Source organism: Bradyrhizobium sp. 25ACV, from assembly GCF_054863005.1.
Genome location: NZ_JAVAYO010000003.1, coordinates 338920 through 450594 on the forward strand (window position 1 = coordinate 338920; position 111675 = coordinate 450594).

Sequence of the window (111675 nt, forward strand, 5' to 3'; positions counted from 1 at the left end):
TTGCCCCAGAGGATGCCGGCGCCGACCAGGATCAGCACGATGCCGACGGCGATCGCACTCTTGAACGGGAAGGCGGAGCGCGTCCGGGCGCGCTTCTTGGCGTCGCGCTCGGGCGCGATGCGCGGACGCGGCGACGGCGGCTGCGGCGCGTAACGCTCGGCCTCCTCGACCGACTCGTCATAGGAATAGGGCGCGTCCTGCTCGCCGGCGCGGTTTTCCAGGCTCGGCTCGAGCCGGTCGAATTCCGGCGAGGGCGAGGGCACGTTGGCGTAGGTGCGGCGCGCGGCGCGGCTGGCCTGCGCGGCAGCGCCGCCGAGATCGTTGGCGTCGGCCGTGATGTCGCGGAAGCCGCGCACGCCCGGTGCCGGCGGCAGCGGCGGCGGAGGTCCGACATCGGGTGGACGACGCGCACCGGCGCGATCGCGTCCGGCCGCCGGCTCCGGCATCGGTGGCGGGGCGGACGGTCCCGGTTGGCGCGGGGCGTCGAAACGGGGCGCGCGCGGCGGACGCGGGGCCTCGCCTTGGTCATCGACGTTGAAGGAGGGACGGTCGGCGCGCGGCGGCGGCGGGGCCGGACGGGTCCGCGGCGGGGCCGGCGCGGCCGCAGCCGGGCTGCCTTCGGCGGCTCGGGTGCTGGCGCGGCGGAAGGCATCGCCGCTGCTGCCGCTGCGAGCGCCGCCACCGGGGCGCGAGGCCTCGCGGGCGCGCTGGGCAGCCTCCGATTCGACCTTGCGGACGGCCTCCTCCAGCGACAACCTTTCGCGGGTGATCTCGGATTCGGACAGCGGCGGCTGCACGCTGCGCAACTGCGCGATCAACGCCGTGCGCGCCCGCTCATAGAGCGCGCGACGGCTTTCGCCGGGAGCGTTCGGGTCCAAGGCGGCAATAGCGCGGGCGATCAGCGGATAGTAATCAGCCATTTCAACTCAACTATACGCGCGTCCCCGGTAAGATATCGTTAAGCCTCAAACGGATTTTGCACCAGGATAGTATCTTCGCGTTCGGGGCTGGTGGAAAGCAGCGCAACCGGGCACCCTACCAATTCCTCGATCCGCCGGACATATTTGATGGCCTGGGCCGGCAGGTCGGCCCAGGACCGCGCATTGGCGGTCGGCTCCTTCCAGCCCTCGATGGTCTCGTAGATCGGCTCGACCCGGGCCTGGGCGCCCTCGCCGGCGGGGAAGTGGTCGATCTCCTTGCCGTCGAGCCTGTAGCCGGTGCAGACCTCGATCGTGTCGAAGCCGTCGAGGATGTCGAGCTTGGTCAGCGCCAGGCCGTTGATGCCGCAGGTCCGGACCGCCTGGCGGACCAGCACGGCGTCGAACCAGCCACAGCGGCGCGGACGGCCGGTGTTGGTGCCGAACTCGCGGCCGCGCTCGCCGATCCGGCGGCCGGTCTCGTTGTCCTGCTCGGTCGGGAACGGGCCCTGGCCGACGCGGGTCGTATAAGCCTTGCACAGGCCGAGCACATAGCCGACCGCACCCGGTCCGAGGCCGGCGCCGGTCGCGGCCTGCGCCGCCACCGTGTTGGACGAGGTGACGTAGGGATAGGTGCCGTGGTCGACGTCGAGCAGCGCGCCTTGCGCGCCTTCGAACAGCATGCGCTTGCCTTCACGCCGCTTGATGTCGAGCAGCCGCCACACCGTCTCGGCATAGGGCAGCAGCTCCGGCGCCAGCGCGCTCAACTCCTTCAAGATCACCTTGCCGTCGAATTCGGGCAGGCCGAGGCCGCGGCGAAGTGCGTTGTGGTGGGCAAGCAGCCGGTCGATCTTGTGCGGGAGCGTGTCGAGATCGGCAAGGTCCATCAGGCGGATCGCGCGGCGGCCGACCTTGTCCTCATAGGCAGGCCCGATGCCGCGGCGGGTGGTGCCGATCGCGGTCGCCGCGCTGGCGGATTCGCGGTGCGCATCGAGCTCGCGGTGCAGCGGCAGGATCAGCGTGACGTTCTCGGCGATACGCAGGTTCTCCGGCGAGACCGCGACGCCCTGCGCCCGCAGCTTGGAGACCTCGTCGAGGAAGGCGGCGGGATCGAACACCACGCCGTTGCCGATCACCGACAGCTTCTGCTCGCGCAACACGCCGGAGGGCAGCAGCGCGAGCTTGTAGGTCTTGCCGTTGATCACCAGCGTGTGGCCGGCGTTATGACCGCCCTGGAAGCGGACGACGATGTCCGCCTGCTCTGACAACCAGTCGACGATCTTGCCCTTTCCTTCGTCGCCCCACTGGGCGCCGACGACGACAACATTGGCCATTCGCGGGTAATCCTTCGAAGATTTCTCTGTAGGTGGCACGATCCGAACGGAAAATTGGTACCCATTTTTCCGGAATCATGCCTGCGCCCAGCCCAATTCCCGGCCAGAGGCCGTTCGCACCGAGGCAGCCCAACCGGATAAAGGAAGCAGCCTCTCTAGGCAAGCAAGAACGGGGCATTTTCAGGGCTTCGGGGCCACTCCAAGCCTTTGATATCCCCGGAAAATCCAGAAACCTTCGCGGCGGCGCGCGAGGCTTCGACCAAAGCGTGAGAGGCTCAATCCGCCGCTGCATGGTCGCGATGCGTCCGCCCCCCGTTGATGCAGCCCCGATTTCCGTGTCTTTGGACAGCGCCGGGCGATCAGCCGGCCCGGATCCCGCCGGGCTGGAAGCCTCGGCGCACGCGGGGCACGCCAATCCCAATGTCCGCCACTGGCCAGACCACGAGCGCGGAGACATCCGGCCACAGCTGGATCGCCAACCAGCCTTATCTGCTGCTCAGCATCACCGCGCTGTGCTGGGCCGGCAACGCCATTGTCGGCCGGCTCGCCGCCGGCCACATCCCGCCGGTCACGCTGTCGTTCCTGCGCTGGTTCTTTGCCTTCCTGCTGGTGCTGCCGTTCGCCTGGAAACATCTTGCCCAGGACTGGCCCGCGATCCGCGGCAGGCTCGGCCTGATGATCACGCTCTCGGTCACCGGCATCGGCGCCTTCAACACGCTGCAATATTGGGCGCTGGAGCATACCCAGGCCCTCAATACGCTACTGCTGCAGTCGGCCGCGCCGCTGGTCGTGGCATTGTGGTCGCTGGCCATCCTCGGCATCCGCCTCACCGCGGCGCAGGCGTTCGGCGTGCTACTGTCGATGTGCGGCGTGCTGACCATTCTGCTGCACGGCGATTTCACCACGCTGTCGAACATCGAGTTCAACAAGGGCGACCTCATCTTCATCGTCGCGCTCGTCATCTTCGCGTTGTATTCGGTGCTGACGCTGAAACGGCCGCCGATGCACGGCCTGTCGTTCCTCGCCTTCACCTTCGGGGCCGGCGCGGCCTGCCTCATTCCGCTGGAGATCTGGGAATTGTCCGCGCGCTCGATCATGAAGCTCGATGGGCCGAACCTCTTGACGCTGTTCTACGTCGCGGTGTTTCCCTCGACGCTGGCCTATCTCTGCTTCAATCGCGGCGTGCGCCTGATCGGCGCCAACCGCGCCGCGCCGTTCTTCCACGTCGTGCCGGTGTTCGGCTCCATCATGGCGATGGCGTTCCTGGGCGAACACCCGCAGGCATTCCACTTGATCGGCTTCGCGCTGGTGCTGTCGGGCGTGTTCGTGGCGTCACGGAAGCAGGCGAGCTAGGTTCGGGACCCATCAAGTTGCCTGGGGCGCGTGCCGCGGCGTGGCTCATGGCTTTCAACTACTCCGATGCGTGGGATCAGCCCCACTCAGGCGTTTGCGGACGGGTTCATCCAGACCATCTCCCAAACGTAGCCATCTGGATCTTCAACGTGCCTGTTGTACATGAAGCCAAGGCCCTGAGCCGGGTTGGGATCGGCACGACCGCCCGCCGCCACCGCGCGAGCGACCGTTGCATCCACGGCATCGCGGTCGCTGGTCGTAAGAGCGAACATGGCGTGGCTGTCGCGACGCGCGTCGCCGATCTGACGTTTGGTGAATTCGCGATAGTGGTCGTGGGTCAGCAGCATCACGCCGATCGCGTCCGAGAACGTGAGCGAGGCCGAATTTGCGCCGGAGAATTGAGGATTAACCGCGGCGCCCAGCGCCACGTAGAACGCTGTCGATGCGGCGAGGTCGCGTACAGGCAGGTTGACCAGAATCATCTTGGACATTGCTTTTCCTTCAAAATGGCTCGAAGCCGGGCTATCGCCTGACACTGGCGAAACAGAAAACTCTCAACGCTCTGCTCAAGAGCTGCTTTCGGCGCTGGGACGAGCCGAAGCCGTATTCAAATGTAACGCGCAGCGCCCATGGAGAGCGCGGCGATGCCGAGCAGGCCCGCCGCCACGCGTTGGGCAACGGCGATCCGCGAACGCAAGTCCTCCGGATTGCCGGCGCCACGACGCAAGGCCATGAGCGCACGGGGACCAATTGCCGCCTGAACACCAGCCGCGATCAGTGCGCAGACCGCACCGACCGCGAGCACCTGCTCGGTCGTACCGAATCTGCCGGAATGAACGAGATGCCCGAGATAGCCGCCGGTCAGAATGGCAATCGTGGCCGCGCCGAGCTGTGGAAAGACCAGTTGCTCACCGCCGAGTCCGCCGGTGCGGGCCAGCGCGAAGCTTGATCCCGCCCAGAACACGGATGACAACACATGAAGCGACAGGGCGATCACGAGGGCAGTCTGCATGGCAAGCTCCGAACCGGATTCTAAATTAGATATACAATATGTATAGTCAATACGTCAACAGAATGGCAACGCCATGCCGAAGCGCAATTATGTGAGCCCTGCGCGGGCATCTGCGGCGGCGGATACGCGCGAGCGCATCGTCGCGGCCGGCGCGCGCGTGCTGCGCAAGGAGGCTGGCATTGCGAACTTCTCCCTCGACATCGTCGCTAAGGCGGCCGGCGTCACGCGTCTCACGGTCTACAACCAGTTCGGATCACGGCGCGGATTGCTGGAGGCCGTGTTCGACAACATCGCGCAGCAGGGCGGGCTGTTCGAACTGGCCGAGGTGATGGCGATGGCGGATCCCGGCGCCGCGCTCGATCGCTTCGTCGAAATCTTCTGCACGTTCTGGGGGCACGATCCCGCCATCGGCGGGCTCAACCAAGCCATCGCGACCGATCCCGAATTCGGCGAGGCGCTGATCCAGCGGAACGAGCGACGGCGCGAAATGCTGACCGCTCTGTTGTCCCGAATCGTCGGCAAGCACCGCGCCGTCGGGGACGCGGTCGACCTGATCTTCGTGCTGACGAGCTATCCGACCTTTGCAGCGTTGAGCTCGCGCCGGCCGACCGAGGAGGTTTGCCGGCTGTTGCAGACTGCGTGTCGCGCCGCCGTGGACGGGTTGAAGTAGCTCGGCGGCGTATGGGCTACGTCGTCTTGAATTTGCTGTACGCTTCGTTGGTAGCAATGATGACGTGCTCGGCGCAGCCGTTAACGCGATGCGGATCGGCCTCGCGCTCATAGGCTTCCGACGTCATCATGTCGAGGAAGGCTGCGACGGTCGGATAATAGACCAGCGCCACAAAATCCCAGTCGTTGCCGACGTGCGGTCCGAGCGCGATGGCCTTCGCCTCGCCGGTCCAGAGCAGCGTGCCGCCGCGCGCCTTGATCATCGGCACGGTGACGGCGCTGTAGCGCAAATAGGCGTCCCAGCCGGATCCGTCGCCGTCGCGCGAGCGCGCGTGGAAACGCATCAGGTTCAGCATCACCACCGGCGCCTCCGGATCGAGCCGCTCCAGGCCCTCGATGTTCAACATATTAACCGCCAAAGGCGCCTCCTCAGGGTTTGCCTGCATTGTAGCATTGCGGCCGCGTGACTTGTGCCAGGACGCCGATCCGGCGCAAGTTCGTATCCAACGCCAATGACGACCGCTTCGCCCGCGCCACCAGCCTCCAGTCCGGCCAGCTGGCTCAACAACCAGCCTTATCTGCTGCTCAGCCTGAGCTCGCTGTTCTGGGCCGGCAACATCGTGCTCGCACGCCATGTCGGCGCACATGTGCCGCCGCTGACGGTGACCACGATCCGCTGGTTCGGCGTTTTCCTGATCCTGTTGCCGTTCGCCTGGCCGCATCTGAAGCGGGACTGGCCCGCCCTGCGCAACAGCCTGCCGCTGATGCTGTTCCTGTCGCTGGTGGGCTTCGCCTTCAACAACGCGATCTCGTACTGGGCGATGCAGTACACGGAGGCGCTGAACGCGCTGCTGATCCAGTCGGCCGGACCGCTGTTCGTGGCGCTGTGGTCGCTGGTGCTGTTCGGCGTGCGGCTGACGGGTGCCCAGTTCGCCGGCATCGCGATCTCGCTTCTCGGCGTGTTGATCATCATTTTGCGGGGCGATCTCGCCGCGCTCGCGAGCATCAGCTTCAACAGGGGCGACATCATGTTCGCCTCCTCGCTGGTGGCGTTCGGGATCTACTCGGCCTTCATCCCCCGCCGGCCCAAGATCCACCAGCTCTCCTTCCTGTCCTTCACCACCTGCTGCGGCGCGACGATGCTGCTGCCGACCGCGATCTGGGAGGCAGCAAGCGGCCGCGTGCTGCAATTCGACGGGACGACGCTGGCAACGCTGGGCTACATCCTGATCTTTCCCTCGACGCTGGCCTATCTCTTCTTCAACCGCGGCGTGGCGCTGATCGGCCCGAATCGCGCCGCGCCGTTCTTCCATCTGGTGCCGGTGTTCGGCTCGGCGATGGCGATCGTGCTGCTCGGCGAAAAGCTGCAGCCGTTTCACCTGATCGGCTACGCGCTGGTGCTCGCCGGCGTCGTGATCGCCTCACGCCAGGGCTCGGCGCTGAAGTAATTCCGCGCGGCGGACGGCGCGTGCTCGTGTCCCGGACAAGACGCAGCGCGCAAGCGGTGCGTCGCAGAGCCGGGACCCGGTTTGTCGGAGCATGGGCCCCGGCTCTGCAGCGCACCGCTGAAGAAGCGCTGCGCCGCGTCCGGGACAAGCACATCCCGTCTTCCGATTTCAACGAAGAGACGCTAGGTTCCCCGCCAACGAAAAAGAGGGAACGTCTCAAGATGCTTTCAGGGCTGATTCGAAACCTGTGGACCGCCGGCGCGGCCGCATTGTGCCTCGCCGCCGCATCCACTGCACAGGCCGATACCTGGCCGAGCCGCAACATCACGCTGGTGCTGCCGTTCGCGGCTGGCAGCGGCACCGACACGACGACACGGCTGATCTCGCAGCATCTGTCGCAGGCGCTCGGCGTCGGCATCATCATCGAGAACAAGGCGGGCGCCAACGGCATGCTCGCCGCAAGCTATGTCGCGAAGGCCGCCCCCGACGGCTACACGCTGCTGGTGACGACCAACACCACGCATTCCGCCAATCCCTATCTACTCAAAAACCTCACTTACGATCCGGTCAAGGACTTCACGCCGATCGCGCGCACCGGCGACCTGCCCTTCATGCTGGTCGTCAATCCGGAAGTGCCGGCCAAGACCGTCGCCGAGCTGGTCGCCTACGGCAAGGCCAATCCGGGCAAGCTGAGCTACGCCTCGGGATCGTCCTCCGCGATCGTGTCGGGTGCGACCTTTGCGCACAATGCCGGGCTCGACCTGCTGCACGTGCCCTACAAGAGCTCGCCGCCGGCGCTCAACGACGTCATGGGCGGCCGCGTCTCGATGATGTTCGTCGACATCCTGACCGGCCTGCCCCACGTCAACGGCAACGCTCTGCGCGCGCTCGCGGTCACCACCAAGGACCGCTCGCCGCTGGTGCCGAACCTGCCCTCGATGCAGGAGGCCGGCGTGCCGGACTTCGACATCTCGTCCTGGCAGGGCTATTTCGGCCCCGCCGGCATGCCGAAGGAGATCGTGACCCGGCTCAACGCCGAGATCCGGAAGATCGTCGAGAAGCCGGAGATCAAGGCCCAGCTCGCCACGCTCGGCATGGACGCGTTCTCGGGCACGCCGGAGCAGCTCGGCACGTTCGTGAACGAACAGCTCGTGCTGTGGGAGAAGCTGATCACCAACGCGAAGATCGAGAAGCAGTAAGCTCCGTCATTCCGGGCTCGCGCGCTAGCGCGAACCCGGAATCTCGAGATTCTCAGGTGCGCAATTGCGCACCGTAGTTCGATGCTTCGCATCGCCCCGGAATGACGGCGCAAGGCCCAGGCTCTCGTAGGGTGGGCAAAGCGAAGCGTGCCCACCGTTAGGTCGTCGCAAAAAAGAAAGGTGGGCACGGCGCTTGCGCGCCTTTGCCCACCCTACGAATTTCGAGCGTTTGGCCTTACGCCGCGCGCACCTTGGCGAGGAATCCGTCGACGGCGCTGCGCAGCGCGCCGGACTGGTTGTCCAGCTCGCGGGCGTTGGAGAGCACGTCGGTGGCGGCGGTGCCGGTCGCTTCCGCAGCGGAGGTGACGCTGCCGATATGGGCGTTGATCTCGCTGGAGCCCGCCGCGACGGACTGGATGTTGCGGGCGATCTCGCGGGTCGCCTCGCCCTGCTGCTCGATCGAGGCGGAAATGCCAGCGGTGATCTCGCTCATCTCGGCGATGGTCTGGGTGATGCCGGAGATGGCCGTGACCGCGTCGCTGGTCGAGGTCTGCATCGCCGCGACCTGCGCGGAGATTTCCTCGGTCGCCTTGGCGGTCTGGTTGGCCAGCGCCTTGACCTCGGAGGCGACGACGGCGAAACCGCGGCCGGATTCACCGGCACGTGCCGCCTCGATGGTGGCGTTGAGCGCGAGCAAATTGGTCTGCGCGGCGATCGAGTGGATCAGCTTGACGACTTCGCCGATCTTCTCGGCGCCGGTCGAGAGCACCTGAACCGTAGCGTTGGTACGCTCGGCATCGCTGACGGCGCGGCTGGCGACTTCGGTCGAGCGGGTGACCTGGCGGGAGATTTCCGCAACCGAGCTCGACAGCTCTTCGGCCGCCGCCGCGACCGTGCCGACATTGCCGGAGGCTTTTTGCGAGGCAGCGCCGACCGTCGCCGCGCGCGAAGAGGCGTCGCTGGCGGTCGCGGTCATCGACTGTGCCGTCGTCTGCATGCCGGCCGCGGCCGAGGAGACCGAGCGGACGATGCCGTTGACGCTGCGTTCGAAGTCGCTGGCGATGCCCTCCATCGCGCTGCGACGTTCCGCCGCGACGCGCTCCTTGGCATCGGCTTCGGTCTTTTCGAGGTCGCGGATGCGGACCGCGTTGTCCTTGAAGATCTGGACGGTGGCGGCCATCGCGCCGACCTCGTCGCCGCGGCCGACGCCGGGAATATCGCCCTCGAGCTTGCCGTCGGCGAGATCCTTCATGCGGGCGCCGAGCAGCGCCAGCGGACGGCTGATGCCGCGGCCGATCAGCCAGGCGACGCTGCCGGCGACAATGAAAATGCCGAGCATGGCAAAGCCGAGCAGCCAATAGACCGGGCCCATCTTGGCGTCGATGTCGTCGAGATAAGCGCCGGTGCCGAGATACATGTCGAAGCCGGGCACCGCCACCGCGTAGCCGACCTTGCGGATCGGCGTCGGCTGACCGGGCTTCATATATTCATAATGCAGCAGGATCGAACCGTTGGCCTTGACGCCGTCCATCAGCTCGACGGACAGCTTGCGGCCGTTGGTCACGACGTCCATGCGGTTGGTGCCGATCTGCTTGGGGTCGGGCGCAAGCTGGGTGATGCCTTCATACGACGTACCGAACAGATAGCCCGCGCCGTTGTCGTAGGTCATCGAATTGCCGTAGCGGCGAAGCTCGGCCATGGCCGCGTCCTTCGTAAGCTCGCCGGCGTCGACGCGCTTCTTCAGAGCGCCCGCATAGTTGCGTGCCAGCTCGACGATCGCCTTGGCCTGATCGATGCGCGCATTCACCATCTCGCGCTTCATCAGATAGCCGGCGAGGACACCGGAGATGCACAGGCCGAACAAGGTCACGCCGACAAGGATGCCGAGCTTCGGGGCGATCTTCAGATTGCTCAATTTCACGATTAGCTCCGGCAATAATGGGATACGGGCGCGCGACAGATCGATCGAAATCGAAATAACTTTTAGGGAGAGAGCCTTAGCAAGTTACTTACGTGCCTCCGTAGAAGCCCGGACGCAGCCGCAAAAAACGGCAATTTATCCCCGCACCGGCAACCGACGATTGTACGCAGCCGCTCCGATTTCGCGTAAAAGACGCAAAGGCCCGCCCGCGGAGGCGGGTCACAACAAGAACCGACAAACCAAATCGGGAGCGAGAAAATGCCGAAATACAGGGTGGTGACGCCGAAGGGCGCGAGCTTCACGGTCGCGGGCAGCGACTATTCCTTTGAGCGCGAGGCGCTCGATCCCATCGACGCCGAGATCATCGAGGCTCCCGCCGACGAGGCCGGGTTCATCGCCGCCGCAAAGACCGCGGACGCCATCTATGCCAAGGGCATCCCGATCACCAAGACCATCATCGACAGCTTGCAGACCTGCAAGGTCATCACGCTCGGCTCGGTCGGCGTCGACAGCGTCGACGTCAAGGCCGCCACCGCGCGCGGCATTCCCGTCACCAACATTCCGGACACCTTCATCGAAGAGGTCGCCGATCACGCCATGATGCTGCTGCTCGCCGGCTTCCGCCGCCTGGTCGAGCAGGACCGCATGGTGCGTGACGGCCGCTGGGCCGAGGGCCGGCCGGCGCTGCTCAAGGTCCCGAGGCTGATGGGCCAGACGCTCGGCTTCGTCTCGTTCGGCCGCGTGGCGCGTGCGGTTGCGAAACGCGCGGCGCCGTTCGGCCTGCGCATGATGGCCTACGATCCCTTCATCCAGGAAACGCTGATGTACGATCACGGCGTGATCCCGGCGACGCTGAACGAGGTGCTGTCGCAATCCGACTTCGTCTCGATGCATGCCCCGGCAAGGCCCGAGGTGCATCACATGCTGACCGAGAAGCACTTTCGGCAGATGAAGAAGGGCTCGATCTTCATCAACACCGGGCGCGGCGCAACCGTGGACGAGGAGAGCCTGATCAAGGCGCTGCAGGAAGGCTGGATCGCGCACGCCGCCCTCGACGTGCTGGAGAAGGAACCGCCCTCGCACAACAATCCGCTGCTCGGCATGGAGAACGTGACCCTGACCGCACACGTCGCGTCGGCCTCGGCACGGTTTGACGAAGCGCGCAAGCGCCGGGTGGGCTACGAATTGTCACTGGTGCTTCAGGGCATGTGGCCGGTAAGCTGCGTCAATCCGTCGGTGCTGCAAGACACCACGCTCCGTCGCTGGCAACCCGTCAGCATGGATCGCGGGCCGAACAGCTGAGCGGCAGGCGCCGAGGCGCCGATATCCGAAACGACCCTTCACCGGCGATCAACGCCGGGAAGGGAGACATCATAGGGAGGAACTGATGAGGAACGACATCACCCGTCGTGATGCCTTGGCGCTGGGCCTGTCCGCTGCAACGTTCGCCGCCACCGGTGCTGCAGCGCAAACATCCAATATCAAGGCTGCCGACGTGGCGGCGCCCAAGCGCGAGATCGAGAAGGGCGCGTCCCTGCGCATGCTGCGCCCGGTGCGCTTCGTCCAGGCCGACGAGGATGTGTTCCGTGCCAATGCAGCAAAGTTCACCAAGGAGACCGGCGTCGAGGTCAAAGTCGACTTCGTCGGCTGGGAGGACATCAACCAGCAGACCGCGGTGACCTCGAACTCCGGCGCGGGCCCCGACATCATCATCGGCTTCTCCGACGCTCCCCACATCTACGTCGACAAGCTGATCGAGCTGACCGACGTCGCCGACTATGTCGGCAAGCGCTATGGCGGCTGGCTGCCGCTTGCGCAGCGCTACGGCAAGAAGAACAAGAGCGACACCTGGATCGGCCTGCCGTTCGGTGCAACCGCGGGGCCCCTGATCTACCGCAAGTCGATCCTGCAATCGGTCGGCTTCGACAAGGTGCCGGAAGACCATGCCGGAATCCTCGACCTGTGCCAGAAGCTGCACAAGGCCGGCAAACCGGCCGGCTTCGCGCTCGGCAACGCCAAGGGGGACGGCAACGGCTTCGCCAATTGGGCGCTGTGGTCGCACAATGCTTCCCTGCTCGACGAGGAAGGCAACGTCGTCATCAACAGCAAGGAGACCATCGCGGCGCTGAACTGGGTCAAGCAGGTCTACCCGACCTTCATCGCCGGCACGCCGTCGTGGAACGACGTCAGCAACAACCGCGCCTATTCCTCGCAGGAGATCTCCCTGACCGCCAACGGCGTCTCGCTGTACTTCTCGCTCAAGAACGACCCGGCGACCAAGGCGATCGCCGAGGACAGCGAGCATCAGCTGCTGCCCAAGGGCCTGGCCAAGGTCTCTCCGATGGCGGGCCTGACCCTCAATGCCATGGTGTTCAAGCACAGCCAGTACCCCAACGCCGCAAAGGCCTTCCTGCAATACATGCTGGAAAAGGACCAGTACGAGCCCTGGCTCAACGCCAACTCCGGCTACTGGTCGCAGCCGCTGGCCGCCTATGCCGAGGCCGCGGTGTGGTCGCAGGATCCCAAGGTGAAGCTATTCAAGGACACGATGAACAGCACTTATTATGACGGCTACAAGGGCCCGATCTCGACGGCGACCGGAGCCGTCAGCGCCGACTACGTGCTGATTCAGATGTGCGCGTCCGTTGCAACCGGTGCGGCCACGCCGGAGGCCGCCGCCGCGGAAGCCGAGCAGCGCTGCAAGCGGTACTTCCGGCGACAGCGGTAACGCGCGACGATCGAACCGTCGTCATTGCGAGGAGCACTTGCGACGAAGCAATCCAGACTGCAGCCGCGGTGACAGACTGGATTGCTTCGCTTCGCTCGCAATGACGGTGTAGTGACGTTCAACGATAGGACAACACACTGATGTCCGTGACGACACTCTCCTCTCCCGTACTTGCCCAGCGGCAACCGAACTGGCTGGTGCGGCTGTTCGACTACAAGCCGTTCCTGATCGTGATGTGCCTGGCGCCAGCGATCGGGCTGCTCTCGGTGTTCCTGACCTATCCGCTCGGCCTCGGCATCTGGCTCGCCTTCACCGACACCACGATCGGCCGGCGCGGCGTCTTCGTCGGCCTGGAGAATTTCCAGTATCTGCTCACCGATCCCCTGTGGTGGAACGCCGTGTTCTACAGCGTGGTCTATACGGGCATCGCGACCTTCGGGAAGTTCGCGCTCGGCTTCTGGCTCGCGCTGCTGCTCAACAACCATTTTCCGTTCAAGAGCATCCTGCGTGCGATCATCCTGCTGCCCTGGATCGTTCCGACGGTGCTCTCGGCGCTGGCGTTCTGGTGGATCTACGATCCGCAGTTCTCGATCATCTCCTATTTGCTGGTCGACGTGCTGCACTGGCGGTCGGGCAATGTCGACTTCCTCGGCTCGCCCTGGCCGGCGCGCTTCTCGCTGATCGCTGCCAACATCTGGCGCGGCATTCCCTTCGTTGCGATCTCGCTTCTCGCGGGCCTGCAGACCATCTCGCCCTCGCTCTACGAGGCCGCGATGCTCGACGGCGCCAGCGCCTGGCAGCGCTTCCGCTACATCACCTTCCCGATGATGATGCCGATCCTCGCGATCGTCATGACGTTCTCGATCATCTTCACCTTCACCGACTTCCAGCTGGTCTACGCCATCACCCGCGGCGGGCCGGTCAACTCGACCCATCTGCTGGCGACGCTGGCGTTTCAGCGCGGCATCGCTGGCGGCGAGCTCGGCGAAGGTGCGGCGATCGCGGTGTCGATGATCCCGTTCCTGATCTTCGCGACGCTGTTCTCCTATTTCGGCCTGGCGCGCCGCAAATGGCAGCAGGGAGAGGCCAATGACTGACACCATCGCGCAAACCGCCACCGTGGCCGACGCGAAAGCGCCACCCGACACCATGGCCTGGGATTCCGGGCTGCGGCGGCTGATGATGATCTACCTGCCGCTCGGCTGCTTCGTGCTGATCCTGCTGTTCCCGTTCTACTGGATGGCGATCACCTCGTTCAAGCCGAACGCGGAGCTGATGAATTACAAGGATCACAACCCGTTCTGGATCTCCTCGCCGACGCTCGCCCACATCAAGCATCTGCTGTTCGACACTGCCTATCCGCGCTGGCTCAAGACGACGATGCTGGTGGCAATCGGCTCGACCACGCTGTCGTTGATCGCGAGCACGTTAGCCGCCTATGCGATCGAGCGCCTGCGCTTCCGCGGCAGTCCTTACGTGGGCCTCGGCATTTATCTGGCCTATCTCGTGCCGCCGTCGATCCTGTTCATTCCGCTCGCCACCGTCGTGGTGCAGTTCGGCCTGTTCGACTCACCGCTGGCGCTGATCCTGGTCTATCCGACTTTCCTGGTGCCGTTCTGCACCTGGCTCCTGATCGGCTACTTCAAGTCGATCCCCTACGAGCTCGAGGAATGCGCGCTGGTCGACGGCGCCACCAGGCTGCAGATCCTGCGACGGATCACGCTGCCGCTCGCGGTGCCCGGGCTGATCTCGGCCGGCATCTTCTCCTTCACGCTGTCCTGGAACGAGTTCATCTACGCGCTGGCCTTCATCCAGAGCGGCGCCAACAAGACCGTGCCGGTCGCGATCCTGACCGAGCTCGTCACTGGCGACGTCTACCAATGGGGCGCGCTGATGGCGGGCTCGCTGCTGGGATCGCTGCCGGTCGCGATCTTCTACTCGCTGTTCGTGGACTACTACGTGTCCTCGCTGACCGGCGCGGTAAAGGAGTAGATCGCGGCTGCGGCGTTTGGCCCGGTTTCACAAAACTGCAACACGCGATCCGCATAACGCGTGCGTCCGCCAACAGGAGACGCACATGCGCGCGACTTTTCTCAGCACCGTCGCAACGATCATTCTCGCCGCGAGCCCAGCGCTCGCGCAGAGCGAAGGTGAATTCCCCGCCAAGCTCGCCGGCCACGTTGTGATGCCGGCCGCCACGTTCATCGACGCCCCCGCCGATGCACCCGCCGATCTCAAGACTTCAGGGAAATACACCACCGGCAAGCGCGTCGACGCGCTCGGCACCGTGATGGGCAAGTCCTATGAGCGCGCGACCGGCGTGTCGCTGCCGTTCAAGGGCCAGCCGCTGCAGGGCCATTCCGGCATCAAGACCATGCCCAACGGCAGCTTCTGGGTCATCACCGACAACGGCATGGGCGCACGCGCCAACTCGCCAGATTCGATGCTGTATTTGAACCGCTACAAGATGGACTGGGCCGGCGGCAAGATCGAGCGGCTGGAGACGATCTTCCTGCACGATCCCGACAAAAAGGTCCCGTTCCGCATCGTGCACGAGGACACGCAGAAGCGCTATCTCACCGGCTCCGACTTCGACACCGAAGGCTTCCAGATCATCGGCGAGACCTTCTGGATCGGCGACGAGTTCGGTCCCTACATCCTGAAGGCCGACAAATCAGGCAAGATCCTGGCGGTGTTCGATACGGTTGCCGACGGCAAGCCGGTGCGGTCGCCGGACAATTGGGCCGTGGCGACGCCGGGCGCGCCGGGCGCGACCTACACCAACGTCAACCTCCGCCGCTCCAAGGGCTATGAGGGCTTTGCGTCCTCCAAGGACGGCAAGTTTCTCTACGGCCTGCTCGAGGGACCGCTGTGGGATGCCGAGAAAAAGGACTGGGAGAAGGTCGACGGCAAGGAAGCCTCCCGCATCCTCGAATTCGACGTCGCCGCGGAGAAATTCACCGGCCGTTACTGGCAGTATGTGTTCGAGCAGAACGGCAACGCCATCGGCGATTTCAACATGATCGATCAGGCCTCCGGCCTCATCATCGAGCGTGACAACGGCGAAGGCACGGCCGACAAGGCCTGCCCGCAGGGGCAACGCGGTGAGAACTGTTTTCCGGATCTTGCCAAGTTCAAGCGCATCTACAAGATCGAGCTCACTGAGGCCAATGTCGGCAAGCCGGTGCGCAAGATCGGCTATATCGACCTCATGAAGATCAGGGATCCCGACAAGAAGGCACGGAAGCCGCTCAACGACGGCGTCTACACCTTCCCGTTCTTCACCATCGAGAACGTCGATCGCGTCGACGACACCCACATCATCGTCGGCAACGACAACAATCTGCCGTTCTCGTCCAGCCGCGATCCCAACAAGGCCGACGACGACGAGTTCATGCTGCTCGAGGTCGCGGACTTCCTGAAGGCGAAGTGAGCGGATCGCTCTCTCCTCCCCCTCTCCCCGTTCTTACGGGGAGAGGGTTGGGGTGAGGGGCTGCTTCAACGATCACGGTGAGAGACGATTCGTGGAGAGTCCCCCCTCTCCCCGTAAGCGGGGCGAGGTGAGGAAGAGCCTCACCTCACCGTAAACTCCACCGGTATCGAAAAGCTTATCGACCCGTTCTTGATCTCATCCGGGAACGGCGGAAACGGCGAGGCCTGACGCACCGTCGACATGGCCAGGGCATCAAAGGCGGCAACGCCGGATGAGCCGGCAAGGCGGCTGGACGTGACCTGCCCACTGCGGCTGAGGGTGAAGCTCAGCCTGGCAACGCCGCGCTGACCGCCGCCACCGCTCGGATAAGAGTGAAAGCGCATCAGATGCGCGCGGACGCGTTGATTGTAGGATGCGATCGCGGAAGCAGCAGCGCCGGCGCTCTGGGCCGATGCCATCGGCGCCTCTCGCTCGGCGCGCGGTGGTGCACTGGTGCGCGGCGCGGGCGTCGCATCCGAGGGCTTCTTGGCCTCGCGGCGAACCACCTTCGGCTTCGCTGGGGCGGGCTTTTCGACCGGCACGATCTTCGCGGGCTCCGGCTTGGCCGGGGTCGGCTCCAGCTTCTGCTCCGGCGGCGCCACGACATCCGGCTTCTCCTGCGGCGGCGTCGGCGCGATGGTCTCCTCGGCCATCTGCTGCCGCACCGGCTCCGGCGGCGAGGCGTCGGCCTCCTGCATCACCGGTCCCGGCGCGGCGTCGTCCTGCGTCGACTGCGGCGCCGAGGTCACCTGTGCCATGTCGACCATGATCGCCGGCAGGCTGACGCCCTGTTCCGGTTGCGACCTGATCCAATTCATCACAAGCAGTGCGGCAGCCACATGCAACATCACGATCACCGCCGCCGAGAGGCCCCAGCGCGCGGTTTCGCGCTCTCGAAGCGGCTCGTGCAGGGCGAAGGCGTTGGCACTCATCAGCTGCGTCCGTCGAGGCCGACGAGGGCGACCTTGAGATAGCCGGCATTGCGCAAGGTGTTCATCACCTCCATCAGGTCGCCATAGGAGACCGCCTTGTCGGCACGCAGATAGATGCGCTCGTCCTTGCGGCCCTTGGTGGCGGCATCGAGCGAGGTGCTGAGTGCGTCGCGCGCGACGACGTCTTCGCCAACTGCGATGGACATGTCCGCCTTGACGGTGACGAAGACCGGCTTCTCGGGCCGCGGCGCCGGCTCGGCCGCGGTTGCCGGCAGATCGACGCCGATGTCGACGGTGGCGAGCGGGGCCGCCACCATGAAGATGATCAGCAGCACCAGCATCACGTCGATGAACGGCGTGACGTTGATCTCATGCGTGACCTCGAGATCATCCGGGTCGCCGCGCTTGAGCGGCGAGCGTGCGCCGAGCTTTGCGGCCATGGCCTACTCCGCCGCCCGAGCCAGGCGGAATTCTCTGTGGTCGCGCTGCCGGCTGACCAGCAACATGAGCTGCGCCGAGGCGTCGCCGAGCAGCGCGCGATAATTGGCGATACCGCGGACGAGGTGATTGTAGATCACGACCGCCGGGATCGCCGCGACGAGGCCGAGCGCGGTGGCGAGCAGCGCCTCCGCGATGCCGGGCGCGACGACCGCGAGGCTGGTGGTGTGGCTCTCGGAGATGCCGATGAAGGCGTTCATGATGCCCCAGACGGTCCCGAACAGGCCGACGAAGGGCGCAGTGGCGCCGATGGTCGCGAGCGCGCCGGTGCCGCGCGCGATCTGCCGCGACATTGCCGCCTCCACCCGCTCCAGCCGCAGCGCCACCCGCTCCTGAAGGCCGTCGTCGAGGATGCCGCCCGAGAGCTCGGCTTCCCTGGCGCAGGACTGGATCAGCTGGGCGACGGCGTCGTGCGCGTCACCGGCCCGTGTCGATGCCTCGGCCAGCGTCATGTTGCCTTCGAGCGCGCGCGTCTGCTGCAAGGCGAGCGCGCCCTTGCGGCGCAGCTCGATGGTCTTGGCGAGCCAGACCGTCCATGTCACCAGCGAGGCGACGGCGAGCCCGATCATCACCGTCTTCACGATGATGTCGGCGCTGACGAACATGCCCCAGGGCGACAAATTGCGCGGTAACAGGGCTTCGTCGATCGCGAAGGCCGGTGTCGGCGCGAGCGCCAGCGCGATTGCAATGACCATTTGCCGAAGCCTGGACTTGCCTTGCATCCTGATCTCCCGACAACAGAGGGAAGCTACGCCATGGGCTGTGCTGCGATCCGGGCCGCGAGCTGCCGGAACCGCGCCAGCTGATCCGCCCGCAGCGCCCTTGTCTCGTCGCGGCCGACGAAGACCTTGAACATGATGCCGCCCTCGACGTTCACGAACGCGACGAAGGCCGATGACTTGCCCATGAACGGGCGCTCGACGAAGGCGACGCCTGCGCAGCGCTCGTGGCGAAGATGGCCGTGCAGACCCTTTGGCTGCATCAGGTTGAAATAGCCGCGGCCGATCTCGCCCGCGGGAATAGCGCCCGTGAACTCGAAGATCGCGTCGTCGGTGTGCACGATCAGCGTGACCTCGCCCCACTCCGCGATGTCCTGCATGGCAGCGGCAAAATGCTCGCCGCCGCCAATGTGCACCATGGAGGATGGAAGCGCCTCGATCACGCTGCGCGGGCTGACCTTGCGCTCGCGCGCGACGTCCTCGATCACCGCGCCCGGATTGTCGGCCATATGGACCTTGAGATCGGCAAAATCGGTACTCAACATGTCCGGCTCCTCTCCATCGCAATCTAGGCGGCCGCGGCCTTGCGCTCGCTCTGGATCACCTCGAAGCCTTCGAACTTGGGATGGCCGAGATACAGGCTCTCGCCGGTCGAGTTGTCGGCGCGGGCATGGGCACGACGAAACTGGTCCGAGCGCGTCCAGGCCTCGAACGCCGCCTTGTCGACCCAGGTGGTGTGCGACGAATAGAGCGTGTGGTCCTCGGCCTCCGGGCCCTTCAGCAGGTGAAACTCGACGAAGCCCGGCATGCTGCCGAGATAGGATTCACGGGTGGCCCAGACAGTTTCGAACGCGGTCTCCGCGCCCTTCTTCACCTGGAAACGATTCATGGCGATGAACATCAAAGTCTCTCCTTCTGATCAAAACGAAACACGCCGAAGCCGCGCTGGAGCATCAGCGCGGCCCGGCGGAGCTGTGGCGCTGCGAAGCTGGCGGCTACGCACCTCCAAAGTGGATCTTCATGCCGGCCTTATAGACCCTGCCCGGTCCCGGGGCTGACCACAGCACGTCGTTCTGCGATGTGCCGTCGGTCGAGCTGCCGGGAATGGCGTAAGGCCGGTAGTACTGGTTCAAGAGATTGTCGATCGAAGCCGTGAACACGATGTCCCTGGTCGCATTGTAGGTCATGTACAGATTGACCAGCTCGTAGCCGGTCGCGGGCAGATAGCCGGCGGGTACATCGTTGTTGGCACCGAACGAGGCCCATTGCGCCGTCAGGATCAGGGTGCGATCGAGCAAGCGGACGCCGCCGGTGGTGACGACCTTGCGCGGGGTGATGGTCGCGAGCCCGACATTGGTGACAGCGTTCTTGCCCTGGATGTAGTGACCGGCGACGCCGATGAACCAGTTGCCGGCATCGTACATCGTCTCCGCTTCGAAGCCCTGGATGCGGGCCTGCGCGATGTTCTGGTACTGGTAGTACTGGCTGAAAGAGCCGAATGGCGGCACCGCGACCGGCGCCGAGGCGACGAGGTCGATGTAATCGCTGACATCGTTGCGGAACAGATTGATCTTGCCGCGGAACGAGTCATTGGCGCTGAAGATGTTGTCGTACTTCAGGTTGAAGCCGACCTCCTTATTCTTGCCGACCTCGGGACGGAGATTCGGGTTGGGCAGGAAGCAGAACAGGCCAACAGTGCCGTCAGGACAGGGGAAGAAGGCCGGTCCGCCACCGGTCGCATGCGCGCCGGAGATTACCGTCTCGGTGATCGATGGGGCGCGATAGCCTTCGGCGTAGCTGACATAAGGCTGGAAGCCCGGGACCGGAGTCACGCCGAGCGTGATCTTCGGCGAGAAGCGATCACCACTCGCATTGGTACCACCGGACTGCAGATTGTAGCGATCATAGCGGATCGCGCTCACCGCCTCGAACCAGGTGTTGTAGTTCTGTTTCAGTTGAATGAAGCCGCCCGACACGGTGCGGATGCCGCCCGGCGTGGTGATGTTGGAATTACCGCGGCGGTCGGTCGTGATGACGTCGTCCTGGAATGCGTCGACGCCGTAGGTCACGGCATTGCGCCAGTCGCCGACGTTGAAGCGCGTGGTGTTGTTGGCGTCGAAGCCAAACGTATCGAGGACATAGCCGCGCTTGTCGCCGACACAGCCGGAAATGTTGTTGCCGACATTGCCGGCGCCGCAATAGGCCGAGCCGGATGTCGAGTAGTGATAGGTCTTGGTCTGGTCGTTGTCGGTGCGATTGCCGTAGACCGATATGTGCGAGTCGAACAGATTGTCGCTCGGCAGCGAATAGTTCCAGGTCACCGTTCCGGTGTAGTTCTTGGTGTCGGACGCATAGACCGAGGAGCCCTGATACAGCGCGCGCTGCGCCGCCGTCGCGACCGGGCCGCGGTTGAACTGGCCGACATCGTACTGGTAGTCCTGAAAGACGGCCCCGAACTTGACTTCGTGACCGATCGCGGGCCGCACGGTGAGCTTCATCAGCCCGCCTTCGACCTGGTTGCCGGTGTTGCCGATTTCGGTGCCGTTGCCGTCCTTGTAATTGCCTTGCGTGCGATAGACCGCGCCGCCGAAGATATCGACGTCGGGCGTGGCGCGCACGCCGCCGAAGACCGAGCCGAGGCCGCGATTGTTGTTGGAGCCGTAGGAGCCGGAGAGATCGACGCCCCAGCGCTCGCCGGGACGCAGCACATCGTCGATGTCCTTGGTGCGGAACGAGACCAGGCCGCCGATTGCGCCGGAGCCGTAGATGTTGGCGGTCGGACCGCGCACGACGTCGACGCCGCCGATCAATTCGGGATCGAGGAAGAAGGAGCCGTTGGCGTTGTGGCCGGTGCGCTGATAATTCTGCCGCGCGCCGTCGACGACGACAGCGACGCGTCCGAAATCCTGCAGGCCGCGAACGTTGATGACAGTCGCAGGATCATCGCCGCGTTCCTGGAATGACACGCCGGGTACAGCATAGAAGATGCCCGACAGCCGGTTCGGCTGAAGACCCTGGATCTGGTCGAGCGAGATCGAGCTGACCGGTGCGAGCGAGTCGATGGCGCGCTCCTTGGTCTTCGTTGCAGCCGCGGTGATGGTGTCGAGCGCCTGAACCTGCGCCGTGCCGCCGGCCTGGGCTCGGGCGTTGAGGACCTCCGGCGTTGCCTGCTGCGCAGCTAGCGGCTTCGCCGGCTTGCGCTTGGCCTGCTTCGGCCGCTCCGTCGACGCGCGTTCAGCCTGCGGCTCGGCGGTCTGTGCAAGACCACTCTCCGTCGTCATTGCCGCAAATGAAATTACCGACGCGCCCAAAATCAAGGCGCGCGAATACCTAGCCCCGTCAGCCATATCAGCCCCAGCCTGCACTTCACTTTAGCTTTTTCAGTCTGTTGGCTGGCGGGCGCTCGCAACGCGAGCGACTGGCTGGCTGATTGTCTCAGGAGGCGGGCATATTCCCCGCTGCAAGAAATGGTTACGTGGCGATAGTCTGACGGTCAATGATATCAGGTTGCAGTTTATATCGATTGTAAATTGCAGCCGTTGGAATGCGCTTCGTGCCGCTTATACAAACAAGCAAGCAGCACTCCAGAGTTTCGAAAGCGCATCACACTTAACATGTCAGCAACATCAGGAGACAGCGGCGGCAACGCGGCGGGGTCGGCAGGAAGCCCTTCTGCGACAACGAGAACCCTCACCATGCGTGGCAGCCGGATCGACAGTCGCGAGCTGTTTGCGGCCGAGCGCGAGATCATCATCGCGCATGGCGAGGACAGCTATCGGCTTCGCCTGACCTCGCAGAACAAGCTGATCCTGACGAAGTAACCTGTAATGACATTTTGTCGCACCTACGCAAGCCTCCTGCTCTCCAGCACGATCGCGCTCGCCTCTGCCGCGCACGCCGCCGGCATTACCGTGCATGACGCGCGCAATCGCGACATCGCCGTGACCGACTTCGCGCGCACGGTCTCGATCGGCGGCGCCATCACCGAGATCATCTATGCGCTCGGGCTCGAGAACCGGCTGGTCGGCGTCGACACCACCAGCCTTTATCCAGCGGCGGCGCTGCACGACAAACCCAATGTCGGCTACATGCGCCAGATCTCCGCAGAAGGCGTGTTGGGCCTCAACCCCACCCTGATCCTGGCGATCCAGGGCTCGGGCCCGCATGCGACCATGGAGATCCTGGAAGCGGCGAAAGTGCCGTTGGTGCTGGTGCCCGACACCTTCTCCGAGGACGGCCTGATCGAGAAGATAAGACTGGTCGGCCACGCCATGGGTGTCGACGCGCGCGCCGCGTGCCTGAGCGCCGCGGTCGGCGCCGATTTTGCCCAGCTGCGCGCCCTGCGCGCCAAAGTGACCAAGCCGGTACGCGTGATATTCGTGATGTCACTCCAGAACGGGCGCGCCATGGTCGCCGGCCACAAGACCGCGGCCGACGAGATCATCCAGCTCGCCGGCGCCGCCAATGCCGTCGACGATTTCGACGGTTACAAGATCATCGGTGACGAGGCGATCGCGGCGGCAAAGCCCGACGTGGTGCTGTCGATCGAGCGCGGCAAGGACTCGCTGCAGGCCGACGCGATCTATGCTCATCCCGGCTTCGCCCTGACGCCGGTCGCGGCCAACAAGAGCCTCATCACCATGGACGGGCTCTATCTGCTCGGCTTCGGGCCACGGACGGCGGCGGCGGCGCGAGATCTCTCGGTAAAACTCTATCCGACATTGGCCGAACCGGGCGCGGCATTCACTTCGGCGCTGTCGGCGGCGAATTGCCGGCAATGAGCGTGGCGATCGGCACTGAAGCGCGCTGCCCGGGACGACGCGCCAGCGCGAGACGTCGGTCCGCATCGATCGCAATCCCTCTTCTGATCGCGGTGCTCGCGGTCGCCGCGATCGTGGCGCTGAGCTTCGGCGCCGCCGGCATTCCCCTCTCCCGCCTGCCTGCCGCACTCGGCCTATCAGGCGAAAGCACGGCGATGACGGCCCGCGACCAGCTCGTGCTGTGGTCGATCCGCGTCCCCCGGATCGCGGCGGCGGCGATGGTCGGCGGCTTGCTCGCCGCGGCCGGCGCGATCATGCAAGGGCTGTTTCGTAACCCGCTCGCCGATCCCGCGCTGGTGGGCGTCTCCAGCGGCGGCGCGCTCGCAGCCGCAAGCGCGATCGTCTTCACCGATTCGCGCTTCGGCGAGGCGCTGCGCTTCCTCCAGACCGAGCTGCTGCCGCTCGCGGCATTCGCGGGATCGCTGGCCACGACCGCGATCCTCTACGGCATCTCGAGCCGCTCGGGCCGCACCTCGATCGCGGTCTTCCTGCTCGCCGGCGTCGCCATCACGGCTATCGCCAATGCCGGCATCGGGCTTCTGGTGTTCATCGCCGACGATCGCCAGCTCCGCGACATCACGTTCTGGATGCTTGGCTCGATGAGCGGGGTGACCTGGACCAAGGCCGCCGTGCTGGCGCCGATCCTCATCATCGGACTTGGCGCCTGCGCCTTCATCGCGCGCGGCCTCGATCTCCTGGTGCTCGGCGAGGCCGACGCCTTTCACGGCGGCGTCGACGTCGAGCGTCTCAAGCGGATCTCGATCGTCATGGTCTCCGCCATGACCGGCGTCGCGGTGTCGATCAGCGGCGTCATCGGCTTCGTCGGCATCGTCGTGCCGCATCTGCTCCGTCTCGTCATTGGACCTGCGCATCGGCTGCTGTTGCCCGCCTCGGTGCTAACAGGCGCGATCCTGATGGTCGGCGCCGACACGCTGGCGCGCACCATCGTGGCGCCGGCGGAGATGCCGATCGGCATCCTGACCGCAGCGGTCGGCGCGCCGGTCTTCCTCTTCATCCTGCTGCGGCAGCGCGGGCTGGCCTCGCTATGAGCGCCGTAATCGAGGCGCGTGCCTTGAGCAAGCGCGCCGGCCGCGCGACGCTGCTCGATGGCGTCGGCCTGACGGTTGCGGCCGGCGAGATGGTCGCGATCATCGGCCCGAACGGCGCCGGCAAGTCGACCCTGTTGCGGCTGCTCTCCGGCGATCTCCGCCCGAACGAGGGTGCGGTGCACCTGAAGCAGCGCGATATCAGCAGCTATACGCCCCGCGAGCTCGCCGCGCGCCGCGCGATGCTGTCCCAGCACATCAACATCACCTTCCCCTTCACCGTCGAGGAGATTGTGCTGATGGGCGCGGGCGAGCGCAGCGCGCGTGAAGCAGGCGCGCTCGTCGACACTGCCCTCGACGAGGTTGGGCTCGCGCATTTCCGCGAACGGCAATTGCCAACGCTATCAGGCGGCGAACAGCAGCGTGCCCATTTCGCCCGCGTGCTGGTACAGCTCGCCTGCGGCGAAGCCAAACACGGCCCGGGGCTGCTGCTGCTGGACGAGCCGACCTCGAGCCTGGATCTGCGCCACCAGATCGACCTCGTCGAAGCCGCGCGCCGCCGTGCGGCCGGCGGCACGGCCGTCATCGCGATCCTGCACGACCTCAATCTCGCGATCCGCTTCGCCGACCGGCTGGTCGTGCTGGCCGGCGGCAAGCTCGCCGCAGATGGCCCGCGCGCGGATGTCGTCACCCGCGAGATCATCCGCGGCATCTTCGAGATCGACGCCGTCGTGCATCAAGGCGACGACGGCGTGCCTTACGTATTGCCGCAGTCGATGCGCGCGAGTTCGGCCCCGCCACGATGAAGGTGCACTCCCTCGCCCCGCTTGCGGGGAGAGGGGGCGGCGCACCTCGTTCGTGGCTAGCAACCTACCCCGCCGGGACGATCACCATGCTTTTGTCCTTCGGCCAGCGGATGCGCCAGGCGAAGTTGATATCCTTGACTTCGCCCGGCTTGGCGTCGAACGACCATTCCAGCACGCCGCGGCGGTCACGGATGTTGCTGACGGTCGGCGGCGTGCTCGCGGGCAGCATTTCGACGACGATGTCCTCGCTCTCGCTGACCGGCAACTGATCCTCGATCGCGACCTTGATCGGGAAATCATGACCGTTGCGGATGGTGGTCTTGAACGTACGCTCGTCGGTCTTGGATGTTGTGACAAGCAGGCCGGCCGAGCCCTCGTTGCGCTTGAGCACGGCGCGCTCGATTCTCACCTTGTCGTCGGCGCCGAAGCCGAGCCGCACGATGTCGTCCTTGGCGGAAGCGGAGAGCTTGCCGCGACCGACAAAGACGCCGTCGCGGTAGATCGCGACCTTGCCCGGCAGCAGCGTCGTATCATCGGTCTGCTTGAAGCTGGCTTCGAGGAAGGCGGTCGGGTCCCAGCACCGGTGCGGCGCGGACCGCGAGGTCGGCGGGCACCGTCATCGCTGCAATCCGCAGGCTCTTGGCGCCCTCGGCGGCGCCGAGGCTGACGCGGCCGGGAATTTTGAACGTCGCCTGGAAATCCCCGATCTCGGCAATTGCCTGCTGCTCGTCGGCACGTTCGCGCGGCTCGGCCGCCTCCGCGATCTTGGCCATCGCTGGCGATTGCATCTGGCGCAAGACCGGCGCGGGCCGCGCCAGATCGGAGACCGAACCCGCTGCCAGCGGCTTCGGCACCTGGGGATATTGCGCGACCAGCGAATGCAGCTCCGGCGCACTGCCGCCGCGGCTGATGCGGGTCGTGGAGACGCCGAGCGTCACGTTGGACCAATCCTCGCCGGTCGATTGCGTGATCTCGGCGCGGCGGATCAGCTCGAGCTGCGGCTTGCGATCCTTGGCGCCGGTGTCGAGCCGGGCGTCATAGAGCGGCATCCAGCGCGCATTGCGTACGGCATAAGTCACGCGCAGCGTCGCCTTCGTCGCAGCAGTCGCGGCAACGTCCATGCGAACCTCGAGCTTGCTCGGCGGCTTGGCCTTGCGCTCGACCTCGAGTTGGGCGATCTGCCGGTCGATCTCGCGCGTCTTGCGTGTGGCATCGCGGACGACGGTGTCGGCGCTCGCAATTTCTTCGCCGACCGCAGCAAAGGCCGCGCGCCATTCGGCGATCGGCCGCGCCTCGCCCTTGTCGCCGATCCCCGCGGGGGAGGTTTCCGCAAAGTGCTCCGCAAACTTGCGCCGCGCATTAGCCGAGTCGATCGCGCCCTGCAAATCGGCGCGCTGATCGTTTAAGGCCTCGATGCGCTTTTCCAGCTCGGGCAGATTGACCGGCGCGGCGCGAGGCGACCGCGCATCGATCGTGCCGATGGTGAGCTTTGCGCCGCCCTCGCCCTCGACCCGGATGGAGGAGGCATCGAGACCAAGCGGGAAGTCCTTGGCAACAAGCGTCGAATCCCCGGACGGCAAATCGACCGTGATGACGCGGGTGACGGTGGCACCATCGGGGTAAACCGTGACCGTATCGATCGCCGAATTGGCGTCCAGATCGGCGGCCCATGACGGCGAGGCCGCCGCCATGGTGACCAGAACCAGGCTCGTCGTTGCCAAATATCTTGCGGTGATGCGCATGAAGTCCCTCCTGCCGTATCGCCGCGCCGCCAGCCGGACGCGCGCGATCAATTGCCTCGCCAACATGGTTGGACGCGGCAGGGAAGGAACTGGTTCGATTGGGGTTTCCGTGGGGCGCCGCGGCGGCGGCACCAAGGCTGCGGAACGTATCGCAGTCCCTCGCGGCAGGCCTCAGGCCTGGGTCGACGCCCCCTGGCCGAAGATACGGCGGAGCAGATCGGTCACGTTCTTGGCCCCGGCTTTCTTCAGGACGCCGGCGCGATAGCCCTCGACGGTCCGTGCACTCAGATGCATGCGCCGGGCGATTTCCTTGTTGGTCAGGCCGGCAGCGAGGTGCTCGAGCACGTCGCCCTCACGCTCGGTCAAGGGCTCGCAGCCGGGGAGCCAGCGCCGCCGGCTCGTGCCGGGCTGCGCGAATTCGTCGACGGCGGCATCGATCCGGCCGATGATGTCCTGGGTGCGGAACGGCTTTTCGATGAAGTCGGCCGCGCCGCTCTTGATGGCGTCGACCGCCATGGCGATGCTGCCATTCGCCGAGGTCACCAGTACCGGTGCCATGCAGTTTTCCTCGCGCAGCCGCCTCAGCATGTCGAGGCCGGAGCGATCCGGCGGCAGCTCCATCAGCACGCAGGCCGGCATCCGCGCTTTCGCTTCGGACAGGAGTGAGGCACCGTCAGCGAAGCAGATCACGTCATAGGCGCTCTGTTGGAGCGCAGTCGAAAGTTGTTCGCGGGAGGCAGCGTCGGTGTCGATGACGAATACCTCGCCCTTGGAAAGCATGTTTCCCGGCATAATCCCGATCCAGCAATGTCTTGGTCAAATGGTCCGAGACGGAAAGCGGGCCGCATCGCCCTGCCGCGCCGTTGTGAGCACGGCATTCACGCCAATGCTTCGGTTTCCCCTATGTATGTTCCGGCCGGTTCCTGGATTTGACGGATCGAGACAGAAACTTTACATTTCGGGACATCTGCGGGAATGGCTGGCAGGAACGGTTCGCATGACCGACCTCGTTCGCAGCGCAGGCTTGAGCTACTACCCGGAGATCGCCCGGTCGGTCGGGCTCGATCCCAAACAGATGATGCGCAAGGCCAGGCTGCCGCTGGCCTGCCTCGACAAGCCCGATACGCCCATTGCCGTCGCAGGCCTGCGCCGTCTGCTCGAATTGTCGGCGGAGGCCTCCGGCGCCGAAGATTTCGGTTTACGTCTCGCCGAGCGTGGCGGCCTGACCAATTTCGGTGCGGTCGGCCTGATCGTGCGCGAACAGGCGACTGTCGGCGAGGCGATCGACGCATTTTCGCGCTTCATCCACATCCATCATGACGGCATGCGGCTGGATGTTGCGCGCGACGGGCAGATCGTGACGGTCACGCTGCACCTGCGCGGTCGGCGGCCGAGCGCGCCGCGCCAGGCGATCGACATGGCGCTCGGCAGCATCCACCGCATCATCCAATCGCTGTACGGCCATGACTGGCGCCCGCAGGAGGTCCACCTGCATTACCCGCCGCCGCGCGATCGCAAGCGCTATCGCGAGTTCTACGGCTGCCGCGTGACCTTCAACGCCGAACACGATGCGATCCTGCTCTCGGCGCGCGACATGGAGCGCCGGATCCCGAGCGCGCATCCCCTGATCGCGAGCTATCTGCGCAAGCGGATCGAGGCGATCGAGACCCGGCCGGCAAGTTGGGAAGGGAAGGTCGACGAGGTCGTGCGGGCCCTGCTCGCCGGCGGCGACTGCACCGTCGAGCGCGTCGCCGAGCATCTTGCCTGCACCCGCCGCACCATCCACCGCCACCTCGCTGCATCAGGCACCAGCTTTTCGGCCATCCTGGATGCACAACGCGCCGATCTCGTGATCCAGCTGATCGAGGACCCCGACCGGCCGCTGGCTGACATCGCGACCCAGCTCGGCTTCTCCGCGCAGAGCGCCATGGCGCGCTGGTTCCGCGGCCGGTTCGGCTGCACCGTCACCGACTGGCGCAAGGGCGTTCGGCCTCCGACACCGCCGCCCGATGCGCCCTCGGCGACCGCAGCTTGAGTTTCAGCGCGCCGGAGCAGGCACGCCCATCGTGGCAAGGGCACGCCGCCGGCTGCCGGCGAGCAGCGGGCCGAACGCGATGGCAAATCCGAGGAACGCAACGAGCCAGCCGCAGGCGGCGATGTGCAACAACACATCGCTGTGCGCGGGCAACACCACGGCGGCGACCCGCGCCAGGGCCGCGATGATGATCGCAGCATAGATTCCCTGGGTCGCCGGCGAAGCGGTCAGCGCCTGTCCGGTGTGGCCGAGGCTCGCGCGGGTCATCACCGCCAGCGTCATGGTTCCCGCCGCGCCCGTCATCCAGGCGTGGATGCCGGCGCTTGGCGGCAGCGCTCCGAAAACCGCGACGGCGTGCAGGATGAAGCCGAGCGGCACGAAGACGTAGCCAATATGCAGGATCACCAGCAGTCGCTCGCGAAACGTGCGATCGCCGGCCCAGCGCGCAAGCCGCACCAGATGCAGCCCGCCGACCAGCGCCATCAGGACACCGGTGACGGCATTCAGCGGCGCCACGATCCAGAAGATGAGCGCGAGCGCGCTGCATCCGATCACTGCGCCGTCGAAGCGTCCGAACGGCACCGGCAGGCGGCCGGGATTGAACTTGACCAGCCAGTTGCGAGTGAAGCTCGGAATGATGCGGCCTCCGATCAGCGAGATCAGCAGCATGACCACACCGATGCCGACGCGGATGCTGAAATCAGCCGCGCCCTGGTAGTGCGCCTCCAGATGAAAAGCGACGTTGCCGGCGAGCAGAACGGACACCAGCGCCACCACCGGCAGGTTGCGCCAGTTGCCGCCTGCGATGATCTCGCGCGCCGCGGCGGCGACGACCAGCGCCAGGAAGGCGGCATCGACGAGAAGCGCGAACGCCCAGCCGGTATCGGCCGACAACGTCACCGCGACACGTCCGGCAAGCCAGACCATCACCAACGCCCCCAGCGAGGTGCCCTGGATCGGCAGCCGCCCGGTCCAATTCGGGATGGCCGTGAACAGGAAGCCGGTGATCACCGCCGGCAGGAAGCCGTAGAGCATCTCGTGGACGTGCCAGTCGCGCGGCGCAAACGCGGAACTCACCGACAATTCGCCGTAGAACATCGGCAGCCAGGCCAGAATCGATAGCCCCGCCTGGATCGCGGCGAGCAGGAAAAAGGGCCGAAAACTGTTCGCAAACAGCGGCCAGCCCTCAAAGTTGCGGGATCGGGCGCCAGCCATGGGTCAACTCCAATAAATTTCAGTCCGTTGTCTGGAAAAATACTGCCACTCAGCCGTCCCGTTTTGCGCTATCGCAAACTATCGAACGATTGCAGGTGCCATCACACTCCCTGATGCCAAGGAGGCAGAATGGCCAAGGTCGACACATCGCTGGTTGCGCATTTGCCGCTGTTTGCCGGAGTCACGCCGGAAGCTTTGGACGAAATCCTGCGCGAGGCCCGTTCGGCGCGCTATCCCAAGAACAGCGCCATTTTCGAGCAGGGGGCGGATGCGCAGTCCTTCTTCCTGCTGCTGCACGGCCATGTCCGCGCGGCCAAGACCACGCCGACCGGCGAGCAGATCGTGGTCCGCTACGTCGCGCCCGGCGAAACGTTCGGGCTCGCCATGGCGATCGGAGCCGTGCAGTATCCGGCAACTGCGATGGCGGTCGATGACAGCGTGGTGCTGATCTGGCCAACCTCGGCCTGGCCGCGGCTGATCGAGCGATTTCCCTCCCTGGCCGCCAACACGCTCCAGACTGTCGGCACGCGGCTCCAGGAAAGCCACACCCGGATCCTGGAAATGTCGACGCAGCAAGTCGAACAGCGCGTCGCGCATGCGCTGCTGCGCCTCGCCAAGCAGTCCGGCAAGAAGCTCGACCACGGCATCGAGATCGACTTCCCGATCAGCCGCCAGGACATCGCGCAGATGACCGGAACCACACTGCACACCGTCAGCCGCATCCTGAGCGGCTGGGAGAGCCAAGGCCTCGTCGAGAGCGGCCGTCAGCGCATCATCCTGCGCGATCCGCACAGGATCGTCATGTTGGCGGAGCGGAGCGCCGACAGCGGCGCGGCGTGACAGCCGCGCCGGGACGTCTCCGCTCAAGATAGGGATTAAGATAGGGATCGAGATAGGGGTGAGGGGCGCTTCCGCTTACGGCGAAAGCCGTCCCTTACCCGGGAATCCGCGCGCGCCCGCGCGAATTCCGGACCGCTTCACGCCGGCACGCAATCGCACAACGCGGCGAGGAATTTTTCGCGGTCGATGCCATGCTCGCGGCAGGCATCATCCACCGTGTGGAAGGTTGCGATCGGGCAACCAACACAAGCCATCCTGAAGGCCAGAAACACGCGGATCGTGTGCGGCGCGGTACGCATGATGTCATCGACCAGATCGTCGGATCCAAAAGACATGGACAACTCCGTTCCGCAACGACGATAGCAGAACGAACCGAAGGCTCCTTGTCGAAGCGCAAGCTGGCGGCGGCTTCTCCCTCGCCCGGCGAGGAGCGAGGAAGAGGAACTACACAGCCCGGCTGTGCAGCTGCTTCGCCGGATTGAGATGCGCGTCGAACGCGGCCGCGACGCTGCGGACCAGGAAGCGCGAATCCTTTGCAACTGCGAGGCGGTTGCCGTCCAGCCTCACGATGCCGTCGGAGATCAGCGGCTTCAGACGCGCCGCCGAATTCAGCATCGCCCCCGCCTCCGCGCCATGGCGCGCGCAGATGTCGCCGAGATCGGCGCTGAACTCGCACATGATGCGTTCGATGATGTCGGCGCGCAGCCGGTCGTCGTCGGTGAGCCCATAGCCCTTGGCGGTGGCGAGACGGCCGGCGGCGATGCTCTGCGCATAGGCGCCGATCTGCACCTCGTTCTGGATGTAACCCTGCGGCAAATGCCCAATCGCGCTCGCGCCGAAACCGAGCAGGACTTCGCTCTTGTCAGTGGTGTAGCCCTGAAAATTGCGCCGCAGCGTCCGTTCCTCGAAGGCCACTGCCATGGAATCGCCGGGACGCGCAAAATGATCGAGCCCGATCTGCACGTAACCGGCCTCCTTCAATGCATTCGCGATCGCGCAGGCCTGGTCGTGGCGCGCGAGGCCGTCCGGCAACACGGCCTCGTTGATCATCTGCTGGTGCTTCTTGAAGCTGGGCACATGAGCGTACCCGAACACGGAGAAGCGGTCGGGCGCGAGCGTGAGGCTGCGCCGGACCGTATCCAGACACGACGCGACGGTCTGGTGCGGCAGCCCGTAGATCAGGTCGAAATTGAGACCCTCGATGCCGGCGCGCCGGAGCATGTCGACCACAGAAGCCGTCTGCTCGAAGCTCTGCACGCGGTTGATCGCCCGCTGCACCACGGGATCGAAGCTCTGCACGCCAAGGCTCGCACGGTTGACGCCGGAGAGCCGCATGGCATCGACCATGTCGGCGGTCAATGTGCGGGGATCGATCTCGACCGCGATCTCAGCCGAGGGTAGCACGAAGAACTTCTGGCGCATCGTCGCCATCAACTCGGCGAAAGCTTCCGGCTGCATGATCGTCGGCGTGCCGCCGCCGAAATGGATATGCTCCACCTTGATGCGGCGGCCGATGGTTTCGGCGACCTGCACGATCTCGTTGCGCAGCGTCCGCTGATAGCCGGCGATGAGCTCGTCGCGGCGGACGATCTGGGTATGGCAGCCGCAATACCAGCACATCTCGCGGCAGAACGGCACGTGGAGATAGAGTGACGCGCTGGCCCCCGCCGGCAGCTCCGCCAGCCAGCTGGCGTAGGCGTCCGGTCCGACCGCCGTCGAAAAATGCGGTGCGGTCGGATAGCTCGTGTAGCGTGGCAATCGTTCTTCGCCGTAGCTCGCCGCAAGATCAGCTCTCATGTCTTACCCATTCGTAAATTTCCGCCGTGCGCAGACATCACGGCAAATCACGGAATGCACTCCAATAACCCGGATCCGCGGAGGCGACCTTGCGCTCGCGCAAAGTCGGCCGGGGGTGCAGCAGACATTGCGCTCGCGCAAAGCGCAGCGGCCGGTTCGGGGCCATGATCATGGCAATTCGCACGCCATCCGGAGCGTTTGCCCATGAGGCTTCTCGCACTCGAACTGATTCTCTCCTTGCTCGACGTCCGCGGCCATATCCCGCGTTTCGACGACTTTCGGCCGGCCCCGGTCGCACCGGCCCCGGCCGGCACCGTGGGCGCTCTGGCCGCAGCCATCGCCGTCTTCGTCATGCTGTCGCTGGCGATCTGGGCAACGGTCTGGCTTGCCACATATCTTTTCTAGTCGCGTCTTCGCGAAGGCCTCGATCATGATCTCATCCAAGCGTGCATTCGCCGGCGCGGTCGTGCTGGCATGCCTTGTCGGGGCGCCCGCCTTCGCAGCCGACACCGCCAGCGGCGATCTGGTCATCACCAGGGCCTGGAGCCGGGCAACGCCCGGCGGAGCCAGGGTCGCCGGCGGCTATCTGACGATCGAGAACAGGGGCCACACGCCGGAGCGGCTGCAGGCTGCATCGGCCGCCCATGCGCTTCGAACCGAAATCCACGAGATGACCGTCAACGACGGTGTCATGACCATGCGTCCGCTCGACAAGGGCCTTGTCATCGCACCCGGACAAATCGTGACGCTTGGACCCGGCGGCGGACACCTGATGTTCATCGGTCTCGATGTGCCGCTCCATGCCGGCGACCAGATGCCCGTAACGTTGTCGTTCGAGCACGCCGGCGCAGTGAAAGTGACGCTGGATGTGCAGGCCATCGGCGCACAGGCTCCCGAAACCACGAAGACAACGGCGGCCGCAGAGCCTGCACATCGCGTGGAGCAGGCTGCGGCGGTCCCACCCGCGTCGACGACCGAAGCTGACGAGAGCTTCTTCACGCATCTCCATGCTGAAAAGGCCATGGCCAACGTCACGGTCTCGCCCGGGCGCGCCGGTCCGGTCGAAATCGCAATCCAGCTTGAAGATGCGAATGAGTTGCCGCTGAGCGCCGACGCGGTTGCTGTCACGCTCGGCAACCCCGAGCATGGCGTGGCGCCGATCACCGCGAACGCCGAACGCGTCGGCAACGATCAGTGGCGAGTCAGAATGTCGGCACCGCTGTCAGGCCGCTGGTCGCTCGGTCTCGACATCCGCATCACGCCATCGGATGCCGTCAACGTCGTGTCGCCAATCCTGCTCCGTTGAGGCACCTAAGGACTGTAGCGGAGGCGAATCCGGCAAAACCTTGTCGCAGCGCAAACACTCTTGCCGAGATAGGCGCACACTGCATCCGTCATCAAAAACCTTTCCAGATGAAGGATGCTTCCGATGTTCACCCGCAGAGTCGCATTGATCGGCGCCGCCGCGACAGCTCTGATGCTGGCGACCCCCGCTTTGGCTGGCGACGATCTCAAACTGCCGCGTCAAAAGGTAGAGCTGGTCGCTCCGCCGTTCGTGCATGCGCACGAGCAGGCGACGAAGCAGGGTCCCAAGATCATCGAGTTCAAGCTCACGATCGAGGAGAAGAAGGTCGTCATCGACGAGAAAGGCACCACCTTCCAGGCGATGACCTTCAACGGCTCGATGCCGGGCCCGCTGATGGTCGTGCACGAGGGTGACTACGTCGAAACGACGCTGGTCAATCCCGCGACCAACTCCATGCCACACAACATTGACTTCCATTCCGCGACCGGCGCGCTCGGCGGCGGCGCGCTCACCCTGGTCAATCCCGGCGAGCAGGTCGTGCTGCGTTGGAAGGCAACCAAGACCGGCGTTTTCGTGTACCATTGCGCCCCCGGCGGCCCGATGATCCCCTGGCACGTCGTCTCCGGCATGAACGGCGCCGTGATGGTGCTGCCGCGTGACGGCCTTAACGACGGCAAGGGCCGCGCGCTGAAATACGACAAGGTCTACTACATCGGCGAGCAGGACATGTATGTGCCGCGCGACGAGAAGGGCAACTTCAAGTCCTACGAATCGCCTGGCGAAGCCTTCACCGAGACCGAAGAGGTGATGAAGAAGCTGATCCCGACCCATGTCGTGTTCAACGGCAAGGCCGGTGCGCTGACCGGCAAGAACGCGCTGACGGCCAATGTCGGCGAGAACGTGCTGATCGTGCATTCGCAAGCCAACCGCGACAGCCGTCCGCACCTGATCGGCGGCCATGGCGACTACGTCTGGGAGACCGGCAAGTTCGGCAATGCACCCGAAGTCGGGCTCGAGACCTGGTTCATCCGCGGCGGCTCGGCGGGAGCCGCGCTGTACAAATTCCAGCAGCCCGGCATCTACGCCTACGTCACGCACAATCTGATCGAGGCCGCCGACCTCGGCGCCACCGCGCACTTCAAGGTCGAAGGCAAGTGGAACGACGATCTGATGATGCAGGTGAAGGCCCCTGCCGAAATACCGGCAGCCAACACCAACTAAACGCGACAAGGGGCCGGTCATCACCGGCCCCTTCCTTCTTCGGGGAATCACCATGCTGATCGCATTCAAAGTCAAACTGGCACTCGCCTGCGCCGCCGGAATCGCCGGGCCGATCGCGATGGCGCCGCTGGTCTCGGACATGACCGTCCACGGCACGGCGTCGGATCCTGCGATCGTCAGGGTCGCAGCGGGCAGCCTGTCCTATCGCGAGGCCGGCGATTTCACGCGCGGCGGGCAGCAGGCGGAAGCGCCGCTGCGCGCGATGCGCGTCGACCGACCGCTGCACATCATGCGAAATCAGGTCTCCTCATCCGATTATCAGCTCTGCGTGCAGGAGGGCGCCTGCCGCGCGCTCGATCGCGACGTCGCGGTCGCCGCCGATCGCCCCGCGGTGCAGGTGAGCTGGCACGATGCCGAGGCTTATGCAGGCTGGCTGTCGCGCAAGACAGGCCACCATTACCGCCTGCCGAGCGATGCAGAATGGGCCTTTGCAGCAGGCTCCAGATTCAGGGATGACGGTGTAGCGGTCGATGCAGACGATCCTTCGAAGCGTTGGATCAGCCGCTATGAGCGCGAATCCGAACGCGACCTCTCCGACACCACGGCCTATCCGTTCGGCAAGTTCGGCCCGAACGAGCACGGTGTCGAAGACCTCGCCGGCAACGTCTGGGAATGGACCTCGACCTGCTTCGTGCGCTCGCGCGTCGACGCCGCCGGCAATGCCGGCCGGCCCACCGTGAACTGCGGCGTGCGTGTCGCCGAGGGCGCCCACCGCGCCTACGTCACCGACTTCATCCGCGACGCCCGCGCCGGCGGCTGCGCCCAGGGCGTGCCGCCCGCCAATCTCGGCTTCCGCCTGGTGCGCGAGGAGACCTCCTGGGTCGCGAGCGTGTCGGCGCGCTGGAGCAAGGTGTGGGCGGTGAGGTCGTAGCCAAGATTATCGCCGCGTAGCCCGGGTGAGCGAAGCGACACCCGGGAAGGTCCCGCATATCGTTTCGCTCATGCGGGCTACGGACACGTCAAATCGCGCGCGCGAACATGCGAAAGCCCGGTGCTCCGATGATCGCCTCGAAAGCGGGATCGCGCTTCTCCTCCGCAAGAACAAAGCCGGCCTTGGCGTAGGCGCGTTCGGCAGCCTCGTTGCCGATCAGGAACGAGATCGTTGACCGGGTAAATCCAGCCGCCCTTCCCTTATCCAGTGCGTGCGCGATCAGCGCCTGCATCAGGCCGCGACCACGATAAGCAGGATCGGTCGAGACATGCTCGATCATCCAGTCGCCCTCGCCGCCCTGGACCCAGCAAGCCCGCGAATAAGCGCCGCGCCGGCGGATGGCGTCCAGCTCTGACGCCGTGAGCCCAGTTGAGAGACCGACCTCCTCGAGCGCGCGCCAGGCCGCAGATTCGGCGCCGGCCGCAGGCACGGCGCAGAGTGCAGCAGCAGGCTTGCCATCGATCTCGGCGACCAGGAACTGCGACACGTGCCACATCGACACCGCGCGTGCGACGGCGACGCGTGCGATGAAATCGAGGCACTCCGCTTCCGGCCAGCTGAGCGCCACGTCGAACCAGCCGCGCGGCCGATAGCCGCGCATCGAGTACAGGATGGTTCTTGCGATGAAAGCAGCGTCTTCGGGACGCGCTGACCTTATCGTCATACGCGCCCCATTCTCGAAGACCTTACGTGTTTTTCAGCGCCACGCGAAACTCGGCTTCGGTCTTCGCCTTGACCTCGTCGAGCGAGACGCCGTCGGCGAGCTCGATCAGGGCCATGCCGCCGTCGCCGTGCTTGTCGATGGTGAAGACCGCCAGATCCGTGACGACCATGTCGACCACGCGCTCGCCGGTCAGCGGCAGATTGCACTTCTTCAGGAGCTTGGAGCCGTCCTTGGCCGAATGCTCCATCACCACGACGACGCGCTTGACGCCGGCGACGAGGTCCATCGCGCCGCCCATGCCCTTGACCATCTTGCCGGGGATCATCCAGTTGGCGAGATCGCCGTTCTGGGCCACCTGCATGGCGCCGAGGATCGACAGGTCCATGTGGCCGCCGCGGATCATGCCGAAGGAATCCGCGCTCGAGAAATACGAGGTCGAGGGCAGCTCGCTCACCGTCTGCTTGCCGGCGTTGATCAGGTCCGCGTCCACCTCGTCTTCATAGGGGAACGGGCCCATGCCGAGCATGCCGTTCTCGCTCTGCAGGCTGACATCGACCCCGTCGGGGATGAAGTTCGAAACCAGCGTCGGGATGCCGATGCCGAGATTGACGTAGTAGCCGTCACGCAGTTCCTTTGCGGCGCGCGCGGCCATCTGTTCACGGGTCCAGGCCATGTGTGTCTCCTGATACGCTTAAGCGGCGGTGCGCGGGCGGGTGTTGCGGAATTCGATGCGCTTCTTGGCCGTGCCGACCTCGACGATGCGCTTCACGAAGATGCCGGGCGTGTGGATGTGGTCGGGATTGAGTTCACCCGCCGGAACCAGATGCTCGACCTCGGCGACGGTGATCTTGGCGGCGGTCGCCATCATCGGGTTAAAATTGCGCGCGGTCTTGCGGTAGATGAGGTTGCCGGCGGTGTCGCCCTTCCAGGCGTGGACGATGGCGAGGTCGGCGAACAGGCCGCGTTCCATCAGATACTTCTCGCCGTCGAACTCCTTCACTTCCTTGCCTTCGGCGATCAGCGTGCCGACGCCGGTCTTGGTGTAGAAGGCCGGGATGCCGGCGCCGCCGGCGCGGATGCGCTCGGCAAGCGTGCCCTGCGGATTGAATTCGAGTTCCAGCTCGCCGGCGAGGAATTGCTGGGCGAACAGCTTGTTCTCGCCGACATAGGACGAGATCATCTTCTTGATCTGCCGGGTTTCCAAGAGGCGGCTGAGCCCGATGCCGTCGACACCGGCATTGTTGGAGACCACCGTCAGGCCCATGACGCCGGACTCGCGGATCGCGTCCGAGAGCTCCTCGGCAATGCCGCAGAGGCCGAAGCCTCCCGACATGATCATCATGTTGTCTTTCAAGATGCCGTTGAGAGCCGACTTGGCGTCGGGATAGACCTTGTTCATGCAAATAACCTTCGACTGAACCTTCGGCTTGGAGGCGGCGCGCCCTATTGGCGGCGATTATTAGGCGAAATCCTCCAAAGCCGTCAATGATACGGGGTTCTCCGCACCGCGCCCGGGTGATAGAAGCTGCCCACACCGTGGGCAGAACCGTCCCCGGCCTTGAAAGCGACAAGAAAACCCATCAAGTTGCGGGGGTTGGGCGTGGGCACGCAGGTTTCCCGACCCGCCCTCCTGGCTCCAACGACCAACCCGATCAGGACATGCCATTGACCATGGCCCAAGGAATGAAGCGCCTCGGGACGCCGATCGCGGCGCTGCTCGGCGTCGCGCTGATCGCCCTGATCGCGACCTCATGGCTCATCAACCGCGACGCGCTGCGCAAGGCGGTCGAAGCGCAGATCCGCGACGTCACCGGGCTCGAGCTCAGTGTCGCAGGCGCAATCGACATCTCCGTACTGCCGGCGAGCTACATCTCCTTCCGTGACGTCGGCCTCAAGGGCGGCGGCACCAGCGATCCCGCGCTCCAGGTCGACGTGCTCACCGCCAATCTGCGGCTGCTGCCTTTGCTGCTGCAACGGTTCGAGATCGCCGACCTGACGCTGCTGCGGCCGCGCATCCATGTCAGCCTGAAGCCGGACGGCCAGAGCAACTGGACGCCCTTCATCCAGACCATCGCGCGCACCATGAAGCCCGGCGCCGAGAACCAGCTCTCGTTCTCTGAAATCCGGATCCAGGACGGCGTGCTCGACTACCAGGACGCCGCCACGCACGGCACCGAGAAGTTCGAGGACATCGACCTGTCACTGGCCTGGCCTTCGATCTCGCGCTCCTTCGCCGCGACCGGACAGTTCGACTGGCGCGGCGAGCGTGTCGACGGCTCGATCAGCTTTTCCGATTTCGTCGCCGCCCTCTCCGGCGAGCGCTCGGGGTTGAAGGCGCGGATCGCCAGCGCACCGCTCAAGCTCGCTTTCGACGGCAGCGTCGCCAACCGCACCAGCCCGATGATGGAGGGGACGCTGACGATCGACAGCCCCTCCTTGCGCAACGCGCTGCGCTGGACCGGGCAGCCACAACCCGCCAGCGGCGGCTTCGGCCGCTTCGTGCTGAAGGCGCGCGCCAACGTCGTCGGCGCTTCGATCGCGCTCACCAACGTCAATGTCGAGCTCGACGGCAACGCCGCCGAGGGCGTCATGACCTACGCCAATAACGGCCGGCAGACGCTGCAGGCGACGCTTGCCGCCGACGCGCTCGACTTCACACCTTATATCTCCACCTTCCGCCTGCTCGCGAGCGGCGCGCGGGACTGGAACAGGCAGCTGTTCGATCTCAACGGATTGTCGACGACCGACCTCGACATGCGCCTGTCGGCAGCAAAGCTGACAGTCGGGCCGACCAGGCTCGGCCGCACCGCGATCGGCGCCAATTTGCGCAACGGCACGCTGGCGCTCTCGGTCGGCGAGGCGCAGGTCTATGGCGGCATCGCCAAGGGCTCGTTCGGCATCGCGCGCTCCGACACCGTCGCCGACATCAAGGCGCAATTCCAGTTCACAGACGTCGATCTCCAGGCCTGCGCCACCGAACTGTTCGGCCTCAGCAAGCTATCCGGTCGCGGCAACATCAACGTGTCGCTCTTCGCCTCGGGCTCGAGCCCGTTCGGCCTCGTGCAGTCGCTCGACGGCAGCGCCACCGTCACCGGTCACGACGGCGCGATCTCGGGCTTCAATGCCGAGCAGCTGCTGAAGCGCCTGGAGCGGCGGCCGCTGTCGGGCGGCGGCAATTTCCGCAACGGTTCGACGCCGTACAACAATCTCACCATCGCGGTGAAATTCTCCGATGGGGTCGCCACCGCCGAGGACATCCGTGTCGAAGGGCCGGCGGCGAAGATCACGCTCACCGGCACCGCCTCGGTGCCGACGCGCGAATACGACATGAAGGGCGTGGCGAGCCTCAACAGCACGTCGGGATTCGAATTGCCATTCGTGGTGCAGGGCCCCTGGGACGATCCCCTGATCTTCCCCGATCCGGAAAGCCTGATCCGCCGCTCGCCGGCCTCCGCGCCGCTGCTCGACATGCTGAAGGATCGCAAGGGGGGCGACGCCGTGCGCTCCGCGATCGAGCGCATCACCGGCAGCGGAAAGCGTCCTCCACCGGCGGAATCGCCGACGGCGGAGAACGCCAAAGAGAACGCGAAGGAAAACGCCAAATCCAACTAGGCTGATCAACGCAGCCTTCGCGGATTTCGGTAGCCCGAGCTCAAGACGCTCGACATGCCTGCGACTTGCCAAATCCAAATCGAGCAGTGCTGCCGATTGCATCCCGGAGGTGGCGTTAAGCGGCCGATTGCGTCGTCGAAATCCAGGCCTTGTCCCCCTGTAGCACTGCTCCTCCGCCGATCTTCGATCCGGCCGAGACCTTGAGAGAGCCGCTCCCTCCCAGTTCGCGAGCCAACACCTCGCGGTCACAGGCGTCCTCCCAGAGCGAAACGGTAATGGCTGCGACGCAGTTGCTGATCATACTGGTCAGCGCCCGCGCTTCTGACATGAAACGGTCGATGCCGACAAGCAGCGCCACGCCGGTCACGGGCAGATCCGGCATGACGGAGAGGGTTGCGACAAGCGCCACGAAGCCGCTGCCGGTGACGCCGGCCGCGCCTTTCGACGTCAACAGCATCAGTCCGAGCATCGCCGCAATCTGCCCCCACGACAGGTGGATGTCGCAGGCCTGCGCGATGAAGATGGACGCCAGGGTGAGATAAATGGCGCTGCCGTCCAGATTGAAGGAATAGCCCATCGGCAACACGAGGCCGGACACGCCCTTCCGGCATCCGAGCTGCTCCAGCTTGCGCAGCGCTCCCGGCAATGCCGGTTCCGACGATGACGTGCCGAGCACGATCAGCAGCTCTTCCTTGAAGTAGCGGATGGTCTTCCACAGGCTGAAGCCGTTCAGCCGTGCTAGCGTGCCGAGCACGACGACCACGAAGAATGAGCAGGCGATATAGAATGTCAGGATCAGCAGTCCGAGCGAGCCAATCGATCGAATGCCGTAGCGGCCCACCGTGAACGCCATGGCGCCAAAGGCGCCGAGCGGAGCGAGCTTCATGACGAAGCCGAAGGATACAAACAGGACCTGAGAAAAGGAATCGACCGCCTTCGTCACCACGGCGCCCCCATCGCCGGCACGGCTCAGGCCAAAGGCGATCAGGATGGAGACCAGCAGGACCGGCAGCACTTCGCCGTCGGCAAACGCGCCAAAGAAGGAATGCGGGATGATGTGCAGCATGAAGTCCGCAAATCCGGTCGCACTCGCCTGCTTGGTGAATTTCGCGGCCACCGACGGATCCAGCGTGCTGACGGACACATGCATGCCGACGCCCGGCTGGATCAGCGACACGGCGACCAGCCCGGCCAGCAGTGCGAGCACGGTCAGCAGGTAGAACAGCGCCATGGATTTCACCAGCGTGCGGCCGACCTCGCGGGAATCGCTGATGCTGTTGATGCCGCTGACGATGGTGCAGAACACGATCGGCGCAATCATCATCTTGACCAGCTTGACGAAGCCGTCGCCGAAGGGCTTCAGCGCGGCACCGAACTCAGGCCAGAGATGGCCGGTGAGGACGCCCAGCATGAGGCCAATCAGCACCTGGACGTAGAGGATCCGGTAGAATGGTTTTCGCGTCTCGCCGTTCGCGGGCCCGACCAGCGCTTGCTTCTGCATTCTCGTTTCTCCCATGGCTCTGACTTTTCATGGCTCTGATTTTTCATGGCTCTGATTTTTGAAGGCTTTGAAAGCGGTCCGGCTTCAGGCCGCCAGGACCGAATGAGGGACGCGCGATCGACGGGCGAAGACATGGCCCTCGAGAATTCGCCGGGCTGTCCGCTGCACCCGGGCAATCGGACCGGGCTCCAGCCGAACCACGAGCTGGCCGGAAGGATGAGCGAGCGTGATCGGCACCGGCGGTGCCAGCGATCCAACCATCTCTGTGGCGATCGTCCCGGGCGTCACACAGGCGGTCGCGATCGCGACGGCGCCGGTCACCGCCAGTGCGCTATGGCAGTCGTGCGGCATGAAGTACCTGACGTTCAACGTCGCCCCGCTTGCGGGCGCGATCAGAACCGGCTTCGGAATCACCATTGACGCGGAATCCGGAAAACCCATCCGGCGTCCAGCCTCGATGCGCAAATGTTCGAGCCGCCCGCGGAAGCCGCCGTCGGCGAAGGCCGGAAGGGCCTCGCGACCGGTCCATCCGAGATCTGCCGCGCGGACCAGCATGACGGGCATGGCTGCGTCGATGCAGGTCACGTCGATCCCTCCGATGCGGTCGACCGGACGTCCTGTCGGCAGCAGGCGACCGGTGCGTGCGCCGGCGGCGTTGGGGAACGACAGTTCGATCGGCGCGGCCGTTCCCGGTACCCCGTCGATCCGCGCTTCGCCCTCATAGGTCACCCGTCCTTCCGGAGTGGCGACCGTCGCGTCGATCAGCTTGCCGGTGTTGACATTGTGAATGCGTACATGCGTGCGATCTGCGCTGGCGGCGACGAGGCCGGCTTCGATTGCGAACGGGCCGACGGCCGCCAGCATGTTTCCGCAGTTCGGCGAGGTATCGACGATCCCTTCGCGAACGCGCACCTGGGCGAACAGGTAGTCGACATCGGCCCCAGGCACCGTTGCCGGTCCGATGATCGCGACCTTGTTGATCACGGCATTGCCGCCGCCGATTCCATCGATTCCGAGATCGTGCCCACCTCCCATTACCGACAACAGGACCGCGTCGCGCGAGCTTGGGTCGGCCGGAAGGTCGCGGGCCAGGAAAAACGGTCCGCGCGAGGTCCCACCGCGCATGACCACACAGGGAATGGCAATCTGATCGTTCATGATGTTCTTCCGTTCGGCGACATGCTCGCCTGGACCAGAGCATCCTTCCTCCGAACTCTTTTGTAAAATGCAAATATCTGAGGTATTATTTCGTTAGTCGACATAATGGAGCCTTGCCATGAACGCAGAACTGCTCGACCTCAAGGCGTTCATCACCGTCGCGGAGATGGGCAGCTTCGTCCGGACCGCGAAGGCGCTGAATCTGTCCCAGCCGGCGCTCAGCCGACGCATTCAGAAGCTGGAGGAAAGTCTCGGTGCGCCGCTGCTCGAACGGTCCACGCGCCACGTCAATCTCACCATGACGGGCCGCGACTTCCTGCCGAAGGTCCGCCGTCTCATCGACGAGTTCGAGACCTCGGTGCTCGCCATCCACGATATCGGCGCGCGAAGTTCGGGTTTGGTCTCCGTGGCTGCGGTGCCGACGGCGGTGTTCTATTTTCTTCCGCGAGCGATCGGCAGGTTTGCCGAAGCCTATCCGCGCATCCGCATCCGCATTCTGGACATCGGCGCCAATGAGGGGTTGGAAGCGGTTGCGCGCGGAGAAGCCGACTTCGGCATCAATTTCATCGGCGCTTCGCATGCCGAAATCGAATTCGAGAAATTGGTCGAGGACCCTTTCGTCCTGGCCTGCCGTCACGACCATCCGCTGGCATCGCGCAAGCAGGTGAGCTGGTCGGAGATCGTGTCGCACCGGGTCATCACTGTCGGTCGCAACAGTGGCAATCGCGCGTTGATCGACAATGCGCTGGCGCGGCAGGGCCTGCAGCTGAACTGGTCCTATGAAGTCGCCCACCTCTCCGGCTCGCTTGGCCTGGTCGAGGAGGGATTGGGCATCGCTGTGCTGCCGAGGCTCGCGACGCCGGCCGCCGGTCATCCGATCATTCACACCGTTCGGCTGATCGAGCCGGAAGTGTCGCGGACGATCGGAATCGTGCGCAGGCGCGGGGCGACACTATCGCCACATGCCAGCCAGTTTTTGAAGATGCTCCTCGAGGCATGGCGCTCTCCTTCTCGAGCCAGCGGGCATGGCAAGCCGCGGCCCCGATCCGCTGAGGCAAGTTCGAACACGATATCGACGGGTCTAAAGCGGAAACGCTGACGGCTCGCCAGAGCGGGACGAGACCGTTCCCCAAACTGGAGTTCCTCGGCTGGCGCGAATTGATTGCCGCGAATTGATGCGGCGATTGGATCGATGCACGGGTTAAGCATCTCCGCAAGGCCCATCCCCACGACCTATGTCTGACAACAAGCCGCTAGATCGAGCTACCGCCATGCGCTAGTGTTTTATACGACCGGTTAAAAACACCGGCCGTTTGAGGGAGAAAAACGTGAAATCCAAGGTTATTGGCGCAGTATCACTGGCGGTCGCTGCGGCCGGGCTGTTTGCAGCCGCTGCACCCGCATTTGCGCAGCAGAAGACGATCACGGTCTGGTGGGGCAAGGGCTTCTATCGCTCCGAAGACGACGCACTGATCGAGACCATCAAGAAGTTCGAAGCCAAGACCGGCATCAAGGTCGAATTGTCGCAATACGCGATCCAGGACATGATTCCGAAGACGGTGGCCGCACTGGATTCCGGCACCGTGCCTGATGTTGCCTATTCCGACTCTTATGACGTGCAGGCGCAGGGCAAGTGGGCTTATGAAGGCAAGCTCGAGGATCTCTCCGACGTGATGGAGCCGATCAAGGGCCGGTTCGTGCAGAACACGCTGGATGCGTCGATCCTCTATAACGACGTCACCAAGAAGAAGGCCTATTACGGCTTCCCGCTGAAGCAGCAGAGCATGCACGTCCAGATCTGGAACGACATGCTGGAGAAGTCCGGCTTCAAGCTCGCCGATATCCCGAACGACTGGACGGGCTACTGGACGTTCTGGTGCGACAAGGTGCAGCCGGGGATCCGCAAGGCCACCGGCCAGCGCATCTATGCCGTCGGCCAGCCGATGGGCGTGGAATCCACCGACGCCTTCCAGTCGTTCTACACCTTCATGGACGCCTACCACGTCAAGCTGGTCGACGACGACGGCAAGCTCACCGTCGACGATCCCAAGGTTCGTGAGAACCTGATCAAGGCGATGAAGGATTACACCGACACCTACATCAAGGGTTGCACGCCGCCGTCCTCCACGACCTGGAAGGATCCCGACAACAACGTCGCCTTTCACAACAAGACCATCGTGATGACCCACAATTTCACGATCTCGATCGCCGCGAAGTGGTTCGAGGATTCCCAGAACCAGACGCTCACGCCCGAACAGCGCGAAGCCGGCAAGAAGGCCTATGAGCAGGATATCGTGACGGCGTCCTTCCCGAAGGCGCCGGATGGTTCGACCATCCGCTACCGCTCCGACGTCAAGACCGGACTGATCTTCACCGCGGCCAAGAACAAGGCCGAGGCCAAGCAGTTCATCAGCTTCCTTCTCCAGGAAGAGAACGTCCGTCCCTACATCGAGGGCGCGCTCGGCCGCTGGTTCCCGGTGACGAAGGAAAGCCAGGAAAGCCCGTTCTGGCAGGCTGACAAGCACCGCAAAGCCGTCTACACGCAGTTCAAGGGCGGCACTGCCGCGTTCGACTTCACCAAGAACTGGAAGTTCACGATCCTCAACAACGAGAACGTGTGGGCGAAGGCGATGAATCGCGTCGTCAGCGAAAAGGTTCCGGTCGACAAGGCCGTCGACGAACTGATCGCCCGCATCAAGCAGGTCGCGGGCTAAATCATCCTTTCCCTCTCCCCGCTATGCGGGGAGAGGTGTAAGAACAACACCGGCCGCGTTTCGCGGCCGGCATCTCTTTGAAGAGTCCGAAAAGAATGGCGATCACGCTCTCTGGCGATCAGGCAATCCCCAGCCCGCCCCTGTCGTCGCGGCTGACCCCGGCGCAGGTCTGGGGCATCGTGCTGCTCGCGCCCTATCTGCTCGTTTTCCTGGCCTTCGTCGTCTATCCCGTCTGCTACGGTCTTTGGCTGGCGCGCGATCCGCAAAACTATGTTGCGCTGTACAACGACCCGATCTTCGCGCGCGCCGCGGTCAACACGCTGATCTTCCTGGTCATCGGCATCAACGTGAAGATGCTGATCGCGCTGTTCCTGTCCGGCTTCTTCGCCCAGCAGCGCCCCTGGATCAAATGGCTGTCGGTCATCTTCATCCTGCCCTGGGCGGTGCCGTCGATCCCGACCATCCTGTCGGTGCGATTCATGCTCAATCCCGAATGGGGCGTGATCAACCACCTCATCTTCTCCTTCACCGGCGACGACGGCCCGAACTGGCTGAACAACCCGGCGGTGGCGCTGACCATGGCGATCGCCGTGCATATCTGGAAGTCACTGCCCTTCTGGACGCTGATCCTGCTGACCGGACGGCTCGCCATCCCCCACGATCTGTACGAGGCGTCCGAAGTCGACGGCGCCAACCCGTGGCAGAAATTCCGCTTCATCACCTGGCCGTCGATGCAGACACTCTATGTCACTTGCACGCTGCTCTCGATGATCTGGACGCTCGGCGACTTCAACAGTGTCTATCTGCTCACCGGCGGCGGCCCGGCCGATCTCACGCATGTGCTGTCGACGCTCGGCATCCGCTATCTCCGGCTCGACCAGCTCTCGCTCGCGATGGCATCCATCGTCGTCGCGATGCCGCTGGTGCTGCCGCTGGTCTATTTCATGATGAAACGGTTGTCGCGATGAAGCTTCCCACCCTCCAAGAAGTTGGCAAGGAAGCCAAGCTGCTGCTGATCGGCATCCCGGTCTTCATCTGGACCATGGTACCGATCTACCACATGTTCCTGTTCGCGATCTCGCCGAAGGAGGACGCGTTCTCGGGCAAGCTGTGGCCGGATCATCCGACACTGCACAACTTCCACATCGTGTTCTACCAGGAGCATTATTTCCTGCGCGATTTCTGGATCCAGTTCTGGAATTCGACCGTCATCGCGCTGTCCGCCGGCGCACTGACATTGTTCATCGCGACCGCCGCCGCATTCTCGATCTCGCGGCTGCGGGTGCCGGGTGGCCGCTGGGTGATGAACCTGGCCCTGTTCACCTACTTCATCCCGGCCGCGTTCCTCGCCGTGCCGATGTACCGCACCATGGGCAATTACGGCCTGCTCAACAATCACTGGTCGCTGATCCTCGCCATGGTGACGATTGCCTCGCCTTACGCGATCTGGGTGCTGAAGCAGGCGTCCGACAAGCTGCCGGTCGAGCTCGACGAGGCCGCCGTGATGGACGGCGCGACCACGCTGCAGCTGTTCCGCCTGGTCTATGTGCCACTGATGATGCCTTCGCTGGTCGCGATCGGTACGTACGCGGTGCTGCTTGCCTGGAACGAATATCTCTACGCGTTCCTGCTGCTGTCCAAGGACACCAACATCACCCTCCCCGTGGCACTCGGCAACTTCCTCGCCGCCGACGACTCGCCGTGGGAGCTGTTGATGACCACCGGCTTCATCTACGCACTGCCGCCGGCCGCGATCTACTACGCCTTCCGCCGCTACATGGTGGGCGGGCTCACGGCAGGTGCGGTCAAGTCCTGACGCGACAGGACGCATCGGGTCGCCGCAAGCAGGACGTTCGAGCGACAACGTGGACAATTGCGGGTTGTCCACGCCTGCTCTAACCTCCGTGCCCCTATGCAGGGCACGGCATCATGCGCAGCAACGACGCGATCCATCTCGGCCTGATGCTGCTGGCGCTCGCGGCAGCCTATCTGATGCCGTTCGAGCTGTTGCTGCTGGCTTATGTCGTGCTCGGCCCGGCGCACTACTTCACCGAGATTTCGTGGCTGCACGACCGCAGCTATTACCTGCCACATCGCGGGATTGCGGCAGCCCTCGCAATCATCGCCGTGGTCGCGGCCCTGATCGACAACGCCTCCTGGTTCGGCTTTGCGATGTGGGGCGCGCTGATCGTCTGCGCCATGCTCGCGGCCACCACCTCGGCGATCGAGAGCATGTTGCTGTTCATGACGGCGATTGCGCTGTCCGCGCTCATGTATTCGAGCGGATCCTCGCTCGCCGTGATCGGCATCCTGATTCCGACCCTGATTCACGTCTCGCTGTTCACGCTGATCTTCATGGTGCTCGGCGCGCACCGATCCGGCAGCCGCATCCAGGCTGCGCTGGTGGCTGTCTACCTCGTCGCGATCGCCACGATCCTGCTGCTGCCGCCAACCGCTGAAATCCGGATCGCAAGCTTTGCCCGGATCGGACAGGATTATTTCGGCAATGTCGGCCCGGCGCTCAGCCGGCTGTTCGGCGTGCCCGGCCTCGTCCTCGATACGAGGCTGACGAGCCTGCTCGCCTTCGTCTATACCTATCATTACCTCAACTGGTTCATCAAAGCCGACGTCATCCGCTGGACCGCGGTGCCGAAGGCGCGGCTGGCGGCGATGGCCGCCGCCAGCGCAGCTTCCACCGCGCTCTATTTCTACGACTACGCGTTCGGCTTCACCTTCCTGCTGGCGCTGAGCCTGATCCATATCCTGCTGGAATTTCCGCTCGACGCCCTGGCGCTGCGGCAGCTCGGGGCGGCGGTGCAGGGCGCAGTGCGCGCGCGGTATGCCGCCCCCGTCGCAGCCGCCGCAACGCGGTCGCGTTCCACAGGCACCAGAGGCTCGAAACGACCGCCCCGGTCGCGCTGATCATCCGAAGGCGCGCTTTCGTCGATAGGCAATCACCAGCGCGATCGACGAGCCGATGAAGTAGCCGGCGGTCGCACCCGACACCGCGCGGCCGACGATGATTGCCAGTGCGCGATCGCTCGCATCGATCACCGAGATCACGCCGACCGCATATTGCAGCGAGAACACGACAAGGTTGCGGATCAGGGCAAACGCGCTGCCCTGGCGGATGATTTCACCCGTCTTGTGATCGACGTCGAAAGGACGCGGCGTCAGCACGCCCAGCGGCAGTAATGCCAGCGCGGCCGCGATCCACGCGATCAGCGGCCACGCGCTGCCCTGAGGTCCGAAGCCGATCCGAGACATCCCCCAGACGATGAACACGACCGGCAGGATCAGCGCGCGCCAGATCGGCGTCGTGCGTGGCTGCATCGCTTGAATGCCCTGCCAGACCAGATAAGCGAGCAGGATCCAGACCCATAGCGGCGTATGGGCGGCGATAGCGAGCCAGCTCTTCATGAGACCTCCAGTCCAGCCGACCGGGCCGAGAAAGGCAAGAATGGGATTGACAACCTAAGTGTGCGCGCACGATATTCTCTACTTATTGCCTGTGCCGCGTATTTTTTCCATTCAATTGCCTGACGGATAGCAAAATGCTGCTACACCGACTGACAAGATTTGCCCTCATCGTGCTGATGCTTCTCTGCGGCGGCCTGGCTTGCGCGCAACAGCTTCCCGAGAATCCGAGCCCCAGCGCCACCGCGACGCCCTCAGACGTCGGTCAAGATCAGCGCATTACCAATCCGCCGCCGACGGGGCAATCGCCCGCAAGCGTGGGGACCGGCAAGCCGGCGCAGCAACAGGGTTACATCACCTACAAGACGCCTTATGAATTCTGGTTGACCGGCCTCGCCATCGCATTGGTGGTCACAATGGCAATCCTGCTGTGTGTAATGGCGGCGATCGGCAAACTCACACAGGAGTTCTATAAGGCCTTCCTACTTCTCGTCGTGGTTTTTGCCGCGTTGTTCTTGATCGTAGCCGGCTACACCGACACGCAGACCGCACCCGTATTCAGTCTCCTCGGCACGATCGTCGGGTATATTTTCGGCAAGTCGGCGGCCGGGGCGGCCGAAGAACCTCAGGGCCAACCGCCAGCCCTCAATGCTGCCAACGCGGCTCCTCCCAATCAACCGGCACCGCCGGGCACCGCGACCGCACCTAGAGGTTAACGTTAGACAAGAGGGCATCGTCATGGACTGCTTACGCACCGCAGTAGCGACCGCCGGTCTTATTCTGATTTCGGCGACCCAATTGGCATCGGCTCAATCAGCCCCGCCTGGAAATCTTGGTTTGCGTGCCCCGAATCTGCAGACCGCGATCGAGAGAAACGCGATAAGGCCTGATCTGGCGCCGATGACTCCCTATGTGACCCAGATGCCACTCCAAGTCCCCGGACTTGCGCCGGGACACGTTCCGACGGCCACAGGACTGCCTCCGAATGGCAATCAAGGTCTCACCGTTCCCGTCCGCTCGCTCGCCGAGCCGGTGGTCGCAGCAAACAGCGTCGGCTTTTACAACGACGCCGGTCAGCCACTCGGCTTCCAGTTCGTTGTCGGGGGAGTTTCACAAAAGATCGAGCTGGCACCACGGCAGATCTTGACCTTACAAGCCGAAACAGCCGGCAGCGAGCTCAAGGCCATCGTCGGGACGGGAAATACCGACTTCCAGACCGTGTTGGCACGCGGCAAGATTTACATCTTACGCGCGGACGGAGCCAAGTGGGTGTTGGCTGCTTTCTGAGAAGCGGGCCCCGCTCACCGCGGCGCCGCGCTCTCGCCTTGCGAACTCGATAGTTTTGAGGCGAGCGAAGCGATCACGATGACCACCGCGATCAGGGCGATCACCAGCGTGCAGATTGCGTTGATCTCCGGCTTCACGCCCAGCCGCACCTCGGAATAGATCCGGATCGGCAAGGTCGCCGAGCCCGGCCCGGTGGTGAAGCTCGCGATCACGAGATCGTCCAGCGACAGCGTGAAGGCCAGCATCCAGCCTGCGACGATGGCGGGGGCGATCAGCGGCAGCGTCACCGAAAGAAAGGCGCGCACCGGGTCGCAGCCAAGGTCCATCGCCGCCTCCTCCAGCGACCGATCGAGCGAGCCGAGCCGGGACTGCACGACCACGGCGACGAAACACATCGTCAGCGTGGTATGGGCGATCGTCACCGTCCAGAACCCGCGCTCGGCGTTCAGCGCGACGAACAACAACAGCAGCGACAGCCCCGTGATCACCTCGGGCATCACCAGCGGCGCGTAGAGCATGCCGGAGAACAGCGTACGGCCGCGGAAGCGCTCGCCGCGCGACAATGCGACCGCGGCGAGTGTGCCAAGCAGCGTGGCGATGGTCGCGGAGGAGACCGCGACGCGAATACTCATCCAGGCCGCCTCGATCATGGCGCGGTCATTGAAGAACTCGTGATACCAGCGCAGCGACCAGCCGCCCCAGACCGTCACCAGCCGCGAGGCATTGAAGGAATAGATGACGAGAATGAGGATCGGCAAGTAAAGGAACGCCAACCCCAGCGCGAGCGAGGCGACGTTGAAACGGGACAGGCGGGAGACCTTGCGCATGGCGTCAGCTCCCCTGTTCCAGCTGCCGCTTCTGAAGCCGCTCGTACAGCAGCAGCGGCACCAGCAGCACCACCAGCAGCACGATGGCCGCAGCAGAAGCGACCGGCCAGTCCTTGTTGGTGAAGAACTCGAGCCACAGGGTCTGGCCGATCATCAGCGAATTGGAGCCGGCCAGAAGGTCCGGAATGACGAACTCGCCGACGATGGGAATGAAGCACAAGAGCACGCCGGCACCGACGCCGGGCAGCGACAGTGGGAAGGTGACGAGCCAGAACACCTGCCACGGCGGCGCGCCGAGATCGGAGGCCGCCTCCTCCAGCACCGGCTCCATCTTGGCGAGCGTGGCGTAGAGCGGCAGGATCATGAACGGCAAATAAGAATAGACGATGCCGATATACATCGCGCTGTCGGTGGAGAGCCAGACCACGGGCTGGCTGACCAGGTGCAGAGCCAGCAGGATCTGGTTCAGCAGGCCGTCGTGCTGGAGGATGTTGATCCAGGCATAGATGCGGATCAGGAATGAGGTCCAGAACGGCACGATCACCAGCACCATTGCCACCGCCTGCCAACTCTTCGGCAGCCGCGCCATGCCGTAGGCGATGGGATAGCCGATCAGCAGCAGCAGCGCAGTCGCGGTCAGAGCGACGGTGAGGCTGCGCACATAGGCGAACACATAGATGTCGTCGGAGACGAGCAGCTTGAAATTGTCGATCGACAGTGCGGCAAAGGCCGCCTTGAGCGCATCCCACCCCGCGGTCAGGTCGAATACCGGCTCGTAAGGCGGCTGTGCAATCGCCGTCTGGGACAGGCTGATCTTCAGCACGAAGGCGAACGGCACCAGGAAGAACAGCGCCATCCAGACATAGGGCGCGATCGCGGCAAAGCGCGCCGGGCGCGCGAAGATGCGGCGCGAGCTCATGACGGCAGCACCACGCAATCATCGGGCGTGAACCAGGCGACGACCTGCTGGCCCACGCTATAGGCGTCGACGTCCAGACGCGCGCTGTTGGCGACGGAGGCCCGGACGATTCCGCCGGTATCGAGCTTCACTTTATAGGTGGTGGTGCCGCCGAGATAGCAGATGTCCGCGATCACGCCGTCTATGCTGTTGATCGTGGTTTCACGACCGGCTTTGCTCACCGGGGCGCGGCGCGACAACTTGATCTTCTCGGGACGAATCGCGATCGAGAATCTTCCCACACCGACCGGTTCGCGCGGCTCGGCCACCACCAGCGTACCCGCATCACGCGTGCCAATGACCAGACGATGACCGTCGCGCAATCTGGTCTCGCCGTCGAACACATTGACGTCGCCGACGAACTCCGCGATCCAGCGCGAGCGCGGAGCTTCATAGAGCTCGCGGGGGCTCGCGACCTGAGCAAGCCTGCCGGCGTTCATCACGCCGATCCGGCTCGCCATCGTCATGGCTTCCTCCTGGTCGTGCGTGACGACGATGAAGGTCATGCCGAGCCGGCGCTGCAGCTCCATCAGCTCGCCTTGCGTATTTTCGCGCAGCTTCTTGTCGAGCGCCGCGAGCGGCTCGTCGAGCAGCAGCAATTGCGGGCGGCGCGCCAGTGCGCGGGCGAGCGCGACGCGCTGGCGCTGGCCGCCGGAAAGCTGGTCCGGCTTGCGCTTCTCGAGCCCTTCGAGCTTCACCAGGGCGACCATCTCGGCCACACGGGCGGCGATGTCGGCGCGTGCCATGCCGGCGCGCTTCAGGCCGAAGGCGATGTTGTCGCGCACCGACAGATGCGGAAACAACGCGTAATTCTGGAACATCATGTTGATAGGCCGCTCATGCGGTAGCGCCTGCGCGATATCCTTGCCGTCGAGCAGGATGCGCCCCTCGTCCGGCGCCTCGAAGCCGGCCAGCATGCGCAGCAGCGTGGTCTTGCCGCAGCCGCTGGGCCCGAGCAGCGCGAAGAATTCGCCGGCCTTGATGTCGAGCGAGACGCCATCCACGGCGCGGAAAGTGCCAAAGGTTTTGACGACGCCCTCGATGCGCAGCAGTGGCCGGCCCGCCGCAGGAAGCGCAACTCCGGCGGCCGCATCAGCCGCGGCCCCTGTTCTGGGCAACTCGTCCCTCATGATCCTGCCAACCCCGATTCCGCCGCACGCTAGCCGCCGATCGTCCCTAGCTCAACCGTGCCGGGGGAGATCGTTCACATCACATTCGCCATGAACGCCGCCAGCGCGTCGCGGTCCGCCGCAGGCATGGTCAAGCCCAGCTTGGAGCGGCGCCACAGGACGTCCTCGGGGAAGCGGGCCCATTCGCAGGCCATCAGATAACGCACCTCGGCACCGGTCAGTTCGGGGCCGAACGCCGGGCCAAGTTCGTCGCGGGTCTTCGTCTCGCCTAGCACAGCCGGCAATCGCGTCCCATAAGCCGCTACCAGGCGCAGCGCCTCGGGCTCCGACAGAAAGCGCCAGCGGTCGCGCGCGAGGTCGACTTCGGTGTCGAAACGATCCCAGGCAAAATCTCCGCCGGGCAGCGCGGCGCCGGCAGTCCAGGGCGGCGACATCGGATAGAACGGCGTCAGCTTGGTCACCGCCCACTCCGCGCGCAGGCGCGAGGTGGTGACGTCGCCACCGAACACCGTGAGCAGCGGCGCCTTGCGCCGGCGCGCCTGGAACAGCATCGTGCCGTCGCGTCCGCGCACGGACGCCAGCGTCAGGTTGACGCCGGAGACCGTCCGGACCACGTCGGTCGGGGTGACGCGCTCACGAAAATAGCGGCTCGCCGCTTCGCAGAGATAGCCGACGTCGGCCCCCGGCATCGCCACAATTGCGGGATCGCCGGTGAAGGCGTGCGTGACCGTGCCGATCAGCGTGAAGTCGCGCTCGAAGGGCCGGGCAAAGATCAGCCGCCCATCATTGTTCTGAAAGACGTAGACGTTCTCGGAGTCGAACAGCCTGGGCACGATGATCTGGCTCATCTGCGTGGCCGCCATCGCGGGCTGCGGCTGCCGCAGCACGGTCTCAGCGACCATTGGCGTCCAGCCGCCGGTGGCGTTGGCCAGTGCCCGCGCCGTGATGGTGCGGCGGTGGCCGCGGTCGACCACCGCGAGCCGCCAGGTATCGGTTCTGTCGGCACGGACGCACCGCGCACCGGTCCGGATCGCCGCCCCATGCTCGGCGGCATCCAGCGCCGTCAGCACCACCAGGCGAGAGTCATCGACGACGCAGTCCGAATATTCGAACGCCGTGCCGAACGGGCGCTTCAGCGCGTTGCCGACCGGATGATGCGTGATGTCGAGTGTGGCCGAGGCCGGCAAGCCGCCCCGGTTCGTGAGACCGTCATAGACATACAGGCCGGCGCGCAGCAGCCAGGGCGGCCGCTCGTCGGAATGCGCGGGGATCACGAAGCGCATCGGCCGGACCAGATGCGGCGCGATCCGGAGCCAGGTCCGGCGCTCGGCCAGGGCCCGGCGCACCCGCCGGAACCTGCGCCGCTCCAGCACCGACAGATCACCGTGGATCAGCCGCGGTGTTGCCGAGGATGCCGCGCCGCCGAGATCGCCCTGCTCGAACAGGATCACCCGCAAGCCGCGGCCGGCCGCATCGCGCGCGAGGCTGACACCGTTCAGGCCGCCGCCGATGATCGCGAGATCGTAATCCGCCATGAAGCCGTCGAATGGGAGCAAAGCGCCCCATCATCACTAGAGCCATTTCCGCTCCGATGAAATCGGAACGGGGCTCTAGATTCTTATTCTGACGCTTTTTTCTTGACGCGAACCGGCGTCCACTTCGCTCGAAAACGCTCTAGCCGGTCTTGAGCGCAAGCTCCATGACTTCAGCGCGGCCGACGAGCCCGGCATATTTCCCGATCGGCAGGGGCTTGCCGAGCAGATAGCCCTGCACGCCGTCACAGCCCTCCTTGGCGAGGAAGGCGAGTTGCTCGACCGTCTCGACGCCCTCGGCGATGATCGACATTTCGAGGCCGTGGCCGAGATCGATCACCGCGCGCACGATCGCAGCCGATTGCGGATTGCGGCCGAGATTGGTGATGAAGGCCCGGTCGATCTTGATCTTGTCGAACGGGAACGCCTGGAGATAGCTCAGCGAGGAGTAACCGCTGCCGAAATCGTCCATGGAGATGCGCACGCCGAGCGCCTTCAGGCGGCGCAGCAGCGCAAGGCCCCGGTCGAAATCCTCGATCAGCACGCCCTCGGTGATCTCCAGCTCGAGCCGGCCGGGTGCAAGGCCGGTCTCGATCAGGATCGAATGGACGAGGCCAACCACGTCGCCGTGCATGAACTGCGCCGGCGACAGGTTGACCGCGACCTGGAGCGGCTTCGGCCAGGACGCCGCCTCTCGGCAGGCCTGGCGCAGGATCCACTCGCCCATCTCCACGATCAGGCCGCTCTCCTCGGCGATCGGGATGAATTCGGCCGGCGAGACCTGGCCGCGCACCGGATGCTGCCAGCGCGCCAGCGCCTCGAAGCCGATGATCTCGCTCTCGGCGACGCTGTGGCCGGCGGCGCCCTGCGGCTGGAAGGCAAGCGAGAGCTCGCCGTTCTTGATCGCCACCGACAGATCCTGGTGCAGCACGCGGCGATCGCGGATCTGACGGTCCATCTCGGGCTGGTAGAGGCTGATCGTGCCGCGCGACTTCTGCTTGGCGCGGAACAGCGCCGCACCGGCATTGGCGAGCAGCGAGGCGCCGTCGGCGCCGTTGTGTGGGAAGATCGACATGCCGGTGGTGACGCCGGCGCGGACCGCTCGGCCGTCGATCTGGAAGTCCTTCGCGACGGCGTCGCCGATCTGCTGCGCCAGCGCAAGACCCGCGTCCGGCTGCTTGCCGTCGATGATCAGGCCGAATTCGTCGCCGGACAGGCGCGCCACCACGCCGCCACGGGCGGAGTCCTGGAGCCGCTGGGCCACCTCGATCAGGAGCTTGTCGCCGAGCGCATGACCGAAGACGTCGTTGACCTCCTTGAGGCCGTCGAGGTCGACGCAGAGAACGGCGAACTCCTCGCCGGTGCCTTCGCACGCCTCGATCATTTGGGTCAGCGCCTGAAGGAAGGCGGCGCGGTTCGGCAGATCGGTGAGGCCGTCGTGATAGGCCATGTGCGCCATGCGCGACTCGGTCTGCCGGCGGTCGGTGACGTCCTCGTGGGTCTTGATCAGGTATTGCGGCTCGCCGGTATCGCCGAGCACAGTGGCGCGGCGGGTCAGGAACAGCCGCAGGCCGTCCTTGGTGGAGATCGGATGCTCCTCGGTGATCATCCCGCGTTTCTTGATCGCGGCCTCGTCGCGCGCGATGATCAGCTTGGCTTCCTTGGGGTTGAAGATGTCGGACGCGGTCAGGCCCGTGGCCTCCTCGCGCCGGCGGTTGAGGATCGTCTCCGCGCTGCGATTGGCGAGCAGATAGCGGCCGTCCTTGACCTGCTCGACGATCAGCGCCACCGGGATGTTGTCGACCACGAGCTCGAGGAACTTCTTGGTGCTCTCCAGCTCCTGCGACAGCGACCGGCGGTCGGTGATGTCCTCGAACACCAGCAGCAGAAACTCGGGCTTGTTGCTCTCGTTGCGGACCACGATCCGGATCGAGGCGACCATGCGCCGCTCGCCGCCGCGGTCGACCTCGAATTCGTTACGGAACTGGCCGTCCGGGGAGTTGAGCGCCGCCCGGTCGGTCGCCTCGATACTGGCTGCCGAGACCGGCGCAAACAGCTCGCGTGCGTTCTTGCCGACGGCATGATCCCGCGAGAACCCCCAGAATCGCTCATAGGCGCTGTTGGCGAAGATGTAGCAACCGTCCTCGATGTTCTTCGCGGCCACACAGGCCGGCACATGGTCCAGCACCGATTCCAGGAATTGCTTGGTGGAAGCGAGCTGTCGCGACAGCTTGCGCTGCTCGCTGACGTCCAGATGCGTCGCCACCGAGCCGCCGTTCGGCAGCACGAAAAACTTCACCAGGATGGCTCGGCCGTCGGGCAGCTCGGTGATGAGGCCGTTGTGGCTTGCCGCCTTCTCGTAGAAGTCATCGTCGGAGATGCCGCCAAGCACCCCGCGCTTGCGCCTGAGATCGAGAAGCTCATGGCCGTCCATATTGGCCCAGAGCTCCGACCGCATCAGGCCGTAGATATCGAGATAGCGGTCGTTGCAGAAGATGATGCGGCGCTGCGCATCTGTCATCACCACGCCCTGATTGAGATTGTTCATGGCGGAGGAGACGAAGGCGTTGCGCCGGAGCTGCAAACGCCTGGTCCGGCGCAGCGAGGAATGGATCCACAGCACGATCGCGGCGAGGAAGGCGCAGACGACGATGCCCGCGATCAGGACTTCCCAGACCACGTTGGGATCGAGCTGGCCGAGATAGCTCGGCGCGGCGAAGCCATCCGACAGCGCAAAGGCGCGCGCGGGCGCAACCGTGCCGGCCAGGCACACGACGGCCTGCACAGCAATCGGAAGCGTGCTGCCCTCGTGCCAGTTCTTCTCAGCCATCAGCCACCCGCGATTTCAACGTCGGATTGTCTGGCTTCACGCGTTTGGATCGGGTAAACGCCTGTACGCGCAACAGAAAAATGTGACGTGAAATACGGCAATTGCCCTGACATGATAAATTCTTCCTTAACGGAAAATGGCCCCGCGGCATTCTCTCCAGGCCTGATGCCACCGGCGCCTCCAGCGGACCTCCTGCACAACCATGGATAAGGTCGATTGCGTCGTCATCGGAGCCGGCGTGGTCGGGCTCGCGGTGGCTCGAAAGCTTGCGCAGGCCGGGCGCGAGGTCATCGTGCTCGAGGAGGCCGAGGCGATCGGCACCATCACCTCCTCGCGCAACAGCGAGGTGATCCATGCCGGCATCTACTATCGCGCCGGGAGCTGGATGGCGCGCATGTGCGTCGACGGCAAGCACGCGCTCTACCGCTACTGTGGCGAGCGCGGCATCCCGCACAAGAATTGCGGCAAGCTGATCGTCGCGACCAGCCCGCAGGAGACCGAGAAGCTGCAATCGATCAAGGTGCATGCCGAGGCCAATGGCGTGCTCGACATGCAGCAGCTCACGGGCGGGGCGGCACGCGCGCTGGAGCCGGCGCTGGCCTGCGACGCCGCGCTGCTGTCGCCCTCGACGGGCATCATCGACAGCCACGCCTACATGCTCTCGCTGCGCGGCGAAGCCGAGGAAGCCGGCGCGGCCTTCGCGTTTCACACCCCGCTGATCCGCGCCAAGGCGGCAAACGGCCTGATCGAGATCGACGCCGGCGGCGAGGCGCCAATGACGCTGCAGTGCAGCCTCCTCGTCAACGCCGCGGGGCTTTCTGCGACCAATGTGGCGCGCAACATCGACGGCATGCCGCTGGACCGAATTCCGCGGGCCTATCTCGCCAAGGGAAATTACTTCAGCTGCAATGCCAAGGCGCCGTTCTCGCGCCTGATCTACCCGGTGCCCGAACCCGGCGGGTTAGGAGTGCATCTGACGCTGGACATGGCAGGCCAAGCGCGCTTCGGCCCTGACGTCGAGTGGATCGAGACGATCGACTACGAGGTCGACCCGTCACGCGCCGAGCGGTTCTACCCGGCGATCCGCAAATACTGGCCGACGCTGCCTGACGGCGCGTTGATGCCGAGCTATTCGGGCATCCGGCCGAAGATCGTACCGCCCGCGGTGGCCACGCAGGACTTCCTGATGCAGGGCCCGCGCGATCACGGCGTCGCTGGCCTGATCAATCTGTTCGGCATCGAATCGCCGGGACTGACGTCGTCGCTCGCGATCGCAGATCACGTCGCCGAGCTCGCAGATATCTGAAGCGTTTTCGAGCGAAGCGGATGCCGCTTCGCGGCAAGACTACGCGTTCAGACAAAAACCAAACACCGCGCAAATTTCTTTGCACGGTGCGCACTTTGCTGCAGGGATGAGCGCAAAAGCTCTCACCCCTGCGGGATAAGGGTACGTTCAACTCTACGCTGTTACGGGGGTTACTTAGTGGAGCGTGTCGCCGTGCCTCAGACGCTCGATCTGGTCCTTGACCATCAACTTCCGGCGCTTCAACTCAACAATTTGCAGGTCGTCTGTTGAAAGGTGCACGAGAGCTTCGTGCAATTCGTTTTCGAGAAGTTTGTGCTTCCGCTCCAATTCAACGAGATGTGCCTGAATTGTCATTCGAAACCTCCTCGGTAGGGTTGAACCTCAGGATTCGATCCGGACAACGAAGTGTACATCAGCGATTCGTTCTGTCGATGGGTAACAGTCATCGCAGCTTCATTTTTGAAAATTCATATGTAACGAAGCGTGAGTAAAGGAACCGCGCGGGAAAAATCCATGATATCAATGCGCTTGCGCAGCGCCGCAGCGATCAGCGGAAATATGTCGCTGGAGATCGGCGAACGATGGTCGCAGATCGCTTGCGATCACGCCGCGCAAGGACGATAATTTCCACAGGGCATCCACAGCCTTAATCCCACGCCTATCGGTTTTCGGCCACCGCAGACATGACCAATGAAGACGAGCGTGAGCTCGAAGCCGAGCTCACCCGGTTGCAGCAGGAACACCGAGATCTCGATGCGGCGATCGATGCACTGCATCAATCGCCCGCCCCCGACCTATTGCGGTTACAGCGCTTGAAGAAGCGCAAGCTGTTGTTACGAGACCGCATCGCGTTCATCGAAGATCAGATCACCCCCGACATCATCGCCTGACCTGCGAGCCGGTTTTCCCTCGCGCGGATGAATCCGCTTGACTCCAAAAGAACAAAATAGGAACATTTGAGGACCCCAGCGCCCCCAGAAAACGCCCAGGACAACTGACAAGGACAATGCAGATGTCGACAGCCGCCCTTCTCGACAACAGCCATTATGAACAGGCCTGCGATCAGGCGATCGCGATGTGCGACGGCAATCTGCGCAGCACCATCAAGGCGCTGATCATGGCCAACGAATATCTGGAGGCCGAGCTGGAGGAATTGCAGGCGGCGATTTCCGCCGGCTGCATTCCGGACACCTCGCGCAGCAAGATGCGGAGCAAGAGCAGCGCCGCCTGAACCGTCAGCTATCGGAGCCGACCATGCCCGACGTCACCTACTACGTTGCATTGCCCTTCCTGATCGACGAGGACGGATCGCCGGTGGCGGGTGCTGCCGAGGAATGCCAGACATCGGCTGCCGCCCTGCGTCGTGCGGAAATGCTGGCGCACGGCGCCGGCCATATCGGCGCCGTCGCCTTCAGCCGCAGCGGCGATCCCCTGACCGGCGAGTTTGGCGACGCCAAATTGCTGCGGAAATTCGGTAACGTACCGCCAGATCTCAGCGCGCTTTAGCTGCCGACCAGCCTGACCCGCGGCTCGTGCCGCCGGTGCGCCTTGCGCACATACATGGCGGCATCGGCCTCCTCCAGGGCGCGGCCCGCGTCGGACTGCGCCCCCAGTAGGGCGACACCGGCGGAGGCGCCCGCGGTCACCTCCTGGCCGCGAAATACAAAGGACAATTCGTCGACCGCCTGCTCGAAGATGGCCGCCTTCGCCTTGGCGTCGGTCTCGCTGAGATTCCACAGCAGCAGCGCGAACTCGTCGCCCCCGAGCCGGCCGACCACGTCGGAGGCGCGGACCTGCCGCGTCAGCGTAGCGGCAATCGCCTTGAGCACCTCGTCGCCGGCGCCATGACCGAACGAATCGTTGATCGGCTTCAACCTGTCAACGTCGAGCACGATCAGCGCCCCGCTGGCGCGGTAACGCTTCATGTAGGCGATGGCGCGCGCCAGCTCGCGCTCGAAGCCGCGCCGGTTCGGAATCGCCAGCAGGAAATCGGTATCGGCCGCAGCTTCCAGTTCCGCTACCCGGCGCTGCGCCTCCTTGAGCTTGGTCCGCAAGCCCCGGATCGTCGCCCTGACGGTATCCTTGACCCCATCGCCCGACGCGCCGCGCCCCGGCGGCCTCGCCGAACGCGTGGTCAGCCGTTTTGGGGCGGCTTTGGATCGGCCGGCGCTGGTCTTCCGGCCCTTTTTGGCCTTCGCAGCGCCTGCCCTTTTTGGTTTCTTCATGGGCATCCTGCTCAATGAAGGCTTGCGGGGATTCACCAAGACAGGATAGTGGATTCCCTTCTCCTTGCCACCGCCTTGCGAGCCGCCGGCCGGAACCGTTAATCTGGCCTATCTTTCTGTTTTTCGGGCACAATTAACGTCATGACCGCGCCGATCGCCATCATCATGGGAAGCCAGTCGGACTGGGACACGATGCGGCATGCCGCCGACACGCTTGCCGCGCTCGGCGTCGCCGCCGATACCCGCATCGTCTCGGCCCACCGAACCCCCGACCGTCTCTTTGCTTTCGCCAAGGGCGCCAAGGCCGCGGGTTACAAGGTCATCATCGCCGGCGCCGGTGGCGCTGCGCACCTGCCCGGTATGGCGGCGGCGCTGACCGAACTCCCGGTGTTCGGCGTTCCCGTCGAATCCAAGACGCTCAAGGGCCTCGATTCGCTCTATTCGATCGTCCAGATGCCCGCCGGCATCCCGGTCGGCACCCTCGCCATCGGCAAGGCCGGCGCGACCAACGCCGCGCTGCTGGCGGCGGCCGTCCTGGCGTTGTCCGACCCGGCCTTGTCCGATCGCCTCGCCGCCTGGCGCAAGGCGCAGACCGAGGCGGTCGCCGAGCGCCCGGAGGACAAGGCGTGACCGACACCAGGCAGGTGAAGCTGAAGCCCGGTGACACCATCGGAATCCTCGGCGGCGGACAATTGGGCCGGATGCTGGCCATGGCTGCGGCGCGGCTCGGCCTGCGCTGCCAGGTGTTCTCGCCCGATCCGGACTCGCCGGCCTTCGACGTCGTATTGAACGCAACCTGCGCCGAATATGCCGACGTCGAAGCGCTCGAACTGTTCGCCAACGACGTCGACGTCATCACCTACGAATTCGAGAACGTGCCATCGGCCGCCGCGATGGTGCTGGACGCGCGCCGACCCGTGCTGCCCAACCGCAAGATTCTCGAGACCACCCAGGACCGGCTCGCCGAGAAGGATTTCGTGACGCGGCTCGGCATCGGCGCCGCAGCCTATGCCGACGTCACCTCCGTCTCCTCGCTGCGCGAGGCGATCGTCAGGATCGGCCTTCCGGCCGTGCTCAAGACCCGCCGATTCGGTTATGACGGCAAGGGCCAGGCCATCATCCGCGAGGGCGACGACATCGCCAAGGTGTGGACCAGCCTCGCCACCAAATCGGCGATCCTGGAAGCCTTCGTGCCATACGAGCGCGAGATCTCCGTGATCGCCGCGCGCTCGGTCACAGGCCAGGTCGAGTGTTTCGACGTCACCGAGAACGAGCACCGCGACCACATTCTGAAGATATCGCGCGCGCCCGCGCCGATCCCGGCTGCGCTCGCCGAGGAAGCACGCAGCATCGCCGGCAAGATCGCAAGCGCGCTCGACTATGTCGGCGTGCTCGCTGTCGAGATGTTCGTGCTCGCCAACGGCACCGGCCCGAAGGTGCTGGTCAATGAGATCGCCCCGCGCGTGCACAATTCCGGGCACTGGACGCTCGACGGCGCGTCGGTCTCGCAGTTCGAGCAGCACATCCGCGCCATCGCCGGCTGGCCGCTCGGCAAGCCCGTGCGCCACGGCGAAATCGTCACCATGACCAATTTGATCGGCGACGAGATCAACGATTACGAAAAGTGGCTGAGCGTGCCGGGCGCGACCGTGCACATCTACGGCAAGGGTGCGCCGCGTCCCGGCCGGAAGATGGGCCACGTCACCGAAGTCAGGCCGACGAAAGGCAAGTAGCGGGACCGCAGCTTCGAGCTGCGATCCCGCTCCGCTCTAAAGCGCCATGAGATTTGGATGAATCGTCATCGCACTTTAGGTTGATGTTTGCGCATGATCTTTCCGGAAAACCGCTTCGCACTTTTCCGGATCATGCTTTAGGCCGTCTTCGCGCCTGCGACGACGCCCGTGGGCTCCTCGCTGAGCCAGCGATAGATCACCCCGCCCAGCGCGCCGCCGATCAGCGGTGCCACCCAGAACAGCCAGAGCTGCGCCGTCGCCCAGCCGCCGACGAACAGCGCAGGGCCCGTGCTGCGCGCCGGGTTCACCGAGGTGTTGGTGACGGGGATGCTGACGAGATGAATCATCACCAGCGCGAGCCCGATCGCGAGCGGCGCGAAGCCTGCGGGCGCGCGGCCATGGGTCGCGCCCATGATGATGAACAGGAACATCATGGTCATCACCACCTCGGTGAGGAAGCACACGATCATGCTGTACTGGCCGGGCGAATGCGCATCATAGCCGTTGGATGCGAAGCCCTTGCTGACATCGAATCCGGGAGCTCCGCTCGCGATGACGTAGAGGAGCCCGGCGGCCACGATCGCGCCGGCCACCTGCGCGATCACATAGGGCAGGATCTGCCCGCTCGGAAAACGCCCGCCGGCGGCAAGACCGACCGTGACGGCCGGGTTGAGATGGCAGCCCGATATGTGGCCGATCGCATAGGCCATGGTGACCACGCTCAGTCCGAATGCGAGGGAGACACCCACCAGACCGATTCCGACCTGCGGGAACCCGGCAGCGATCACCGCGCTTCCGCAGCCTGCGAATGTGAGCCAGAAGGTGCCGATGGCTTCAGCGGCGTATTTCTTGATATCCATGTGTCGTCCCCTGCTTTCAAAGATTCCGGAACAAGCTCCGGAAACGGCCCCATCCCTGGCGTCGAATCGCCCAAATCAGGGCCGCGCGGAGGTATTTTCGCCTCATTTAATGGCTGAACTTGGCCCGAATACCCGCTTGGCCGGTGGACATCCCGGGATTTGTCTGATACATCCGCGCCCTCAAGGTTAAGGGCTTGCGCGTTTTCGCCATCCCCTTCGTCTTACCAGAATTCAAATCCGATCCACTGAAGAGGATGCCGCGTGCAGGTTCTCGTTCGCGATAACAATGTCGACCAAGCCCTCAAGGCGCTGAAGAAGAAGATGCAGCGCGAGGGAATTTTCCGCGAGATGAAGCTCCGCGGTCATTACGAGAAGCCCTCCGAGAAGAAGGCCCGCGAAAAGGCCGAAGCCGTGCGCCGTGCGCGCAAGCTGGCCCGCAAGAAGCTGCAGCGCGAAGGCCTGCTGCCGATGAAGCCGAAGCCGGTGTTCGGCGCAGGTCCCGGCGGTGATCGCGGCGGTCGTGGCGGCCCGGGTGCAGGTCCGCGCGGACCGCGCTGATTTACCGAATCTTGCAAGATTTCAGTTTCGATGACGCGGGCCTCTGGCCCGCGTTATTGTTTGTGCGCGCTGCCCTTCCGAGCTGGGCACCATGGATGCGGCACGCAAACGCGATGAGATTTGGATTGAACGTCGTCGCGCTTTAATTTGTTGTTTGACCTTGATCTCTACGCAAGCGCGTTCCGCCTTTGTCGCGAGGGAAAACCGCTGCATACTTTTCGCCAACGCGGCCCTTCAGGTCCGGATCATGCTCTAGCGCGAGCGAATCGTAGATGGCCTCCCCCTTCCCCCAGCACGGCTTGGCGCGGCGACGCCCGATCTGGCGGCCGCCGTTCGCGCTGGCGTTGATGGGGATTGCGCTGTGCGGCTGCTCCTTCGATCTGGGATCGCTGATGCCGGAGAAGGACAAGCCGCAGGAGGCCCCAAAGGCCGCCACGCCCGCCGAGAGCGCGGTGAGTGCCGGCAACGTCACCGAAGCTCAGGCCCACACCGCAAAAGCCCAATCCCTGGCCAAGTCAGGCGAGGTCGCGGCAGCGCTCGACGAGTTCAATCGCGCGGTCGCGCTCGATCCCTACAATGCGCAGGCGCTGTATGGCCGTGCCCTGATCTACCAGGGCAACAATCAGCACGACTTCGCCATCGCAGATTTCAGTGCTGCGAGCGGACTCAACCCACAGAAGGTCGAGCCGCTGCTCGGCCGCGCCACCAGCTATCTCGCGCTCGGCAAGGTCAAGGAGGCCACGGCCGATCTGGACGAGGCCTCCGAGGCCGATCCGCACAACGCGCAGGTCTGGACCACGCGCGGACAGGCCTATGAGCGGCTGGGCGATAGGGCCAAGGCGGCGGCGTCCTACACCAGGGCTGTCTCGCTTCGCCCACGCGACGACGCCGCGCGCAGCGGTCTTGCCCGCGTCGGCGGCTGACGGCTTTGACGGCGCAGGCGCCGTCTTAATCGGGGGTGGCGCTCTTCGGCAGAACGGAGTGGAACATCGACTTCATGCCCGACAGCATCTCGTCGGCGACATTGGTCTTCTTGGGCCGCGGCATGGAGCCACCGGCGTCGGCGCGCAGATCGAGCGGTGGCGCGATCATCGGCACGGGAATGTCAGCCGGCGGCGTCATCCGATTCGGATCATCGTTGCCGACCGAGGCCGTGTAGGACGGATTGGCCGGCGAGGAGCCATCCCTGCCATAGGCCTCTGGTGAGGGCGTCGATACCGTGATCGGCGGCGGCAGCGGGCGGACCGTAGCCGGCTCCATGCTGACGACCCGCGGGGCCTCGGGCGTGCGGGCGGCTTCCCGCACGGCAGGCTCAGTCGGCCTCTCGGCTGACTTGGTCTCGGACGGCCTAACCTCGGCAGGTTTGGTTTCGGCGGACTTGCCCTCGGAAGACTTGCCCTCGGAAGACTTGCCCTCAGGAGTCTTGCGCAGGCGCTCGATCGCGGCACGCACGAGGTCGTTGGCGTCGGGGGCCGGAGCCGCAGCAGCCGGCGCCGAATTGGCCTCTACCACCGGAGCGGCGGGAGCGGGCGTGCTGGCGGCCGGGGTCGACTTGGCGACCGCCTTCTCGCGCGCCGACGGCTTGCCACGCGGGCTGGCCTCGGCCGGGGCCACATCCGCAGCCTTGTGCTCGGTGGACGGCTGATCGGCAGCCTTTTCGGCCGCCGGCTTTTCCGTCACGCTCTTCTCGGGGATGCCTTTGGCCTTGACGCCGGGCGCAGGGAGATTGGCGACATCGGCGGGTTTGCCGTTCTTGCCGGCCTCGGCAGGGGCCACGACGGCCGCAGGGGCATCAGCCGCCGGCTTGGCGTTGATGTAGTGGTTAACGATGTACGCCCCGATGATCGTCGCGAGCACCGAGGGGAAAATATCCATCGAAATTTTAGCGAGGTATTTCAGCATTCCGGCCACTCCCCGCGCGATCTGATGCGGGAACTTTGGGGCATTGTAAGGGATCAAGTGCGACGGATCGATGGCAAGTGTTAGGGCCGGATCTACGGCTTTAGCTCGATCTCAAGGAACACGATCTCGGTTGAGGTTTCGTTAAGTACGTCATGTTGGACGCCCGCCTTGCGGAAATAGGATTTCCCGGCTGCCAGCTGCGCCTTGGACCGCTCGCCGCCCGGCGCCACGATGGTCATTTCCCCCGCGACGACGGGAACGATCACATAGTCCATGCCGTGGGTGTGATGCCCGGTGGCGCCACCGGGCGGAAGCCGCCATTCGGTCACCCGGACCTCCTCGTTGTCGACCTGGACCTCGGACTTGGCGGCAAGCATCTGGAACCTCTCCTGGGACGTCGCGCTTCAGGGCACGAAATCCATGAACACGTAGACGCCAGATACCATCATATGGACCAGCCCGAACAGGACGTTTGTCCTGCCCGTGCCGAAGGCCGGCATGCTCAGGATGAAGGTCAGGAGCAAGAGCAGGTGGCGACGCCGATAGCTGGGATCGTCGACCCGATGGTCGCCAGGGAGCCGCAGCAAATCGGCCGGCAGATTCAATGCCAGCGCAGGATCGGCGCGACCGGCAGCAGCGTCAGCAGCATGAACAGCGGGATCAGCACAGCGCCGGCGCGCAAGAGATAGCCGAAGAAGCTCGGCATCTCGATGCCGTTCTCGCTGGCGATGCTACTGACCATGAAGTTCGGCGCATTGCCGATATAGGTGAGCGCTCCCATGTAGACGGCGCCCATCGAGACCGACGCGAGCGTTCCCGACAGCTCGTGCATCAGCGTTTGCGGATCGCCGCCGGCAAGCTGGAAAAACAACAGATAGGTCGGCGCATTGTCGAGAAACGCCGACATCAGGCCGGTGAACCAGAAATAGGCGACCTCGCGCGGCGCTCCGTCCGGCGCCGTCACGGCCGACAACAGCCAGGCGAAGGCGCCGTGATGGCCGGCATTGAGCATGGCAATGACCGGGATGATGGCGACAAAAATGCCAGCGAACAGTTTTGCGACCTCGCGGATCGGCTCCCAGGTGAAGCCGTTGGCTTCCCTGTGCTCGTCCGGCGTCAACCACACCGACAGCGCCGCAATGGAAAGCAGCGCCACATTGCGCGCGATGTCTTCCAGCTCCAGCTTGGTTCCGAGAACGTCGAAAGCAACAGCGGGCTTCCACATCGCCGAGGCAAGCAGGCTCGCGACGATGGCTGCGATCAGCACGAGGTTGACGAGGCCGCGGATGCGGACCGGATCCGCAGGACCGGCGTCGCTGAGATCAGGCTCGCTGCGGAAGCGCCAGAAGTCGATGGCGATGAAGATCGCGAGCAGCAATCCGGCGACGATCGCGGTCTGCAACCAGATGTTCCGCGTGGTCCAGAAGAAGTCGACGCCGTGCAGGAAACCGACGAACAGCGGGGGATCGCCGAGCGGGCTCAGCGCGCCACCGACATTGGCGACCAGGATGATGAAGAAGATGATGACATGGGCGTTGTAGCGCCGCGGCCGGTTGGCGCGGATCAGCGGACGGACCAGGATCATCGCGGCCCCCGTGGTGCCGACGATGCTTGCCATCAAGGTGCCGAGGGCGAGGATGCCGGCATTCGTCGCCGGCGTGGCCTTGATATCGCCGGTGATGAGGATGCCACCGGCCACGACATAGAGCGCGAACAGCAGCACGATGAAGCCGAGATATTCAGCGAGCATGGCATGGACGAAAGCCGCCAGCGTCGCCATGCTCCCGGCAAAAATGACGAGCGAGGCCAGCGCCAGCAGCGACCAGGCCGCAGCGATCTTGCCGTAATGATGGTGCCAGACTTTTGCAAACAGCAGCGGTCCGAGCGCGATCGACAGCAACAGGCCGGCAAAGGGAAGCGCATAGGGCCAGCGCATCGCAGCACCATCGAGCCCGGTTGCGGCCGATGCCTGCTGCGGCAACAAAGCGAGGATGGCGACGAGGGATATGCCCCAGAGCCGGGTGACGAGCCGTTCAGGATCCAATGAAGCGCCTTGCCGTTTCGATCGCACCGAATGCATCGAGATTGTCATGTCCGCCGCCCGCAAAGCGAACGAACTGCTTCGGTTCATGCGCGAGCGCGAACAGACGCTCTCCGAATACGATCGAAATGACAAGGTCGTTGGTGCCATGCATCACCAGGAGCGGCACCGTGACGCGCGCAATCCGCTCGTCGGAAGGGAACGGATCGCGCATCAAGAGGCGCACGGGCACGAACCAGAATGACGAAGATGCAATGTCGGCCGTCGACGTATAAGGCGCCTCCAGGACCAGCTTTCCAACACGCTGTTGCGAGGCGAGCGCGACCGCCACGCCGGTCCCGAGCGAGAAGCCCCAGGCGACGATTCGTTCCGCCGCGTAGCGGGCCGTGGTGAAGGCATAGGCGGCAGCGGCATCGCGCAGCAACCCCTCCTCGCTCGGCGCGCCGCTCGAGCCGGCATAGCCGCGGTAGGACAGCGCGACGAGGCCGGTGCCATCAGCCGTCATGGCCTTGAAGCGGCTGACACGGCCGGCCAGAAAATCGCCATTGCCCGGAAAATACAGGATCACGGGACGACCGGGCCTCGCCGGCACGTGCCAGACGATGATCTTCTCGCCATCCGAGGTGGTCAGGACATGCTCCTCCGCCTCGGGACAATCTGCCGCCTCAGGTGGGGTCCGCTTGGCGGTCGGTATCGGAAACAGCATCTCGCGCTGCCGGGCATAGAGCAAGACGAGCCCGGCGAGATAGACGGTCGCGAGCAGGATGACAGTCCATTTGGCGATGGTGATCATTGCGCGGCCGGCCCCCGGTTCAGGCTCAGGGCTTGCGACGGCTCCGCAGCAATTTCATGACGTCGGGCCGGAGGCCCGCCGGTACGTCGCGGCAGCCGCACTCCGCCTTGTGGGCGGCATGCCAGGCGACGCGCTGCTCGCGCGTCGCCTTGAGCGGCATGCGATGAGACCGGTGCCATTCCTTGTTGATGGCCACGGTCCGTTTCCTTCGCGTGCTACATCGCCTTGACGATGTTCTCGGTGACCTTCTTGGCGTCGCCGAGCAGCATCATGGTGTTGTCGCGGTAGAACAGCGGATTGTCGATGCCGGCATAGCCGGAGGCGAGCGAGCGCTTGATGAACATCACGGTGCCGGCCTTCCAGACCTGCAGCACGGGCATGCCGTAGATCGGCGAGGTCTTGTCCTCTTCGGCCGCCGGGTTGGTGACGTCGTTGGCGCCGATCACGAAGGCGATGTCGGCCTGCGCGAACTCGGAGTTGATGTCCTCGAGCTCGAACACCTCGTCATAGGGCACGTTGGCTTCGGCGAGCAGCACGTTCATGTGGCCGGGCATGCGGCCGGCGACCGGGTGAATGGCGTACTTCACCTCGACGCCTTCCTTCTTCAGGATGTCGCCCATCTCGCGCAGCGCGTGCTGCGCCTGCGCCACCGCCATGCCGTAGCCGGGCACGATGATGACCTTCTGTGCGTTCTTCATGATGAAGGCCGCGTCGTCGGCCGAGCCGAGCTTGGCTGGCTTCTGCTCGCCGCCGCCACCGCCGGCCGCCGCGGTCTCGCCGCCGAAGCCGCCGAGGATGACCGAGATGAAGGACCGGTTCATCGCGTGGCACATGATGTAGGACAGGATCGCGCCCGAGGAGCCGACCAGCGCGCCGGTGATGATCAGCGCGGAATTGCCGAGCGTGAAGCCGATGCCGGCCGCAGCCCAGCCGGAGTACGAGTTCAGCATCGAGATCACGACCGGCATGTCGGCGCCGCCGATCGGGATGATCATGAGCACGCCGAGCGCCAGCGCCAGGATGACGATCAGCCAGAAGTCGAGCGCGCCGCCGGTCAGGACCAGGCGGACGATGAAGAACACCAGCGCCACCGCAATCGCGATGTTGATGATGTGACGGGCGGGCAGGATGATCGGCGCGCCGCTCATCCGCGCGGACAGCTTCAGGAACGCGATCACCGAGCCTGTAAAGGTCAGCGCGCCGATGGCGACGCCGAGCGACATCTCGACCAGGCTCTGCGGATGGATGTTGCCGGGAGTGCCGATGTCGAAGGCCTCGGGCGCGTAGAACGCGCCGGCGGCGACCAGCACCGCGGCCATGCCGACCAGCGAGTGGAAGGCGGCGACCAGTTCCGGCATCGAGGTCATCGGCACGCGGCGGGCGATCACCGCGCCGATCGCGGCACCGATGGCGATACCGACGATGACGAGCACCCAGGCGAGGCCGTCTGCCGGCGGATGGTTGGCCAGCGTGGTGGCGACCGCAATCGCCATGCCGATCATGCCGAACAGATTGCCCTGGCGCGACGACGCCGGGCTCGACAGCCCGCGCAGCGACAGGATGAACAGCACTCCCGCCACGAGATACAAAAATGCAGAGAGGTTGGCGCTCATCTCAGGTCCCCATTGATCCCTTCAGCCCGAGGTGGCCGCTTACTTCGACTTCTTCTTGTACATCGCCAGCATGCGCTGGGTGACAAGGAAGCCGCCAAAAATGTTCACGCAGGCGAAAATGAGCGCGACAAAGCCGAAGGCGCGGGCCCAGCCCGAGCCACTCGAGACGTTCGCGACGCCGCCGGCAAGCAACGCGCCGACCACGATCACCGAGGAGATCGCGTTGGTCACGCTCATCAGCGGCGTGTGCAGGGCCGGTGTCACCGACCACACCACGAAATAGCCGACGAAGACGGCGAGGACGAAGATCGACAGCCGGAAGATGAAGGGGTCGACGACCTGTGCAGCATGCTCCATGGCGGGTCTCCTTAAACCTTCGGCTGGAAGTTCGGGTGGATGACGGCGCCGTCTTTCGTGAGCGCGGTCGCCTTGACCAGTTCGTCGTCCCAGTTCACGGCGAGCTTCTTCTCCTTCTTGTCGACCATGGTCTCGATGAAGGAGAACAGATTGCGCGCGTAGAGGCTGGAGGCAGAGGCCGCGACGCGGCCGGCAACGTTGGTGTAGCCGACGATCTTGATGCCATCGAGGTCGACGACCTCACCGGCCTTGGCGCCCTCGACATTGCCGCCGCGCTCGACGGCGAGATCGACCAGCACCGAGCCCGGCTTCATCGACTTGACCATCTCGCCGGAGACGAGCTTCGGCGCGGGCCGGCCCGGAATCAGCGCGGTGGTGATCACGATGTCCTGCTTCTTGATGTGCTCGGCGGTGAGCGCGGCCTGCTTGGCCTGGTATTCCCTGGACATTTCCTTGGCGTAGCCGCCGGCGGTCTGGGCGTTCTTGAACTCCTCGTCCTCGACGGCGAGGAATTTCGCGCCGAGCGATTCGACCTGCTCTTTGGTCGCGGGCCGCACGTCGGTCGCGGTCACGATGGCGCCGAGACGGCGCGCGGTCGCGATCGCCTGGAGGCCGGCGACGCCGACGCCCATCACGAACACTTTCGCGGCAGGCACAGTGCCGGCAGCGGTCATCATCATCGGGAAGGCGCGGCCGAACGCCTCGGCGCCCTCGATCACCGCGCGGTAGCCGGCGAGGTTCGCCTGCGATGACAGCACGTCCATCACCTGCGCGCGGGTGATGCGCGGCATCAATTCCATTGCAAAGGCGGAGACGCCGGCATCGGCAATCGTCTTCAGCGCGGCCTCGTTGCCGTAGGGGTCCATGATGGCGATGACGAGCGCGCCGCGCTTGTACTGCGCGAGCTCGGAGGCTTCAGGGCGCTTCACCTTGATGATGATGTCGGCATCCTTCAGCGCATCCGCACTGACGGTGGCGCCCACGGCAGTGAATTCGGAATCCGGCAGGCCCGATTTGAGGCCGGCGCCCGGCTCGACGGCGATCTCGGCGCCAAGCGCCTTGAACTTCTTCACCGTATCGGGCGAAGCGGCGACTCGCGGCTCGAGCGGATCGATTTCCTTGGCAACGGCGATCTTCATAGGTCCTCCGGCGGCACGGGACAGCGCGCGCGCAAACTAAGCGTTACTCCCGCGGCGTTCGATACCGGTTTTAGCACCGGCTTGGATGCAAATATTCTGGGCAGCTGCTGCCGCTGACGTGTGCAGCTGCCGACAGATCAGGTCAGGAAGATCGCCATCAGGATCACGATGAGCGCGACCGAGGCCGTGCCGTACTTCACCAGCTTGATGAAGCCCTCGTAGGTCTGCTCGTGGGCAACGTAGTCGTTGCCGTCGGCGGTGCTGTACGCCACTTCGCTATGATCAGCCATGGATTGTCCCCAGTCGAAAGTCGAATTCTTGGGCTGGGATACCGCAAAGTTTCGGGCAGGGCAACGGCACCGGGACGCGGTTTTCCCGCAAATCAGGTCATTTGGAATCCCAATTGTCACGGATCCAGCGCGTCAGGTTCTCCTCGCTGACCTCGCCGGCAGCGAGCGACAGGATGATGGCTGCCGCTTCAGCCTCGGGTACAACGAAGTCGATGCCGTTCACGCCGAGAAACGTGTACAGCGCCAGAAGCGACGTGCGCTTATTGCCGTCGACGAACGGATGGTTGCGCGCGATGCCGAAGGCGTACGCCGCCGCCAATTCGGGAAGATCGGCGCTCTCGTAAGACCATTTGTTTCTGGGCCGATCGAGCGCGGATTCGAGCATGCCTTCATCTCGAAGTCCGCTTGCGCCGCCATGGATCGCCAGTTGTTCGTCGTGGATCGCAATGATGATCCGACGGGTCAGCCAGAACGGCTCATTCACTTGGCAAGCTCGGCGAGAGCGTTGTGATAACGCTTCATGCCTCGCCGTGCGACTTCCATTGCTTTTTCGAAGTCAGGATCATGCGGCGTCAGCAACACGCCACCGTCCGACTGCTCGACCGGAAACAGCCTGTCGCCCTCTTTGAGATTCAGACGACCCGCGAGCTCCTTCGGCAGGATAACGCCGATCGAATTGCCTATCTTGCGCACCTGAAGCACGGTGGATTCGTTCTTCAAGTCCTTAGAGCTCGCGTTCTCGTTCATCGGCGCACCTCGTTATACATCTGTATAACACGACCCACTCATCTGTTCAACAAATGTTTTACGACACTACGCTCGTCCCATCGCCTCCAGCTCGCCGATCATCCCGGCGATGACACTCAGGCCGCCGTCCCAGAACTTCGGGTCCTTGGCATCGAGCCCGAACGGCCGCAGCAACTCGGAATAATGCTTGGTGCCGCCGGCAGCGAGCATGTCGAGATAACGCTCGGCAAAGCCCTCGTTCGCGTTCTCGTAGACCGCGTAGAGCGAGTTCACGAGGCAATCGCCGAACGCGTAGGCGTAAACGTAGAACGGCGAATGGATGAAGTGCGGGATGTACATCCAGTAGTTCTCATAGCCCGCCTTGATCTCGATCGCTGGACCCAGGCTCTCGCCTTGCACCGACAGCCAGATCTCGCCGAGCCGGGTCGCGGTGAGCTCGCCGTTCTTGCGCTCGGTGTGGACCGCGCGCTCGAACGAGTAGAACGCGATCTGCCGCACCACGGTGTTGATCATGTCCTCGACCTTGCCGGCGAGCAGCGCCTGGCGCTGTTTTGCATTTTTGGTCTGCGCCAGCAGCCGCCTGAACGTGAGCATCTCGCCAAACACACTGGCGGTCTCCGCCAGCGTCAGCGGCGTCGGCGCCATCAGCGCGCCATTCTTCGCCGCCAGCACCTGATGCACGCCATGGCCGAGCTCGTGGGCGAGCGTCATCACGTCGCGCGGCTTGCCCTGGTAGTTCATCAGCACATAAGGGTGCGCCGACGGCGTGGTCGGATGCGAGAACGCGCCCGGCGCCTTGCCCGGCCGCACCGGCGCGTCGATCCAGCGATCGGTGAAGAAGCGCTCGGCGATATCGGCCATTTTGGGCGAGAAGCCGCGATAGGCCGTCAGCACCATGTTGCGCGCGTCGGGCCAGCCGATGGTATCGGTCGCGGCAAAGGGCAGCGGCGCATTGCGATCCCAATAAGCCAGCCGCTTCTTGCCGAACCACTTCGCCTTCAACGCGTAATAGCGATGCGACAGCTTTGGATAGGCCGCCCGCACCGAGGCGACCAGCGCATCCACCACTTCGCGCTCGACGCGGTTGTTGAGATGGCGGGAATCCGCGACGTCCTGGAAGCCGCGCCAGCGGTCGGAGATGTCCTTGTCCTTGGCGAGTGTGTTGGTAATCAGCGCAAAGGTGCGCTCATTGGCCTTGAAGGTTTTTGCCAGTGCCTCGGCCGCGCTCTTGCGCTTGGCGCCGTCGCGGTCCTGCAGCAGATTGAGCGTCGGCTCGATCGCCAGCTCCTTGGCCCCGACCTTGAAGCGCAGTCCGGAGATGGTCTGGTCGAACAGCCGGTTGAAGGCGGAATAGCCGGTCTGCGCCTTCTCCAGGAAAAGCTGCTCGAGCTTGTCGTCGAGCTGATACGGCTTCTCCTTGCGCAGATCCTCGATCCAGGGACGGTAGTGCGCGAGCTCGGGCGCTTGCATGGCCCGGTTCAAAATATCGTCATCGACACGGTTGAGCTCGAGCGCGAAGAACAGCAAATGCGTGGACGCCGCCGTCAGCCGCTCCGACACATCGCCGTAAAACTTTGAAATCGCAGGGTCCACGCTGTCGCCGGCGTGGACGAGCCCGGCATAGGAACCGAGCCGGCCGGCAAGATCGTCGATTGCCTCATAGCGTCGCACGGCTTCCGCGAGCCATTTTCCGCCATCTTCGTTTGCTGTCCCTGTCGCCAGCTTGCCCTTGTAGTCCGTCTCGAACGCGACGCAGTCGGCATCCATCGTTTCGAGATCGCGCGCCACTTCCGGCGCATCGATCCCGGAATAGAGATCGGCCAGGTTCCACTCCGGAAGCTTGCCGGTCTTGCTCGCGGGCTTGACGGACGAAGATTTGGACGACGTGGAGGGCTTTGCCCTGACGGCGGATTTCTTGGCGGCGGAGGTCTTAGTGGCTGGCTTGCGGAGAGCAGACTTTTTGAGAGCGGGCTTGGAGCGCGAATTCATTGTGTGGGAAACCTGTGTTCAACAAGCGCGACGGCGGGCGGGGGCATCAAGGTTTAAGAGTGCGTTAATCGGCTTCGGCCAGAGTGCCCCGATTCGAGACAGATAGTAGTAGCGTGCGGGGAACACCATGGCTGCCTGTATTTTGATCGCCGACGACGACGCCGTAGCCCGCCGGCTGGTCGAGAACATGGTGCAGAAATGCGGCTATGAGACGGTCGTCGTGGACTCCGGTGACGCCGCGATCGCCGCCCTTACCGCTCCCGACGCGCCGGCCATCGACGCCGTCATCCTCGATCTCGTGATGCCCGGCCTCGACGGCATGGGCGTGCTGGCGAAAATCCGCGAAGCAGGTCTCAGCGTCCCCGTCATCGTGCAGACCGCCCATGGCGGCATCGACAACGTGATCTCGGCGATGCGCGCTGGCGCTGCCGATTTCGTGGTCAAGCCGGTTGGTGTGGAGCGGCTCCAGGTCTCGCTGCGCAACGCGCTCAACGCCTCCGCGCTCAAGGGCGAATTGCAACGCATCCGGCACAGCCGCGAGGGCCGGCTGACGTTCTCCGACATCATCACCCGCGCCGAGGCGATGGCCGGCGTGATGCGCGCCGCGCAGAAGGCGGCGAACTCCGCGATTCCCGTTCTGATCGAAGGCGAGTCCGGCGTCGGCAAGGAGATGTTCGCGCGCGCCATCCATGGCAGCGGCGAGCGCAAGGCCAAGCCCTTCGTCGCCGTCAATTGCGGCGCGATCCCCGACAACCTCGTCGAGTCCATTCTGTTCGGCCACGAGAAGGGCGCTTTCACCGGCGCGACCGAGCGGCACATGGGCAAGTTCGTCGAGGCCCATGGCGGCACGCTGTTTCTGGACGAGGTCAGCGAGCTGCCGCTGACCGCGCAGGTCAAGCTGCTGCGCGCGCTCCAGGAAGGCGCCGTCGAGGCGGTCGGCGGCCGCAAGCCCGTCAAGGTCGACGTCCGCATCGTCTCGGCAACCAATCGCCGGCTGCTGGAGCGGGTGAAACAAGGACACTTCCGGGAAGACCTGTTCTATCGGCTGCACGTGCTGCCGCTGACGATCCCCTCGCTCCGGGCGCGGCGCGAGGACATCCCGCATCTGCTCCGGCATTTCCTGGCGCGGTTTGCCGCCGAGGAGAACCGCGCGATCACCGGCATCAGCGGCGAAGCCATGGCCCATCTTGCCCAGCTCGACTGGCCCGGCAACATCCGCCAGCTCGAGAACGCAGTCTACCGCGCGGTGGTGATGAGCGACGGCGACCAGCTCGGCCTCGGCGACTTCCCTCTGCTCGCTTCGCAGCCGCATCCCGTAACCGAGATTCCGACTGCTCCGCTGATGCTCGAGCCGGCGGCGACCCCTTCGGTGGTATCGGGTAATGAAATACCAATCGCGCCGCTCCCTGCGGTGGGCACGCTCGCCCTGCTCACCGCGACCGGCGATGTCCGCTCGCTGGAGGACATGGAGAACGAGATCATCCGCTTCGCGATCTCGCACTACCGCGGCCAGATGTCCGAGGTGGCCCGCCGCCTCAAAATCGGCCGGTCCACCCTCTACCGGAAACTCGACGAGGCCGGGGTTCCCGGGCATGGCGGGAAAAGCGGCGAGGAGACGCACTGAGCCTCATGCGAACGAGGGTTCGCGCGGCGATGCGGGAGCGGCTGTAAGCCGTTCGCCTGACGACAGAATTCGACTGCTTCTTGAACCGTGACTTGGAAGTGACAGACACAGGGAAAAGCGCGCTGTGCAGGCGCACAATCCGTTGCCAAGTGGCTCCCTTGAAGTCAGTTTGGCGTGAGTTGTCCCGGTTAGCGCTGGCTGCAAAACCGGGGCCTGTATATCGTCTGCGTATGAATCGTTGCGTGCAGGCGTGCAACTTTCGAGAGGCCGGCGCGATTTAGCCGAAGCTCAATAGGCGATAACAAAGCTGTTCCACGAGGGACAGTTCACCCGAGGGGTGCGACACAATGCGTGACTGTTTGAACCACCGTGCGGGCTTCGACCGTGTCTTGATGACGGTCGCAGCGACCTTCCTCACGGTGTCGGCCAGCTCGGCCCTGGCGCAGGATCAGGCGCGCAGCAGCGCTGCCGAGCTCGCGATCGAAGCCGCGATCCCGCGCCCCGAGCCGGCCAACGTCCCGCCCCCGACCGCCTCCGATATCAAGCTCGACACCACCGCCACGGTGCAGGATTCCGCCAAGGAGCCGGCACAGGCGCCCGTGAAGGCTGATGTCGCACCGGCCCCGAACAAGGTCGAGACCAAGCCTTCCGACATCGCCACCACGCCCGCCGCCGAGGCGCCGAAGAGCGAAACGGCCAAGACCGAGCCTGCCAAGACCGAGCCTGCCAAGACCGAGCCTGTGAAGACCGAGCCTGTGAAGACCGAGCCGGCCAAGGCAGACACCGCCATGCCGGCTGCGCCTGCGGCACCCGCCACGGCTGCGGCCCCTACCGCTGAGCCCGTGAAGGCCGCGAGCAATGTTCCCGCCGCCGACCAGCCGGTCGCCGACAAGCTCAAGGACATCATCGGCGCCAAGACCTCGCGCCATTTCGACCGCAAGAACGAGCGCGCGGCGATCGAGAAGTTTTATGGCGCACGCGACTTCGCGCCGGTCTGGACGCAAGGCGGCAGCCTGACCACCGCGGCCAAGGGCGTCATCGCGCGGCTGAAGGACGCGGCGTCCGACGGCCTCAATCCCGCCGACTATCCGGTGCCGGACTTCAGCAGCGCCACCACGCCCGATGCACTGGCCGATGCCGAGCTCAAGCTCACCGCCAGCATGTTCGACTATGCGCGCCAGGCCCAGAGCGGCCGCATGCATTGGTCGCAGGTCTCTGGCGACATCCTTTATCCCGAGCATCCGGTCGACCCGAACGAGGTGCTCGCCAAGGTCACGACCGCGACGGACGCCTCCGCTGCGCTCGACAGCTACAATCCGCCGCACAAGCTCTACAAGGAGCTGAAGGCCAAGCTCGCGGAGCTTCGCGGTCAAGGCAACGGCCCGGTGATCGAGATCGCCGACGGTCCGGCGCTGAAATACACCCCGGCCAGCAAGAAGCAGGCTGAGATCGTCGTGGAAGATGCGCGCGTGCCGCAGCTGCGCGCCAAGCTCGGCCTTGCCGAGAACGCCAGCGACACCCGCTATGACGCAGCGATCGCCGACGCCGTGCGAAAATTCCAGAGCGGCGCCGAGATGAAGGCGACCGGCATCCTCGACGACAAGACGGTCAAGGCGCTCAACACCCCGAAGCGCGACAAGCAGATCGACGTGGTGCTGGTGAACATGGAGCGCTGGCGCTGGCTGCCGCGCGATCTCGGCGCGCCCGCGCTGGGCGATGCCTATGTGATCCTCAACATTCCCGACTACACGCTGAAGGTGATGCAGCGCGGCCAGCAGGTCTGGACCACCCGCGTCGTCACCGGCAAGCCGGGCACGCACGCGACCCCGCTGCTCACCGAGACGATGAAGTACATCACGGTCAATCCGACCTGGAACGTGCCGCCGTCGATCGTCTACAACGAGTATCTGCCGGCGCTTCAGCAGGACCCGACCGTACTGCAGCGCATGGGCCTCAAGCTCGAACAGAACCGCGACGGCTCGGTGCACATCTCGCAGCCGCCCGGCGAGGCCAACGCGCTCGGCCGCATCCGCTTCAACTTCCCGAACAAGTTCCTGGTCTATCAGCACGACACGCCGGACAAGAACCTGTTCGCCAGAGAAGATCGCGCCTTCAGCCATGGTTGCATGCGCGTGCAGAACCCGGATCAGTATGCGTCCGTACTGCTCAACATCACCATGCCGAACGAGAAGTACACGCCCGAGCGCGTGCGCAGCATGTACGGCAAGAGCGAGATCGACCTGAAATTCCCGACTCCGGTCCCGGTCAACATCACCTATCAGACCGCCTTCGTAGACGATGCCGGCAAGCTGCAGTTCCGCAAGGACGTCTATGGCCGCGACGCGACCATGATCAACATCCTGAAGAACAACCGCGGCAAGGATCTCGAGGCCGTCGTTGCGCACTCGCAGCCGAGCTATTCGCGCCCGGCGACGACCCTGCCCTCAGGCGTGGCCGTGGCCAACAATGGCGGTGGCTTCGGCTCGTCAGGCCCGAACTTCTTCGAACGGCTGTTCGGAGGCGGGGCGCCGACCCCGCCGCCGGCTCCGGTCGGCCGCCGGCCCCAGCAGCAACGGGTGTTCACCCGGTAAGGCTGCGGGACCTCAGCTTTTCGTATTCCACAACGATATCAACGGCCCCGTCCCATGGATGGGGCCGTTTAACGTTAAGCATTGTCCACCTGGCTCCCGGCACCGGGCGTTTTTTTGCCACACTCAACGGGTTAGGATTGTAGTCTGACTTGGTTTGGGCGCGGGAAGGTCAACCTCGAATTAACCTTCTCGCTTTAAGAAAGCGTTCATCCTCTTTCGCACTGCTACGGGGTTGGCGGGAGAGTCCATTTGAACGCTCGTCGACTGGGTGGGCTCACACGTGCTGACTGGTCTCGCACGCCAACTTACTGTGCTGTCGTTGTCCCATGCGGGAGTGAAGACCGGTTCGCGGATCGGCCTCGCTGCCGTATTGCTGCTTGCGGGCGCAGGCTCGGTTCATAACGCCGCCGCGCTGAGCGAAACCAAGACGCTCTCCTTCCACCACACCCATTCCGGCGAAGACCTGACAGTCACCTTCAAGCGCGATGGCCGCTATGACGAAGCGGCGCTGAAGCAGCTCAACCACTTCCTGCGCGACTGGCGCACCCAGGACGAGACGGTCATGGACCGTCGCCTCTTCGATATTCTCTGGGAAGTCTACCGCGACGTCGACGCCAAGCAGCCGATCCAGATCATCTCCTCCTACCGCTCCCCCGCCACCAACGCCATGCTCCGCCGCCGCTCCTCCGGGGTGGCGCGCTTCAGCCAGCACATGCTGGGACATGCGATGGACTTCTACATTCCGGGCGTGCCGCTGGAGCAGATCCGCTTCGCCGGCCTGCGCCTGCAGCGCGGCGGCGTCGGCTTCTATCCGACATCAGGCTCGCCCTTCGTGCATCTGGACACCGGCAGCATCCGGCACTGGCCGCGCATGACGCATGACCAGCTCGCCCGCGTCTTCCCGGACGGAAAGACGGTGCATCTGCCGACAGACGGCACCCCGCTCAAGGGCTATGAGCTCGCCAAGGCCGAGATCGAGCGCCGCGGCAATGGCGACGACTCCAGCAGCAGCAAGCCGAACTTCTTCGCCGCTTTGTTCAAGGGCAAGTCCACCGCTCCGGCCGCCAGCAGCGACGAGGACGACGAGGGCGCGCCCGCCCCGGCCGCCAAGCCGGCAGCAGCGACCGTGGTCGCAGCCGCTGCCAAGCCCGCCGATCCGGTGCCGACGCCGCGCGCCAAGCCGCAGATCGCCGCCGCGATCCAGCTCGCCTCAGCCGACGCACAGCTGGTCGCGCCGCCCAAGCCGAAGCCCGCGCCGGTGGCTGACAAGCCGGCACCCAAATCTGCGGACGGCAAGCCGGAGACCCCGGCCGACATCATCAATGCCCGCGGCTTCTGGGATGATGTCCCGGCCGCGCCGCAGCAGGCGACGCCGGCGCAAATCGCTGCGCTGAAGGCCCGCCAGGCGCTCGCCTCTGCCACCGATCCGCAAGCAACCGCGAGCGTGTCCAACACAGCCCTTCAGGCGCTGGCTTTCGCGCCGGCCGCCTCCCCGGTTGATCGCGCCAATGTCGTCGCCGCCTCCGCGCCGATCCCGCGCTCGGGCCGTCCCGCGTCGCGCAACATCGCTCAGGCGACCGAAATCAACACGGTGGTCGGCAAGAGCGTCGACGGCGCGGTCGCGACCGCGACCCGCCTCTCGGCCGCCAAGAGCGAGAGCATCTGGCTCAAGATCGTGATGCTGTCGCCGAGCGCCAGCCGCGCGATGTCGGTCACGCTGATGGGCGAGCTCGATACGGCCGCGCTGCGCGGCTATTTCGTCAAGCCGCAGGCCGTGATCGCGATGGGCTTTGTCGACGACCCGATGCACGGCCTGTCCTGCGACAGTTTTTCGGGCAGCGCGACCGCGAAGCTCCAGACGACGTCGTTCGTCATGCGCACCGCCGCGCTGCGCTGAGGCGCCGAGCTACCTCCACGAATTCAGTCTCGTAGCCCGGATGGAGCGCAGCGCAATCCGGGAACAGTCGCGCGTGTTGAGAGGCCCCGGATTTCGCTGCGCTCCATCCGGGCTACAAGTGCCCTACCGCGCTTTCCTCGCCCGCCGGTCCAGATGATACGTCAACGCCAGCGACAGGCAGACGGATAATTCCCGCATCGGCAGCCTGCCCGCCACCGGCAACAACACCGCCCGTGTCTGCCGATATTCGAACCGATCGGGAAAGCGTTCGCGGAAGCTATCGATCAGCGTCGTCTTGCAATTGAACAGGATGGCGGCGTGTGCGGAGTCCTTGACGCGGCCGAGCCGGATCGTCGAGCCGCTGCCGGTCTCGTCGGTCAGATATGCCGGCTCGCCCCATTTCAGCGTCTCGGTGAGCCGGCCGACCTCTTCATACGCCGCGGCCGTCGCGAAGATCAGCGCGCGCACCTGAAGCAGCCGCTTGCCGATCGGCGTTGGAAGAGCGCCGAAGGCACGGTTCACCTCGCGCGGCAGCGGTGGCGCAGTCATTCGCGACTCCGTTCGCAAACGAAACACGCGCAATTTGTAGCCCGGATGGAGCGCGGCACAATCCGGGGATTGCTTTCACACTGCGAGACCCGGATTTCGCTGTCGCTCCATCCGGGCTACCGCAGTCGTGCTTGAGGCGCGAACGCCTCAGAGCATGCCCAGCGCCTGCATGTAGGTCTCGAGAATCGTCTCGGCCTCGGCGCGCTCGTTGGGGTCCTGCTTGCGCATGCGCACGATGGTGCGCAGCGCCTTGACGTCGTAGCCGTTGCCTTTGCTTTCGGCATAGACGTCGCGGATGTCGTCGGAGATCGCCTTCTTCTCTTCCTCCAGCCGCTCGATGCGCTCGATGATGGATTTGAGCTGGTCCTTGGCAAATTTCGTCGCGGGCTCGTCGTCGCGGACGGCGGCGGAGGTGGCCATCTAGGTACTCCCAATGGAACTGGCAAAACGAGGTGACGCCGGCATCCCTCACCGCGCGTGCTGGTAGACCCTTAGGGTTGGTACCGACTGCGTTCAAGGCAGCATCGCGCTCGTCCACAGCGCGCCCACACCTTCCTGCGGCGAGGCCAAGAAAGCTGTTGTGTGGTGCGACTCAGGCGAGGCACGCCCGGGCCGTTCAGTGCCCGTGGCCGTGGGGATGGACCTTCTTCATCGTCTCGAGCTGTTCTGGCGTGGCCGTGCCCTGGTATTTCGACTTCCAGGTCTCGTAGGGCATGCCGTAGACGGCCTCCCGGCTCTCGTCCTTGCTTAAGGCGACGCCTTGGGCGTCGGCGGCTTCCTTGAGCCAGTTGGACAGGCAGTTGCGGCAGAAGCCCGCCAGATTCATCATGTCGATGTTCTGGACATCCGTCCGCGACTTCAGATGATCGACCAGACGGCGGAAAGCGGCCGCCTCGAGCTCCGTTCTGGTTTTGTCGTCGATTGCCATGGCTGTATCCCTTGGTCTGCCCTTGGACCTGACCCGATGGAGGTCACCCTTACGGGATCAGGTGGGTCCTGTCACAGATTTTGCCATATCCCGGCGCAAACCGACCCGAACCCGGACTTGAGGCAGTTCCCCGGCCCCCTACGCCAAATCGCCAATGATCTGATATAGCTTCCGCGACAATGATCGCCGAATCTCCCCGCTCCCCCCTTCGCATGCTCGCCCGGTTGGTCCCGGTGCTGGCGATTGGCCTGCTGTGCTTGTGGAGCAGCCCGGCCTCCGCCGATTTCCGTCTCTGCAACAACACGTCGAGCCGGGTCGGCATTGCGCTCGGCTACAAGGACGCCGAGGGCTGGACCACCGAGGGCTGGTGGAACATCTCGTCACGCTCCTGCGAGACCCTGCTGCGGGGAACGTTGGTCGCCCGTTACTATTACATCTACGCCATCGACTATGACCGCGGGGGCGAGTGGTCGGGGCAGGCCTTCATGTGCTCGCGCGACAAGGAGTTCACCATCCGCGGCACCGAGGATTGCCTCGCGCGCGGCTATGACCGGACCGGCTATTTCGAGGTCGATACCGGCGAGCAGCGGGCGTGGACGGTGCAGCTTACCGATGCCAACGAACAGCCGGCACAGCAACGCGTACCCGGCCTCCCCGGTCCGGTCGGCCCGGGCGGGGTTCCGGGTTTGCCCAATAGCCCGCCCGGTGGTACGCCCCCCGCCCCGCCTGGCCTCCCGCCAGCTCCCTCGCCCCCGTCTGGAAATAAGCCATGAGGCGTCTTCGCCGTATCAAGATTCTCGCGACCCTGGGCCCAGCCTCTTCAGACCTCGCGATGATCCGCCGCCTGTTCGAGGCCGGCGCCGACCTGTTTCGCATCAACATGAGCCACACCCCGCATGACAAGATGCGGGAGCTGGTGGCGACGATCCGCAACGTCGAGAGCAGCTATGGCCGGCCGATCGGCATCCTGGTCGACCTGCAGGGGCCGAAGCTCAGGCTCGGCTCCTTCGCAGAAGGCTCGGTGCAGCTGCAGAACGGCCAGACCTTCACGCTGGATTCCGACAAGGCCCCCGGCGACACCACGCGCGTCCACCTGCCCCATCCGGAGATCCTGGCGGCGCTGCGGCCCGGCCACGCGCTGCTGCTCGACGACGGCAAGGTGCGCCTGATCGCGGAGGAGACCTCGAAAGAGCACGCGGTGACGCGGGTCGTGGTCGGCGGCAAGATGAGCGACCGCAAGGGCGTCAGCCTGCCCGACACCGACCTGCCGGTCTCCGCCATGACCTCGAAGGACCGCGCCGACCTCGAGGCGGCGCTCGTCACCGGCATCGACTGGATCGCGCTGTCCTTCGTGCAGCGCGCCGACGACGTGATCGAAGCCAAGAAGATGATCCGCGGCCGCGCCGCGGTCATGGCCAAGATCGAGAAGCCCCAGGCGATCGACCGTCTCGCCGACATCATCGAGGCCTCCGACGCGCTGATGGTGGCGCGGGGCGACCTCGGTGTCGAATTGCCGCTCGAGCGCGTGCCGAGCCTGCAGAAGCAGATGACGCGGATGGCGCGCCGCGCCGGCAAGCCGGTGGTGATCGCAACGCAGATGCTGGAATCGATGATCCAGTCGCCGGTGCCGACCCGCGCCGAAGTCTCCGACGTCGCCACCGCCGTCTATGAGGGCGCCGACGCCATCATGCTGTCGGCGGAATCGGCGGCCGGCAAATTCCCGGTCGAGGCGGTCTCGACCATGAACCGCATCGGCGAGGAGGTCGAGCGCGACCCGATTTATCGTTCCGTGCTCACCGCGCAACGCCCTGCGCCGGAATCCACTGCGGGCGATGCCATTGCCGACGCCGCGCGGCAGATCGCCGAGACGCTCGACCTTCCCGCCCTGATCTGCTGGACCTCATCGGGCTCGACCGCAGTGCGGGTGGCGCGCGAGCGGCCGAAGCCGCCGATCGTGGCGATCACGCCGAACATCACCGCCGGCCGACGGCTCGCGGTGGTCTGGGGCGTGCATTGCGTGGTGGCGGAAGACGCGCGTGACCAGGACGACATGGTCGGCCGCGCCGGCCAGATCGCGTTCCGGGACGGTTTCGTCCGCGCCGGCCAGCGCGTGATCATCGTCGCCGGCGTGCCGCTCGGCATCCCCGGCACCACCAACATGGTGCGCATCGCCTCGGTCGGCCCCGAGGGCGACGCGATCATGTAGGCCCGCCAGGGGACGCCAAACAAAAAAATCGAAAAACAACCCCATGCAAAGTAGCCGGAGGCCGCGGCGAGCCTGCTGCGGTTTTGCGAAAAGGCTCGCTCAGTCAACCACCTGAGCGCCGTCAGGCCGGCCACTTCGTCCGCACCGCGATTTCACGCCCCAACGAGCGCCTTCGCGGTCGGCAGCAGCGTCTGCTGCACCACCAGACCCCGGGCGCGGGCGTCCATGACGCCGACCGCACGCAGCGCCAGCAGCGTCACGGTCTGCACCGCATCGCGCATCTTGACGGGATCATCGAGATTGTCAGGCGCGAGCGGCCCGACCAGGGCCTCATGCAGCGCGCCGAGCAAGGCGGTGGCAGCGAGTGCGGTGTCCTGCGCCGGCAGGTGACCGGCACGCACGGCGGCGTCGATCCGGGCGGCAATCTCGCCGGCAATCTCCCGCCGGCTGGCAAGGCGGGAGGCGCTGACATCGACATCGACGGGTTCGGCCAGAATGCCCCAGGCCAGCCGCCGCTGCGACAGGGTATGGACCGCCACGGTGGTGACGGCGGCCGCCAGCGCCGAGGACGGCCCCGGCGCGGCATCGGCCGCCCGGCGGATCGCCGCGAGCTCATCGCGGGAGACCTCGGCAATGAGCTCGGAGATCAGCTCGGCCTTGGAGGGGAAGTAGCGGTAGACCGTGCCGGCTGCGACATTGGCCCGGACTGCGACCGGCGCGATCTGCACCGCCGCCATCCCGCCTTCCGCTGCAGTCTCCCGCGCCGCCGTCAAGATCGCACTGCGCCGCGCCGCAAGGCGCTTCACCACTTGATGCGTCCGCCGATAAACCATGGCGCGCTTCCTGTCCCACACGCCTGCCGCACGCCCTGCGGCTAAACGCTTCGTCACGCAAAAGATGCAAATCGCCCCGCAAGGACTGAACAACTATTCAGGCGGGATGACAAGATGCAAATGAGCCTCCGAACGCCCGGCACCTCGGGATTGCACGCGCAAGCGTCATGAACGCATCCTTACGCGGGATGACCGGGGTGGATGAGCTCGGTTTACCTCAACTTAAACGCGAGCATGGTGATGTGCAGATGCGCCGTCACTGCGTGGTCGATCCAACCCCCGAGAATTCAATGTCGGTTTCCATGACAGGCACCGCTCCCGCGCGCGGCGTAGCGCGCTGGATCTTGCCGTTCTGCATCGGTGCCGGTGCCTACCTGTTCTTTCTTGGCGTCGGCGACATCATGCTGCGGGATTCCGACACGCTGTGGCAGATCAAGATCGGCCAGTGGATCCTCGAACACCGCGCGCTGCCCCACAATGACATCTATTCGTTCACGCGCGACGGCGAGCCCTGGATCTCGAGTTCCTGGCTGTCGCAAGTTTTGTTCGCGCTGGTTTACGAACCGTCGAACTGGGCGGGCGTGGTTATCCTGACGTCGCTCGCAATCGGCGCGACCGCGGCGATTTTCGCGCACCTGATCGACCCCTATCTGGATCCCGCGCGCGCCGTGCTGCTCATCGCTCCAATTCTGGTGATGTCGATGGGCCATTTTTTCGCGCGCCCGCACATGCTGGCCCTGCCTGTCATGCTGGCCTTTGTCGGCGGACTGCTGGCGGCCGCCGACCGGCGCACCGCACCATCCTGGCTGTTGCTGCCCTTGATGGCGCTGTGGGCCAATCTTCACGGCGGCTTCGTCATGGGTCTAGCGCTGATCGGAGCCGTTGGCCTCGATGCGATCGCGTCCGCCGATCGCAAGGAACGCCTTGCACTGGCCGCACGCTGGACCGTGTTCGGGCTGGCCGCGCTTGCGGCAAGCTGCTGCACACCCTATGGCTGGAACACGCTCCTCGCGTCGACGAAAATCCTCAACCTCGGCAAGCTGCTCTCGATGATCGGGGAGTGGAGGCCAGCCGACTTCAGCTCGCTCGATCTGTTCGGAGTCAGCGTGCTCGGCTTGATCGCCCTTGGCTACTGCAGCGGCGTGGTGCTGACCGCGACCCGTATTCTTTTGCTGCTCGGCCTGGTCTGGGCGGCGCTCAGCCACTTCAGGAACATCGAGGTCTTTGCGCTGTTGACGCCGCTCGTGCTGTCGAAGCCGTTGGCCGAACATTTTGGAATGACGAGGGCCGTCGCACCCAGGGGAACGGAAACGCGGCCCTCTTTTGCGCTGACCGCGACCGCAGCGCTCGCGATCGTCGCGGCCGGCTGGAGCATTACGCGGTCCTATGCCACGCCGCACCGCTATGCTTTCATCAGCGATCCATCTCCTGCGGCCGCGGTCGACCTGCTCGAGCGGCGGCACGCGCAGCGGATCTTCAGCACCGCGCCGATCGGCGGCTATCTTGTCACCCGCAACATCAAGACCTTCATCGACGGCCGCGCCGAACTGTATGGCGAGCAATTCGTGCTCGACTATTTCGAGGCTGTCGAAGGCAAGAACGTCGAGACCCTGCTGCGCCTGCTCGAAACCTACCGGATCGACGCGACGTTGCTGAACAGGACGGTCCCGGCATCGATGATCATGGACCATTTGCCGGGCTGGAAGCGGCTCTATGCGGATGACATCGCCGTGGTCCACGTCCGCGACGACGCACCGACCAAGCACTCCACGTCACAGTGAGCCACGAACCAAATTCTTGAGCATGATCGGGCGGCAAGCCCTCGCACAAAAGAAAAGAGCCTCGTCGCGGACGAGGCTCTCAGAATTCTCAGGTCGGCCAGCCTTACTTGAGGCTGCTCGAGATCGAGGTGAACTTGGCGTTCAGCGTGGTGCCGAGATTGTTGACGACGGTGATGATGGCCAGCGCGATGCCGGCAGCGATCAGGCCGTATTCAATGGCGGTGGCGCCGGATTCATCCTTCAGGAAACGCGCAACGAGGTTCTTCATAGAGTGCTCCAAATGAGTACACGAGGCTACAACTGATCTGGTCTTTTCGGCTTCCCAGCGCCGCCCGACCATGGAACCAAACGTAGAGGCAAAGAATTGCGCCGCAGTTAATTCGTCTGCGTAAACACCGAGCGGTTTGCGTGTATTCGCGGATGGTAAATCGAAATCTAAAACAATCCGTTAAATTTGTCGGGACATGAAACCAGCGTTGCCTGCCGGTTTACCCGAAGTTATGACCGCCCGTGATCCAATGCCGCCCGCTCGGACTGGCGCGCGGTGAGATGAAAAGTTCATCGCGCTTCAGGTGGTTGCTCGAGCATGATCTTCTCGGAAACCGCACCTCACTTTGCGCCAACGCGGCCCGCCGGGTCCGGATCATGCCCGACCGACAAGAACAACAGGACGACGAGGCGGCATGTCACTTTCCTTTGCCAACAGCATCGCGGCGCAGAGCCGCGCGAGGGCCCTGGTGCCGCTCTGCGTCGGCGCCGGCGTCTATCTGTTCTTCCTCTATCTCGGCGACACCCGGCTGCAGGACTCCGACTCGTTCTGGCAGGTGAAGATCGGGCAATGGATCCTCGATCACCGCGCCATGCCCACCACCGACTTCTATTCGTTCACGCGAACGGGCGCGCCATGGATCTCGACGTCGTGGCTGTCGCAGGTGCTGTTCGCCTATTCCCACGCGCAATGGGACTGGGCAGGTCCCGTCATCCTCACCGCGGTCGCGGTCGCGGTCACGGTCGCGATCTTCGTCAATCTGCTCGACGCTCAGATCGAGGCACCGCGCGCAGTGCTGTTCGCGATGCTGGCGCTGCTGCTGTCGGCCAATCACGTGCTGGCGCGGCCGCATATTCTGGCGCTGCCCGTCATGGTGGCGTGGGTCGGCCTGCTGATGGCAGCTGCCGACCGCAAGGGCGCGCCGTCCTGGTATTGGCTGCCGCTGATGGCGCTCTGGGCGAATTTGCATGGCGGCTTCGTGCTGGGCCTCGTGCTGATCGGCCCGATCGCGCTCGAGGCTGTCGAGCACGCCGAGAAGGGACGACGGCTCCAGCTGTTCATGCGCTGGGTGTTGTTCGGAATCGGCGCTCTGATCGCGAGCTGCTGCACGCCGTATGGCTGGCGGACGCTGCTGGGCGCGACCAATATTCTCGGCCTCGGCGAACTGCTGTCGCTGATCTTCGAATGGATGCCCGCGAACTTCTCCACGTTCACCCCATTCGAAGGCGCCCTGCTCGGCCTGATCGCATTCGGCTATTATCGCGGCCTGGTACTGTCGGCGCCCCGGATCTTCCTGATCCTGTTCCTGACCTGGAGCGCGCTGACCCATGTCAGGAGCATCGAGGCATTTGCGTTCGTGGTGCCGCTGGTGCTGGCAAAGCCGCTCGGCGAGATGTTCCCGCGCCCGGCGCCTGACGCCGCCGGTGCCGGGCGCTGGCCCGCCCGCTATGTCACCGCGCTTGGCGCGCTGATGATCGTGGCGGCGAGCTGGACCTCGACGTCGCTCTACATGGCGCACCACCGCTTCACCTTCACGACCATGCACACGCCGGTTGCGGCCGTCGAAGTGCTCGAGCAACGCAACATGCAGCGCATCTTCAATGCTTATCAGTTTGGCGGCTATCTGATCTCTTGCGATATTCCGGTCTTCGTTGACGGCCGTGCCGAGCTCTATGGCGAGAAATTCGTCATGGACTTCTTCAAGGCGACGGAGGGCAAGAAGCCCGAGCTGCTGCCGCGCCTGCTCGACGAGTACAAGATCGACGCGACGCTGCTGGTTGCCGATGCGCCGGGCCCACAGATCCTCGACCAGCTCAAGGGCTGGAAGCGGATCTACACCGACGACATCGCGGTGATCCATGTGCGAGACCATGCGGACATCGCGACCGCGACGCCTTCGAAGTGAGAACCTCCTTGAGGGCGCGTATTCGTAACCGTGAGATGTCCCTCCAAGGGCGACGTGGACGGGGCCTGGCACACCACGCTCAAACCCCGGCGATCCCGCGACATGCCTTCTTTTGACAGGCCGACTTTGACCATCCCGGCTCGGCTCGACTCGGAGCGGTCCGTGGCGATCGCCGTTCTTGCGATGCTGGCGGCGGTCTCCTTTCTTCCGGTGCTGCTGACCCCCATTCCCGCGATGGTGGATTATCCCAATCACCTTGCCCGCATGTACATCCTGAGCCGGAACGGCACCCCCGACGCCAATCCGTATTACGAGGTCGCCTGGGCCTTCTATCCCAACCTTGGAATGGATCTGCTGGTGCCGCAGCTGGCGCGGCTGATGAGCGTCGAGCACGCCACGCGGCTGTTTCTGCTGCTGAGCCAATTGCTGATCGTCGGGGGCGCGCTGCTGCTCGAATGGGCCCGAAAGGGACGGGTTCATCTTGCCGGCTTCGCTGCGCTCGCTTTCCTCTACTGTCTGCCGTTCAGCTGGGGCTTCGTGAATTTCGAGTTTGGTCTCGGCCTCGCCCTCTGGGGCATCGCAATCTACCTGATGCTGGCCGAAGGCCCATGGCCGCTGCGTTTCGTCGCCAACGCGCTGTTCGTCGCTGCGCTGTATGCGGCGCATTTCTTCTCCCTCGGTATCTACGGCGCGACGCTTGGCCTCTACGAGCTCTCGCGCATCCGTCAGCGGCGAACATCGTACCGGGTGGCGGCCGCGCGGCTCGGCGCGCTGGCCCTGCCGGCGCTCGTGTTGTTTGGGATCATGCAAATGACTGCGGGCTCGATCGGAAGCGAGGGGACGAGCTGGTTCCTCGGATTCAAGCCGATCTGGCCGCTGCGCATCATGAACGGCTACAATCTGACGGTTGCGGCAGTGACCGGGCTGGCGCTGATGATCTCGTTGCTTTTCGCCGCAAGGCGCGGCGTCCTCAAGCTCGAGCCGGCCGGCCTCTGGCTCGCGATCGGCTTTGCGCTGCTCTACCTGATCATTCCCTCGAAGCTGTTCGGAACCTCGTTCGTCGACCTTCGCGTGATTCCCGCTGCAGCTCTGATCCTGCCGGCCTTCTGCTCGCTGTCGTTGCCGGGCCGGGCGTGGAGAACGGCTGCGCTCGCTGCGATCAGCGGCATCATACTGATCAATCTCGCGGTCGTTTTCGCGGTATGGCTGCCTTACCGCGCCGACTATGCGGCGATCATCGCCTCGTTCCAGAAGATCGAGCGCGGCTCACGCGTTCTCGTTGGAAGCACGGGCGACAATGGTGATCCGCCCTTCGCCGACCTCACCTCGTATCCGATGTACTATGCGCCGACGCTGGCCGTGCATTATGCCAACGCGTTCGTGCCCAATCTCTTCACGGAAGCGGGCAAGCAGCCCGTGCGGCCACGCGAGGGCGTGCGCCGCCTTGCCATTCCCTACGGAGGACCGGTGCCGTCGGACCTGCTCACCGCGATTGCGACAAGCCAGCCGCCGACGGACGTTCCGCCGTTCATCCGCACCTGGTACCGGGACTACGACTATCTCTATGTGCTCGGACCGCCGGCCGCGAACCCGCTGCCGGAACTGCTGGAGGTGCTGGACACCTCGGAGCGATTTGTCCTCTACAAGATCCGCCGCAGGCCCTAGACCGAGGCCACGGCTGCGCAAGCATGGTTAATCGTGCATCGCCATTCCGCTCCGCTTCCTGCCCTCAGTCGCCCCGGGGCCCTAGATCCTTAACAGTTGCGGCAAGGCGACCTTAACCACCGCCGAACTAGACTCCGCCCCTGCAACCCAGCCGGAAGCTCTCGCATGGCGGCCAATTCCAGATCGATCTGCTACAGCCTCGTCATCCCCGTGTTCAACGAGGAAGCCGTGCTGCCGGTCCTGCTGCGCCGGCTCGACCTCGTCTTGTCCCGGCTCGACGGTCCGGCAGAAGCGATCTTCGTCGACGACGGCAGCAGCGATTCCAGCTCGATCGTGCTCCAGGCGCTCGCCAAGCGCGATCCGCGCTTTCGCTATATCGGCCTGTCGCGAAATTTCGGCCATCAGGTCGCCATCACCGCCGGCATGGACGCCGCGGAAGGTGACGCGATCATCGTGATGGATGCCGATTTGCAGGATCCGCCCGAAGTGATCGAGCAATTGATCGCAAAATGGCAGGAAGGCAACGACGTCGTCCACGCCCGCCGCCTGTCACGCGAAGGCGAAAGCCGGTTCAAGCGTGCGACCGCTCATCTGTTCTACCGGCTCCTCGGCAGGATGTCCTCGGTCGGCATCCCCGCCGATGTCGGCGACTTCCGCCTGATCGATCGCAAGGTGCTCGACGCACTCAGGCAGATGCCGGAGCAAGATCGCTTCGTGCGCGGCATGATCGCCTGGCTCGGCTTCCGGCAGGCCGAGGTCGCCTTCCACCGTCTCGAGCGCGCTGCGGGCGAAACCAAATACCCGCTGTTCAAGATGGTGCGGCTCGCGGTGAACGCCGCGCTCGGCTTTTCCGATCTGCCCTTGCGGCTTGCAATCTGGTGCGGCTTGACGGTTTCGGGGCTGGCCTTGCTCTACGGCGGCTGGGTGATCCTGCTCTGGCTCAGCAAGGACAGCCATCTCGTCACTGGCTGGTCCTCGACGATGGTCGTGGTGTCCCTGCTGTGCGGAATCAACATGCTGATGACCGGTATCGTGGGGCTCTATGTCGGCCGCATTCATGCCGAGGTGAAACGCCGCCCGCTCTATGTGGTGCAGACGCGCGCCGGCTTCGATCGTAACGAGGCGGCGGCCGCACCCGCAATCCACGCCGTCAACGAGTGACCCGGCGCATGAGCGAGCTCTTCGACGGCTATCACGCCAACTACCGTGACGTTGTCCAATCCTCGATCGACTTCTCCGGCTTGCCGCATGATTTCTTCATGCGCGCGAAGGCCGATCTGCTGCGCAATCTGATCGCGCAGCGGCTGAACACCGAGAGGCCCGACATGCTGGATGTCGGCTGCGGCGTGGGCAGCCTTCATCCCCTGCTGCACGGCATGATCGGCCGCTTGAGCGGTATCGACGTTTCGTCGGCCAGCCTGGCGCAGGCCCGCGCGGCCAATAGCGGGGTCGACTACCGCGAGTTTGACGGCCGCAGTTTTCCCTTCGAGGACGCCAGCTTCGATCTCGTCACGGCCATCTGCGTGATGCACCATATCGTGCCGGCCGAATGGACGCATTTCATCACCGAGATGCGGCGGGTGGTACGCCCCGGGGGGCTCGTCTGCGTGATCGAGCACAATCCCTACAACCCGCTGACACGTCTTGCCGTTGCCCGCTGTGAGTTCGATCGGGACGCCATCCTGCTCAGTGCCGGCAAAGTCCGAAAGCTGATGGCCGCGGGCGGCTTGCGCGAGATCGGCGCGCGCCATTTCCTGCTGCTCCCCTGGGACAGCAAACCGGCGCGTCGCCTCGAAGATACCCTGAGCGGCGTGTCGCTCGGCGGCCAATACGCGGCCTTCGGTACCGTCTGACTTATCTTTGCGGCGTATCCCGCCGCTTGTGCACGACCGCCACGTCGTCACTGTAGACGCGTTGCCACTGCGGCAGCCGGTCGAGCATCGCGACCGCCGGTGTCCGCGGCGCGAGCAGCGTCGCGCCGATGTCGTATTCGTCGAGCAGCTTGAGAAAATCTGCGAGGTCGACCAGCGCCAGGGCACGATTGTAGCGATCGATGAACGGCCCGCCATACAGTTCGCCGCGACCATCGATGAAGGTGGGAATGCCGGCAAAGATCAAATAGCCGCCGAAGGAATAATCGTTGAGCACGCGCCCCGCCGTGGCGAGGTCGGCTTGCGCGACGGCAGCTTGAGGAGTGATGACGGGAGCCGGCCGTATGTCGCGCGCCAGCGCCGCCCCGCTCATCGCGATCAGAACACCGAACGCGGCCAGGTTCAGGCCGCGCGACGCGCCCTCCGCATCGTCCGTGATCCGCCCGCCGAATTTCCGACCCAAGGGGGCCGCCAGATAGAGCGGCGCCAGCATGGCCAGCAGATCCGCGTTGCGGACCTGCGCCAGTGCGAAATGGAGCAGGCCAATCACCACCAGGGCCCGCACGACGGGCAGCGTCACGCCGCGCGCGAGCGCAAAAATGCCAGCCAGCAGCAGCAACTCGAAGCCACCGACATGGCTGAAATCCTGCGGCCGCCATTCCCCGATCCAGGCGAGCGCAGAGCCGAGGCCGAGTGTCGTCAACGGCATCAGCAGCGGCTCGGGCCCGTGCGGCGTCAGACAGGACGCTGCGAGGGCAAGGGCCGAGAAAGGCAGCCACCGCAGCAGCAGGCGCGGCCATTCGCTTCGCTCCTCACGCAGCAGCGCCTCGAGCACGGCCGGACCGATCAGCCCGAGCGCGAGCACGACGCTGCCATGCAGATTGGTCCACAGCACCAGCAGCGGCAGCGCCCAGTATGGCGGAGGCCCGCCGCGATCCATGCAGCGCACCAGGGCCGCCGCCCAAATCACCATCACCGGCAGCACGAGCACATGTGGCCGCGCCAGCATATGCGGCGCCAGCAGGATGACCGCCGCGATCACCATGAGCAGCGTCAGGGCCGGCGAGAGCTCGCGCAGCAGGAAGAAGGTGAACAGGCCAAAGGCGAGCGCTATCGCCGCTGCTGCGACGACGACGACGCCGGGCCAGCCGGACAATGCGTAGGCTCCGGCGTAGACGATTTCCGAGAGCCATTCGAAGGTGATCCAGGGCGCGCCATGCTTCGAAAACGAAAAGGGATCGCTCTCCGGCAGGGTGCCATGCGCGATGATCCAACGCCCGACCTCGATATGAGAATAGCTGTCGGGATCACCGAGCAGCCACGGCCCAACGATCAGCAACAGGGCATAGACGCCGAGGCCCACTGCCCAAGGGAGCGCCGCACGTGCCGAAAACGGTTGAACCGCGCTGTGGACGACCTGGTCAGTCATGGCGGGCCAAAATAGGACGCAAGCGTTAAGTTCTTCTTTAGTGATTCCCGCGTTTGCCCCGGAGGCCGCGCGTTTCGCTCGCGCCGGGAACGCCCTGCATCCGCGAACCGCCAGCCAACAAAAAACGCGGCGTTTCCGCCGCGTTTTGCAATCTCACCTGCCGCTCGCGATTACGCCTGCGGCTGCGGCTCCAGGCCGGGATCCGCATCGGGCCGCGGGCGCGGCGACTTGCCGGCCGGGGGCACCGCGGAGGCGCGCGGCGTGCTCGGCTCGAGCACGGACTCGCGGTTCGGCTTCTTGCCCTTGAGCAGATCGACGATCTCGTCGCCGCTCAGCGTCTCGAACTCGAGCAGGCCCTTGGCGAGAGCTTCGAGATCGGCGCGCTTCTCGGTGAGAATACGCGTCGCTTCGTTATAGCCCTCTTCCACGAAACGCCGGATCTCGGTGTCGATCTTCTGGACCGTCGCCTCCGATGCGTTCTGGGTGCGCGACACCGACATGCCCAGGAAAACCTCGTCCTGGTTTTCGCCATAGGACACGGTGCCGAGCGCCTCGGACAGGCCCCAGCGCGTCACCATCATCCGGGCCAGGCGTGTCGCCTGCTCGATGTCGGAAGACGCACCCGAGGTCACCTTCTCGCGGCCGAAGATCAGCTCTTCGGCGACACGGCCGCCCATCATGATCGCGAGCCGCGAGGTCATCTGCTCCAGCGACATCGACAGCTTGTCGCGCTCGGGGAGCTGCATGACCATGCCGAGCGCACGGCCGCGCGGAATGATGGTCGCCTTATGGATCGGGTCGGTCGCGACGACGTTGAGACCGACGATGGCGTGGCCGCCCTCGTGATAGGCCGTCAGCAACTTCTCTTCCTCGGTCATGACGAGCGATTTGCGCTCGGCGCCCATCATCACCTTGTCTTTGGCCTCTTCGAATTCGGCCTGCGTCACCATCCGCTTGTTGCGGCGGGCGGCGGTCAAGGCGGCCTCGTTGACGAGGTTCATCAGGTCGGCGCCGGAGAAGCCCGGGGTGCCGCGCGCGATGGTCTTGAGGTTGATATCGGGGGCCAGCGGCACCTTGCGAACGTGAACCTTGAGGATCTGCTCGCGGCCGACGACGTCCGGATTGGGCACCACGACCTGGCGGTCGAAGCGGCCCGGACGCAGCAGCGCGGGATCGAGCACATCAGGGCGGTTGGTCGCGGCGATCAGGATCACGCCCTCGTTCGCCTCGAAGCCGTCCATCTCGACCAGCAGCTGGTTCAGCGTCTGCTCGCGCTCGTCATTGCCGCCGCCGAGGCCTGCGCCACGGTGACGACCGACCGCGTCGATTTCATCGATGAAGATGATGCAGGGCGCGTTCTTCTTGGCCTGCTCGAACATGTCGCGGACGCGGCTCGCGCCGACGCCGACGAACATCTCGACGAAGTCAGAACCGGAGATGGTGAAGAACGGCACGTTGGCTTCGCCCGCGACCGCACGCGCGATCAGGGTCTTACCGGTGCCGGGAGGGCCGACCAGCAGCACGCCGCGCGGAATGCGGCCGCCGAGGCGCTGGAATTTGCCGGGGTCGCGGAGGAATTCGACAATCTCCTGAAGGTCCTGCTTGGCCTCGTCGACGCCGGCGACGTCCTCGAAGGTGACGCGGCCATGCGCTTCGGTCAGCATCTTGGCGCGCGACTTGCCAAAGCCCATCGCCTTGCCGGCGCCGCCCTGCATCTGCCGCGACAGGAAGATCCACACGCCGATCAGGGCGATGAACGGCAGCCAGGAGACCAGCAGCGAGACGAACCACGGCACGTTGTCGCCCGGCGGCTTCGCGGTGATCTGGACCTTGCTGTCATAGAGGCGCTTCACCAGCGTCGGGTCGCTGGGCGCATAGGTCTGGAAGCTGGAGCCGTTGGTGAAGGTGCCGTGAATGTCCGGCCCCTGGATCACGACGTCGCGCACATTGCCGCGGTCAACCTCGCTCAGGAGCTGCGAGAAGGCGATGTCCTGCGAGGAGGCCCGCTGACCTGGATTCTGGAAGAGCGTGAACAACGCCAAAAGCAGCAAGACAATGATGACCCAGAGGGCGAAATTGCGCAGATTGGCGTTCATCGATCTTCCTTCGTGGTCGCGCGGATCGCGGCCTCATCCTTGGGCTCTACGAGGAAATCCCCAAGGAATCCTCATCGTTAGACGCATACAATTTAGGTGCCGCCTCGGTCGCTGCCAAGGGAACGAGATGGGACTATTTATCCCATCTTAGGGCGATTCCCGCTGAAATAATGGCGACCTGACGGTGGTTTTTCCTGCCTGGTTAAGGTGTCCTGACGGCACGGGGCCGAATTGGCCGGTGTCATGATCCGCCCTCGTCCGCGCCTATCCGCCCTTGCGCCGCCGGGGCGGCGCCGGTGCGATGTGGATACGCCCGCCGGCAAGGCTGATCAAGGCTCCCGCAAGGGTCTGCCTCAAGACCGGACGGCTATTTGCGCCTGCGCGAGGGCTTGCGGCGATGGCCTGATCGAGCACGGCCAGGAGGGATTCAACCTTGCCGAGTTCCGCCGGCCCTTCATGCCCGAGCGCGTTGATGGCCCGCAGCAGGAGCCGCAGCCGGACCTCCTCCGGCAGGCCGGCAAAGGTCGCGGCCTCGAAGCTTCGAACGCCCGCCTGCGGCGCATCGCCGCGATCCCGCAAACGGAGGAAGCGCTCGGCGCCGTCGGCCAGCAGCTCGACCGCCGCATTGGCCCGCGCCAGCCGGGCCGCGAGCCGCAGCAGCGTGCGGGCATCGCCACCCTCGGCCGCAAGGAGCGGCAGCAGCGCGCGCAGCCGCGGCCGGGTGAAGGCGGTGTCGCGGTTGGTGGGATCGTCGGCAAAGCCGACCCTGGCCCGCCTCAACGTCGCGATCAGCTGCGACTTCGGGACCTCGAGCAACGGACGCGCCAGCACGATCCCGTCGCGCTCGCTGAGGGAGGCCATTGCCGACAGCCCGGCAAGTCCGCTGCCGCGCAACAGGCGCATCAACAGGGTCTCGGCCTGGTCGTCGCGGGTGTGGGCGGTCAGCACATGGCTCGCGCCGACGGCACGCGCGGCCTGCGCGAGCAGGCGGTAGCGCGCCTCGCGCGCCGCCGCCGGCAATCCGGTCTTCGGCTTTGCGCCGCGCCAGCGCAGGGTCCGGTGCGGCAATCCGAGCTCAGTGGCGAGCCGCTTGACCTCGCGCGCCTCTCGCGCCGCCTCCCGCCGCAGGCCGTGATCGATCGTGACGACGGTGATAAGCGGGCCGCGCGCAAGACTGCGCTGCCAGCGCGCCGCAAGCCACATCAGCGCGACCGAGTCGGGCCCGCCCGACACGGCGAGCACCAGCGCCGGCGCGCTCTTCAGGCCGGCGAAGAGCCGCCTCGCCTCGCGTGTCGAGATCGGAGAATTGTCGTCGTCTGACATGACGCGGCCCTGACCGTCGCAGGCGGATGGTTACGATGTCTAGCGCAGCACCATCCGCATTGTCAGGACCCCGACGTCAGCACTTCACCCGTTTCTGCTCGCGGTCGACCGCGGCTTTGACGCCGGCGGAGGCGCGCGGATATTTGCGGCCGACCTCGCCGAAGGCCGCGCAGGCGGCCTCCTTCTCCTTCAGCGCGGCGAGCGATTGGCCGAGCCGCAGCAGCGCATCCGGGGCCTTGGCCGATTTTTCGTATTTGGTGGTGACGGCGAGGAAGGCTTCCGCGGAGTCCCGATATTGCTGGCGCTGGAAGTAGCTCTCGCCGAGCCAGTATTGCGCGTCCCCGAGCAGCGGGTCGCTCGGATATTTCTGCGTGAAGTTCTTCATGGTCTGCTCGGCGAGCGCGTAGTCCTTGCGCTGCATGTAGCCGATGCCGAGGTCGAACTCGTCGCGCGGCGTCGCCGAGGGCGGCAGGGTGGTCAGGCCGGCGCCGCCGGCCGGCGGATAGCCGGGCTGCGCGGCCGGGGGCGCGGCCTGCTGCTGATAACGGGGGCCAGTATTGGCGAGATCGAGCGGCTCGCCGGCGCCGCGGCCACCGGGTGCTCCCGATGGCATCGGCTGCGGGCCGCCGCCAAGCGCGCGCGGCGCACCCGGCGCGTTCGGGTTCTGGTTCGGATCGAAGGCATCGCCGCGGCGACGCGTGCCGGGGGCACCGGGCGCCGGCTGTTCCTGAACGATCGGCGCAGCAGCGGCGCCCTGCGGCTGCTCGTAATTCGGCTGCACGGCCTGCTGCTGAGGCTGCTGGCGATAGCCGGGCGCGACTTGACCTGGCCCCACCTGGGCGGGCGGCATCGCCGCGACGTTGGGCGCCTGTCCGGGCGCGCCTTGGGCGCCGCCCTCGAGCGCCCGCAGCCGCTCTTCGAGCTGGCGGTTGCGGTATTGCAGCTCTTCGTTCCGGCCGGTGAGCTGGCGCAGCTGGTTCTCCAGCCGCTCGATCCGCATCTCGGGGTCGGCATCATCCAACTGCGCAGTTGCGGGCGAGCACAAAGAGAGCAGCGCGACGGTTGCCACGGTGCCGGTAATTGCCTTGAATTTCGATGACATCTTGCCCTGACGACAAAAGCGACGTGGCACACGGCGGACCATTCGCCGCGCCACATAATGAGGAAGGGAGTACGCCAAAACCGTGACGTGAACCAAGGGGTTTTAGGTCACGGTTTGCTGAAACGAAACCGGCGCCCGAGAGGGCGCCGGCATAATCGGTTCTGGAAGATGAACGGCGCCTGACTGAGTGTCAGTATCTCGGCGTCAGGAGCTCGCGTTCAGCACGGTGACGGCGCGACGGTTCTGCGACCAGCAGGAGATGTCGTTACAGACGGCGACCGGCCGCTCCTTGCCGTAGGAGATCGTGCGCATGCGGTTCGGATCGATGCCGCGCGAGGCCAGGAACGAACGCACCGACTGGGCACGGCGCGCGCCGAGCGCGATGTTGTATTCGCGGGTGCCGCGCTCGTCGGCGTGGCCTTCGACGGTGAAGCTGTAGCGCGGATAGGTCTGCAGCCACTGCGCCTGCTTCTCCAGGGTCACGATCGCCTGCGGGGTCAGATCGGTCTGGTCGCTTTCGAAGAACACGCGGTCACCCACGTTGACGACGAAATCCTGCTGACTGCCAGGCGTTGCCGCATTGGCCATCGCATCCGTCGCAGCATTCTTGTTGGCGCAGGCGCCCATCGACAGCGCGACGGCGAGCATCGCGACCAGCTTCAATCCCTGGAGGATACGCATAGGATGTTTCATTCCGGAGCCTCCACGCTCACGTTAGTCCACTGCTGTCCGGTCTACAGGGGGTTGGTTAAGCGAACGTTCCGTCAACCTTGACGGAACCTTGCCTCAGCCGATCAAATGCCCCCAACCAGCGAAAAGCACCCGTCATGGTTAATGGGTTGTAAATGTGGCGCGAGGGTGAAGGCAAGCCGCGCCGGCCGGCAAATACGGCGGCTTTCGCCGGTATTTTGGGCCCAGGGCGTGATGCGTGCTGACGCGCGACGGGTAAAAGGCCGAGCTCAGGCTCAAACCTGGAGCGGCATCCACGCCACCGCCGACTTTAGGCGTGTGCGGCGTCCGCCACGAGCACCGGCCGCTGCGGCACCTGGCGCTGGCCGCCGCGCCCGAACAGCATCCGCCGCTCGAAGGCGGTCGACCGCATGATCGGATATCGCTCGAACACCTTCTTGCGGAAGGTCGGGAAGTCAGCGGCCATCAGTCCGAACGGCTTGGTGAGGCCGGGAACCAGGCGGGGCTCGGCGATCGTCTCGTGCAGGAACACTCGCCGGTAGAAGGCCTGATGCTCGGGACGCACGATGGCGAGGCCGAGATCGGCATTGAAATGCTCGCAGGCCATGTAAGCGAGACGCGTCGTCAGATAGGGCAATTCCGGAACCCGCTTGACCTGGTCGGGATCGGCGACGAAGCGGGTCGGGTCGATCATGACCTCGCCGCGATCGAGCCGCGGCAACAGGATGTCGGGGAAGACATCGGCCGAGGTGGACTCGCGCCATTCCGAACTCAGCACGCTGATGCGCACCGAGCTGCAGAGCTCACCATGAAGATAGACGCCGAAGGTCCACGCGTTCGGCAGCTCGTCGTAGCGGTCGGTCACCCGCGCATCGGCCGAGGGCTTGACCGCGCCCTCCCGCAGATAGGCGCGGTAGCGGAGATTGTAGATCTCCTCCTTCTCCGCGACGGTTTCCGCAAGATGATAATCGACGTCGGTCAGAAGCTCCGCTCCCCGTCCAACAGCCGAAATGACAGATCTGGCTGAGGACTGCATTCCAACTCCTTACCCACACTCACGTCGCGACATTCAAAGGCAATTCCCCGCAAGACAACTTGCGCGCGCGCCATGATTTATTAACACCTTCTTAACAAGTATGCAAAGCAATCGAAGGGTTAGGGTTAACCTCCGTAGCACTACGGTACCGCTGCAACAGCCTGAAATGTTGGGACGTTTCGAGAAACGGACTTAAGCGAAGGAGCGCGAGCTGGCGACGTGGAGCTGGCCTTCTCCGCGCCGTCCGTGCGAGGCATTGAGCAGCTGGCGCATCCGCACGGCGGGCACCGGACGGCTGAACAGATAGCCTTGCGCCTCGGAGACGGTGCCGTCGGCGCTGATCAGATCGAGCTGCTCGTTGGTCTCGATGCCCTCGACCACGACGGCCATGCCGAGATCGGCGGACAGCCGCGCCACGCCGCGCAGCAGCGTCAGCGGGCGGTCGGTGTCGATGCCTTCGAGGAAGGAGCGGTCGATCTTCACCTTCTGCATCGGGAAATTGTGCAGATAGCTGAGGCTGGAATAGCCGGTGCCGAAATCGTCGAGCGAGATGCGCACGCCGAGCGCATGCAATTGCGACAGGATGTCGTGGGTCAGCTGGGTGTTGCGCAGCAGCGAGGACTCGGTGATCTCGATCTCCAGCCGATGCGCCGGCAGGCCCGACACCTCCAGCGCGTAGCGGATTTCGCTCAGCACGTCGCGCTGGTGGAATTGCTGGGGCGAGAAGTTGACGGCGACGCTGACGCCCTCCGGCCACTTCATGCATTCCATGCAGGCGCGGCGCAGGATCCAGCGGCCGAGATCGACGATCAGGCCCATGTCCTCGGCGACCGGGATGATGTCGATCGGCGAGACCGTGCCGCGCACCGGATGATTCCAGCGCAGCAGCGCCTCGCAGGTGGTGATCTTGCCGGACTTCAGATTGACCAGCGGCTGATAGAACAGCTCGAATTCCTCGTTGGCGAGCGCCTTGCGCAGGTCGAGCTCGAGGATGCGGCGGGCCTCAACGGTCGCCGCCATCTCGTCGCGGAAGAAGCAGAAGGTGCCGCGGCCGTCGGCCTTGGCGCGGTACAGCGCCATGTCGGCGTTCTTGAGCAGCGTATCGGCACTGGCATCGCCCGGCGAGGTCAGTGCGATGCCAACGCTGGCGCCGATCTCGACCAAATGATTGTCGATGCGGTAGCGCTCGCTCAGCCGCTCGACGATGCGGCGGGCCAGCGCGGCGGCGTCCTCGGGCGAGGAGATGTTCTGCTGGAACACGACGAATTCGTCGCCGCCGAAGCGGGCGACGAAATCTTCGGGGCGCAGCATCTCGCGCAGGCGGTTGGCGACGGCGCACAGCAGCTGGTCACCGCAGGGATGACCGAGCGTGTCGTTGACCTGCTTGAACTGGTCGAGGTCGACGAAGAGCAGCGCGGAGAGCCGCTCGGCATGATGCGAATTCTTCAGCAGCCGCTCGATCTCGTCGTGGAAGCTGACCCGGTTGGGCAACGCCGTGAGCTCGTCATAACGGGCGAGATGGCTGATGCGGGCTTCCGCATTGGTGCGTTCGGTGATGTCTTCCAGCAGCAGCACCGTGCCGCCGCCGGTCATCGGCTGGAACGTCCAGGCCAGGGTGCGGCCGCGCGAGGGATCCGGATCGGCGGTGACGATCTCGCAGATCCGCGCATGCTCGATCTCGGCCAGGATGTGGTTGCCGCTCTCCGTCGAGATCGACCCGGCGGAAACGCAGGCCGCCGCGATATCGGCGGCCGTGGCGCCGCGCTTGACGAGGTCCTCGGGCAAGCCCATCAGCTCGCCGAAACGGTGGTTCATGACCGCAAGGCGGCCGTCGGCGCGGAACATGCACAGGCCGTGCGGCATGTTGTTGAGCGCGGTGTCGAACTGGCTCGCCAGCGCGGATTCGCGGAAGCTCGAGGTCAGCGCCTTGACGAAGATCGCATGCAGACTGAGGTTGATGTTCTTGAGCCCGATGAAGAAGAACACCAGCAGGATGGCAAGACCGATGTGGTAGAAGCCGCCGTGCAGCAGCAAGGCGAGCGACATCGGACCGCAGGCCAGTGCGACGTGCCACTGGATCACCCGGGGCTGCCCGTAATTGCGGGCGGCGCCGCCCGCGGTGTAGCCGATGCCGATCGCGACACAGAGCATGTCGGCGACCGGATCGTTGTTGTTGTAGATGACGACGAAGGCCCACACGCCGAGCACCGCCGCATAACTCAGCGCGCCGATCCAGTAACGCGGCTCCAGGTGCTTGGCCTCTTCGAATGACAGCACCTGGGTGCGGTTTTCATATCCGCGCATCTGGAACGCGCGCGCGGTGCCGATAGCGATCAGCAGAAACGCGAGCGGCCACAGCCAGACATCGCCCGTCTTCAACGCAGTCATCACCGCGGCCACGGCCGCGGAGGCCGAGCCGAAGAAGATCGCCCAGAAATTCTGCACCATGGAGTTGATGAGAGCGGCGTAGAGTATCGGCTCCAGCTCGTCTCGATCACTCTGCTTCTGGTCGGCCAGTTGCATTGGCTTGTTACGCGTCCTGTTTGGCGCGTAGTCTTACCCAGCCCAGATGAAGTCTTTCTGAGGGAACATCGTTAAAGTCGAGTTGTTTTTCGGTATCAGCGAACCGATTTCCGCTTAAATATCAAGCAACTAGGCAAGCCTTGCCGGGCACAAGGTGAAGGAAGGCTTGCTTTGCGCAGAAAAGTCGAAAAAATCGGCACGTTTTTCGACAACATCGCGGGTCTGAACGCGCGATGTTTTAGCGCTCTCTTGTCAGCCCGCCGTGGAGGATAGCAGCGGCGACCATGCCGGGTCGGAGGCGAAGCCGGGCGTCGGCACCTTGAGCTCGTTGCGGCCGGAGATGTCGACGCTGTACAGCGACGGCCCGCCATTGCCGCCGGGATCGCGGAAGAACATCAGCACGCGGCCATTCGGCGAGAAGGTCGGGCCTTCATTGTGGAAGCCGGAGGTGAGCAGCCGCTCGCCGGAGCCATCAGGCTTCATGACGCCGATCGAGAACTGCCCGCCGCCCTGCCTGGTGAAGGCGATGTAATCGCCCTTCGGCGACCACACCGGGGTCGAATAGCTGGCGTTGGTATCGTCCTTGGAGAAGGAGATCCGCTGCGCCTGTCCTCCGCCCGCGGCCATCACATAGATCTGCGACCTGCCGCCACGATCGGACTCGAAGCAGATGCGGGTGCCGTCCGGCGAGTAAGACGGAGACGTGTCGATCGCCGGCGTGTCGGTAAGGCGCGTGGTCGAGCGCGAGCGCAGATCCATCACGAACAAGTTGGAATTTCCGCCCTGCTGCAGGCTCATGATGACGCGTTGGCCGTCCGGCGAGAACCGCGGCGCAAAGGTCATGCCCGGGAAGTTGCCGACGATCTCGCGCTGGCCGGTCTCGATGTTGAACAGATAGACCTTCGGATCGCCCTGGCCGAACTCCATATAGGTGATCTCTTGCGAGTTCGGCGAGAAGCGCGGCGTCAGCACGAGATCGGAGCCGCGGGTCAGGTAGCGCACATTGGCGCCGTCCTGGTCCATCATCGCGAGCCGCTTGACGCGGCGCTCCTTCGGGCCGCTTTCGTCCACGAACACCACGCGGCTGTCGAAATAGCCCTTCTCGCCGGTCATCCGCTCGTAGATCTGGTCGGAGATGATGTGGGCAATGCGGCGCCAATATTCCGGCGAGGTGAAATATTGCTGCCCGGCAAGCTGCTGGCCGGAGACCACGTCCCACAACCGGAATTCGGCCTTCAGCCGTCCGTCTGACTGCCGCGTCATGCGGCCAGTGACGAGGGCCTGCGCGTTGATGGTCTTCCAGTTCTGGAACTGCGGAGCGACGTCGATGTTGCTGATGCGCTCGATGAAGGCGGCCTGATCGATCGGCGCGAACAGGCCCGAGCGTTTCAGATTGTTGGTGATGACTTGCGTGACGCCGTTGCCGACGTCACCGTCGGACGGCGAGCCCGGCACGAAGCCGGTGATCGCGATCGGAATCGGCTGAAACTCAGTCGGGTCGATACGAATTCGCGGCTGGGCCTGCGCGAAGGCTTGTCCGCCCCCGAGCATCGCGAGCGTCGATCCGGTCAGGGTCATGAAGCGGCGGCGGTTCATCGATCGGACGTCATTCATTGCAAAATTCTTTTGTTCGGATGTCACAACATATCTTTCAGGCCGAAAGTCATCGGAATGAGCTTCCAGCTCTCGTACTGCTGCTTCGGCATGAACGCGTAGACCTGACACTGCACGATGGCGCGCCTGGCGCTCTCCGCCACCGCCTGGGCGATCGACCGCGACGGCCCCCTCACCGCGACCACGATGGGTTCGGACGCCAGCGATCCGTCGATCTTCATGGGAATGTCGATGTCGGCTTCGTACTGGTCGGCGTCCTGCCCGTTATAGGTCGGCGTGAAGCAGCGCTTGACCGCGGCCTGGAACGCACCGCGCCAGGTCGCAATGTTGTTGGCGGCAGTGCCGGTCGCCGATCCCAGCGAGGCCGACGCGTTCAGCGCCGTTCCCGTGAGCTCGTGCCGGGTCGCGGCACGCTTGTCGAGGTCGCGCTGGATCTGCGCGGGATCGAAGCTGCGCTCCTTGGGCTTGGGCTGCTGCTGCGGCTGCACCGCCGCAACCTTCTGCTCCACGGGCTTGGGCGGCGGCTTCTTGGTCTCGAGCTTCTTCTGCAGCTCGGCGATCGGATCTTCCTTGGCCGGATCAGGCTTCTTTTCCTGCGGCTTCGGCTCTTCCTTCGGCTTCGCCTCGGCGACAGGCTTCGGCGGCTCGGGCTTCTTCTCCACCGGCTTCTCGACCGGCTTCGGCGGCGGCTCTGGCTGCGAATTGGTCTTGATCAGCTCTTTCTTCTCCGTGACCTTGCCGACGGCGTCTTCCTCCGGCTTGGGCTCGGCGATCTTCTCGACCTTGGGCTTGGGCTCTTCCTTCTTGCCGGTCTTCTGCCCGGCCATCATCTTCGCGAGCTGATCGGTCGAGATGATGTCGATCGGGAGTGACTCTTCCGGCGCGACGTAGGCCTTGCTGCTAAAGGTGACCAGCCCCCATCCCAGCACGAGGACATGCAGGGCAATCGACGCAACGAGTGTCTTGTCGACCTTCACCTTCACGGCCTACCCCTGATCCGCTTCCGTGACGAGGGCGAGCTTCTTGAATCCGGCACCGGACAACTGGCCCATCACCCTGGCCACCGTGCCGTAATCCGCCTTCTTGTCGGCGCGCAGATAGATGCGTTCCTCGAGCCCGCCGCGCGCGTCGGTGATCGCCTTCAGCTTGGGCACCAGCTCGTTGATCGCGATCTCTGCGTCGTTGATGAACACCTTGCCCTTGATGTCGATCGACATCTGGATCGGCTTCTGGTCGTTGTTTTCGAGGCTCTTGGCCTGGGTCTGCGGCAGGTCGAGCGGCACGCCGACCGTCAGCATCGGCGCCGACACCATGAAAATGATGAGCAGCACCAGCATCACGTCGACCATCGGCGTGACATTGATCTCGGCCACGACGGGCTTGCGCCGGCCACGGCGCCCGCCGCCTCCGGACGAACTCGCAACGTTCATCGCCATGATCGCGTGCCCAAATTGCCCTTCACACTATACATGCCGCCCGTCAGCCCCGCTCGTCGATCTGACGCGACAGGATGGCGGAAAATTCATCAGCGAAGCCCTCGAGCCGCTGGGCCTGCCGGTTCACCTCGGAAGTGAACTTATTGTAGAAAATAGTGGCAGGAATGGCGGCGATAAGGCCGACCGCGGTCGCAAACAGCGCCTCCGCGATGCCCGGAGCCACCACCGCCAGAGAGGTATTTTTCGACGCCGCGATCGACTGGAAGCTCGACATGATGCCCCAGACGGTGCCGAACAGGCCGACGAAGGGGCCGGCGGAGCCGACGGTCGCAAGCACCAGCAGGCGGCGTTCAAGCCGCTCGACCTCGCGGGCGATCGAGACGTTCATGACCTTGTCGATGCGCATCTGAAGGCCGGCGACCGAGCGGGCCTGGTTCTCGAACGAGCGCTTCCACTCGCGCATCGCCGCCACGAAACAGGCCGCCATCGAATGCGTCGGCTTGGCTGAGAGGGTGCGATAGAGTTCCTCGATCGATTCGCCGGACCAGAACGCCTGCTCGAAACGGTCCATCGAGCGGCGGGTACGGGCAAACAGGAAGATCTTGTCGATGGCGATCGCCCAGACCCAGACCGAGCAGGACAAAAGTCCCAGCATCACTGCTTTCACGATCCAGTGAGCCTGCCAGAACAGCGCGATCAGCGACACGTCCGCGGAAGCGGCAACCGGAAGGGCTGACTGAGCCACGTCGGCCGGATTCATAAGCAGTATCCTCTCAAGGCGATCGTTACCCGATGTGCCGGCCAGCAAATGGCTGCCGGTTCCCCAATGGCCGCGCTAGAACCGGCGCGGCCGGCAAGCCCGCTCAAAGCCTTGTCTTTCTGGGTGCAGGGGCTCGTCCAAAGCCGGCCGTCTGCATTCCCTGCCAAGATGTCAAAACTATGGGCCTTTGGCCCCGGGCCTTGACGGGCCCCGACTTCGGGCTTTGGGCGCGACTGTCCGCCCTTACCAGAGCCCGGCGTTGGTTAATGCGAGGTTACCGCAGGCGAATTTGGCTGCGGGAAAGGTAGGCGGCGCAGGCAGTTGGATCGGCTTGTGTCCCGGACACCTGGTCCGGAGGAACCACCCCTCGCCCGAAAAATTGTCCCAAAAATCACTTTCCGCGAGGTGTTGCCATGTCCATCAACCCCAAGACGACCGCCGCGATCGGCGATCACCCGCTGCACCCCATGCTCATCCCGTTCCCGGTCGCATGCCTGGTCGGCGCGCCCATCGCCGATCTGGCCTTCATCGGAACCGGCGACAATTTCTGGGCCAGAGCCGCGATGTGGCTGATCGGGGCTGGCATCGTCATGGCGCTCGTCGCGGCCGTGGCCGGCTTTACGGACTTCTTCAGCGAGCCCCGCATCCGCCGCCTCAACGATGCCTGGTACCACATGGTCGGCAATCTCGCGGCGGTCGTGCTGGCCTTGATCAATTTCTACCTGCGCTACGCGCAAGGCGCCGAGGCTGCGATCAAGCCGTGGGGCGTGGTGCTCTCCCTGATCGTGGTCGGCATCCTCCTGTTCACGGGATGGAAGGGCTGGGAGATGGTCTATCGTCATCACGTCGCGGTGCTGGATGCGCCGGGCCAGACCAGCTCGGAACCGGTCACGCCCCAGCATGGCGGCGAGAGCCATCGTCGCGCCGCCTGAGGCAACGGGATATCGCCGGGGGCAGACCTCGGCGGCCGTGCCTTCGCTGCTAATCAGGTCGCGTCCGCATCTCATGACGTGACGGCGCCTCAGGCCGCGGAAGCGGGTTCGGGACAATTGGTCAATCGCGCAGGATTTCCGACCGCGGTGCAGCCGCCGGGAACATCGAAAGTCACGACCGTCCCGGCGCCGATCTTGGCGAAATCGCCGATCTCGATGTCGCCGAGGATGGTCGCGCCGGCGCCGATGAAGACGCCGCGGCCGATACGCGGCGAGCGTGTCGGCATCTCGCTGCTGCGGCCGATGCTGACATTCTGGAGGATGGTGACGTCGTCGCCGATCACCACATTGGCGCCGATCACGATGCCGGTGGCGTGGTCGAGATACACGGACGAGCCGATGCTGGCTGCCGGGTGAATGCTGACCTGCAGGAGGTTTGACGCCTCGTTCTGAAACAGCAGCGCCGCATCGCGATGGTCATGACGCCAGAGCCAGTTCGAGACGCGCCAGGCTTGGAGCGCGACATAGCCCTTGAATTGCAGCAGCGGCGCCAACAGGCCGGTAATGGCAGGATCGCTCTGCACGATCGCCCGCAGATCGCGGCCGGCCGCTTCGATCAATTCCGGCGCGCCACGAAAGGCGTCGATAGAAAAGGCCGTGAAGCGTGCCTGCCCGGCGGCGTTGCCGCCAAGCCTGCGCCCGATCAGATCGGCCAGAGCCGCGGCAAAATGATCATGCGCCAGCACCGCATCGGCAAGCGACTTGCCGAAGACGGGATCGGATGCGCAGGCGCGCTGCGCCTCCTCGCGTATGTTCTGCCAGAGGCGATCGTTCGTCGCGGTAGCAGCTGCCATCAAGGCCGCCTCCGGTGCTTTGGTGCTTCCTTCACGTGTCGAATATAGGCCGAGGACAACCCGCGCGCCACGCGGCGGCCGCCATGACTACCTGAGCACCATGCCGCAGCTCCCCGTGAGGCTACGAGCTTGCATGCCAGCCATCCGCGACCATATAGTCAGTCGAATTTTCGGCTGATGCTGCTTTGGCCGGGATGAACACGCAAAGCAGCTCGCTCGAGCCCCGCGGTGGTCCGCCATCCGCGGGTTTTTCGTACCCGGCAGCCCTCGGTGCTGCCGATGCGAATTCCGGATCCCCCGTTACCTGAGGTCACGCTGAAACATGTTGCCCAACGCGCCCGCCGACGACCACCACGACGACGTCATGTACCCCTCCGCAATACCGTTCGTGCTGGTCCATCTCGGCTGCTTTGCGGCGATCTGGTCAGGCGTCACGTGGCAGGCCGTCGCGATCTGTGGGGCGCTGTATGTCGTGCGCATGTTTGCGATCGGCGCCGGCTACCACCGCTATTTCTCGCATCGGGCTTTCGCGACCGGCCGCGTGTTTCAGTTCATCCTGGCCTTCCTCGCGCAAAGCACCGCGCAGAAGAGCGTGTTGTGGTGGGCGGCCAAGCATCGGCATCATCATCTGCATTCCGACACCGAACTGGACGTGCATTCGCCGCGTCAGCGCGGTTTCCTGTACAGCCATCTCGGCTGGATCTTTTACCGGGAGCACGACGGCACTGATCTCGTGAAAGTCGGCGATCTCACGGTCTTTCCCGAGCTGATGTGGCTGCATCGGCTGGAGCTGCTGCCGGCCTTTGTGCTTGCGGCGCTCTGCTTCCTGGCGGCGGGGTGGTCGGGTCTGATCGTCGGCTTCCTGTGGAGCACGGTGCTGGTCTATCACGCGACCTTCTGCATCAACTCGCTGGCCCATGTGCACGGACGCAAGCGCTACGTGACGGGCGATGATTCCCGCAACAACTGGCTGCTGGCGCTGCTCACTATGGGCGAGGGCTGGCACAACAATCACCACGCCTATCAGAGCAGCGTGCGGCAGGGTTTTCGCTGGTGGGAGATCGACGTCACCTATTACGTGCTGAAGGTGTTGTCCTGGTTCGGAATCGTCTGGAACATGAAGGCGCCGCCCGAACAGGTGCTGCGCAACGAGCAGCCGCTCGGCGCCCGCGTCATCAATCGGGCCGCCCGCGAGCTTGCCGGGCGGTTCGACGCGCCGAAGCTCGCACATGCGATCTCTTCGGCGCTGCACCGCGCCGACCCGACCCAGCTGCAGCTGCCGACGCTGCACGACATCCTCAATCGCGCGCATGACGGCGTCGACGCGCTGACGCACCTGCATCTGCCGAAGATACCGACCCGCGAGGAGTTTCTCGCTGAGGCCAAGGCGATGTTCGCACGAACGCGATCGCTCAACGAGATCGTGGATCACGCCTACGAACACTTCCTGGCTTCGGTTCACGCGCAGCTCGCCACCGCGCGCTGAAGCTGGCGATCATGCGATGCAGCCCGGCGCCAGTCATGGCGCCGGGACGCTTCCGTCGCGCGCGCGGCAGGTGAAAGAATCCGCCGATCCCTAGAGTTCGATCTTCAACCGTTTTGCGGTCTGCGGTCCTACCTGTCCGTCGACAATGAGTCCTTTGGTCGCCTGAAACGCTGCGACCGCCGCCACCGTCAGGTCATTATATTCACCGTCGATCGGCCCCGGATTGAATCCCAGCTCTTTCAAAGCGCGTTGAATGTCCCGAATGACGGACGCCTTCATGTTCGGCTGCCCAAGCGCATACAGCAGGCTCGGCTCAGCCAGGTCGAGTGCTCCACCCGCCGCCCCATACGTAAAGTTCGGCAGCAGGACGCCGGTATCCCAATTCCGGCCCGACACCTTGCCGCGACGAACGCCATAGGCGGTGCCCATCGCCTCCACGGTGCCGCCCTCGCCGTCACAAACGACGATGTGCCCCATCATGCCCGGTCCGGGCGGGTAGCGGAGAAGAATTCCTCCCACCGTTGAAGCTGCCTGCCGCCACGGCACGCGCTTTCCAAGTTTTTGTGAATCGCTCTTCCAGGCGCCCGTATAGGCCTCGACCGTCGCAGGATTGCCGTTGTCGTCGACGCATCCGTACAGGAATCCACCGACCTGCCACACCAACCAGGACATGAACTCCGCGCAGTCCCATGGACCGTGCCAGTTCTTGTTGTTCTTGGGAACGCAGACATTGACGTATTTCTCGCCGATACGGGACTCGGCCAGCTTCAGCATCTTTTCGCCGTCGGTCATGCTCAATTCCTTCTGTGTAATGAAACTTGCTAAAATTCGGCCCTCAATAATCGAGACATCTATTCGCGAAGCTCCGGCGAACTTCGCGCGTCAAAGGCGGCACGCTCTCAGGGGCGCTCTGAAGCCGTGCGGGAATTCAGGCGGAGATTCAACGCCGCCTGCGTCACCACGCCTGCATTTCCATCGACCGGGATCTTGGCGTGGTTTTGAAACCACTCGACCGCCTGCGCGGTGGCGGGACCATATCGTCCATCCACGACAAGCGCCGGCTCAGCCCCG

General features: G+C 64.7%; 109 protein-coding genes and 2 pseudogenes (2 of these 111 cut by a window edge). 48 read left to right on the forward strand and 63 right to left on the reverse strand.

The window, feature by feature from the left end:
- Positions 1–920: the 5' portion of a hypothetical protein gene (locus RAD04_RS08725; RefSeq protein ID WP_461623443.1), read on the reverse strand. The gene continues 688 nt to the left of window position 1, outside the view; only the first 920 of its 1608 coding nucleotides appear in the window; the start codon lies at positions 918–920; its stop codon lies beyond the left edge, outside the window.
- Positions 921–958: 38 nt separating this feature from the next.
- Positions 959–2251, reverse strand: a complete 1293-nt coding sequence (locus RAD04_RS08730) for an adenylosuccinate synthase (RefSeq protein WP_461623444.1) — start codon at positions 2249–2251, stop codon at positions 959–961.
- A gap of 420 nt (positions 2252–2671) precedes the next feature.
- Between RAD04_RS08730 and RAD04_RS08735 the strand changes: the two genes are divergently transcribed.
- A complete protein-coding gene (locus RAD04_RS08735) occupies positions 2672–3604 on the forward strand; it encodes a DMT family transporter (protein ID WP_461623445.1) in 933 nt (310 codons plus the stop codon).
- A gap of 86 nt (positions 3605–3690) precedes the next feature.
- Here RAD04_RS08735 and RAD04_RS08740 read toward each other — a convergent pair whose 3' ends face one another.
- Together RAD04_RS08740 and RAD04_RS08745 are read right to left on the reverse strand one after the other, a co-directional pair.
- The gene (locus RAD04_RS08740; RefSeq protein ID WP_461623446.1) at positions 3691–4095 is read right to left on the reverse strand and encodes a VOC family protein; all 405 of its coding nucleotides are present in this window, start codon (positions 4093–4095) and stop codon (positions 3691–3693) included.
- Positions 4096–4211: 116 nt separating this feature from the next.
- Positions 4212–4616, reverse strand: a complete 405-nt coding sequence (locus tag RAD04_RS08745; RefSeq protein WP_461623447.1) for a hypothetical protein — start codon at positions 4614–4616, stop codon at positions 4212–4214.
- Positions 4617–4689: 73 nt separating this feature from the next.
- Here RAD04_RS08745 and RAD04_RS08750 point away from each other — a divergent pair, with 73 nt between their 5' ends.
- Positions 4690–5286, forward strand: a complete 597-nt coding sequence (locus tag RAD04_RS08750) for a TetR/AcrR family transcriptional regulator (RefSeq protein ID WP_461623448.1) — start codon at positions 4690–4692, stop codon at positions 5284–5286.
- Positions 5287–5302: 16 nt separating this feature from the next.
- Here RAD04_RS08750 and RAD04_RS08755 read toward each other — a convergent pair whose 3' ends face one another.
- On the reverse strand, positions 5303–5692 hold the full coding sequence (locus tag RAD04_RS08755) for a DUF1330 domain-containing protein (protein WP_461623449.1): 390 nt from the start codon (positions 5690–5692) through the stop codon (positions 5303–5305).
- A 105-nt stretch (positions 5693–5797) separates the two neighbouring features.
- On the opposite strand from RAD04_RS08755, the gene RAD04_RS08760 reads away from it, so the two are divergent.
- Both RAD04_RS08760 and RAD04_RS08765 read left to right on the forward strand, forming a co-directional pair.
- Positions 5798–6733, forward strand: a complete 936-nt coding sequence (locus RAD04_RS08760; protein WP_461623450.1) for a DMT family transporter — start codon at positions 5798–5800, stop codon at positions 6731–6733.
- A gap of 221 nt (positions 6734–6954) precedes the next feature.
- The gene (locus RAD04_RS08765) at positions 6955–7932 is read left to right on the forward strand and encodes a Bug family tripartite tricarboxylate transporter substrate binding protein (protein WP_461616955.1); all 978 of its coding nucleotides are present in this window, start codon (positions 6955–6957) and stop codon (positions 7930–7932) included.
- Between the two features lie 235 nt (positions 7933–8167).
- On the opposite strand, the gene RAD04_RS08770 is transcribed toward RAD04_RS08765, so the two are convergent.
- Positions 8168–9853, reverse strand: coding sequence for a methyl-accepting chemotaxis protein (locus RAD04_RS08770; protein WP_461623451.1), 1686 nt, complete (start codon positions 9851–9853; stop codon positions 8168–8170).
- Between the two features lie 258 nt (positions 9854–10111).
- Between RAD04_RS08770 and RAD04_RS08775 the strand changes: the two genes are divergently transcribed.
- The 5 genes from RAD04_RS08775 (at position 10112) to RAD04_RS08795 (ending at position 16014) form a co-directional block, all read left to right on the forward strand.
- The gene (locus tag RAD04_RS08775; protein WP_018317859.1) at positions 10112–11155 is read left to right on the forward strand and encodes a C-terminal binding protein; all 1044 of its coding nucleotides are present in this window, start codon (positions 10112–10114) and stop codon (positions 11153–11155) included.
- Between the two features lie 85 nt (positions 11156–11240).
- Complete coding sequence (locus RAD04_RS08780) at positions 11241–12581, forward strand: ABC transporter substrate-binding protein (protein ID WP_461623452.1); 1341 nt, start codon at positions 11241–11243, stop codon at positions 12579–12581.
- A gap of 140 nt (positions 12582–12721) precedes the next feature.
- Entirely contained in the window at positions 12722–13678 is a 957-nt protein-coding gene (locus RAD04_RS08785) for a carbohydrate ABC transporter permease (protein ID WP_018317857.1), read from the forward strand.
- Entirely contained in the window at positions 13671–14573 is a 903-nt protein-coding gene (locus RAD04_RS08790) for a carbohydrate ABC transporter permease (protein WP_461623453.1), read from the forward strand. Before RAD04_RS08785 ends, RAD04_RS08790 begins: the two co-directional genes overlap by 8 nt.
- Before the next feature lie 85 nt (positions 14574–14658).
- Positions 14659–16014 carry an esterase-like activity of phytase family protein gene (locus RAD04_RS08795; RefSeq protein ID WP_461623454.1) on the forward strand — a complete coding sequence of 452 codons (1356 nt, stop codon included), beginning with the start codon at positions 14659–14661 and terminating at the stop codon, positions 16012–16014.
- 140 nt (positions 16015–16154) lie between these two features.
- Here RAD04_RS08795 and RAD04_RS08800 read toward each other — a convergent pair whose 3' ends face one another.
- The 6 genes from RAD04_RS08800 to RAD04_RS08825 all read right to left on the reverse strand — a co-directional run bounded on the left by RAD04_RS08800 (position 16155) and on the right by RAD04_RS08825 (position 21549).
- Positions 16155–16985, reverse strand: coding sequence for a TonB family protein (locus RAD04_RS08800; RefSeq protein WP_461623455.1), 831 nt, complete (start codon positions 16983–16985; stop codon positions 16155–16157).
- Positions 16985–17425: a TonB system transport protein ExbD gene (gene exbD / locus RAD04_RS08805; RefSeq protein ID WP_461623456.1), complete on the reverse strand. Its 441-nt coding sequence runs from the start codon at positions 17423–17425 to the stop codon at positions 16985–16987. Before exbD ends, RAD04_RS08800 begins: the two co-directional genes overlap by 1 nt.
- Before the next feature lie 3 nt (positions 17426–17428).
- Positions 17429–18205, reverse strand: a complete 777-nt coding sequence (gene exbB, locus RAD04_RS08810; protein ID WP_461623457.1) for a tonB-system energizer ExbB — start codon at positions 18203–18205, stop codon at positions 17429–17431.
- Positions 18206–18231: 26 nt separating this feature from the next.
- Entirely contained in the window at positions 18232–18747 is a 516-nt protein-coding gene (hutX, locus tag RAD04_RS08815) for a heme utilization cystosolic carrier protein HutX (RefSeq protein ID WP_461623458.1), read from the reverse strand.
- A gap of 23 nt (positions 18748–18770) precedes the next feature.
- The gene (locus RAD04_RS08820) at positions 18771–19103 is read right to left on the reverse strand and encodes an antibiotic biosynthesis monooxygenase family protein (protein WP_091956483.1); all 333 of its coding nucleotides are present in this window, start codon (positions 19101–19103) and stop codon (positions 18771–18773) included.
- Between the two features lie 94 nt (positions 19104–19197).
- Positions 19198–21549, reverse strand: a complete 2352-nt coding sequence (locus RAD04_RS08825) for a TonB-dependent hemoglobin/transferrin/lactoferrin family receptor (protein WP_461623459.1) — start codon at positions 21547–21549, stop codon at positions 19198–19200.
- Between the two features lie 267 nt (positions 21550–21816).
- Between RAD04_RS08825 and RAD04_RS08830 the strand changes: the two genes are divergently transcribed.
- Genes RAD04_RS08830 through RAD04_RS08845 form a run of 4 tightly spaced genes read left to right on the forward strand, consistent with a single transcriptional unit; the run spans position 21817 to position 24874 of the window.
- Positions 21817–22023 (forward strand): hemin uptake protein HemP, encoded by a 207-nt coding sequence (locus RAD04_RS08830; protein WP_461623460.1) that lies wholly within the window; start codon positions 21817–21819, stop codon positions 22021–22023.
- Between the two features lie 6 nt (positions 22024–22029).
- The gene (locus RAD04_RS08835; RefSeq protein WP_461623461.1) at positions 22030–22983 is read left to right on the forward strand and encodes a heme/hemin ABC transporter substrate-binding protein; all 954 of its coding nucleotides are present in this window, start codon (positions 22030–22032) and stop codon (positions 22981–22983) included.
- Positions 22980–24071: a FecCD family ABC transporter permease gene (locus tag RAD04_RS08840; RefSeq protein ID WP_461623462.1), complete on the forward strand. Its 1092-nt coding sequence runs from the start codon at positions 22980–22982 to the stop codon at positions 24069–24071. Before RAD04_RS08835 ends, RAD04_RS08840 begins: the two co-directional genes overlap by 4 nt.
- Positions 24068–24874 (forward strand): heme ABC transporter ATP-binding protein, encoded by an 807-nt coding sequence (locus tag RAD04_RS08845; protein WP_461623463.1) that lies wholly within the window; start codon positions 24068–24070, stop codon positions 24872–24874. Before RAD04_RS08840 ends, RAD04_RS08845 begins: the two co-directional genes overlap by 4 nt.
- A 64-nt stretch (positions 24875–24938) precedes the next feature.
- Here the strand turns inward: RAD04_RS08845 and RAD04_RS08850 are convergent.
- Together RAD04_RS08850 and RAD04_RS08855 are read right to left on the reverse strand one after the other, a co-directional pair.
- Positions 24939–26616: pseudogene (locus tag RAD04_RS08850) on the reverse strand (mucoidy inhibitor MuiA family protein).
- A 171-nt stretch (positions 26617–26787) separates the two neighbouring features.
- Positions 26788–27408 carry a response regulator transcription factor gene (locus RAD04_RS08855; RefSeq protein ID WP_461623464.1) on the reverse strand — a complete coding sequence of 207 codons (621 nt, stop codon included), beginning with the start codon at positions 27406–27408 and terminating at the stop codon, positions 26788–26790.
- 205 nt (positions 27409–27613) lie between these two features.
- On the opposite strand from RAD04_RS08855, the gene RAD04_RS08860 reads away from it, so the two are divergent.
- Positions 27614–28651 carry an AraC family transcriptional regulator gene (locus RAD04_RS08860; protein WP_461623465.1) on the forward strand — a complete coding sequence of 346 codons (1038 nt, stop codon included), beginning with the start codon at positions 27614–27616 and terminating at the stop codon, positions 28649–28651.
- A gap of 3 nt (positions 28652–28654) precedes the next feature.
- On the opposite strand, the gene RAD04_RS08865 is transcribed toward RAD04_RS08860, so the two are convergent.
- Positions 28655–29866 (reverse strand): NnrS family protein, encoded by a 1212-nt coding sequence (locus RAD04_RS08865; RefSeq protein WP_461623466.1) that lies wholly within the window; start codon positions 29864–29866, stop codon positions 28655–28657.
- Between the two features lie 129 nt (positions 29867–29995).
- Here RAD04_RS08865 and RAD04_RS08870 point away from each other — a divergent pair, with 129 nt between their 5' ends.
- Positions 29996–30706: a Crp/Fnr family transcriptional regulator gene (locus tag RAD04_RS08870; RefSeq protein ID WP_461616935.1), complete on the forward strand. Its 711-nt coding sequence runs from the start codon at positions 29996–29998 to the stop codon at positions 30704–30706.
- Between the two features lie 137 nt (positions 30707–30843).
- On the opposite strand, the gene RAD04_RS08875 is transcribed toward RAD04_RS08870, so the two are convergent.
- Positions 30844–31041 carry a DUF1858 domain-containing protein gene (locus RAD04_RS08875; RefSeq protein WP_028140266.1) on the reverse strand — a complete coding sequence of 66 codons (198 nt, stop codon included), beginning with the start codon at positions 31039–31041 and terminating at the stop codon, positions 30844–30846.
- Between the two features lie 109 nt (positions 31042–31150).
- Positions 31151–32503 carry an oxygen-independent coproporphyrinogen III oxidase gene (gene hemN, locus RAD04_RS08880; protein WP_461623467.1) on the reverse strand — a complete coding sequence of 451 codons (1353 nt, stop codon included), beginning with the start codon at positions 32501–32503 and terminating at the stop codon, positions 31151–31153.
- 204 nt (positions 32504–32707) lie between these two features.
- On the opposite strand from hemN, the gene RAD04_RS08885 reads away from it, so the two are divergent.
- From RAD04_RS08885 to RAD04_RS08900, 4 genes are all read left to right on the forward strand, one after another.
- Positions 32708–32908, forward strand: a complete 201-nt coding sequence (locus tag RAD04_RS08885) for a hypothetical protein (protein WP_461623468.1) — start codon at positions 32708–32710, stop codon at positions 32906–32908.
- Between the two features lie 25 nt (positions 32909–32933).
- The gene (locus RAD04_RS08890) at positions 32934–33809 is read left to right on the forward strand and encodes a copper chaperone PCu(A)C (protein WP_461623469.1); all 876 of its coding nucleotides are present in this window, start codon (positions 32934–32936) and stop codon (positions 33807–33809) included.
- A gap of 123 nt (positions 33810–33932) precedes the next feature.
- Positions 33933–35030 carry a copper-containing nitrite reductase gene (gene nirK / locus RAD04_RS08895; protein WP_026201913.1) on the forward strand — a complete coding sequence of 366 codons (1098 nt, stop codon included), beginning with the start codon at positions 33933–33935 and terminating at the stop codon, positions 35028–35030.
- Between the two features lie 52 nt (positions 35031–35082).
- Positions 35083–35961: an SUMF1/EgtB/PvdO family nonheme iron enzyme gene (locus tag RAD04_RS08900; protein ID WP_461623470.1), complete on the forward strand. Its 879-nt coding sequence runs from the start codon at positions 35083–35085 to the stop codon at positions 35959–35961.
- Positions 35962–36049: 88 nt separating this feature from the next.
- Here the strand turns inward: RAD04_RS08900 and RAD04_RS08905 are convergent, their stop codons facing one another.
- Genes RAD04_RS08905 through RAD04_RS08915 form a run of 3 tightly spaced genes read right to left on the reverse strand, consistent with a single transcriptional unit; the run spans position 36050 to position 38084 of the window.
- Positions 36050–36685 (reverse strand): GNAT family N-acetyltransferase, encoded by a 636-nt coding sequence (locus tag RAD04_RS08905; RefSeq protein WP_461623471.1) that lies wholly within the window; start codon positions 36683–36685, stop codon positions 36050–36052.
- Between the two features lie 22 nt (positions 36686–36707).
- Positions 36708–37358 carry a 3-oxoacid CoA-transferase subunit B gene (locus RAD04_RS08910; protein ID WP_011089829.1) on the reverse strand — a complete coding sequence of 217 codons (651 nt, stop codon included), beginning with the start codon at positions 37356–37358 and terminating at the stop codon, positions 36708–36710.
- Between the two features lie 18 nt (positions 37359–37376).
- Complete coding sequence (locus tag RAD04_RS08915; RefSeq protein WP_461623472.1) at positions 37377–38084, reverse strand: CoA transferase subunit A; 708 nt, start codon at positions 38082–38084, stop codon at positions 37377–37379.
- Between the two features lie 272 nt (positions 38085–38356).
- Between RAD04_RS08915 and RAD04_RS08920 the strand changes: the two genes are divergently transcribed.
- Positions 38357–40297: an AsmA family protein gene (locus RAD04_RS08920; protein ID WP_461617070.1), complete on the forward strand. Its 1941-nt coding sequence runs from the start codon at positions 38357–38359 to the stop codon at positions 40295–40297.
- Positions 40298–40412: 115 nt separating this feature from the next.
- Here the strand turns inward: RAD04_RS08920 and dctA are convergent, their stop codons facing one another.
- Positions 40413–41798: a C4-dicarboxylate transporter DctA gene (gene dctA / locus RAD04_RS08925; protein ID WP_461623473.1), complete on the reverse strand. Its 1386-nt coding sequence runs from the start codon at positions 41796–41798 to the stop codon at positions 40413–40415.
- Between the two features lie 84 nt (positions 41799–41882).
- Positions 41883–42956 (reverse strand): 4-oxalomesaconate tautomerase, encoded by a 1074-nt coding sequence (locus tag RAD04_RS08930; protein WP_461623474.1) that lies wholly within the window; start codon positions 42954–42956, stop codon positions 41883–41885.
- Between the two features lie 118 nt (positions 42957–43074).
- Here RAD04_RS08930 and RAD04_RS08935 point away from each other — a divergent pair, with 118 nt between their 5' ends.
- The 5 genes from RAD04_RS08935 (at position 43075) to RAD04_RS08955 (ending at position 48592) form a co-directional block, all read left to right on the forward strand.
- On the forward strand, positions 43075–44055 hold the full coding sequence (locus tag RAD04_RS08935) for a LysR family transcriptional regulator (RefSeq protein WP_038948430.1): 981 nt from the start codon (positions 43075–43077) through the stop codon (positions 44053–44055).
- A 229-nt stretch (positions 44056–44284) separates the two neighbouring features.
- The gene (locus RAD04_RS08940) at positions 44285–45670 is read left to right on the forward strand and encodes an ABC transporter substrate-binding protein (protein ID WP_461623475.1); all 1386 of its coding nucleotides are present in this window, start codon (positions 44285–44287) and stop codon (positions 45668–45670) included.
- 95 nt (positions 45671–45765) lie between these two features.
- Positions 45766–46638, forward strand: a complete 873-nt coding sequence (locus tag RAD04_RS08945; RefSeq protein ID WP_461623476.1) for a carbohydrate ABC transporter permease — start codon at positions 45766–45768, stop codon at positions 46636–46638.
- On the forward strand, positions 46635–47486 hold the full coding sequence (locus RAD04_RS08950) for a carbohydrate ABC transporter permease (RefSeq protein ID WP_461616922.1): 852 nt from the start codon (positions 46635–46637) through the stop codon (positions 47484–47486). The genes RAD04_RS08945 and RAD04_RS08950 overlap by 4 nt, the downstream gene beginning before the upstream one ends.
- Before the next feature lie 113 nt (positions 47487–47599).
- Complete coding sequence (locus RAD04_RS08955) at positions 47600–48592, forward strand: hypothetical protein (RefSeq protein WP_461623477.1); 993 nt, start codon at positions 47600–47602, stop codon at positions 48590–48592.
- Here RAD04_RS08955 and RAD04_RS08960 read toward each other — a convergent pair whose 3' ends face one another.
- Positions 48593–49090 (reverse strand): DUF6622 family protein, encoded by a 498-nt coding sequence (locus tag RAD04_RS08960; protein ID WP_461623478.1) that lies wholly within the window; start codon positions 49088–49090, stop codon positions 48593–48595. It lies immediately after the preceding gene.
- A gap of 134 nt (positions 49091–49224) precedes the next feature.
- On the opposite strand from RAD04_RS08960, the gene RAD04_RS08965 reads away from it, so the two are divergent.
- The gene (locus RAD04_RS08965) at positions 49225–49803 is read left to right on the forward strand and encodes a hypothetical protein (RefSeq protein WP_461623479.1); all 579 of its coding nucleotides are present in this window, start codon (positions 49225–49227) and stop codon (positions 49801–49803) included.
- 22 nt (positions 49804–49825) lie between these two features.
- Entirely contained in the window at positions 49826–50374 is a 549-nt protein-coding gene (locus RAD04_RS08970; RefSeq protein ID WP_461623480.1) for a hypothetical protein, read from the forward strand.
- Between the two features lie 14 nt (positions 50375–50388).
- On the opposite strand, the gene RAD04_RS08975 is transcribed toward RAD04_RS08970, so the two are convergent.
- From RAD04_RS08975 to RAD04_RS08995, 5 genes are all read right to left on the reverse strand, one after another.
- Complete coding sequence (locus tag RAD04_RS08975; RefSeq protein ID WP_461623481.1) at positions 50389–51201, reverse strand: ABC transporter permease; 813 nt, start codon at positions 51199–51201, stop codon at positions 50389–50391.
- 4 nt (positions 51202–51205) lie between these two features.
- Positions 51206–52120: an ABC transporter permease gene (locus RAD04_RS08980; protein WP_461623482.1), complete on the reverse strand. Its 915-nt coding sequence runs from the start codon at positions 52118–52120 to the stop codon at positions 51206–51208.
- On the reverse strand, positions 52117–53289 hold the full coding sequence (locus tag RAD04_RS08985; protein WP_461623483.1) for an ABC transporter ATP-binding protein: 1173 nt from the start codon (positions 53287–53289) through the stop codon (positions 52117–52119). The genes RAD04_RS08980 and RAD04_RS08985 overlap by 4 nt, the downstream gene beginning before the upstream one ends.
- 74 nt (positions 53290–53363) lie before the next feature.
- The gene (locus tag RAD04_RS08990) at positions 53364–54824 is read right to left on the reverse strand and encodes a glycerol-3-phosphate dehydrogenase (RefSeq protein ID WP_461623666.1); all 1461 of its coding nucleotides are present in this window, start codon (positions 54822–54824) and stop codon (positions 53364–53366) included.
- Between the two features lie 139 nt (positions 54825–54963).
- On the reverse strand, positions 54964–57651 hold the full coding sequence (locus tag RAD04_RS08995) for a sensor domain-containing protein (RefSeq protein ID WP_461623484.1): 2688 nt from the start codon (positions 57649–57651) through the stop codon (positions 54964–54966).
- Between the two features lie 202 nt (positions 57652–57853).
- Between RAD04_RS08995 and RAD04_RS09000 the strand changes: the two genes are divergently transcribed.
- The gene (locus RAD04_RS09000) at positions 57854–58957 is read left to right on the forward strand and encodes an NAD(P)/FAD-dependent oxidoreductase (protein ID WP_461623485.1); all 1104 of its coding nucleotides are present in this window, start codon (positions 57854–57856) and stop codon (positions 58955–58957) included.
- Between the two features lie 174 nt (positions 58958–59131).
- On the opposite strand, the gene RAD04_RS09005 is transcribed toward RAD04_RS09000, so the two are convergent.
- On the reverse strand, positions 59132–59311 hold the full coding sequence (locus RAD04_RS09005) for a YdcH family protein (RefSeq protein WP_026201910.1): 180 nt from the start codon (positions 59309–59311) through the stop codon (positions 59132–59134).
- Positions 59312–59640: 329 nt separating this feature from the next.
- On the opposite strand from RAD04_RS09005, the gene RAD04_RS09010 reads away from it, so the two are divergent.
- From RAD04_RS09010 to RAD04_RS09020, 3 genes are all read left to right on the forward strand, one after another.
- A complete protein-coding gene (locus RAD04_RS09010) occupies positions 59641–59847 on the forward strand; it encodes a YdcH family protein (RefSeq protein WP_008546179.1) in 207 nt (68 codons plus the stop codon).
- Between the two features lie 122 nt (positions 59848–59969).
- Positions 59970–60188, forward strand: a complete 219-nt coding sequence (locus RAD04_RS09015; RefSeq protein WP_028140284.1) for a hypothetical protein — start codon at positions 59970–59972, stop codon at positions 60186–60188.
- Between the two features lie 23 nt (positions 60189–60211).
- Complete coding sequence (locus RAD04_RS09020; RefSeq protein WP_028140285.1) at positions 60212–60463, forward strand: hypothetical protein; 252 nt, start codon at positions 60212–60214, stop codon at positions 60461–60463.
- Here RAD04_RS09020 and RAD04_RS09025 read toward each other — a convergent pair.
- Positions 60460–61095: a GGDEF domain-containing protein gene (locus RAD04_RS09025; protein WP_461623667.1), complete on the reverse strand. Its 636-nt coding sequence runs from the start codon at positions 61093–61095 to the stop codon at positions 60460–60462. The genes RAD04_RS09020 and RAD04_RS09025 overlap by 4 nt on opposite strands.
- Here RAD04_RS09025 and RAD04_RS09030 point away from each other — a divergent pair.
- From RAD04_RS09030 to RAD04_RS09040, 3 genes are all read left to right on the forward strand, one after another.
- The gene (locus RAD04_RS09030; RefSeq protein ID WP_461623678.1) at positions 61040–61231 is read left to right on the forward strand and encodes a hypothetical protein; all 192 of its coding nucleotides are present in this window, start codon (positions 61040–61042) and stop codon (positions 61229–61231) included. The two genes, RAD04_RS09025 and RAD04_RS09030, sit on opposite strands and share 56 nt — an antisense overlap.
- Before the next feature lie 92 nt (positions 61232–61323).
- A complete protein-coding gene (gene purE, locus RAD04_RS09035) occupies positions 61324–61812 on the forward strand; it encodes a 5-(carboxyamino)imidazole ribonucleotide mutase (RefSeq protein ID WP_018317812.1) in 489 nt (162 codons plus the stop codon).
- Positions 61809–62915: a 5-(carboxyamino)imidazole ribonucleotide synthase gene (locus RAD04_RS09040; protein WP_461623486.1), complete on the forward strand. Its 1107-nt coding sequence runs from the start codon at positions 61809–61811 to the stop codon at positions 62913–62915. Before purE ends, RAD04_RS09040 begins: the two co-directional genes overlap by 4 nt.
- A gap of 137 nt (positions 62916–63052) precedes the next feature.
- Here the strand turns inward: RAD04_RS09040 and aqpZ are convergent, their stop codons facing one another.
- Complete coding sequence (gene aqpZ, locus RAD04_RS09045; protein WP_461623487.1) at positions 63053–63775, reverse strand: aquaporin Z; 723 nt, start codon at positions 63773–63775, stop codon at positions 63053–63055.
- Positions 63776–64036: 261 nt separating this feature from the next.
- On the opposite strand from aqpZ, the gene rpsU reads away from it, so the two are divergent.
- Together rpsU and RAD04_RS09055 are read left to right on the forward strand one after the other, a co-directional pair.
- Entirely contained in the window at positions 64037–64333 is a 297-nt protein-coding gene (gene rpsU, locus RAD04_RS09050; protein WP_008546194.1) for a 30S ribosomal protein S21, read from the forward strand.
- Between the two features lie 272 nt (positions 64334–64605).
- Positions 64606–65256: a tetratricopeptide repeat protein gene (locus tag RAD04_RS09055; RefSeq protein WP_461623488.1), complete on the forward strand. Its 651-nt coding sequence runs from the start codon at positions 64606–64608 to the stop codon at positions 65254–65256.
- A 25-nt stretch (positions 65257–65281) separates the two neighbouring features.
- Here RAD04_RS09055 and RAD04_RS09060 read toward each other — a convergent pair whose 3' ends face one another.
- The 13 genes and pseudogenes from RAD04_RS09060 to RAD04_RS09120 all read right to left on the reverse strand — a co-directional run bounded on the left by RAD04_RS09060 (position 65282) and on the right by RAD04_RS09120 (position 75204).
- The gene (locus RAD04_RS09060) at positions 65282–66235 is read right to left on the reverse strand and encodes a hypothetical protein (protein ID WP_461623489.1); all 954 of its coding nucleotides are present in this window, start codon (positions 66233–66235) and stop codon (positions 65282–65284) included.
- 92 nt (positions 66236–66327) lie between these two features.
- Positions 66328–66612: a cupin domain-containing protein gene (locus RAD04_RS09065; protein WP_091956448.1), complete on the reverse strand. Its 285-nt coding sequence runs from the start codon at positions 66610–66612 to the stop codon at positions 66328–66330.
- Positions 66613–66639: 27 nt separating this feature from the next.
- Positions 66640–66812: pseudogene (locus RAD04_RS09070) on the reverse strand (ionic transporter y4hA); the annotation flags it as partial.
- Between the two features lie 24 nt (positions 66813–66836).
- Complete coding sequence (locus tag RAD04_RS09075; RefSeq protein WP_461623668.1) at positions 66837–68315, reverse strand: sodium:proton antiporter; 1479 nt, start codon at positions 68313–68315, stop codon at positions 66837–66839.
- Positions 68269–69066, reverse strand: a complete 798-nt coding sequence (locus RAD04_RS09080; RefSeq protein WP_461623669.1) for an alpha/beta hydrolase — start codon at positions 69064–69066, stop codon at positions 68269–68271. The genes RAD04_RS09075 and RAD04_RS09080 overlap by 47 nt, the downstream gene beginning before the upstream one ends.
- A gap of 28 nt (positions 69067–69094) precedes the next feature.
- Positions 69095–69265, reverse strand: a complete 171-nt coding sequence (locus tag RAD04_RS09085) for a hypothetical protein (protein WP_461623490.1) — start codon at positions 69263–69265, stop codon at positions 69095–69097.
- A 19-nt stretch (positions 69266–69284) separates the two neighbouring features.
- Entirely contained in the window at positions 69285–70682 is a 1398-nt protein-coding gene (locus tag RAD04_RS09090) for an NAD(P)(+) transhydrogenase (Re/Si-specific) subunit beta (protein WP_028140295.1), read from the reverse strand.
- 39 nt (positions 70683–70721) lie between these two features.
- Positions 70722–71039, reverse strand: a complete 318-nt coding sequence (locus RAD04_RS09095; protein ID WP_018317801.1) for a proton-translocating transhydrogenase family protein — start codon at positions 71037–71039, stop codon at positions 70722–70724.
- Positions 71040–71050: 11 nt separating this feature from the next.
- Positions 71051–72178: a Re/Si-specific NAD(P)(+) transhydrogenase subunit alpha gene (locus RAD04_RS09100; RefSeq protein WP_461623491.1), complete on the reverse strand. Its 1128-nt coding sequence runs from the start codon at positions 72176–72178 to the stop codon at positions 71051–71053.
- A gap of 137 nt (positions 72179–72315) precedes the next feature.
- Complete coding sequence (locus RAD04_RS09105) at positions 72316–72468, reverse strand: aa3-type cytochrome c oxidase subunit IV (protein ID WP_018317799.1); 153 nt, start codon at positions 72466–72468, stop codon at positions 72316–72318.
- A 97-nt stretch (positions 72469–72565) separates the two neighbouring features.
- A complete protein-coding gene (locus RAD04_RS09110) occupies positions 72566–72952 on the reverse strand; it encodes a type II toxin-antitoxin system death-on-curing family toxin (protein WP_461623492.1) in 387 nt (128 codons plus the stop codon).
- On the reverse strand, positions 72949–73215 hold the full coding sequence (locus RAD04_RS09115) for an AbrB/MazE/SpoVT family DNA-binding domain-containing protein (protein WP_038948412.1): 267 nt from the start codon (positions 73213–73215) through the stop codon (positions 72949–72951). The genes RAD04_RS09110 and RAD04_RS09115 overlap by 4 nt, the downstream gene beginning before the upstream one ends.
- Positions 73216–73281: 66 nt before the next feature.
- Positions 73282–75204 carry a M3 family oligoendopeptidase gene (locus tag RAD04_RS09120; RefSeq protein WP_461623493.1) on the reverse strand — a complete coding sequence of 641 codons (1923 nt, stop codon included), beginning with the start codon at positions 75202–75204 and terminating at the stop codon, positions 73282–73284.
- 127 nt (positions 75205–75331) lie between these two features.
- Between RAD04_RS09120 and RAD04_RS09125 the strand changes: the two genes are divergently transcribed.
- From RAD04_RS09125 to RAD04_RS09135, 3 genes are all read left to right on the forward strand, one after another.
- Positions 75332–76828, forward strand: a complete 1497-nt coding sequence (locus RAD04_RS09125; protein ID WP_461623494.1) for a sigma-54-dependent transcriptional regulator — start codon at positions 75332–75334, stop codon at positions 76826–76828.
- A gap of 347 nt (positions 76829–77175) precedes the next feature.
- Positions 77176–79419 (forward strand): L,D-transpeptidase family protein, encoded by a 2244-nt coding sequence (locus RAD04_RS09130; protein WP_461623495.1) that lies wholly within the window; start codon positions 77176–77178, stop codon positions 79417–79419.
- 268 nt (positions 79420–79687) lie between these two features.
- Complete coding sequence (locus RAD04_RS09135) at positions 79688–81316, forward strand: DUF882 domain-containing protein (protein ID WP_461623496.1); 1629 nt, start codon at positions 79688–79690, stop codon at positions 81314–81316.
- Positions 81317–81439: 123 nt separating this feature from the next.
- On the opposite strand, the gene RAD04_RS09140 is transcribed toward RAD04_RS09135, so the two are convergent.
- The 3 genes from RAD04_RS09140 to RAD04_RS09150 form a co-directional block, all read right to left on the reverse strand.
- On the reverse strand, positions 81440–81865 hold the full coding sequence (locus RAD04_RS09140) for a DUF1801 domain-containing protein (RefSeq protein WP_461623497.1): 426 nt from the start codon (positions 81863–81865) through the stop codon (positions 81440–81442).
- A gap of 147 nt (positions 81866–82012) precedes the next feature.
- A complete protein-coding gene (locus RAD04_RS09145) occupies positions 82013–82285 on the reverse strand; it encodes a DUF2312 domain-containing protein (RefSeq protein WP_014492426.1) in 273 nt (90 codons plus the stop codon).
- A 196-nt stretch (positions 82286–82481) separates the two neighbouring features.
- Positions 82482–82793 carry a DUF1244 domain-containing protein gene (locus tag RAD04_RS09150; RefSeq protein WP_028140305.1) on the reverse strand — a complete coding sequence of 104 codons (312 nt, stop codon included), beginning with the start codon at positions 82791–82793 and terminating at the stop codon, positions 82482–82484.
- A gap of 179 nt (positions 82794–82972) precedes the next feature.
- On the opposite strand from RAD04_RS09150, the gene RAD04_RS09155 reads away from it, so the two are divergent.
- Together RAD04_RS09155 and pyk are read left to right on the forward strand one after the other, a co-directional pair.
- Positions 82973–83566 (forward strand): DUF1036 domain-containing protein, encoded by a 594-nt coding sequence (locus tag RAD04_RS09155; RefSeq protein WP_091956438.1) that lies wholly within the window; start codon positions 82973–82975, stop codon positions 83564–83566.
- Complete coding sequence (pyk, locus tag RAD04_RS09160) at positions 83563–84999, forward strand: pyruvate kinase (RefSeq protein ID WP_018317789.1); 1437 nt, start codon at positions 83563–83565, stop codon at positions 84997–84999. Before RAD04_RS09155 ends, pyk begins: the two co-directional genes overlap by 4 nt.
- 152 nt (positions 85000–85151) lie before the next feature.
- On the opposite strand, the gene RAD04_RS09165 is transcribed toward pyk, so the two are convergent.
- Entirely contained in the window at positions 85152–85832 is a 681-nt protein-coding gene (locus RAD04_RS09165) for a TetR/AcrR family transcriptional regulator (protein ID WP_026201906.1), read from the reverse strand.
- 290 nt (positions 85833–86122) lie between these two features.
- Here RAD04_RS09165 and RAD04_RS09170 point away from each other — a divergent pair, with 290 nt between their 5' ends.
- Entirely contained in the window at positions 86123–87613 is a 1491-nt protein-coding gene (locus RAD04_RS09170; RefSeq protein ID WP_461623498.1) for a hypothetical protein, read from the forward strand.
- 103 nt (positions 87614–87716) lie between these two features.
- On the opposite strand, the gene RAD04_RS09175 is transcribed toward RAD04_RS09170, so the two are convergent.
- Positions 87717–87881, reverse strand: coding sequence for a Flp family type IVb pilin (locus tag RAD04_RS09175; RefSeq protein WP_028140309.1), 165 nt, complete (start codon positions 87879–87881; stop codon positions 87717–87719).
- A gap of 415 nt (positions 87882–88296) precedes the next feature.
- On the opposite strand from RAD04_RS09175, the gene RAD04_RS09180 reads away from it, so the two are divergent.
- From RAD04_RS09180 to RAD04_RS09195, 4 genes are all read left to right on the forward strand, one after another.
- The gene (locus tag RAD04_RS09180; protein ID WP_461623499.1) at positions 88297–89787 is read left to right on the forward strand and encodes a hypothetical protein; all 1491 of its coding nucleotides are present in this window, start codon (positions 88297–88299) and stop codon (positions 89785–89787) included.
- 102 nt (positions 89788–89889) lie between these two features.
- Entirely contained in the window at positions 89890–91452 is a 1563-nt protein-coding gene (locus RAD04_RS09185; RefSeq protein ID WP_461623500.1) for a hypothetical protein, read from the forward strand.
- 165 nt (positions 91453–91617) lie between these two features.
- The gene (locus RAD04_RS09190) at positions 91618–92613 is read left to right on the forward strand and encodes a glycosyltransferase family 2 protein (protein ID WP_461623501.1); all 996 of its coding nucleotides are present in this window, start codon (positions 91618–91620) and stop codon (positions 92611–92613) included.
- 8 nt (positions 92614–92621) lie between these two features.
- Entirely contained in the window at positions 92622–93305 is a 684-nt protein-coding gene (locus RAD04_RS09195) for a class I SAM-dependent methyltransferase (RefSeq protein WP_461623502.1), read from the forward strand.
- 1 nt (position 93306) lies between these two features.
- Here the strand turns inward: RAD04_RS09195 and RAD04_RS09200 are convergent, their stop codons facing one another.
- From RAD04_RS09200 to tolQ, 11 genes are all read right to left on the reverse strand, one after another.
- Positions 93307–94752 (reverse strand): hypothetical protein, encoded by a 1446-nt coding sequence (locus RAD04_RS09200; RefSeq protein WP_461623503.1) that lies wholly within the window; start codon positions 94750–94752, stop codon positions 93307–93309.
- A gap of 170 nt (positions 94753–94922) precedes the next feature.
- A complete protein-coding gene (gene ftsH, locus RAD04_RS09205; RefSeq protein WP_018317780.1) occupies positions 94923–96848 on the reverse strand; it encodes an ATP-dependent zinc metalloprotease FtsH in 1926 nt (641 codons plus the stop codon).
- A gap of 264 nt (positions 96849–97112) precedes the next feature.
- The gene (tilS, locus tag RAD04_RS09210) at positions 97113–98171 is read right to left on the reverse strand and encodes a tRNA lysidine(34) synthetase TilS (RefSeq protein WP_461623504.1); all 1059 of its coding nucleotides are present in this window, start codon (positions 98169–98171) and stop codon (positions 97113–97115) included.
- Between the two features lie 76 nt (positions 98172–98247).
- Entirely contained in the window at positions 98248–99273 is a 1026-nt protein-coding gene (gene ybgF / locus RAD04_RS09215) for a tol-pal system protein YbgF (protein ID WP_461623505.1), read from the reverse strand.
- 204 nt (positions 99274–99477) lie between these two features.
- Positions 99478–99966, reverse strand: a complete 489-nt coding sequence (gene pal / locus RAD04_RS09220) for a peptidoglycan-associated lipoprotein Pal (protein ID WP_461623506.1) — start codon at positions 99964–99966, stop codon at positions 99478–99480.
- Positions 99967–100273: 307 nt separating this feature from the next.
- Complete coding sequence (locus tag RAD04_RS09225; protein WP_461616891.1) at positions 100274–100999, reverse strand: N-acyl amino acid synthase FeeM domain-containing protein; 726 nt, start codon at positions 100997–100999, stop codon at positions 100274–100276.
- A 192-nt stretch (positions 101000–101191) separates the two neighbouring features.
- Positions 101192–103522: a putative bifunctional diguanylate cyclase/phosphodiesterase gene (locus RAD04_RS09230; RefSeq protein ID WP_461623507.1), complete on the reverse strand. Its 2331-nt coding sequence runs from the start codon at positions 103520–103522 to the stop codon at positions 101192–101194.
- Between the two features lie 252 nt (positions 103523–103774).
- On the reverse strand, positions 103775–105118 hold the full coding sequence (tolB, locus tag RAD04_RS09235; protein ID WP_461617066.1) for a Tol-Pal system beta propeller repeat protein TolB: 1344 nt from the start codon (positions 105116–105118) through the stop codon (positions 103775–103777).
- 41 nt (positions 105119–105159) lie between these two features.
- On the reverse strand, positions 105160–106119 hold the full coding sequence (locus RAD04_RS09240; protein WP_028140321.1) for a hypothetical protein: 960 nt from the start codon (positions 106117–106119) through the stop codon (positions 105160–105162).
- A gap of 3 nt (positions 106120–106122) precedes the next feature.
- Complete coding sequence (gene tolR, locus RAD04_RS09245) at positions 106123–106572, reverse strand: protein TolR (protein ID WP_018317772.1); 450 nt, start codon at positions 106570–106572, stop codon at positions 106123–106125.
- A 43-nt stretch (positions 106573–106615) separates the two neighbouring features.
- The gene (gene tolQ, locus RAD04_RS09250; RefSeq protein ID WP_018317771.1) at positions 106616–107332 is read right to left on the reverse strand and encodes a protein TolQ; all 717 of its coding nucleotides are present in this window, start codon (positions 107330–107332) and stop codon (positions 106616–106618) included.
- A gap of 413 nt (positions 107333–107745) precedes the next feature.
- Between tolQ and RAD04_RS09255 the strand changes: the two genes are divergently transcribed.
- Entirely contained in the window at positions 107746–108264 is a 519-nt protein-coding gene (locus RAD04_RS09255) for a DUF2231 domain-containing protein (protein ID WP_461623508.1), read from the forward strand.
- A gap of 89 nt (positions 108265–108353) precedes the next feature.
- Here the strand turns inward: RAD04_RS09255 and RAD04_RS09260 are convergent, their stop codons facing one another.
- Positions 108354–109118: a serine O-acetyltransferase gene (locus RAD04_RS09260; protein ID WP_461623509.1), complete on the reverse strand. Its 765-nt coding sequence runs from the start codon at positions 109116–109118 to the stop codon at positions 108354–108356.
- A gap of 322 nt (positions 109119–109440) precedes the next feature.
- On the opposite strand from RAD04_RS09260, the gene RAD04_RS09265 reads away from it, so the two are divergent.
- Positions 109441–110604, forward strand: a complete 1164-nt coding sequence (locus tag RAD04_RS09265; protein ID WP_461623510.1) for an acyl-CoA desaturase — start codon at positions 109441–109443, stop codon at positions 110602–110604.
- 90 nt (positions 110605–110694) lie between these two features.
- Here the strand turns inward: RAD04_RS09265 and RAD04_RS09270 are convergent, their stop codons facing one another.
- Together RAD04_RS09270 and RAD04_RS09275 are read right to left on the reverse strand one after the other, a co-directional pair.
- Entirely contained in the window at positions 110695–111396 is a 702-nt protein-coding gene (locus RAD04_RS09270; protein ID WP_461623511.1) for a peptidoglycan-binding domain-containing protein, read from the reverse strand.
- Positions 111397–111503: 107 nt separating this feature from the next.
- A protein-coding gene (locus tag RAD04_RS09275) for a peptidoglycan-binding protein (RefSeq protein ID WP_152102391.1) crosses the window boundary here: on the reverse strand, positions 111504–111675 show its end. It continues 722 nt past the right edge of the window; 172 of the gene's 894 nt are visible here — the last part of the coding sequence; the start codon falls outside the window, past its right edge — the gene reads right to left on this strand; the stop codon is at positions 111504–111506.

What these genes read in the sequence shown, in the direction of transcription:
- RAD04_RS09120 (WP_461623493.1), bottom strand. Translation starts at nt 75,204, where the DNA reads ATGAATTCGCGCTCCAAGCCCGCTCTCAAAAAGTCTGCTCTCCGCAAG.
- RAD04_RS09170 (WP_461623498.1), top strand. Translation starts at nt 86,123, where the DNA reads ATGTCGGTTTCCATGACAGGCACCGCTCCCGCGCGCGGCGTAGCGCGC.
- RAD04_RS09020 (WP_028140285.1), top strand. Translation starts at nt 60,212, where the DNA reads ATGCCCGACGTCACCTACTACGTTGCATTGCCCTTCCTGATCGACGAG.
- RAD04_RS08980 (WP_461623482.1), bottom strand. Translation starts at nt 52,120, where the DNA reads ATGAGCTCGCGCCGCATCTTCGCGCGCCCGGCGCGCTTTGCCGCGATC.
- tolR (WP_018317772.1), bottom strand. Translation starts at nt 106,572, where the DNA reads ATGGCGATGAACGTTGCGAGTTCGTCCGGAGGCGGCGGGCGCCGTGGC.
- RAD04_RS08955 (WP_461623477.1), top strand. Translation starts at nt 47,600, where the DNA reads ATGCGCAGCAACGACGCGATCCATCTCGGCCTGATGCTGCTGGCGCTC.
- pal (WP_461623506.1), bottom strand. Translation starts at nt 99,966, where the DNA reads ATGAAACATCCTATGCGTATCCTCCAGGGATTGAAGCTGGTCGCGATG.
- RAD04_RS09090 (WP_028140295.1), bottom strand. Translation starts at nt 70,682, where the DNA reads ATGAGCGCCAACCTCTCTGCATTTTTGTATCTCGTGGCGGGAGTGCTG.
- tolQ (WP_018317771.1), bottom strand. Translation starts at nt 107,332, where the DNA reads ATGAATCCGGCCGACGTGGCTCAGTCAGCCCTTCCGGTTGCCGCTTCC.
- hemN (WP_461623467.1), bottom strand. Translation starts at nt 32,503, where the DNA reads ATGAGAGCTGATCTTGCGGCGAGCTACGGCGAAGAACGATTGCCACGC.
- RAD04_RS09065 (WP_091956448.1), bottom strand. Translation starts at nt 66,612, where the DNA reads ATGCTTGCCGCCAAGTCCGAGGTCCAGGTCGACAACGAGGAGGTCCGG.
- RAD04_RS08885 (WP_461623468.1), top strand. Translation starts at nt 32,708, where the DNA reads ATGAGGCTTCTCGCACTCGAACTGATTCTCTCCTTGCTCGACGTCCGC.
- RAD04_RS08990 (WP_461623666.1), bottom strand. Translation starts at nt 54,824, where the DNA reads ATGGCGGATTACGATCTCGCGATCATCGGCGGCGGCCTGAACGGTGTC.
- RAD04_RS09140 (WP_461623497.1), bottom strand. Translation starts at nt 81,865, where the DNA reads ATGACTGCGCCACCGCTGCCGCGCGAGGTGAACCGTGCCTTCGGCGCT.
- RAD04_RS08865 (WP_461623466.1), bottom strand. Translation starts at nt 29,866, where the DNA reads ATGGCTGGCGCCCGATCCCGCAACTTTGAGGGCTGGCCGCTGTTTGCG.
- RAD04_RS08800 (WP_461623455.1), bottom strand. Translation starts at nt 16,985, where the DNA reads ATGAGTGCCAACGCCTTCGCCCTGCACGAGCCGCTTCGAGAGCGCGAA.
- RAD04_RS08830 (WP_461623460.1), top strand. Translation starts at nt 21,817, where the DNA reads ATGTCAGCAACATCAGGAGACAGCGGCGGCAACGCGGCGGGGTCGGCA.
- RAD04_RS08935 (WP_038948430.1), top strand. Translation starts at nt 43,075, where the DNA reads ATGAACGCAGAACTGCTCGACCTCAAGGCGTTCATCACCGTCGCGGAG.
- RAD04_RS09105 (WP_018317799.1), bottom strand. Translation starts at nt 72,468, where the DNA reads ATGGCTGATCATAGCGAAGTGGCGTACAGCACCGCCGACGGCAACGAC.
- RAD04_RS08730 (WP_461623444.1), bottom strand. Translation starts at nt 2,251, where the DNA reads ATGGCCAATGTTGTCGTCGTCGGCGCCCAGTGGGGCGACGAAGGAAAG.
- RAD04_RS08965 (WP_461623479.1), top strand. Translation starts at nt 49,225, where the DNA reads ATGCTGCTACACCGACTGACAAGATTTGCCCTCATCGTGCTGATGCTT.
- RAD04_RS08820 (WP_091956483.1), bottom strand. Translation starts at nt 19,103, where the DNA reads ATGTTCATCGCCATGAATCGTTTCCAGGTGAAGAAGGGCGCGGAGACC.
- tilS (WP_461623504.1), bottom strand. Translation starts at nt 98,171, where the DNA reads ATGTCAGACGACGACAATTCTCCGATCTCGACACGCGAGGCGAGGCGG.
- RAD04_RS08975 (WP_461623481.1), bottom strand. Translation starts at nt 51,201, where the DNA reads ATGCGCAAGGTCTCCCGCCTGTCCCGTTTCAACGTCGCCTCGCTCGCG.
- RAD04_RS09190 (WP_461623501.1), top strand. Translation starts at nt 91,618, where the DNA reads ATGGCGGCCAATTCCAGATCGATCTGCTACAGCCTCGTCATCCCCGTG.
- RAD04_RS09165 (WP_026201906.1), bottom strand. Translation starts at nt 85,832, where the DNA reads ATGGTTTATCGGCGGACGCATCAAGTGGTGAAGCGCCTTGCGGCGCGG.
- RAD04_RS08840 (WP_461623462.1), top strand. Translation starts at nt 22,980, where the DNA reads ATGAGCGTGGCGATCGGCACTGAAGCGCGCTGCCCGGGACGACGCGCC.
- RAD04_RS09270 (WP_461623511.1), bottom strand. Translation starts at nt 111,396, where the DNA reads ATGACCGACGGCGAAAAGATGCTGAAGCTGGCCGAGTCCCGTATCGGC.
- RAD04_RS08825 (WP_461623459.1), bottom strand. Translation starts at nt 21,549, where the DNA reads ATGGCTGACGGGGCTAGGTATTCGCGCGCCTTGATTTTGGGCGCGTCG.
- RAD04_RS09185 (WP_461623500.1), top strand. Translation starts at nt 89,890, where the DNA reads ATGCCTTCTTTTGACAGGCCGACTTTGACCATCCCGGCTCGGCTCGAC.
- RAD04_RS09125 (WP_461623494.1), top strand. Translation starts at nt 75,332, where the DNA reads ATGGCTGCCTGTATTTTGATCGCCGACGACGACGCCGTAGCCCGCCGG.
- exbB (WP_461623457.1), bottom strand. Translation starts at nt 18,205, where the DNA reads ATGCAAGGCAAGTCCAGGCTTCGGCAAATGGTCATTGCAATCGCGCTG.
- RAD04_RS08855 (WP_461623464.1), bottom strand. Translation starts at nt 27,408, where the DNA reads ATGCCGGGAAACATGCTTTCCAAGGGCGAGGTATTCGTCATCGACACC.
- RAD04_RS08755 (WP_461623449.1), bottom strand. Translation starts at nt 5,692, where the DNA reads ATGTTGAACATCGAGGGCCTGGAGCGGCTCGATCCGGAGGCGCCGGTG.
- pyk (WP_018317789.1), top strand. Translation starts at nt 83,563, where the DNA reads ATGAGGCGTCTTCGCCGTATCAAGATTCTCGCGACCCTGGGCCCAGCC.
- RAD04_RS09010 (WP_008546179.1), top strand. Translation starts at nt 59,641, where the DNA reads ATGACCAATGAAGACGAGCGTGAGCTCGAAGCCGAGCTCACCCGGTTG.
- RAD04_RS09015 (WP_028140284.1), top strand. Translation starts at nt 59,970, where the DNA reads ATGTCGACAGCCGCCCTTCTCGACAACAGCCATTATGAACAGGCCTGC.
- RAD04_RS08835 (WP_461623461.1), top strand. Translation starts at nt 22,030, where the DNA reads ATGACATTTTGTCGCACCTACGCAAGCCTCCTGCTCTCCAGCACGATC.
- RAD04_RS09150 (WP_028140305.1), bottom strand. Translation starts at nt 82,793, where the DNA reads ATGGCAATCGACGACAAAACCAGAACGGAGCTCGAGGCGGCCGCTTTC.
- ybgF (WP_461623505.1), bottom strand. Translation starts at nt 99,273, where the DNA reads ATGTCATCGAAATTCAAGGCAATTACCGGCACCGTGGCAACCGTCGCG.
- RAD04_RS08745 (WP_461623447.1), bottom strand. Translation starts at nt 4,616, where the DNA reads ATGCAGACTGCCCTCGTGATCGCCCTGTCGCTTCATGTGTTGTCATCC.
- RAD04_RS08875 (WP_028140266.1), bottom strand. Translation starts at nt 31,041, where the DNA reads ATGTCTTTTGGATCCGACGATCTGGTCGATGACATCATGCGTACCGCG.
- RAD04_RS09175 (WP_028140309.1), bottom strand. Translation starts at nt 87,881, where the DNA reads ATGAAGAACCTCGTTGCGCGTTTCCTGAAGGATGAATCCGGCGCCACC.
- RAD04_RS08900 (WP_461623470.1), top strand. Translation starts at nt 35,083, where the DNA reads ATGCTGATCGCATTCAAAGTCAAACTGGCACTCGCCTGCGCCGCCGGA.
- RAD04_RS09265 (WP_461623510.1), top strand. Translation starts at nt 109,441, where the DNA reads ATGTTGCCCAACGCGCCCGCCGACGACCACCACGACGACGTCATGTAC.
- RAD04_RS08960 (WP_461623478.1), bottom strand. Translation starts at nt 49,090, where the DNA reads ATGAAGAGCTGGCTCGCTATCGCCGCCCATACGCCGCTATGGGTCTGG.
- RAD04_RS08775 (WP_018317859.1), top strand. Translation starts at nt 10,112, where the DNA reads ATGCCGAAATACAGGGTGGTGACGCCGAAGGGCGCGAGCTTCACGGTC.
- RAD04_RS09180 (WP_461623499.1), top strand. Translation starts at nt 88,297, where the DNA reads ATGTCACTTTCCTTTGCCAACAGCATCGCGGCGCAGAGCCGCGCGAGG.
- RAD04_RS08930 (WP_461623474.1), bottom strand. Translation starts at nt 42,956, where the DNA reads ATGAACGATCAGATTGCCATTCCCTGTGTGGTCATGCGCGGTGGGACC.
- RAD04_RS08870 (WP_461616935.1), top strand. Translation starts at nt 29,996, where the DNA reads ATGGCCAAGGTCGACACATCGCTGGTTGCGCATTTGCCGCTGTTTGCC.
- RAD04_RS09060 (WP_461623489.1), bottom strand. Translation starts at nt 66,235, where the DNA reads ATGCTGAAATACCTCGCTAAAATTTCGATGGATATTTTCCCCTCGGTG.
- RAD04_RS09115 (WP_038948412.1), bottom strand. Translation starts at nt 73,215, where the DNA reads ATGAACGAGAACGCGAGCTCTAAGGACTTGAAGAACGAATCCACCGTG.
- RAD04_RS08890 (WP_461623469.1), top strand. Translation starts at nt 32,934, where the DNA reads ATGATCTCATCCAAGCGTGCATTCGCCGGCGCGGTCGTGCTGGCATGC.
- RAD04_RS09145 (WP_014492426.1), bottom strand. Translation starts at nt 82,285, where the DNA reads ATGGCCACCTCCGCCGCCGTCCGCGACGACGAGCCCGCGACGAAATTT.
- RAD04_RS09055 (WP_461623488.1), top strand. Translation starts at nt 64,606, where the DNA reads ATGGCCTCCCCCTTCCCCCAGCACGGCTTGGCGCGGCGACGCCCGATC.
- RAD04_RS09255 (WP_461623508.1), top strand. Translation starts at nt 107,746, where the DNA reads ATGTCCATCAACCCCAAGACGACCGCCGCGATCGGCGATCACCCGCTG.
- RAD04_RS08985 (WP_461623483.1), bottom strand. Translation starts at nt 53,289, where the DNA reads ATGAGGGACGAGTTGCCCAGAACAGGGGCCGCGGCTGATGCGGCCGCC.
- nirK (WP_026201913.1), top strand. Translation starts at nt 33,933, where the DNA reads ATGTTCACCCGCAGAGTCGCATTGATCGGCGCCGCCGCGACAGCTCTG.
- RAD04_RS08950 (WP_461616922.1), top strand. Translation starts at nt 46,635, where the DNA reads ATGAAGCTTCCCACCCTCCAAGAAGTTGGCAAGGAAGCCAAGCTGCTG.
- RAD04_RS08905 (WP_461623471.1), bottom strand. Translation starts at nt 36,685, where the DNA reads ATGACGATAAGGTCAGCGCGTCCCGAAGACGCTGCTTTCATCGCAAGA.
- RAD04_RS09155 (WP_091956438.1), top strand. Translation starts at nt 82,973, where the DNA reads ATGATCGCCGAATCTCCCCGCTCCCCCCTTCGCATGCTCGCCCGGTTG.
- RAD04_RS08750 (WP_461623448.1), top strand. Translation starts at nt 4,690, where the DNA reads ATGCCGAAGCGCAATTATGTGAGCCCTGCGCGGGCATCTGCGGCGGCG.
- exbD (WP_461623456.1), bottom strand. Translation starts at nt 17,425, where the DNA reads ATGGCCGCAAAGCTCGGCGCACGCTCGCCGCTCAAGCGCGGCGACCCG.
- ftsH (WP_018317780.1), bottom strand. Translation starts at nt 96,848, where the DNA reads ATGAACGCCAATCTGCGCAATTTCGCCCTCTGGGTCATCATTGTCTTG.
- RAD04_RS09005 (WP_026201910.1), bottom strand. Translation starts at nt 59,311, where the DNA reads ATGACAATTCAGGCACATCTCGTTGAATTGGAGCGGAAGCACAAACTT.
- RAD04_RS08910 (WP_011089829.1), bottom strand. Translation starts at nt 37,358, where the DNA reads ATGGCCTGGACCCGTGAACAGATGGCCGCGCGCGCCGCAAAGGAACTG.
- RAD04_RS09200 (WP_461623503.1), bottom strand. Translation starts at nt 94,752, where the DNA reads ATGACTGACCAGGTCGTCCACAGCGCGGTTCAACCGTTTTCGGCACGT.
- aqpZ (WP_461623487.1), bottom strand. Translation starts at nt 63,775, where the DNA reads ATGGATATCAAGAAATACGCCGCTGAAGCCATCGGCACCTTCTGGCTC.
- RAD04_RS08765 (WP_461616955.1), top strand. Translation starts at nt 6,955, where the DNA reads ATGCTTTCAGGGCTGATTCGAAACCTGTGGACCGCCGGCGCGGCCGCA.
- RAD04_RS09230 (WP_461623507.1), bottom strand. Translation starts at nt 103,522, where the DNA reads ATGCAACTGGCCGACCAGAAGCAGAGTGATCGAGACGAGCTGGAGCCG.
- RAD04_RS08760 (WP_461623450.1), top strand. Translation starts at nt 5,798, where the DNA reads ATGACGACCGCTTCGCCCGCGCCACCAGCCTCCAGTCCGGCCAGCTGG.
- RAD04_RS08785 (WP_018317857.1), top strand. Translation starts at nt 12,722, where the DNA reads ATGTCCGTGACGACACTCTCCTCTCCCGTACTTGCCCAGCGGCAACCG.
- RAD04_RS08945 (WP_461623476.1), top strand. Translation starts at nt 45,766, where the DNA reads ATGGCGATCACGCTCTCTGGCGATCAGGCAATCCCCAGCCCGCCCCTG.
- hutX (WP_461623458.1), bottom strand. Translation starts at nt 18,747, where the DNA reads ATGTTGAGTACCGATTTTGCCGATCTCAAGGTCCATATGGCCGACAAT.
- RAD04_RS09100 (WP_461623491.1), bottom strand. Translation starts at nt 72,178, where the DNA reads ATGAAGATCGCCGTTGCCAAGGAAATCGATCCGCTCGAGCCGCGAGTC.
- RAD04_RS08740 (WP_461623446.1), bottom strand. Translation starts at nt 4,095, where the DNA reads ATGTCCAAGATGATTCTGGTCAACCTGCCTGTACGCGACCTCGCCGCA.
- RAD04_RS08735 (WP_461623445.1), top strand. Translation starts at nt 2,672, where the DNA reads ATGTCCGCCACTGGCCAGACCACGAGCGCGGAGACATCCGGCCACAGC.
- RAD04_RS09225 (WP_461616891.1), bottom strand. Translation starts at nt 100,999, where the DNA reads ATGCAGTCCTCAGCCAGATCTGTCATTTCGGCTGTTGGACGGGGAGCG.
- RAD04_RS09130 (WP_461623495.1), top strand. Translation starts at nt 77,176, where the DNA reads ATGCGTGACTGTTTGAACCACCGTGCGGGCTTCGACCGTGTCTTGATG.
- RAD04_RS08915 (WP_461623472.1), bottom strand. Translation starts at nt 38,084, where the DNA reads ATGAACAAGGTCTATCCCGACGCCAAGTCGGCTCTCAACGGCATCTTG.
- RAD04_RS08795 (WP_461623454.1), top strand. Translation starts at nt 14,659, where the DNA reads ATGCGCGCGACTTTTCTCAGCACCGTCGCAACGATCATTCTCGCCGCG.
- RAD04_RS09195 (WP_461623502.1), top strand. Translation starts at nt 92,622, where the DNA reads ATGAGCGAGCTCTTCGACGGCTATCACGCCAACTACCGTGACGTTGTC.
- RAD04_RS08970 (WP_461623480.1), top strand. Translation starts at nt 49,826, where the DNA reads ATGGACTGCTTACGCACCGCAGTAGCGACCGCCGGTCTTATTCTGATT.
- RAD04_RS08780 (WP_461623452.1), top strand. Translation starts at nt 11,241, where the DNA reads ATGAGGAACGACATCACCCGTCGTGATGCCTTGGCGCTGGGCCTGTCC.
- RAD04_RS08790 (WP_461623453.1), top strand. Translation starts at nt 13,671, where the DNA reads ATGACTGACACCATCGCGCAAACCGCCACCGTGGCCGACGCGAAAGCG.
- purE (WP_018317812.1), top strand. Translation starts at nt 61,324, where the DNA reads ATGACCGCGCCGATCGCCATCATCATGGGAAGCCAGTCGGACTGGGAC.
- RAD04_RS08920 (WP_461617070.1), top strand. Translation starts at nt 38,357, where the DNA reads ATGGCCCAAGGAATGAAGCGCCTCGGGACGCCGATCGCGGCGCTGCTC.
- RAD04_RS08845 (WP_461623463.1), top strand. Translation starts at nt 24,068, where the DNA reads ATGAGCGCCGTAATCGAGGCGCGTGCCTTGAGCAAGCGCGCCGGCCGC.
- tolB (WP_461617066.1), bottom strand. Translation starts at nt 105,118, where the DNA reads ATGAACCGCCGCCGCTTCATGACCCTGACCGGATCGACGCTCGCGATG.
- RAD04_RS08995 (WP_461623484.1), bottom strand. Translation starts at nt 57,651, where the DNA reads ATGGCTGAGAAGAACTGGCACGAGGGCAGCACGCTTCCGATTGCTGTG.
- RAD04_RS08860 (WP_461623465.1), top strand. Translation starts at nt 27,614, where the DNA reads ATGACCGACCTCGTTCGCAGCGCAGGCTTGAGCTACTACCCGGAGATC.
- dctA (WP_461623473.1), bottom strand. Translation starts at nt 41,798, where the DNA reads ATGCAGAAGCAAGCGCTGGTCGGGCCCGCGAACGGCGAGACGCGAAAA.
- RAD04_RS09095 (WP_018317801.1), bottom strand. Translation starts at nt 71,039, where the DNA reads ATGGAGCATGCTGCACAGGTCGTCGACCCCTTCATCTTCCGGCTGTCG.
- RAD04_RS09000 (WP_461623485.1), top strand. Translation starts at nt 57,854, where the DNA reads ATGGATAAGGTCGATTGCGTCGTCATCGGAGCCGGCGTGGTCGGGCTC.
- RAD04_RS09075 (WP_461623668.1), bottom strand. Translation starts at nt 68,315, where the DNA reads ATGCATTCGGTGCGATCGAAACGGCAAGGCGCTTCATTGGATCCTGAA.
- RAD04_RS09260 (WP_461623509.1), bottom strand. Translation starts at nt 109,118, where the DNA reads ATGGCAGCTGCTACCGCGACGAACGATCGCCTCTGGCAGAACATACGC.